Source organism: Embleya scabrispora DSM 41855 (genome assembly GCF_000372745.1).
Classification (GTDB): Bacteria; Actinomycetota; Actinomycetes; order Streptomycetales; family Streptomycetaceae; genus Embleya; species Embleya scabrispora.
Map to the genome: position 1 here is coordinate 115343 of NZ_KB889618.1, position 90032 is coordinate 205374.

Genomic DNA, 90032 nt, shown 5'->3' on the forward strand with positions numbered 1-90032 from the left:
TCGAGGCGGCCGCCCGGGCCTGTGGACCGACCCCGACGGCAACGCCTCGATCACGTGGGAGTACGACTGGCCGACCCGCGAGACTCGCCTACTGTTGCCCCAGCCACAAGTCGGGACCGAAGACCTCGTAGTGGATCGCCGCAGCGGGCAAACCGCGGCGCAACAGATCGCCGCGAACGGCGCGCATGAAGGGCATCGGTCCGCACAGATAGGCGGTCAGGCCGTCCGGAAGTGCCAGGGAGCCGATGTCGACTCGGCCGGTGGATGCGATGCCATCGCCGCCGGCGAGGACGTCGGGGTCCGCCTCTTCGTACCAAAGTTGCAGGGTGGCATGCGGCAACGCCGCGACCAGCGACCGTTGTTCGTCGCGATGGGGGTGATCGGTACGACTGCGGTCGGCGTGGACGACGGTCACCCGGCGGGTCGAGGCGGTGGTCGCCAGGTGGGCCAGCATGGCGAGCATGGGTGTGACGCCGATGCCGGCGGACGCCAGCAGCAGCGGGCCGTCCCCGTCGGGCAGAACCAGGTCGCCGAACGGTGCGGACACGGTCAGTTGGTCGCCCACTGCGGCGTGTCGGTGAAGCCATGTCGAGACTTCGCCGTCCGGAGCCGTGCCGTCGAGGACGCGTTTGACGGTGATCCGCCAGAGCGGTCGGCTCGGCGCGCAGGACAGACTGTACTGGCGGATCTGGCGTGCGCCGTCCGGAAGTTCGATCTGCACACTGACGTACTGCCCGGGTCGGAACGACGGCGTGGGACTGCCGTCGGCCGGTCGCAGGCTCAGCGAGATCGCGTCGGGGGTCTCCTCGTGTCGTTCGACGATCTCCATCCGTCGCCAGGTCCGCCCGTCGGGGAACCCGGCCTGCCGGTAGAGCGCGGCCTCGGCGGCGATCAGGGCGTTGGCCATCAGCCAATAGACCTCCTCCCAGGCGGCGGCGACCGGGGGAGTGATCGCGTCGCCGAGCACGTCGACGATCGCCGCGAAGAGGTGATCGTGAACAATTTTGTATTGATCCGGTGTGATGCCCAGAGCGGCGTGCTTGTTGGCGATCCGGGCGAGCATCGCGTCCGGTCGGGCGTCCGGCCGTTCCACGAGCATGGTCGCGAACGCGGCGATGGATCCGGCCAGTGCCTGTCGCTGCTCTCCGTTCGCCTGGTTGCCTCGGTTGAACACGTCGCGCAGCAACTCGGGGTGGGCATCGAACATGCCGGCGTAGAACCGCCCGGTGATCTCATCGAGGGCAGCGCCGACGGCCGGCAGCGTGGCACGGATGACCGGTATGGATCGCTCGGACAACACGGATCCTCCAAATTGGTAGATGATCTTCATATTTAAGCGCGGACGTCGACCCCGCCGGGGGAGAGGTCAGCCCTGGTCGCGCAGGCCGAGTTGTATCAACAACGGACCGGTCGGCTGTGACACCAGGTCGGCCACGGTCAGCGCGTCGAGCGAGGAGTAGAAGGCTTCCTGCGCCTGGCGCAGCGCGCGTCGCAATCGGCACGCGCCGCGCAACGGGCATGGCGACTCGCCCTCGCACACGACGACCTCACCCTCCCCTTCGAGCTCACGCACCAGCCAGCCCACCGAAGCCCGGTATCCGAGAACGGTCAACTCCAAGCCGCCGCCGCGGCCGCGCCGGGCATGCACGACGCCGAGTTCCCGAAGCCGGGAGACCGCCTTGGCCATGTGCGTATACGGCACCTCGACCGCCTCGGCGACTTCGCGCGTGGTCAGCGCCTGGCCCTTGCCGGAGACCGCCAGGCGCATGACGGCGCGTAGCGCCAGATCGGTGAATCGCGTCAACTGCACGGAGGCGACGGTATCAAATACGCATCTGCGATGCGTATTCAGGTCCCCTCACATGAATCGAGCCCCGTTTGCCGGCGCCGGGGCCTACCAGCCGAGTTGGTCGCCGAGCCGCAACCGCAGCCACAGCACCAGACGCTCGTCCGGGTCGGCGAGATCGAACCCGAAGATTTCCGTGGCGCGGGAGAGCCGGTACCGGATCGTGTTCGGGTGCACGGACAGCCGATGGGAGGCGGCAGCGACATCGCCGTTGGCGTCCAGGTAGGCGAGGATGGTGGGCGCGTAGGTGGTGCTGTGCTCGAGATCGTGGGCACGGACCGCCGGCCCGAGCCCGCGGGGGAGCCCCTCGTGCGTGGCCAGCATCCGGGCCAGTGCGGACAGCGTCGCGCCGGCCCACACCTCGTCGATCGTGGCCACCTGGCACGGCTCCGGATCACCCTGCCGTTCGGAGAGCGCACGCAGAACGAGGTCCGCGTCGGCGCGTGAGCTCACGATCGAGCGCAGCCCCTGGACGAGCGAGCCGAGTCCGGCCCGGACGGGCACACGGAGCGCGCTGTGGGCCCGCCGCGCGATATAGGCGACGAGTTCACGGTGCGCGTTCGGCGAAGGCCCGCTCGGCAGCAGCGCGTAGACCGTTCCGTCGATCAACGCGCAACCGTGCCGGCCGTAGCGCGCCTCGCAGTGCAAGCTCACCAAGTCGGCGAGCCGGGTGGCCGCTTGTGCCGTGAGAACATCCTCGGCATCGACCGAGGCGACGGCGAATGCGGCCACCGCGACGGGCGAGTTCGGGTCCAGGCCGAGCTGTGGGGCCACTGCGGTGACACTGCTCGGGTCGGCGAGCAACCGCCGCAACAGGTCGGCGTACCTGCGCCGGACGGCAGATTCCGTGGTACGAGCTGCGAGCAGGTGCAGCGCGACGTTGTTCGCCACATCGGAAAGGGCCTGTTCGGCAACGGAGTCCAGGCGTTCCCCGGCATTGACGACCCAGATCGAACCCACCACCTCGCTGCCCACGCGGACCGCGATGCCGAGGCGAGGAAGACCCCCGGGAAAGGCAGGGAACCGGCAGGTGCGCCCCGCCCGGGTGAGCACCCGGTATTGCTCGTCGTATTCCGGGCCGTTTGGCACCTGGAGGCCGAGGATGCCCTGGCGGCGGCCCTCGTCGACGGCCTGGCCGGGCAAAGTCGAGTACGCGAGGATGCGCCGCTGGGGATCCTCGATCACGGTGGCTCCGCCCACCATCCCCGCGATCGCGTTGGCCAACGCGAACAGATCGCCGACGGCCGGGGCACCCGCGGCCTGCCCGAAACGCTCCGTCGGAGTAAGGGCCGAGGAGATCATGGCATCCAAATGGTGCCAGGCCACGGCCTCGTCGGCGGCAAGCAGCACGATGCCGGACTGCTGGGCGGCTTCCACCAGCCGGGCGACCGGCTCGCCGAAACTCTTCACGACCAGGCAGGCGTACCCGGCCTCGGCCGCCGAACCGACCAGCTCCATCGCCTGCGCTTCGGCCATCCCCACTCCGACGGCGAGCAGGATCGCGTCTTGGATGGGGGGAAGCGGAAGCGGGGCTCGCCGCTCGAAGATGAGTACGCCCGAGACCGGCACCGGTTTCTCCGGCGGTACGGTCAACGGCCGCAGCAGCGACGAGCCCAGCACTTCCAGGACTTGTCCGAGATCGGGAACCCCGGTATCGAGCATCCTCACCTCTTTGGCCAGACACACAAAGCATTCGAAGAATCTCTGGACGAGTACCGCATGTATCCGGCCAGTCCAGGCGCCACGCTGTCCGCATGCTCAATCCAGCAAGCGTGCGGTGGGCATGTCCAGTGACCGTACCTTCCACGGCCCCGTGAAGCGCAACCAATCGCGGCCACCCCCGCCGTCCCCCGCACCGGCGCTCGAGACCGAACCGACTCGGGACATCGAGTCCGTCTTCCCCGGCACCAGGCGTAATCGATCGCACCACACGCATCAGAACTGCAAAAGGAGATTTCATGCGATACCGGACAAGTGCTGTCGTGGCCTTGGCGTGCGCAGCCTCTCTGATAACGACGCCCGCGAAGGCAACCGCGACACCGCAGTGTGACACCACGCCCATCCAGACAGCTCTGAAGTCGCTGCAAAGTGTCGGCGTCTCGGGGATCAGCGTGACGGTGAAGAGCCCGAGCTGCGGCGTCTGGAACGGCGGTGTCGGACTCGCCGATCTCAGAACGGGCCGTAAGGTCGTCGGCAATGAGCACAGCCGGATCGGCAGCGACACCAAGACCTGGACGGCCACGGTCGTGCTTCAGCTCGTCGGCGAGGGCAAAATCGATCTCGACGACACCGTGGACGACTATCTGCCCGGTCTCGTCCACACCAAATTCTATGACGGACGCAGCATCACGATCCGGCAGCTTCTGCAGCACACCAGCGGCTTGCCCGATTACCTGGACGCGCCGTTCTGGGAGAACGAGGACGCGCACCGCTGGGATCACATCGAGCCCTTGCAGACGGTCCGACAGGCGCTCACGCTACCCAGGCCCGACCGGACGGAGTCCGGTTTTTCCTACTCCAACACCAACTACAACCTGGTCGGTCTGATCGTCACGAAGGTCACGGGTCGCAGCATCGCCACCGAGATCACGGAGCGGATCATCAAGCGTCTCGGACTGTGCGAGACCCAATGGCCCGGCGATCGGACCACGATCCCCAAGCCGGACCTGCGAGGCTACGCGGAGCGGCGGGGCACTCTGGTGGACAGGACGGAATGGAACACCTCGGAGGCCGACGCGTCGGGCGCTCTGATCTCCGACGGTGCGGACACCACCACCTTCTGGACCGCCCTGTTGTCCGGGAAACTGCTGGCTCCGGCCCAACTCGCCGAGATGAAGAAGACCGTTTCGGAGGACGTCGCGAATGAGCGCTACGGCCTGGGAGTCGAGCGCCACGAGCCTGTTCCGGGCCTTGTCATCTGGGGACACAGCGGCAGCATGTCCAGCGGCCACAAGTTCAGGAACGCCGTCACCGACGACGGCCGACGGGCCGTGACCCTGCTGATCGGCTCGGAAACGTTCGACTCGGACAAGGTGGACTCCATCATGAGCAAACTCATGCGCGACCTCCGCTGACGGTATCGCCTGAACTCCCCGGCCCGGCAGGGTGCTACCGAAAGCGTCGCAGATCTCCGCACCGGATCCGCCCCTGTGGACGACAGAGCGATGACGCCGCCACAGGGGCAAGTCCGGTCCGGCCGGCGCCAGTTGCCGCCGATTGAGTGAGGTTCCCGCGTCCGTCGGGTGGACGGCCGCCGGTCCACATCCGCCTTCGCACGCGAAAGGCTCCGTTGTGTCGTTGAGGGCATCACCGCGCAGTCGTCGCCGATGCCCTCGACGACCTTTTCATGGCCATTCCGGTTCCTGTGCCATCGGGTACTTCGCGGCCGTCACCCCCCGGCCGTACCCGCGGTACGGCGCCCACCGGGTGTGCCCGGCTCCGTGGTCCGCTTCGCGGCCGACAGCAGGATGGTGTCCTGTGGGGCCTGGTCGGCGAAGTTCTCCGGGTGGTGGCAGGCCAGCCGCTGACCGGGCCTCAACTCCTTGAGAGGCGGCTCGGTCGTCGTACAGATCTGCGTCGCCTTCCAGCACCGGGTGTGAAAGCGGCAGCCGCTGGGCGGGGCGATCGGCGAGGGCACGTCGCCATCGAGCAGGAGGCGCTCGCTCCTGGCGTTTCTGCGCCGCGGGTCGGGGATCGGGACGGCCGACATGAGCGCCTTGGTGTACGGGTGCATCGGTGTCTTGTAGAGCAAGTCCCGGTCGGCGAGTTCGACGATCTTGCCGAGGTACATCACCGCGATCCGATCCGAGACGTGCCGGACGACGGACAGGTCGTGCGCGATGATCACGTAGGTCAGGCCCAGTTCCCGCTGAAGGTCGTCCATGAGGTTGACGACCTGGGCCTGGATCGACACGTCCAGCGCGGACACCGGCTCGTCCGCCACCACCAGCTTCGGCTTGAGGGCGAGCGCGCGGGCGATGCCGATGCGCTGGCGCTGGCCGCCGGAGAACTCGTTCGGATAGCGGTTGTAGTGCTCGGGGCTGAGGCCGACCACCGACAGCAGTCGCTGCACTTCCTTCTTGATGCCGCCCTCGGGTTCCACGCCCTGGAGCTTGAAGGGGGCGCCGATGATCGTGCCGGTGGTGTGGCGCGGGTTCAGCGACGAGTACGGGTCCTGGAAGATCATCTGCACGTCGCGGCGCATCGGGCGCATGCCGCCCACTCCGAGGTGGGTGATGTCCTTGCCCTCGAACTCGATCGTCCCCGCGGTCGGTTCGAGCAGCCGGGTGATCAGCCGGCCCATCGTCGATTTGCCGCAGCCCGACTCGCCCACGACACCCAGGGTCTCGCCCGAGCGCACCTCGAAGTCGATGCCGTCGACGGCGCGCACCGCGCCGACCCGGCGTTGGAAGAGGCCCTTCCGGATCGGGAAGTGCTTCCGCAGCCCGGTCACCTTCAGCAGGACCTCACCGGGCGCGGCGTCCTTGGTCAGGGTGGCCGCACCGCGGGTCTCGGACGAGTCGAAATCACCGGCCCGCCCACCGTCGCCATATGCGGGCATGCTCACTGCGTTGTCCTCCGCGTTCTCACTCACAGCCTCGGCGCAATCTCTTCGGTCCAGATCCGCTCCCGCTGCTCCTGCGTCATGTGGCAGGCGGCCCAGTGCCTATCGCCGACCTCGGTCAGCTCGGGGCGGACCGTGCGGCTGAGGTCGTCCTTCGGCACGTCCGCGTACGGGCAGCGCGGGTTGAAGGCGCAGCCGGACGGGAGGTTGATCAGGGAGGGTGGGGAGCCCTTGACCGGGACGAGCCGGTCCTGCTGCTCGCGGTCGAGGCGCGGCATCGAGCCGAGCAGACCCCAGGTGTAGGGGTGCCGGGGCTCGTGGAACACCTGCTCCGCCGGGCCGCGCTCGATGCAGCGACCGCCGTACATCACCAGGATGTCGTCGGCGAGTTCGGCGACGACGCCCAGGTCGTGGGTGATGACGATGACCGCGGAGCCGAACTCCTCCTGCAGATCCCGGATGAGGTCCAGGATCTGCGCCTGGACGGTGACGTCCAGGGCGGTGGTGGGCTCGTCCGCGATGAGCAGTTCGGGGTTGTTGACCAGGGACATCGCGATCATCGCGCGCTGGCGCATGCCGCCGGAGAACTCGTGCGGGTAGTTGTCCACCCGTTTGTCCGGCTGCGGGATGCCCACCCGGTCGAGCATCTCGATCGCACGCTTGCGGGCGGCCTTCTTGCCGACGTCGTGGTGGATCCGGTACGCCTCGACGATCTGCTCGCCGATCGTGTAGTACGGGTGCAGCGCGGACAGTGGATCCTGGAAGATCATCGCCATCTCACGGCCCCGCAGCTTGCGTACGTGGTCGGCGCCGACCGACAACAACTCGGTGCCGTTCAGCCAGATTTCGCCGGAGACCCGCGCCTTGCGCCTGCCGTATCGGCCGGCGGTGTGCAGGCCCATGATGCCGAGCGAGGTCACCGACTTGCCGGAGCCCGACTCGCCGACGATGCCGAGGGTCCTGCCCCTCTCCAACCGGAAGCTGAGCCCGTCGACGGACTTGACCAGACCGTCGTCGGTAGGGAAGTGCACCCTCAGGTCACGCACGTCCAGGAAGGCACTCGGAGCGGGCGAAGCGGCGGAGGGCGACGCGGCCGCGGGCCCGTCCACCGGGGCTCCGCTCCTGCCGGGTTCGGTCATGTGAGCCTCACTCGGGGGTCGATCACGGCGTACAGGACATCGACCACGAGGTTGGCCAACAACACCGAGAGGGAGGTGATCAGGACGACGCCCAAAATGATGGGCAGATCCTGGTTCCTGATGGCGTTCAGCACGGCCTGGCCGAGGCCGGGCAGGTTGAACGTCGACTCGGTGAGGATCGCGCCACCGATGAGGGCGCCGAGGTCCATGCCCAGCATGGTGAGGATCGGCGTCATCGTGGAGCGCATGGCGTGCTTTCCGATGACGGTTCGCTCCCGCAGGCCCTTGGCGCGTGCGGTACGGATGTAGTCCTCGCCCAGGACCTCCATCATCGTGGCGCGGGTGATGCGCGCGTACATCGCCGCATAGAGGAAGGCGAGGGTGATCCACGGCAGGATCATGCCGCCGAACCAGCCGCCCAGGCTCTGGCCGAGTGGCACGTACTGCGCGTCGAACCATTTCAGCCCGAACGCGAACGTCGCCAGGGAGAGCATGCCGGTGAAGTAGATGGGGAGGGACACACCCGCGAGGGCGACGACCATCGCGCTGCGGTCCCAGAGGCTGCCGCGCTTGAGCGCGGAGAGCACACCCGCCGCGACACCGAAGACCAGCCACAGCACGGCGGCACCGAGGGCGAGCCCCAGGGTCACCGGGAAACGGTCGGTCAGCACCGGCCAGACGGCCTGTTCGCTCTTGAACGAGTAGCCGAAGCACGGTGCGGAGCAGTGCACGACGTCGCCGCCGGTCGCGAAGGTGCGGCCCGCGAAGATGCCCTTGAAGAACTCCCATGCCTGGAGGTGGACGGGGTCGCTCAGGCCGAGCTTCTCCCGCACGGCCTCGACGGCGGCGGGGTCGGCCTGTTTGCCCACGAAGCTCGCGGCGATGTCGACGCCCGCCCATTTGGGGACGAGGAAGAAGATGCCGAAGACCACCATGATGATGACCACCAGCATCACTGCGGCGGCGAACAGCCGCCTGATAAGGTAAGCGAGCACAGCCTACGGCCTGCCGCGGATCGCAGGCCGCCGGGGCTTCCGGCGGCCCGGGATCACGCCGCGCCGGCCTTCACCTGCCTTTCGTGCCGTTCGGCGGGTGTGCCGGAGTTCACTTCGAGGACTTGAGACCGAGGCTGATGAAGTCGTAGCCGTTGTACGCGTCGGTCATGTAGACGTTGGTGAGTCGGCTGGAGCGCCAGTTCAGGTACTTCTCGTAGGTGAAGGGCAGGTAGTACGCGCCCTCCATGACCTTGTGATTGATCTGCCTGGCGATCCGGCCCTTGCTGCCCTCATCGAGTTCCTTGGCGTAGGCGTCGAAGAGTTCGTCGATCGCCTCGTCCTTGATCAGGGCGTAGTTGTTGTTGCCGCTCTCCAGGATGTATTTGCTGTCCCACAGCGGCCGACCGAAGCCCTGGACGGACGGGAAGTCCGCGGCCCAGCCGTCGATGATGATGCCGTAGCCCTTCTTCTCCACGTTGGAGGGGCTGCCGACGATGCCGGAGGTCTGCGAGCCGTCGTACTGGTCGATCTGCGCGTCGACGCCGATCTTCTTCAACGACGCCTGCAGGGACTGGGCGGTGGCCACCTCGACCGGCTTGTTGTTGCGGACGGCGATGGTGGTACCGAAGCCGTCCGGCTTGCCGCAGGCGATCAGTTCCTCCTTGGCTTTGGCGATGTTTCCGTTCTTGTCGGCGCCGGCCAAGGCGAACGGGTCGTACTCCCGGCCCTCGGTACCCGGGACCGTCGGCGGCAGCATGTTGGTCCCGATGTCACCGCCGGCGACGGGGCCACCGCGCGCGGTCTGCAGGGACAGGTGGTCGGCCCCGTGGATGACCGCCTTGCGGCAGTGCTCGTTGTCGAACGGCTTCACGTTCTGCGGGAAGACCGCGTAACGGACGTAACCGGAGAGCGGATTGTCCAGGTTGCCCTTGTGCTGCTTCAACGCGGTCTGGCGACCCTGCGGCGACATGCCGCTTTGGCTGAGGTCCAGGTCGTAGTCGCCGGCGATCAGTCGCTGGTCCATGTCATTGGCGTTGGAGAAGAATTTGACGCTGACGGTGTCCGGGTAGGCCTTGCGAACCGGGTCCGAGGTGTCCTTCCACTGCGTGTTGCGGACCAGTTCCAGGCTCTTGCCCGGCTCGTACGACTCGAACTTGTAGGGACCACTGGAAAACGGATGCAGGCCGTACTTGGACTTGGTGTCCTTGTCCTGGCGTACCGGGGAGGCCGACGGCATCGCGAGCATCTGTGGGAAGTCGCTGTTGACCTGCGGCAGGTGGAAGACGATCGTCTTGTCGTCGGGTGTCTCGACCGCTTTCAGGCCCAGCTTGTCGGCGGACTCGTCCTGATAGGGGCCCTGGTACTCGCCGTTGGGGTCGAGGATGTCCTTGAGGTAGACCGGACCACCCGACAGCACGTCCTGCGCCCACTGGCGCTCGATGCCGTACTTGACGTCCTTGGAAGTGATCGGCTTGCCGTCCTCCCAGCTGATCCCGTCGCGCAGGGTGAACGTATACGTCTTGCCGCCGTCCGAGACCTTGCCCATGTCGGTGGCGAGGTCGGGCTGTAGCGCGGCGCCCGACTTGCCCGGCTCGGTCTTGTAGGTGACCAGTTGGCGGCTGTAGTACCGCATGAAGTTCCAGGCGAAGCCGTAGTAGCTCCGCGTGGTGTCCCACGAGTCACCGTCCTGGGTGCCGGCGAACTTCAGGGTGCCGCCCTTCGTGGTGCCGGCGTTCACGACCTTGTTGCCGGCGGCGTCGTAGCCGGCGTCGCTCGTTTTGCCGCCGCCACTGCTGCCGCACGCCGCCGTGGCCAGCAGCCCTGCGACCAAGGCCGCAGCGGCCAGTGCCTGCTTACGCCGCCCTGAGGTGCGTTGGGTAGTCACGATCTCGGATCCTCCGGATTCGATGAGAGACCCCGTGTGAAGTGCCGCGGGTCGCCTCGGGGACGGCAGTTCAGCGGGAGCCTTTGGGGTCGAGCGCGTCGCGCACGCCGTCGCCGAAGAGGTTGAAGGCAAGGACGGTGATGAAGATGGCCACGCCCGGCACGACCATGTAGGTCGGATCCGAGTCGTAGTAGTCGATCGCGTTCGAGAGCATCTGTCCCCACGAGGCCGTGGGCGGCTTGACGCCCACGCCCAGGAAGCTGAGCGCGGCCTCGGTCAGGATGTTCGTGGGAATCATCATCGTCGTGTAGACGACGATCGGGGCGACGAGATTCGGCAGCAGTTCCTTGAACAGGATGTGGAAGCGCCCGGCGCCCAGTGATCGGGCGGCCTCGACGTACTCGCGTTCGCGCAACGAAAGCGTCTGGCCGCGTACCACGCGCCCGATGTAGGGCCACCCGAAGAAGCCGATGACCAGGATCATCACGAAGACGCGGACGCTCGAACCGGTCATGCCCAGCATGTCGCTCGGCATGACCGAGACCAGCGCGATGATGAACAGCAGCTGCGGAAAGGCGAGCAGACCGTCCATGACGCGGCTGATGGCGGCGTCCACCCAGCCGCCGAAGAAGCCCGCCAGGATGCCGAAGACGGTACCCAGGACGACCGCTACCAGGGCCGACAGGAAGCCGACGAGCAGTGAGATCCGGGCGCCGTAGAGGATCCGGGCGAAGATGTCCCGGCCGTTGACCGGCTCGACGCCCAGCAGGTGGTCGCCGTTGATGCCGCCCAGCGACCCCTTGGGGGTGCCGAACAGCGCGTCGATCATGTCCTCGTGGTAAGCGTCCGGATCCTGTCCCACGAGGTTCGAGATCACGGGCGCGAGCAGCGCGATCAGGGTGAGCGCGAGTATGACGGCGCCACCCGTCAGCGCCAACCTGTCGCGCTTGAGCCGTTCCCAGGCGATCCGCCCCAGCGAACGGCCTTGTACAGGCTTGGCGTTGCCCCCGACTGCCGCCGCTTCCTCGATCGCGCTCGGGGCCGCTTCCGCGGTCGGCTCGTGCAATGGTGCCGTCATCTGACAGGGACCCCTCTCAACCGGCGCCGGCCGGACCGTACTTGCCGCTGTGGCGGCGTCATCACTGTGTCGGCCACAAGGGCGGACGCCCCTGCTGTGGAACTCTTCAACGCTTCGGCGCCACGCTGCCGGGCGGAGGAGTGGGAGACGTTTTTGCTCGAGCCGGCCCGGGAGATCGGGCCCGCACGGACGTGCACTGGGCGCCGGACGACCACGCCGCTCACAAGAGTTCGGCCATCGAGACCGCAGTGCCGCCCCACCGCCGCTTGCGCCCGCACTTCACGCCCACCGGATCGTCCCGACTGGACCTGGTTGCCGAGTCGGTGATGTGGCGCCTGTAGTCCGGATTCACGTGGCCGGCGCACACCGCCCTGCCGCTGTCGATGCAGGGCTCAGGAAGGGCGATCGTCTGCCCGAGGTCGACATGTACCGCGACCTCCGTGCGATGGCCCGGCATGAAGGCGCGATCAGACGACGGCCGGTAAGGACTCCGCCGTGCCCGCCGACGGTGATGGACGACACCGGTCGGCAGAGGTCGTGGACGCGTTTGCCGACGGTGCGGTCCACCTTGTTTCAGTCGCAAGTCCCGGGCCGGGAAGTGCGGGACGGACGTCGGCACGGGCGGGGGTGCGCGTGGCGGTTTCGGTGGCGCCGGCCCGGGCCGTGCTGGGTGCGGTCGCCGGGGGAGCCCGCCGCACGCTTGCTGGATTGTGCATGCGGACAGCGTGGCTTCTGGGCCGGCCGGGTACATGCGGTCCCCGTCCAGAGATTCCCCGGATGCTTTGTGCGACTGGCTATAGAGGTGAGGATGCGCGGTATCGGGGTCCCGACCTCGAACAAGTCCCGGAATCATGAACGGGTTCCCGCCGCCGGTAGGACCTGCGCAATTGTTCCGACGTACAAATTGGCGGGCACATCCTCGGACTTTGATACAAAGCCGCAGGAAGGCGGCGACGCACACACTCGGAGAGGTGCCGCCCGGGGACCTGTTCACCCCGGCGAACGCGATCGCGCCGCTTTCGGACGCCCCCGGCGCCCGGCGTCAGCGCATCGCCGTCACCCGCGCACCGAGCTCCTGACCATGACGCCTCCCAAAAATCGTTCGCCCGGCCACCGAACAGGCCGCACAGCTCGGCCTCGGTCGGCTGTGGCAGACGGCTGCCCGCACAACCCCCGACGGCAACCACGCCGCCGGGGTGCGGTGTTGCACGCTCGACGGCCTCGGCGGGCCGGCGATGCCGCGCACACCGACCACGAACATGTCATCACCGCCACCATGCCGGCCCGCGCCCGGCCCCTGGCCCACCCAGTGGGAGCACCGCGATGAACGGATCCACAATCCGAGAACTGCACATGATGGAGGACCTCGATGCCGTCAGCCTCCTCTATGCCGACATCTGGGGGTCCCAACCCGGCAGCTCACCCATCTCCGCCGAGGTCATGCGGGCACTCTCCCATGCCGGCAACTACGTGGCCGGAGCCTACGAGGACGGCCGCCTGGTGGGGGCGTCAGTCGCCTTCTTCGGCGAACCCATAGGCACCAGCCTGCACTCACACATCACCGGCGCCGTGGTGGGGCGCGGCGTGGGCCTCGCCCTCAAGACGCACCAGCGGCAGTGGGCGCTCGCCCATCGACTGAGGCGCATCACCTGGACCTTCGACCCGCTCATCCGCCGCAACGCCTACTTCAATCTGACCAAACTGGGCGCTCGGCCGGAAGAGTACTTGACGTCCTTCTACGGCGCGATGGACGACACCATCAACGGCGGCGACGAGTCCGACCGGGTCCTGGCCGCCTGGGACCTCACCGCGCCCTTCCCGCCCGAGGCCGTCGAACTGCCCGCCGGCGCCGCTCACAGCCTCCGCAATCACGAAGGCCGCCCGGAGACCGCGGCGACCGGCGCCGAGACCGTACTCATCGACCTCCCCGACGACATCGAGGCCCTGCGCCTCGCGGATCCCGGCGCTGCCCGGGCTTGGCGGCTGGCCGTACGAGAAACCCTGGGCGGCTTGCTCGCCGAGGGTGCCCGTGTCATCGGCTTCCACGAACGCCGCCGCTACGTGGTCCAACGCACGACAACCCATGTTTGACCGCCCGCAGAGGAGCCACCAGTCATGAAGACGAAGATTTCCGGCGTCGAGCTGCGTCGGATCGCGATGCCGCTCGTTGCCCCGTTCCGTACCTCCTTCGGCGTGGAGACCAGCCGCGATGTGCTGCTGGTCCGTGTCGTCACCGCCGACCACGAGGGGTGGGGCGAGTGCGGGGCCATGTCCGAGCCGCGCTATTCCTCCGAGTACGTCGACGGCGCCCAGCACGTCCTGCGCAGGTTCCTCATCCCCGCCTTGCCGAAGGACGGCGTGGACGTGCACGCGGTGGGTCGTGTCCTGCAGCCCTTCACCGGCCACCGCATGGCGAAGTCCGCGCTGGAGACAGCGGTGCTGGACGCCCAACTCCGCAGTGCCGACGAGTCCTTCGGCACCTACCTGGGTGCCGCTCGGGACCGGGTCCCCTGCGGCGTCTCGGTCGGGATCATGGACTCCGTGCCCGAACTCCTCGACGCCGTGGGCAGATACATCGCCGAGGGCTACGTCCGGATCAAGCTGAAGATCGAGCCCGGCTGGGACCTCGACCCGGTACGTGCCGTGCGCGAGCGCTTCGGTGACGATCTGGTCCTGCAGGTCGACGCCAACGCCGCCTACACGCTGTCCGATACCCAACAACTCGCCGGACTCGACGACTTCGGACTCCAACTGATCGAACAGCCCTTGGCCAACGACGACATGGTCCAACATGCCGAACTGGCCAAGCTGCTACGCACCCCGATTTGCCTGGACGAATCCATCAAGTCCGCCGCGGACGCCGCAGCGGCCATCTCCCTCGGCGCCTGCTCGGTCATCAACATCAAGCCGGGCCGCGTCGGCGGCTATCTCGAAGCCCGCCGCATCCACGACCTCGCTCGCGCCCATGGCATCCCCGTCTGGTGCGGCGGGATGCTGGAGACCGGCATCGGCCGCGCCGCCAACGTGGCTTTGGCCGCCCTGCCCGGCTTCACCCTCCCCGGCGACACTTCCGGCTCCAGCCGGTACTTCGCCACCGACATCACGAAGCCGTTCGTCCTCTCCGACGGGCATCTCGACGTCCCCACCGGCCCCGGCCTCGGCATCGAGCCCCTTTCCGACCTCCTCGACGAGGTAACCACCTCAAGCGAGTGGATAGCGATGTAGAAGACGTGGTGCGGGTGGGCGAAGGGGCGCTGAATTTCTCGCGCTCAGCCGCGGGCGCTCGGGCGTGGGTACGTGTCGAGCAGCCGGGTCAGGTGCACGCCGGCCAAGAGCAGCGGCTGCTCGCTCCGGGTGACCTGGGCGGCCAGTTCGGCGCCTTCCAGGGTGCTGATCACGGTGTGCGCGAGGTCGTGCGCGTCCGCCTCGGTCAGACCCGCCTCGACCAGTTTCGCGAACACCAACTCCCGCCAGTGCGCGAACGCCTCGGCGGCGGCGGCCTGGATGTCCGGCGCACCGGCCGCGGTGCCCAACGCGGTCGCGGTGACCGGGCAGCCGTCGACCCAGTCGGACGCGCGCAGCCCCTCGGCCAGACTGCGGGTGAGCTCGCGGATCGCCGCACCCGGGTCCGGCTCGGCGGCCAGAACGGCCCGCAGGATGTCGACGAACTCCGCGTCCCCGTGCCGGATCGCGGCGACGGCCAACTCCTGCTTGCCGCCCGGGAAGAAGTGGTACATCGAGCCGAGCGTGGCGCCGGCCTCGGTGGAGATCTGCTTGATCCCGGTGCCGTCGTAGCCCTGCCGCTGCATCAGTCGAGAGGCCGTGCGGACGATGCGTTCGCGGGTGCCGAGCTGCCTCGTTCCGGCGTTCGGGGCGATCGACTCGTGCTGCTGCGCCTTGGTCTTCACGAGGTGAGTCTACCGAATAGAGCGTTCGTTCCAGAGCGTGCTACGTTGTGAGCACTGGATAGAGCGTTCGTTCTAGTCCGGTCGCCGCCGGCGACCGGTCCTCCGTCGTCGGATCGGGCGACGGAGCCATCGCACACGACGCATCTCGGGAGTACTCATGGGCGACAAGCGCGACAAGCAGACGATTGCGGCGGTCGGTGGCCGGCAGCCCGTCACGGTCATCGGTCTCGGTCCGATGGGCCAGGCGATGGTGCGCGCGTTCCTGGCCGCCGGTCATCCGGTGACCGTGTGGAACAGGACGGCGAGCAAGGCGGACGCGTTGGTCGCGGAGGGCGCCGAGCGCGCGGTCACGATCGAGGCCGCGCTGGCCGCGAACGAACTGGTGGTGCTGAGTCTGACCGACTACGACGCGATGTACACGATTCTCGAACCGGTCGCCGCGGCGCTGTCGGGACGGGTACTGGTCAACCTCAGCTCGGACACGCCGGACCGGGTCCGCACCGCGGCGGCCTGGGTCGAGCAGCACGGCGCGCGGCACCTGACCGGCGGGGTGCAGTCGCCGCCGTCGGGCATCGGATCACCCGAGATGTCCACCTTCTACAGCGGTCCGGCCGACGTGTTTGAGGCGCATCGGCACACGCTGGGCGTCCTGACGGGAACCGACTACCGAGGCGCGGACCCCGGCCGCGCCGCACTCCTGTACCAGCTGCAGATGGACATCTTCTGGACCTCGATGACCGCCGCCCTGCACGCGCTGGCGGTGGCGCGGGCGAACGGCATCTCGGCCGCCGAGTTCCTGCCGCACGCGGCGGCGACGGCCGCGTCGGTGCCGGACTTCCTCGCCTTCTACGCGCCGCGCCTGGACGCCGGCGAGCACGTCGGCGACGTGGACAACCTGGCGATGGGCCTGGCGAGCGTCGAGCACGTCGTGCACACGACGCGCCGATCGGGCGTGGACGCGGCGTTGCCGAGTGCGGTGCTGGAGATCTTTCGGCGGGGCGTCGAGGCCGGGCACGGCAAGGACAGCTTCACCAGCTTGAGCGAGGTCTTCCGGGCGGGGTGAGCGCAACAGGTCGGCCACCGCCGCCTGCCTGTCCGGGCTCGCTGCGCCCCGGCAGCGCGGCCGGCGGCCGAACCGGGCCATGGGCGGAGCGAGGTCCGTTTTCCGCCGGCCGTGGGCCGCCTTCGCGACCATGCTGGGATGTGTGCTGAACTCAAGCGAGGGACTCATCGACCGATTCGTCCTGGCCGGCCGAGAATTCGAGCGGCGCCTGCGGATGGTGCGGCCGGAACAGTGGACGTGGCCCACCCCCTGCAGCGAGTGGGATGTGCGTCAGCTGGTCAACCACATGACCCGGGGGAACGTCGGCTACGTTCGACTCCTGCAAGGCGGCACCGGGGCGGACTTCATTCGCCTCCGCGACGAGGACGCGTTGGGTGCGGACCCGCTCGCCGCGTACATGCGATCGGTGCGCGAATGCGCGGCCGCGTTCGGACTGCCCGGCGCGTTGGAGCGTGTCCTCGACTATCCGCTGGGCCGGGTGAGCGGGCGGCAGGCGATCGCCGTGCGAACCACGGACAGCGTGATCCACACGTGGGACCTGGCCCGGGCGATCGGCGTCGACGACGCCTTGGACGCGGGGTTGGTCGGGTGGATCGGCTCCCACCTGGACGACATCTACGCGGGCCTGATGGAGACCCCCACCGCCGTCGAGACGACGAATCGCTTCTTTGCGGCACCGGACGGGGAACCCGCCCACGACGGATCGCCACAGGACCGGCTGTTGCACCGCATGGGCCGAAACCCCTGGCCATGACGTGTGCGTCAGCGCCCGGACACCGTCATGGGCCGACTTTCGGATGCCACCGGCGGCCTGCGTGGCGGGAGAGGGGTGCCGGCGACCCGAACGACGCGAACGAGCCCACTCGAGCGAGCGACCCGCCTCGTTTGTCCGAGGCGGCGCGGCGCGCATCGGTCATCCTGAGGTCGTCGGGGGCATCGGCCCTGCGGCGTAGCCGAGTTCAGCCCGGCGAGCGATCCCGGGTCGCCCCGCCGACTGCGATCTTCGATGGCGAACGAGCCGGCCATCGGCTCATCGAGACCGAGGACCGCGCATGCAGCCGCAGTCGATCCCGAACGTCGAAGGACCCGCCGCCGCCCGCACCGGACGTGTCCGCAGTGCGTGGCGGGCGGCCCACGAGCCGGCGCCGGGGGTGTCCAGGCGGATACAACTCATCGCCTACGCCGTGCCGTTGGCGGTGCTGCCGTCGAGCGTGTGGCGACTCCCGATCGTGTTCGACACGGGAAAGGGCGTGGGTGAACGTGTGTACGTCGTCCTGCTGTCGTTCCTGTCCGAGGCGTTGGCGTTCACCGCGATCGGCCTGATTGCCCGCTGGGGCGAGGTCTTCCCGCGCTGGATCCCGGTCCTGCGCGGTCGCCGGGTTCCACCGAATGCGGCGGTTCTCCCGGCCGCGGTCGGGGCGGTGTTCCTGACATCGGTGTTCAGCGTGGTCTCGACCGTGGCTCAGATCAGAGGCACCACGATCCAGGGCGGCGATCTCCCCGCGGATGCCCCGGGCCGGTACACCGGTTGGGAGTCGGTCTGGTTCCACCTCTGCTATACGCCGTTGATCGTGTGGGGGCCGCTGTTGGCCGTCCTGACGGTGGCCTATCGGGGCCGCCGACGAGAGGCGTGAGCGGCGTCGCGCAAGCGCGGCACCGGGGCACGGTACGGACGACTCACAAGCCGCCGGGCGTCACCCGGCGCCCGCCTCGATCGAAATGACCGGCCGGTCACCCGGATCGGGCCGCCGCGCACCCGCTCTCACCAGGGGCGTGGTGGGGCGATAGCATGGCGGTCACACATGGTGAACATGGGCGAGTGCCGCAGGCGCGCTTTCTCGTTCGGCTTCGGGGCGGGGGCAGTTGCAGATGGATTCCGTGTTCGAGCGATCGCCGGAGCAGGAAGCCTTGATCGCCGGATGGGCTCCTCCCGAGGTCGACACCGGTAAGCCGCACTCGGCGCGCATCTACAACTACTTCCTGGGTGGCAAGTCCAATTTCCCGGTCGACCGGGAAGCCGCCGAAAAGACCCTGGCGGCGGTACCCAACGCGCGTACGGCCGCGCGGGCCAATCGCGCGTTCCTGCTGCGGGCGGTCGAGCATCTCGGCCGGCTCGGGATACGGCAGTTCCTCGACATCGGTACCGGCATCCCCATCGAGGGTCGCAACACCCACGACGCGGCCCAGCGGATCGCGCCCGACTCGCGAGTGGTCTACGTCGACAACGACCCCATCGTCCTCGCCCACGCCCGTGCGCTGCTGTCCAGCCATCCGGACGGTGCGACCGCCTACATCGACGCCGACGTGCACGACCCCGACGCCATCCTGGCCGACCCCGCGCTCACCGAGACCCTGGACCTCGACCGGCCGCTCGCTCTCCTGCTGATCGCGATCCTGCACTTCGTCCCGGACGAGAACAAGCCCACCGACATCCTGCGCCGTCTCACCGACCGGCTCCCCTCCGGCAGCTACCTGGCCATCTCGCACCTCACCGGCGACTTCGACCCGGTTGCCACGAGTGGCGGGGTCGCGGCGTACCGCAACGCGGGCATTCCGATGCAGGTGCGCAGCCGCGCCGAGGTCGCCGCACTCGTGCCCGAAGGATGGGAACTGCTCGATCCCGGTGTCGATTTGGTTTCCCATTGGCGTCCGGACCCGGGGGTCGAACTCCCCGATCCGGTCACCATCGGCTGCTACGGCATGCTGGTACGCAAACGCTGAACGGCCCCCGGGGTACCGGTCGAGGCCCGGGTGCGGTTGGTCACGGCGCCGGTGGTCGCCCAGGACGGTGGGGTACGACGTCGGACCGCTGATCCCGATCGGCACGGTCGACAGCACCCAGGGTTGCCCGCGGTGTCCGGGGTGAGGTCGGCGGTCGGGGCGGTGGAGAAGTCGCCGGCGTAGCGAGCAGCCGCAGCGTCGCGACGATGAGCCGTGCCAAGCAAGCGCGTTGCTGGAAGACTCGTCCGAACTCTGCACTCGTGCGAGCGACTTCCCGCACCGCACGGGTCTCGGCGCGAACGCCCCTCCCGATTCGACGTGCCGATCGAGTTCCGGCAGGTACGCGATCGCCGGGGCGGGCTCGTTCCGGCCGCCTGGGACCTCGGCGAGGAAAGGGAAAGCCCCGCCCCCGGCCACAGTTGCGGTACGGACGAGCGGGGCATCCAGGGCGCGAAGACAACGTCACCGATGCGGCCGACGGTGGAACGAGGACTTGCCGGACCCTGCGCGCGGCCGACGTGGCGAGTGACCTACCGGGCCGCCGACCTGTCCTGCGGCCGTCCCCTGCCGACGGCCGCCCCGCGAGACCCGTGCTCTTTCCGGGCGGCCGTCACACCATGACCGTCAGCTGTCCGAGCGGAACGCCCCGTGGACGCGCAGGTCGCCGTTGATCGCTACCTTGCCGTCGTTGGTGTGCACGATCCAGGCGTCTCCGGTGCGGACCGACAGATGCCCGTTGGCGTTCACCTTCCCGATGAACAGCGACTGCCCGCCGACGCGCAGGTCGCCGTTGATCGCTACCTTGCCGTCGTTGGTGTGCATGACCCAGGCGTCCCCGTCACGGACCGACAGATGCCCGTTGGCGTTCACCTTGCCCTCGAACTGCGACTCCCCGTGGACGACGAGCTTGGACTGTCCCTGTTCGGTCGTCAGTTTGCCCGCGACCGTCAGGCCGTTCGCGTTGACCACACCCCCGACGTCGAGGTTCCGCAGGGGCCGGACGTCGCCATGGACGGTGAGATCGCCGTTGGCGGTGAGGTCGCCGCCGACGGCGACCTTTCGGTTGGCATTGACCTCGCCCTCGGCGTCCAGCCGGCCGTGGACGATCAGCCGCGGCGGGCCGTCCTGTGTCTCCAGCACGTTGTCGACGGTCAACCCGCCCCGGAGGGTGAGACGTTCCTTGACCAGGGCCCGGTGGGTGACCAGGTCGTTCAGGTCCGCCTTGTCGGCCGCGACGGTTCCCCACTGCCGGTTGCCGGCGCCCTGGTACACGTTCAGCCCGGCGGGCGGGAACGAGATCCATCCGTCGTCGGCCGTGCGTCCCTGCACCCACTCGGTGTTGATGCCGTTCAGGTCGGCCTTGTCGGCGGCGACGGTTCCCCACGCCTGCGTGCCGTCCTTGCGTACGTTCACGCCGGACTGCGGGAATTCGATCCATCCCTTGCCGGCGTCGCGGTCGCCCACCCACCCGGTGTTCACACTGTTCGCGCCGACCTTGTCGGCCGTGACGGTCCCCAGGTCGCCTCCCCCGCCGTGGCCGACCCTGATCCCGTCGTGCGGGAACTCGATCCACCCGGCATCGCCGTCGCGGCCCCGTACCCGTGTGGCGGTCACGGTCTCGACGTCCGCGGTGGCTGCCGAGACGGTGCCGGGCGCGTCGGTGTCGTCGCGGATCCGTGCGCCTTGTGTGGTGAAGGTGATCCGGCCCTTGTCGGTGGTGCCCTGGACCCAGGGGGTGTGTACCCCGGCGGTGGCGGTCACGCTCTCGAACTCGGGGCTGCGCAGGTGGACGGTGGTGGTGAGGAAGTACCCCGGCTGCTGGAGGGTGCGGGATGTGGCCACCAGGGTGTAGGTGGCGTCCCGCTTCGGCTCCTGGCCCGCCTTCGGCGACCACTGCCAGCCGGCCGCCCCCGTCCTCTGCGGGACGTCCTCCGCGAGGCCGTCCGGCCCCAGGATCTTGTACGCGAGGGTGTCCGGCCCCGCCCACTGCAGGACGACGTCCTTGCCCGCGGCCACCAGGGACTCCTTCGGGCGGAAATTGCGCGGCACCTTGGGCGCCCGCTTCAGCAGGCTCAGGGTCACGGGGTTCCGCTGCACCACGGCGCCGTTCGCCGCTCTCTCCGTCACCTGCAACCGGACCAGCCCCGGGAGGTTGGAGACGGGGAAGCCGTCCAGCACCAGGATCATGGAGCCGCCCTCCTTGAACAGCGCGTAGGGCCGGACGGACACGGTGAACACGCCCGTCCCGGCGTCCCACACGAGTGTCGGCTCGTCCGCCTTGTCCGTCGCGGTGTTCTGTTCGACCCGTGCCTGGATCGCCTTCGGGTCGGGCGTCAGATCACCGTCATTGGGCCCGAAGGGCACCCGCACCTCGATGGAGCACCAGATCACGTCGCCCCTGTTCGGATTGGAGACGACGATGTAGACCGCTCCCCGGGACTCCTCGCCCGCCTCGGGCACCTGGAGCGGAGCCGGGTCGGTGAGGATTTCGTAATTCAAAGAAGCCACCGTTGCAACCCCCTGCTTCGGCTTCGCGGTTGCACGCCCCCCACGGGCGCACACCTCGTCTTCCACAGCGATATCCCACCGGACGACCCTAGACCCCCCGATTCGCCATGGCCGGCGTGAACCACATCCGCACTGGCCGAAACAGGGATCACGGATACTCCCGGAAGCGAGGCCGTCAGGGTGAGGCCGGGTGCGAGCATCCGTCGATGGGATCGCCGCGGTGTCGGACCCGACGCTTCGCACGGCCGGGGCACGCGGGAATCGAACTCGTTCGACGGTATGCGGCGCGGGATCGGACCGGGCCGTTTCGGCGATCACGGCGAAAACGGCAATTGATCGAGCACCGCTTCCCCAATCCACGCCTCGGCCACCTCGCCGGGCGGGTCAGCGCTCGGGATGGCCCGGGGCGAGGTCTTGGACATCGGCGTAGGTCAGCAGGTCGGTTCGGGTCGGGTCCGAATGCTCCGGGACCTCGATCGGCGCCAGGACGATACCGGTGTGGTCGCCGAGGTCGATCGCGTCCTCGACCCGACCCACGAAGCGCCGGGGGCAGTCGGTCAGCAGCGGGACGCCGGCGGGGCCCTCGGTCCACGCGCAGTGCGCGAACTTGTCCGTCCGGTCGCCGGTTTCCTCACCGAACAGGGCCGCGAGCGGGTGTTGACGCGAATCCGGCGCGTGTACCGCGAGTACGGGCGCGGCGGCGGCGACGCCGTGGGTGTGGTTGAGGGTGGAGACGCAGACCAGGAATCGAGGCGGTTCGATGCTGCACTGGGTGGCGAAGCCGACCAGGCAGCCGGAGCGCTCGCCGGTGTCCGGTCGGGCCGCCGTGACAATGAACATCGGGTAGTCGAGCGCCGCCACGAAGGCGTCGAAATCGGCGCGGTCACCGGGACCGAGACCGGAATCGGAATCGGTACGGGGACCGGGACCCGCCGGCTCCGTGCGACCGCTCCGCGAGTTCTCCATCATGCCCACCCTCCTCGCACCACATACCGCCCGTCGCGGCCCGAGGGTTACTGCCCGCCACCACCGCTCCTATGCTCCCGCCCCCACGTGTACGCTCCGCCCACCGCACGAACATGGACGCACGGGAAGCGCGTGAGCGACTCGCTACGGATGCATCTCCGCCCCCTTGAGGACCTTGTCGACCACGTTGCGCGGCCCGTGCACGGCCATACCCACCAGGTCCAACTGCTCCCGCCGGACCCCCCGTACCGCCGCTCGGTTGTCCCGGTCGTTGCCGGTGGCGAAGAGGTCGGCGGTGAACACTGCCACCGGCAGCTCGCGGCCCACCGCCCGGGCGTGGGCCGAGGCGAGCAGTTCACCGCTGCCTTGGAAGACCAGTACCGGCTGCCGGAACATCGGCAGATAGGTGGTGTCGTCGGCATCGGCATAGGGTTCGCCGATCACCTCGGGGATCCGCGTACCGAGGCCGCTGACCAGGAACGCGGTGACGTTCAACCGCTGCCATACGGCCAGGTCCGCGCGCAGGAGCACGGCGATCTTGGTGTCGAAACGAACAGGTGCGAGTCGGGTTTCCATGCCCACATCGTGTCCTCGGCGGCCGGTGACCGTCTTGTACGATCCTGACATGGTTGCCGGCTCGGAGATCGTGGCGTGGCGGCCGTCGGTGGCCGGGGTGAGCGAGGTCCTGCACGCCCACATGACCGATCACAGCTACCCGATGCACACGCACGCCGCGTGGACGCTGCTGATCGTCGACGACGGCATGGTCAAGTACGACCTGGACCGGCACGAGCACGGCGTGCTGCGGCGCGCGGTGAGCCTGCTGCCGCCGCACATCCCGCACAACGGCAGCGCGGCCACCCCGACCGGGTTCCGCAAGCGGGTGCTTTATCTGGACTCCTCCCATGTGGCCGACGACCTGATCGGCCGGGCCGTGGACCATTCGGTGCTCGACGACCACGCACTGCACGGGCGGGTGCATCGACTGCACACCTCGCTGCTGCGACCGGGCGAGGAACTGGAGGCGGAGAGCAGGCTCGCGTTCATCGCCGAGCGGTTGCGCGGGCACCTTCTGGATCGAGTCGCCGCACCGGCCGTGGTGCGTGACGCCGGACTGGCCCACCGACTGCGCGATCTGCTCGACGCGCGTTTCGTCGAGGGCGTCACCCTCGGTGCGGCGTCCGAACTGCTGCATGCCCACCCGACCCATCTGGTCCGCGCCTTCGGTCGGGAGTTCGGCGTGGGCCCGCACCAGTACCTGACCGGACGCCGGGTCGACCTCGCCCGGGGACTCCTGCTGGACGGCATGCCGCCGCACACCGTCGCGGTGACCGCCGGCTTCTACGACCAATCGCATCTGAACCGCCACTTCAAACGCGCCCTCGGCATCAGCCCCGGCCGGTTCGCCCGCACCGGGGCACACCTGGTGAGCGCCGCCCGGCCGACCACGCGGAGCACGGCGGGCACCGTGATCACGGCGAGCACGGCGATCGGTACCACCGCGCCGTCGCCGGGCGACAACGGCTGAGAGCCGGCCCGCGCTCGGTCCCGCGCGGTGATGCGTTCGACGGCGCAAGAGTTGCCCGGGCTGCGATACCGACAGCCCCCATCCCGATCCCGCCGCACAAACGGATCGGCACGCGAGTCGAGAACCGGGTCGTTGATCCTTCGCTTCATGGCCTCCGCACAGCGCGCGGCCCGGGTTGCCGTACACCCCTACGAAGAAGATTCAGCGCCGATGGCGCGTAGCGCCGATGACGTGCGCAGCACTACTGACGTAGGTGGTGTGCACGCGAGCGGCAGCGGCGGGGGAGGGGGCGACGGCCCTCCGGGCAGGCCGAACTCGCGGGTTTCCGGATCCGGACCGCTCCGGGCGCCTACATGTGCTGGTGGGAACTGCCGGAACCGTGGCGGACGGACACGTTCGTGGCCGCGGCCGCGCGCCGGGGCATCGCGGTCACACCCGGCGCCGCGTTCGCGGTCCCACCCACCACCGCCCACCACGCCATCCGGCTGGGACTGGCCTCCCCCACCCCGGACGCCCTCTGGCGGCCCTGAAAACCTGGCGCCCCTGGCCCGCTCGACCCCGGAACACGAACCGGTCGACTAGCACCAGCGGTTGGCGGCGTACGGCGGTCCCGGCCGCCGGCGCGGGGGTGCGCTGCCTCGGGTGCGAACACCGGGCCGAGAAGCGGCCGTTCCGGTCGGCGGATTCCTCGTCCCGTCGGTCGCCGCTGGTCACCGCGATCCTGCGGCCACCAGCGTCGCGGTGACGGGTTCGAGCTCGGTGACCAGCTCGTCGAGCTCGGCCGGAGAGAGGGCGTCGTATGGCGGGGCGGCGAGCTCGTCGGTGAGGGCCTCGATGCGTTGCTTGGTCTCGCGGCCGGCGTCGGTGAACCGGCCGTCGGTGTCGACGAGTCCGCGCTCGCGCAAGCCGTCCATGACCGCGGCCAGCCGTTCCTTCGGCAGGTGATGGATGCGCCCGAACGACTCCGGCGGGTGGATGCCTTGCGCCAGCGCGTCGAGCACGTGGGCCTCCGTACCGCCGACGCGCGCGCCGACGAGAGCGGCGATGTGCCCGTCGCCGCGGTGCTCGCGCAGCATGGTCGCGGAATGCCACAGCCGGGCGACCGGGTCGCTCGGCACCGCGAGGGTGCGCATCCCGGCGTACATCACCCGGCCTTCCGTGGGCGCGCTCGTGGCGGCCTTGGTGGTCAGGTCGGCGGCGCGCACCAGACCCGGGGAGTCGGCCAGGTCGTCGCCGAGGATCCGCCGTACGGAGGCCGCGCTGCCCCGCTCGCGCGCGGCGACGGACGCCTCGGGCGGGATCGTCTCCCACGCGCTCGGGATGTGCCGCGCGGCCTCCCCGTCGGCGAAGTTGTAGAAGGCCGCGTGTACCACCTGCGCCGGCACCCGCCCCAGCGGCGCGGCGCGGCCGGCGAAGTAGCCGTCCCAGTAGGTGCGGTGGCCGAGCGCGGCCAGCTCCTCGTTGCACTCGTCGGCGAAGAAGGTGACCAGGCAGATCGGCTCCAGGAGCTCGAACATGCGGCGGGCGGTGTGAGTCATGGCTCACATCCTGCCTGCCTGCGGTGACACCCCGTGGAACGGTGTCGCTGTGACGACGGAACCGAAGACCTTCCAGACGCATCTGCGGCAGGCCGCGACCGGCATCCTGGAGCGCGTCCCCGCGCAGCTGAGTCGCGAGATATATGTCCTGGCCTTCAACGTCTGGCGCCTTGATGCCGACGACCGCCACCCGTACGTGGACATCGGCTACAACACGGAGAGCCGGTACGAGGAGGAGATACGCCAGGGCGCCGATCCCCGGGAGGCGCGCTGGAACTATGCGTTCTGGATCCTCGAGGGCTTCGACAAGCTCGGTAACGTTCCCGAGGACCCGGCCGGTGGCCCGCTCCATGAGGAAGAGGCCAGGCGCATCGGCATTTGGTACGACGGCGAGTTCGATCTCGGTCGGATGCTGGACGACGACGAGCTCCGCGCCAAGTGCGACCTCCTCCAACTCCACTTCCACGACGCCGTGATCGACCTCGCGCGTCACCTCCACGCGAGCGGCACCATCGAGAGGATCTTCGGCCGCCCGCTGCCCGTCGTCGTGTTCGACATGGACTGCCCGGGCTGGGAGGACGAGGCCACCAGGGCCGCCAACCCGCCGGAGCTGATCGAGGACTTCTCGGCATGAATCCGGTCGGAGACAACAAGTGCCGGCGGACAAGGCGCCCGTGCCCGCGAAAAGCCGTATCGGCCGGGTACGGACCGGAGCCCGACGGCAGTGCGTCATCACCTTGGTGACCATTCGACCACCGCCGCACCCTCCCACAGGCATTCTTCCTGCTTGCCGCGCCGACGGTTCGGGAGCGGAACGTCGTGGCCGGCGTGACGATCCGTACGTCCGCTCCACCGCGATCGAACTGCCGCGAACCCGACTGGATGGGGCCGCCGTTGCTGGTTGCTTCGCGGTCATGGGGCCCCGGCGACGTCGTCACGGTCACCGCGGTTCGGAACCGGACGCCGTCTTGATTCGAACCCGAGCACGCCCGAGTGGAGTACAGACGAGAGGCGTTTGTGTCACGCTCGACGCAGTGGGCCGTCGAGAGGAAGCCGATGGACTCGAGCGTCGTGATCAACGTCCTGCCCGACGGCGGAGACGTCCGGGGCAGCAGCTTTTCGCTTCCCCACACCTGGCTGGGCAAGGTCGACGGGGCCGTCGACGCCCACATCAGCAGCCTGGTCCCGGGGGAACCCGCGGTGACCACTACCACCTCGCGCGTCGTGAGCTCCTCGTCGTGATCCATCGGGACGCCTGGTCGTTGCATTGGGACTCGGGCGAGGGATCCGCCGTGTGCAGCCGTGACGCCGCGCACGCGGTGCGCAACGACGGGACGGAGGACCTGTACATCGTCGGTCTCTCCGACGGCGAGTACGACCCGGCCGCTCCCGACGCGTACCCCCGAAGGGTGAGTGGCAACACGGCAGTTCGGTGACCTGAGGAGGGCGCTGGAGGGTGCCCACAGGGTGAGGGGCCGCGAGGCCACCCCGAAGACGCGCACGGCCCTCGTGGACCGCCTGGCCCGACCGCCGGGCTGATACCGGCGGAACTCTCGTGCCCTTCACCGCGGGTCGGCCGACTCGACGGCCGTAAAGCCCGAAGCTCCGGCACTGCGCAGGCGAGATGATCGAGCTTGACGGCCGTAGAGTCGGCGCCCCAAGGGCAGTGCCGACAGAGTCCCAGGATCCGCCCTCAGCGCCGTTGCCCGTGGCGTTCGGTCTACCAGAGCAGCGGCAGACGGTCCTCGAGTCGCACGAGCGGATTCGCGATGAAACCGGCCAGGAGCGAACCGATCCACGCGATGGTCCACAACGCGTCGACCCACTCCCCGACACGCGGCCCGAACCTCCAGCGAACCTCCCGGATCCTGACCTGGAAATGCAGCGCGCCGATGGCGGCGACCAGAGCCAGACTCGCACACGGATAGACCCAGCCCTCCATGTCCGGCATCCACAGCACGACTTCGCCGGCCACCCCCACGCACACGGACGCCACCACCAGCAGCCAGTACCCGATCGTTCGGGGCCATCCGTTCAACTCGTGCCCGTACGGGATCGGGTCGTCGGGCGACGAGGAGCGGAATGTCTCCTCGCGCCGAACGGGCTGCTCGGAAGGTGTTGCCGGGGGCGCATCACCCCATCCCTCGACCGGATCGACCAGCCCGTCGTCCCAGGAGAACGCCGCCTCACTCCGGGGACCGGCACCGGCACCGGCGGCGTGTGTCGGCGTGAGCAGGTCCGCGTACTCGCGCGCCTCCAGGCGCAGAGCCGCGATTCGGGCCGCGGCGTCGTCCTGGGCGGCGAGGCGCAGGTCGCGTTCGTCGGTCGTGGCCTGCTCGGCCCGGCGGAGGAGGTCGAGCAGGCCGCGGCGTGTCTCGTGGGCCTGCTCGAGATCGGCGCGGGCCGCGTCGAGGGCCGCGCGCAGGCGGGTGTTCTCGGCTTCGAGCGCCTGCAGGCGGGTGTTCGTGTCGGCGGCGGCGTCCGACGTCTCGCGGCCGGGGGCGGGTGGTTCGTCGGCGAGGGCGTCGCGGTCGTGTTCGAGGGCGGCCAGTCGGGTGCGGAGTTCGCGTTCCCGTCGGGTGGCCTGCTCGGCGCGGGCGGTGAGCTCGGCGCCCATCGTGGTGAGCTGTTCGCCGAGGAGGTAGGCCTGGTAGCGGTCCGGGTGTGAGTCGCGGGTCGCGTCGTGGAAGAGCCGGCGGCCTTCGGCCGTCCGGCCCCGGACGTCTTCTCCGGTCGTCCGGTGCAGGGCTGCGCACAGACGTTCGGCGAAGTCCGGCTTGTTCGCCATGCGTTCGCCGCGAAGCATGCGGGACAGTTCGCTGCGTCCGTAGGGTTCGAGTGGGGGATCGCCCTGGGACAGTGCCCGGTCCAGGGCGGCGAGGGATTCCCACCCGCCGTCGATGCACACCCCGCGGGCCCACAGCACGAAGTCGCGGTGGTGCGGGGCGCAGGCCAAGGGGCCGATTCCGCCGAGCAGACGACCTTCCTCCGCGGCGTGCGCGTCCATGTGACTCCCCCGGTCGGCGCGGTCCTTGACGCCCCATCCTGGCGGATTCGGCGGGATCCGTGGTGTGGCGCGGTGGCAACACCTCGTCGCTCTTCCGGCAACACGAGCGCCGCCGCTTCGCTGGGATCGCCGCAAGGAGCGGCCGAACCGTCGGGCTTCGTGTCCGCGGCGGGTCGTGAACTCGAAGGAGAACTCACATGAACGACGACAAGCGCAAGCGCAGGGGCTCGCACGACGGGACGGGTATCGATCGGTTCGTCTTCCTCGCGGTCCTGGCGGCGGGCGTCGCCCTCGTCCTGGTCGGTGGTCTCGCTCCGGATTCCCTGGTCGTCATGGGCGCGGGAGTGGGAGCCATCTACGGTGCCTACACCGGTCGCGTCGGCGGACCGCCCGCCGCCCGCGACCGGGACGACGACCGGGACCGCCCCGCCGGGTAGCCACCGGCGCGGCGACCCACCGGGCAGGCGGGGGCGCGGGCCGGGTGTGTCGGCGCGGGTGTCTAGGCTCGGCCGTGTGGACTGGATGCGGGACGAGGAAGTGTTGGCCGAACAGGCCGCAGAGTACGCCCACTTCGCCGTCGGCGGTGATATGGCGGGTCTGGCGGACGCGGTGATGCGGGCCGCGTACCGCAACGGCACCATGACCGGACCGGGCATCGCCGGCACCGCGTGGTTGCGCGCGCTGCCCGACGAGCACCGGCGCGAACTCGCCCGGATCTGGGCCCACCGCTTGGCCGCGTTGCCCGACGACCGGCAACACGAGGATCTGCGTTTCGAGTTGCTGATTGTGGCGAGCAGCGTGGTCCGCGGACTCGATCCGGACCTGTTGGCCGACGAACGCCGCTCCCGGCTGCGGGTACTCGGCGGGGAGTACGTCTACCCGGTGCAGCACCGGCTGTGGGAACTGGCCGAGGCGGAGGTCGCGGCCGGGCGGCCGATGGACCGGGCGCTCGCCGCGGTCTTTCGCCGGACCGTACTGGTGCACTACCGCTGCGCCGGGATCAAACGCCTCCTTGAGGGGTACAAGGGGCCCGCGCTGAACCCGGGGGAGGAGTGGGCGGATCGGGCGACCGCGGACGCCGCGGCATACGGCGAGCCGTGGGAACGGTTGTTGGCGCACGCGGCCTCCGCCACCGGTGCGCGGCCCTCGGCCAGGTGGGAGCGCGTCGGACGCGCGTTGCTTGCCGATGCGGGCCCCGAGAGCGTACGCCGACACGTCCACACGTGGTGGGACCTGCTCGGCAGACCTCGGACGGTGCCGTTCGCGCAGGACCACTACCGGTGGCGCGACGTCAACGAACGCTTCGACCCGCACAACGCCAACGCGTTGCGCGGCCTGGCCTGGCTGTTGTCGTTCCTGCCCGCGCGCGCCGACACCGCGGCCGCGCTCGCCGCGTTGGTCGACGTCTCGCTGGTGCACGTCGAGGGGACCGGTTCGCGCAACCCCAAGGTGGCCAACGCGGGCGTGACGGCCCTGTCCCGCGTCGGGGACGACGCGGCCCGCACCGAACTGCGCGCACTCGCCGGCCGGGTCGCCTTCAAGGCCACCCTCACGCACATCGACAACGCGCTCGCGATCCCCTCCTGAAGACGGCCACGCCGTATCCGGTGCCGGGCGCGGTGATTCGGTCTGTTCGTGCCGCAATTGTTGGGACGACGGGTCTCGCGCCGATCCGCTGCGGGTCGCCGATTCCGACGACGACGATCCTTGGCACTTCGACGAAGTCAGGCCGTGCGGCTGCGGGGTGGGGGGCCGTCGGCTGCGGCCCCGCCGCCGACGTGGAGAAGTTGGGCGGCTGCGGCGGTGTTCGCCCTCTCATGTGATCTGGATGATGTGCTTGCCGCGGACGCCACCGGCTTCCAGGGCCCGGTGGGCGTCGGCGATCCGGTCGAGAGGGTGGACGGTGTCCACGACGGGGACGATGTCGCCGCGCTCCGCATAGCGGGTGACCTCGGTCAGCAGATCGGTGTCCGGGTTGCCGCTGAAGACGCGTATGCGTCTGCTCCCGTGGACGGTCGAGGCGAGGATGGTGGCGAGGCCGGGGAGAAGCCTGTCGAAGTCGAGGGTGACGGCGACCATGCGCCCGCCGGGTGCCAGCAGGCGGCGGAAGCGGGAATGCTCCGTTCCGGCGGTGTCGACGATGACGTCGAAACGGCCCAGCTCGGAGAGGCGAGTCGTACGGTGGTCGAGTGCTTCGTCGGCGCCCAGGCCGCGGACGAAGTCGAGGTTTTTCGCGCCCGCGAGAGCGACGACGTGGGCACCGAAGAGCTTCCCGATCTGCACCGCGACACTGCCCACGCCTCCGCTGCCCCCGCGCACCAGGAGTCGCTCACCGGGTTTGATGACGGCTTTGTCACGCAGGGCGGTCACCGCCGTGGCCCCGCCGGCGAGCAGTGAGACGGCCTGCACCGGGGTGAGGTTTTCCGGAGCGGGGGCGATCCGGCGGCGGCGCACGGCGACGTACTCGGCCATGCTGCCCGTCTTGCGCCCCAGCAGCCCCCACACCCGGTCCCCTGCACGTACTCCGGTGACCGACGAACCGACTTCGGCGACCTCCCCGGCGAAGTCGATTCCGCTCGTCTTGGGGAAAGCGCGGCCGGTTACCAGGCGCATTTTCCCGGCCCGATCGAGCAGATCGGCACCGTTGACACCGGCGACGTGCACCCGCACCAGCACCTCGTCGGGCGTGGGGGTCGGCATCGGCCGCTTGCCCACGTAGAGAACGTCCGGGGGGCCGTATCGGTCGAAGAGGGCTGCGCGCATCTCGCTCATCATCTCGTCCTGTGTCGCGTTTCGGAGCTGCGAAGGCGCTGTGTGCGCCCGCTGGTACTCTCACGCTAAACCCGTAAGTGGAGGACATCGTCCATTTAGCTTGAAGTGAGAGACATTGCCTGCCCAGCCGTCTCACAAGCCATCCGGGCACGTCGGCGACGTGCCCGGCGACGCAGACCCGACGGGCCTGCGCGCCGATGCCCGGCGCAACCGGGAACGCATCCTCGAAGCCGCGCGCGAGGTGTTCGCGGCCCAGGGCGTCGACGCCCCCATAAGCGCGGTCGCCCGCCGCGCCGGCGTCGGCGTGGCCACCCTCTACCGGCGCTTCCCCACCCGCACTGCGCTTGCCACCGCTGCCTTTACCGAGCAACTCGCCCTGTGTGCGGCAGCCTTCGACGAGGCCCTTGCCGATCCTGATCCCGGGCACGGCCTGTACGCACTCCTGGAAAAGGTATGCACCACACAGGTGACCGACCGCGGCTTCGCCTCCGTATTCCTGGATCGGTTCCCCGACGCCCTTGATCACGATCACGAACGCGACTGCGCCGAAGAGGGTCTGGCGCGACTGGTCCGGCGTGCCCGCGAGACCGGACAGCTGCGCGACGACTTCGACCCCGCCGATATCACCCTCCTGCTCCTGGCCAACAGTGGCCTCGCCGGACAACCGCGAGAAACCGCCATCGCTGCCTCCCGGCGCCTGCTCGCCTATCTCTTCCAGGCTTTCCAGGCACAGCGCCCCGGCTCTCTCCCACCTCCCGCAGCGATGCAACTGCGCGAAATCCGCCGGCCACCGGGCCGCCCTTGAGCTGTTTCGTACGGCCCGGGATCATCTCCGGCAGCCGGCCTGGACGGCCTGACTACCTGCGGGGCGTGACGGGAGTCGGCGGACGGACTCACCTCGGATGACCCGTCGCGCCCCGGCGAGGTTGGCGATCAGTTCGGCACGGGTCTGGTGCTCGTGCGCGACCCACGCGGGTTGACCCGGACCGCTGCGCCACGACTCGCTGAGCGGGCTGTTGTCTGCGGTGTCGAACCCGAACCGGTCGTACAGTCGCGTCACGAGTTCCACGGCTTCGGGAAAGTCGCACCGGGATATGGCCATCGCGCCAGGCCATGTAGTTGTTCGTGTCAAGCACGATCTTGCCTGCCAGCTCCTGCACAGGCATGTCGTTGACCACAACTCATCAACGCCGCATCACTGGACGACGCCGGTCACCTGTCCGAACAGGAGGCCGGCCACGTGGGCGATCACGGGCTTTCGCTGCGCTGGATCATGGTCCACATGATCGAGGAGTACGCGCGGCACAATGGCCATGCCGATCTGATCCGGGAGCGAATCGACGGAGTCGCCGGAGTGTGAAGCGTGCCGAGTGGCCGTGCGGATCAGCCCGGCGAGGGCGAGGGCGAGGGAGCGGCTGTGGGCGGGCCAGGCGACGTGGGTGACGACGGGGGGTGCGTCGGTCAGGGGGACGGCGGTGTGCTCGGCCCGTAGCCAGGCGCGTACGGAGTCGGGGAAGACGGCCACGGTGCGTCCGAGGGCGGCGACGCCGAGAGCGTCGGCTGTTCTCGCCAAGTCCGCCGCCGGGCAACTTCTGTGCCGCGACGACGACTCCGTGGTCCCGAACCCCCGTGCGCGGACGGTGGGTGTCGGTGTCGGGAGTCGTGGCTACTCTGTCGCGGGTACGAGTCCACGGGGGAGTCATGCGTCGGTACCGGAAGCACGCGGTGGTCTACGTCGTCGTGGTGGTGGCCGCCTGGACGGCGACGTGTGTGCTCGACGAGGAGTCGTCTCCTGCTCCTGTGGAGCCGCCGCCGGTCTCGGCGTCCCCGACGTCGCCGCCCATGAGTGCCTCCGACATCGCGCAGATGTGTTCCCGGCCGAACGTGGTATGCGCGCAGGCGACCACCACGTCGAAGAAGTAGGACGCCTTGTCTTCGTCGCGGGGCACAGCCCGCACGACAAGCCACGACGCGCCTCGAAGGCATCCACGGCTCCGGTCGGCACGTCGGCCTCGACGACCCGGCCCCGGCCTGCTCCGCCCGGACTCGAAGTTCTCCCCGGCATCCACCGAATCCCCCGCCGGCGATGGACACGGACCCATGACCCCTGACTTCGCGGCATCGAGTGATCACCTGTGCAACGCCCCCGGGGCGGATGTGGAAACGTCCTGTCGTCAGATCCGTCGAGTGTCCGCGCCGGTGCCAAGGTGGTCGAGTCGCAGTCGAAAGGAGCGCGCCGGTCGCCTGGCCGCCCCGGCGGGCGGGCTCGACCCGCACCACCGGCGGGCACTCGCCGCGTCGTTGCCCGCACGCCTCGAAATGGCGCGGTGTCGCCGCCCAACCACCCGACAGGCCGACGACACCGCTTCCTCGACCCGGTAAGGAACCACGCCATGACCACCCCGCACGCCTTCCCCTTGGAGCCCACCCCGATCCATGTGCCCGACAAGGTCCTGGATGACCTGCGCGCCCGTCTCACATCGACCCGGCCGCCGCTGGACGAGGGCAACGGGGACTGGTCCTACGGCGTCCCGGAGAGCTATCTCCGTGAGCTGCTCGCCTACTGGCGGGACGGCTACGACTGGCGCAGGGCCGAGGCCGCCATCAACGCGTACGAGCACTACCAGGTGAGTGTCGCCGGTGTCCCGGTGCACTTCATGCGCAAGCCCGGCCGCGGCCCTCGCCCGATCCCGTTGATCCTCACCCACGGCTGGCCGTGGACGTTTTGGCACTGGTCGAAGGTGATCGACCCGCTCGCCGACCCGGCCGCGTTCGGCGGTGACCCCGCCGACGCGTTCGACGTCATCGTGCCGTCCCTGCCCGGCTTCGGTTTCCCCGGGCCGCTCACCGGCTTTTCGGACGTCAACTTCTGGAAGGTCTCCGACCTCTGGCACACCCTGATGACCGAGACGCTGGGGTACGAGAAGTACGCCGCCGGGGGCTGCGACATCGGCGGGATCGTCTCCAGCCAACTCGGCCACAAGTACCCGGACGAGCTCTACGGCATCCACATCGGCTCCGGGCTGCCGCTCGACTTCTTCACCGGTCCCCGCGCCTGGGACTTCGCTCGAAATCGGCCCCTTCCCGACGATCAGTCCGCCGACGTCCGCGCCCGGATCATCGAGCTGGACCACCGCTGGGCGCCCCACCTCGCCGTGCACATGCTCGACGGCGCCACCCTGGCCCACGGACTGAGCGACTCACCCGCCGGACTGCTCGCCTGGCTGCTGGAGCGCTGGAACGCCTGGAGTGACAACGGCGGCGACGTCGAGTCCGTCTTCACCAAGGACGACCTGCTCACCCACGCCACGATCTACTGGGTGAACAACTCCATCGCCACGTCGATGCGTTACTACGCCAACGCCAACCGCTACCCCTGGACCCCCGCCCACGACCGCACCCCGGTCGTGCAGACCCCGGTCGGCCTCACCTTCGTCACGTACGAGAACCCGCCCGGCATCCGCACCGCCAACGAGCGCGTCCGGGCATTCGAGACCGGCCCGCAAGCCGATTGGTTCAACCACGTCAACGTCAACGCCCACGACCACGGTGGCCACTTCATCCCCTGGGAGAACCCCGACGCCTGGGTGAGCGACCTGCGCCGCACCTTTCACGGCCGCAGGCCCTGAACGACCCTGCGGGCTGTCTGGTGACGGGCCAGGCGAAACGGGGACGCCACGTTACCCGCGACCTACTTCGCGGCTGGTGTCCGAGCCAGGACTCCCGGGCCGACGTGGGCGGCGTCGGCGATCTCCTCCCGGCTCGTGCCGCGTTCGCGCGCCAACACCACCGCCTGCCGCACGAGCCGGTCGATGCGTTCGGCCAATCCGGCGCGACGGCCAAGGCGTCGCAGCCTGCTGCCGTCGGGCGGCCCGCGCGCCCGCCGGCACAAAACTCGCGCTGCCGTTCCCGACGCAGGACCGGCCACGCAGCGCCCGGTCGATACCTCCGGCGTCGTGGAGACGGTCGAGGCCGAGTCGCCGCCGTTCCACCCGGTCGCCCCCGCCGAGCGGGAGGAGGCGACCGCGGCCGTGTTCGCCGCGCTGGACGGGCCGCCGCCTACGAGCACTTGGACCACGTCCGCCCCATCAGGACCGTCACCGGCTGCGATGTCCCACTGTGGCTGATCGCCGGCTTCGGAACCGAATCGGCAGGATTGCTATAGTCTCCGGCACTCGCCACCCATTCGGGTGGCCTCGGCCGGGTTGGTACCCGGTGGAGCCCGGCGTCCGACAGTGGAAGGGGTGCACCACCGTGGCCCGGCACAGATGGCCCGAAGGCAGCCAACCGCCACGCGCCGCCCGCCCGTGGCGACAGCGTGGGCGGCATCGCCAACCATCGAGTGTGGCAGTTGCCCCGATCCTCGCGGTGGTCGCCGTCCTCGGCGTCGTGGCAGGCACCACCGCGCTTGGCCGAGCCGGCGGGGGCGGTGACGAGCACGTGGCCGAGGCCACATGGGTGCCCTCGCCGCCGACCGTCGCCGATGTGTCATCGTCGTCGCCGACTGCCGGCTCGGATTCACCCTCGTCCCCGCCGACGACCGACGCCAAGTCGTCCCCGTCGCCGCCGGTCACCGAGGCGGGCGGGCGGCCCCCCGCGAGCGCGCAGTCGCCCGCAGTTCCCACCGCTGTCGACGACAGCCGACAGTCTCCCTCGACCCTTGCCCGCGACAGGCCGTGGTCGCCCCTGCCGACACACGCCACGGCCGGTTCGGGACCGACGCGGTCCGCCGCCCCTCCCGCCGAGGCGATACCCCCGCGGCCCACCGACTCGACGACGCCGCCACCGCCACCGCCACCGACGCCGCCACCGACGCCGCCACCGGCGCCGTCGACACGCCCGCCGCAGCCGCGCCTTTCCGTCTCCACGTCAGCGCCCGCAACCGGTTCGAAGCCATCCACGAACGGCGATTCCGCGGCGTTGGAGGAGCGCGTGCTGACCCTTGTCAACGTGGAACGGGGCAGAGCCGGCTGCGCCCCCGTGCGTAACGACGGCCCGCTTCGTGCCCTCGCCGCGGCGCACAGCAAGGACATGGCGGAACGCGGCTACTTCGCGCATGACACCCCGGACGGCAAGAGTCCGTGGGACCGGGCGGCGGCGGCCGGGGTCACGAACCTCGCCGCGGAGAACATAGCTCGCGGGCAGGCGACCCCCGAGGCCGTGATGCAATCCTGGATGAACAGTTCGGGGCACCGCGCGAACATCGTCGACTGCAGTGCCACCTCGCTCGGCATCGGCGTGTACATCGGTTCCGGCGGCCCATGGTGGACGCAGGACTTCGGGCGGTGATGCCGCGCGGCCGTGATCGGTGCGGCCGGCCCCACCTGCGGATCCGCCGGTTCTCGTGGGCGGACAGGTTGTCGGGGATGAGGTATATCGGGGCGCCGTCGGGTCGTGCCGCGCGGATCGAGCGCAGGGCCGCCCAGGTCGGCGTGATGCCCTCGCGCCGGCGGGTCCGCGCGGCCGACGCCGCGCGGATCCGCGACTCGTCTCCGCCGGCCGAATGTTGATCGAAGCATCCGCGCGGTGCGTTGTCCCTCTCCCGACTCCCCGGTCCGCCGACGTGGGGTGAGCGCGTACGGCCACGATCACGACGGCGAGGGCACTGTGTGCGGCGCGACGTGGTGTGCGGGGAGCGGGCCCGAGCGCACGCCCAGCGGTTCGCGAGTACGAACTGCGCCTGTGGGCGGGCCGGTTGCCGACAAACCGGCTACGGGAAGTGCGCGGGAACGTCCACGGGATACACATTTTCGACGTGCGCCTGGTCCACGCGATCACCCGCGCGGACGCTCGACAAGGAGTCCACGTCGAATGGCGGCGCCCGTCCCGCCATGCCCCGCCCCCTGTCGGTGGCGCGGCATGGCGGGACGGGCGGTGCATACCCGAGCGCCGGTGGGTGTGGGCGGCCGTGGCCGAGCACGAGACGGCCGGGTGAGGCGATGGTGCGGCCGCGCGTGATGCATGCCGGATCCATTGGCCGCGGAGCCGGTCGGGGTACGACTCGGCGGTCGCACGGCACCCTCATGCAACCCGAAGCGTGGCTGCGGCGTGACGTTTGTGGATGCTCGCGTCGAGAACCCGGCGTCAGCAGCCGATACACCAACTGCCCACGGCGTTGCGACGATCGCGGGGTCGGCACCCGGTCGGCTCACCGAGCGAGCGTTCTCGCCGGAAACTGCGGCAGCCGATCCGGCGCGCACCCGCCCGCCGACGCCGACGCGGATGTCGACGATCGGTGGTCGTGCGCTTCGAGACGTATACGAAGGAGTAGCTTCTTGACCACTCACCTACGGCGTGTCACCCGCCCACGGATGTTACTGGCGCTGATGGCGGCCCTGTGCGGGCTCGTCGCCACCACCCTGCTCGGTACGACTCCGGCGGCGGCGGCCGATCAGCGTCAGGCGATCTATGCCATCGCGCATCGGGTCGACACGCTGGACGGCGTGGACGCCGCGATCAACCACGGTGCCAACGCCATCGAGATCGACGTCTGTGCCTGGTGGAACCCGAACGAGTGGCGTGCCTGGCACGACTGTTCCTCGGCCGGTGAGAACCGGCTGGGCCCCAGCTTCGACGCCATGCTCGACCGCATCGTGTCCAACGCCAAGGCGGGGCGCCGGCTGGCGCTGGTCTGGCTGGACATCAAGGACCCGAACTACTGCGGGGAAGCGCCGAACCGCACGTGCAGCGTCGCCGGACTGCGGGACAAGGCACAGCGCCTGACGGCGGCCGGGATCCAGGTTCTCTACGGCTTCTACGAGTACCACGGCGGCAGCACCCCGGACGTCGGCGGCAGGGGCTGGAAGAGCCTGGAAGGCAGGCTCGGCCCGCTGGAGGGCATCACCACCACCGGGACCCGCGACCAGGTCGTGAACGCGTTCGATCGATCCGGTTCCGGATTCCCGGCCGGCCGGCGGGCGATGGACTACGGCGACAGCGACATCACCAAGGGCTTCGGCAACTGCACCGAGGCCACCTGGAACACGTGCGCCGAATTGAAGAAGGGCGCCGGGGACCGCGCCGCCGGACGACTCGCGGCCACACTGTCCTGGACGACCACCTACAACGACCCGTGGTACGTGGACAAACTCCTGGGCGACGCACGCGTGGACGGCATCATCGCGGGCTACGGGGCGTACACGGGGGTGCGCGACTACGACAACAACTGGCAATGCGGCAACGCCGTCAAGATGGTCCGTGACTGGGTGAACGCACACAGCGGCACCCACCGCATGGCCAACAGCAGCGACCGCCTGTTCAGATAGCACCACGGGGCCCCGGGGCCGGAACACCGTTCCGCGCCCCGCGGGTCGCCCCGGGCCGTCGGCCGCCCCCGGTGTACTCCGGTGCGGCGCGCAGGTCGCGTGCCGCCGACATCGCGAGCCCGATCCCGCACACCGCGAGCATCACCGAGGCCGCGTCCGTCGCGCTCGGCACGGGCCACCGCCTTCTCGTGGGGGGACGCGGTGTGCGGCGGACAGGAAGATCACGTCGGGCTCCGGAGGGGACCCCGTGGCCGGGCTCGACCCCGGGTCGGCGTGCCGTGATGCGCTCGCCGGTGTCAACCGACCCCATGACCGCCGTGGTGAAGCCGGTAGTGCTGGGCGAGGAGATCACGTCCGTAGTCGTTGCCGTTGGGCGCCCGCACGATGGTGTGCACGTGGTAGCGGGCGGGCTCGGGATTGGTGAGGAAGACACCGGGATGGTTGTCGTACTCGACAAGGAGCACGGGTGAGTGGATCCGGTAGTAGAAGGCGCACTCGTCGTCGTGGCCGCCGCGCCAGGCGAACCGCGTCTCGTCGAAGTGATCACGGACGAGCGCCAGGGTGCGCTCGGCCTGTGGCGGCGGGAGGCGGTCGAGATAGACCCGGATCAGCTCCACCAGACCGTCACGCTGGTCGGCCGGCAGGCTCGCCGCGACGATCCCTTCGGGAGGCAGGATGAGGTTGTCACTGCCCGCGCCGGCGAGATGCCGTCCGTTCCACGGGCCGGCGAGCTCGGGCGGAAGGTCTTCCGCGCGCAGCGACGACCCCATTAGGAACTCTTCCTCCCGGTGGGGGTCCAGCATGCGGCGGAACGTCAGGGCGACCTCGGTCTCGTCGCCCAGAGCGTGGACGCCCTCGAACCGCCCCGTGCCGGTGGTCGGTTCGGCACCCAGGAACACGGGGGCGAGAATCACCTGCCCTCCGACGAAGACGCAGTGCAGGTCCACGTGATGACCCATCAGTTGCCATCCCCATGGGGAGTCGCCCGAGGGGGTTCCGAAGACGGTGAACCAGTAGGCGAACTCCGTAAGGGTGTCCCGGTAGTCGTCGATGAGTTCGCCCAGGTTCTCGTTGAGCGCCATCACCGCTCGCACCTGGGCGTAGCCGGCTCGGCTGAGACTCGCCTCGACGACGGCGAGTGCGCGGTCGCGGTCCCGGCCGGCGAGCCGTTCCAGGCGCATGCCCTTCGGGTGCCACGTCGGGATCGCGTTCGTCCACAACCGCCATTCCGGGGCATCCATCGGTAGGGCACCGACCACCCTCTGGTGGGGCGCCAGTCCGTCGAGGTAGGCCCGGGCCGCCGCGACGGCGGAGCTTGGGGATGTCCCCGCACCGTCGAGACGGTAGAGGCCCGGGCGCGGGGTGCCGTTCTCGGTGACGCCGACGTAAGGCTCGAGATGACGGCGTAGGCCGGCGGTCAGCTCGAAGGCCGCCTCCGGGGGCAGCAGGTCCTCGAACAGATGGGAGTCGACGATCGGCAGATCGCCACGAGTGGTCGGCAGGGGGAATTCTCCCGGGTGTCGCCGGTGAGACATCGGTCTCCTTACTCGGTGGGTACGGCGAGGACGTCGCCCGGCACGAGGAAGCGGTTCTCGATCCGCCGGGAGGCGATGAGCCACCGACTCGCCGCTTCGTCCGGCTCGGCGACCCGGACGAAGCGGTCGAACACGTCGGCGACCAGTACCGGAACGGTCGTCGCGATGGGAGGATTTCCGTCCTGTGCGTAGAGCACGAGGGCGGATACGGCCTCGACGAGGTCGCTCTCGTGACGGAGGACGTGGAAGTTGGACATCAGGTGACGCGAGACGCGCGGTCCCCGTGCGGCGCGGTCGCTGTACACGCCGTCGATCTCGTCGGCACCGCGGAAGGTCCTGCGTGAGAACGTCAGTTCGGCGTCGGCGGTGAAGAAGCCGGCGGCCGCCGAACCGTCACCGTGGTCGATCTCGAACCACAGCGCCGTCACCAGCATCGACAGCTCGGTGTGCGCGAGTGCGAGGGTCGGCCTGCCGCCGGCCGGCGCGTCGGCGGTCATGGGCCGACAGCCGTCGCGGCGGTGCGTACAGCGCTCACCAACGCGTGTGCGCCCTGACGCAGCATCGTGGTGTCGGCACCCAGGACGAGGAAGTCGTACCCACGATGAGCGAGCAACTCCGAGGCGTTGCCCGAGGCCGTGGTCCCCAGGGTGATGCGGTGGTCGACACAGCGTTGTTCGGCCACTGCCACGAGGTTTGCCGACCTGCCGTCACCCTCGCGGAACCGCCCGGAGACCGCGAGATCGGTCGGGCCGATGAAGACCGCGTCGACGCCGGCGACCTCACCGATCTCGACGATCGCCGAGAGAGCTCCGACACTCTCGGCCTGGACCACGAGGCGGACCTCGTCGTTGCCGGACCGCAGGTAGTCGCCGAGAGCGTCGAGTCCCCACCGGCCGGCTCGCCCGGAGGGGCCGGCCCCGCGTCGTCCGAGCGGAGGGAAGCGAGTCGCTCGCACGGCGTCCCGCGCCCGGGCGGCGTCGTCGACCTGCGGGACGAACAGGCCGGCCGCACCCGCGTCGAGCGGGACCTGGACGTCGCGTGGCGCGGTGCCGGCGACCCGGACGAAGGGCGCGAGCCCGCAGCCACGGGCCAGCCCGATCATGATCGACATCGTGCGGATGTCGATCGCGCCGTGCTCGGCGTCGATCACGACGAAGTCGAACCCGGCGAGTGCGAGCAACTCGACGCTCTCCGGTGCGGGGAGCTTGACCCAGGCACCGAGCTGAGGGAACGAAACGGCCGTCACAGGTGGGTTCCCTGGTATTCGCCGGCGTTGAGCACCCAACCCCGTGCGAGGAAATCCTCGCGCGGCGGGGCGAAGACGTCGATGAGCGTGTGCGGGCCTGCGCCCACGGCGCGAGTGGTGTGCACGACGGTCGGGGGGATCAGGGTCATCGAGGGACTACCGACCCGGACGTGCTCATCGTCGCGCCACTCACTCATCCGGGGGGTCCACGGGACCCGGAGGTGATGGGCGTGGTCCCCGACGAGGGTCACCGACATCTGCTCGAAGTCCCCGTGGGAATGCGGCGAGAGCCGTTCGGTGTCGCGTGGCCCCTCGTGTACCGGAAACCAGTTCACCATCAGCGACGTCGTCCGGAAGATCCGGCCGAGGCGTCCCTCCTCGTCGGGTATGTCGCGCACGCGATGTATCCGGATCTCGTTGCCACCGGCGGTCTCGATGGGCTCCGGTAGCGGTGCGGTCCGCGGGTCGACCCCGGCAGCGTGGTTGACGGCCCGCCTCATCTGCTCGTCGCAACGAGCGGTGAACACCCGCACCACCGTGGTCGACGCCGCCGCGTGCACAGCGCTGGTGCCGGCCGGTACGACGACGAGTGCAGGCTCGGACAGGGACACAGGTGCCCGGTCGTCGTGCTCCACGCCCACCACTGCGTCGTCCTGGACGAGCAGCACGTACTCGTCGGGCAGGTCGTGCTCGGTGAGGCGGTCACCCGCTTCGAGCTCGGTGATCGCGACCACGAAGTTCCGGCCGCACACCGACCACGTCCGGCTGCCACCGGCAGAGACCAGGTCCGGATCACGCTCCGAAATCTCGTCGACGACGGAGGTTCCTACGATTGCAGCGATGGTCATCAAACCTCTCCTGTACTGCCGCGTGGACGACATGGGCGTCCGGCCGGGCGGGCCGGGGCAACAATCGCGAGTTTCCGAGCGCACCGATCGACCGAGCCGGCGCATCGGCGCCGTGGACCGGCCGCCGTCGGCCGTCGGCGAGGATCGTCCTACACCAGCACGGACACCGTGCCCCGGATGCCGAACAGCGACTTCCCGTAGATCTCGGCGGCCACCTCGGGGTTGAGGACGGCGTGCCGGCTCCCGGTCTCGATGTCGCGCCAGACGCGCTGCAGCGGGTTGGCTTCGCCGAAGCTCGAAGCCCCCTGGGCCGAGCACACGATGCGGACCGCCTCACGCGCGTGGACCGCCGCCATCCCCGCGTCCATCCGCATCCGTGCCCGGGCGTCGTAATCGGGGAACACCCCGGCCCGCGCGGCCTCGTCGATGTCGGCGGCCGCGCGATAGGCGTGCAGCCGGGCGGAGTCGGCGAGCGACGCCGCGTTCGCGGCGGCGAGTTGGATGGTGGGTGCGTCGGCCTGGGAGGCGTAGCCCGTCATGGTCAACGCTCGCCGCGGGGCGTTCTCCGCAAGGAGATCGACAGCGGCCGCGGCCAGCCCGAGCTGGGGCCCGGTCAACACGAGCGCGGCGGCGGGCACGAACGGCGCCCGGTAGAGCGCTTCGTCGGTGAAGGGTGTGGCGTAGCGGCCCTCGACGGCGTCGGGGACGGAGTGGAAGCGGTGCGCGGGCACGAACAGGTCCTCGCCGACGAGCGTGTTCGACGCGGTCCCGCGCATGCCCGCCACGAACCAGGTGTCCTCGATGGTCAGTTCCGACATCGGTGCGAGCACGATGCCTTCGGCGTTCGACGTGCCCTCGGCGTCCGGCCGGGTGACCCCGAGGACCGCCCAGTCGGCGTGGGCGCACCCGGAGGCGGGGGCCCAGCGCCCGCTCACCCGGTACCCGCCTTCGACAAGGCGCGCGGTACCCGAGGGGGTGACGACGCCGGCGACTCTGGCGTCGGGGGTGTCGGCCCAGACGTCGTCCTGGGCTTGGGCGGGGAAGAGGCCGACGAACCACGCATTGGCGTTGAGCAGTGCGGTCACCCAGGCGGTCGAGCCGCAGGCACGCCCGACCTCGCGGCCGATCTCCAACAGGGTGCGGTAGTCGGTCTGTAGACCGCCGTAGCGGGCGGGCCGCATCAACGACAGCAGACCGGCTTGGGCCAGGGCGCCGATGTTCTCCGCGGGCACCCCGCGCTCGCGGTCGGTCCGATCGGCGTTGCCGGCCAGCAGCGGTCGCAGTTCGGCGGCGCGCGCAACGAGGTCGGCGCGCAGCGTACGCGCGACGTCGGTGGTGCGGGGGGCGTCCATGATGATGCTCATCGTCGTCACTCCGGTGTCGGGGGTCATGCGGGGTACGGATCAGCTCGCGACAGCGAGAAGGGAGTGCGTGCCGAAGACCCGGCGGGCGTAGATCAGCGGGGCTGTGGAGGTCGACTCGGCCTCTTGGACGTGCACGACGAGCAGGACGTGGTCACCGCCGTCCACGTGGCGTTCGACGCGTCCGGCGGTCCAGCCGGCGGACTCGGGCAGGTAGGGCAGTCCGGCGCGGACGGTCCAGGTCACGCCGTCGAACTTCTGGCCCGGGCCCCGGTGTCGGCGGGCGAAGGTGGACGCCAACTCCTGCTGGTGGGCGGCGAGGATGTTCACCCCCACCCGGTCACCCGGCCGGAGGTGGGCCAGCAGCCCCGAGGCGCGGTCCAGGGCGAAGGTCACCAGCGGAGGGTCGAGCGAAAGCGAGGCGAAACTCGACACGGTGCTGCCGTGCGGTCGCCCGTCGGCGGTCGTCGCCGTCACCACGGTGACCGGGGAGCACACCCCGCTCATCAGCTCGACGAAGGTCTCTCGGTCGATCATCATGCGCCTCCCGGTGTGTTCGAGTTCGTGTGTGGTCGGGATGGGTGGCCTCGTGGACCGCCGCGTCCGACGTCACCAAGTGAACTGCGACTCCCGGGGCCGCCGCTTGGTCTGCCGGCCGAGGATCCTGGGTTCCCATTGGTCCGCCGGCCGAGGGCTCCGGGCGCCCGTTGGTCCCGCCGCGTCGGTCCGGGCCGCGACCGGCGCATCGGGCTCACCGTTCGACGTCGTGGGGCAGGAGCACCGCGTCCCCCAGTTCCTCGGCGAGTGCCAGGGCGGTGTGGAGGGCGAAGCGGCGGTCGTCCAGGTCGTGTCCCAGCACCTCTTGGGCGCGCTTGACGCGGTAGGTCACGGTTCCCCTGGCCACGTGCAGGCGTCGGGCGACATCCACGAGGCTGCGCTCGGCGCCGATGTAGTGGTACAGCGTGGTCCGCAGTGCCTCCATCGGTGCGCTCCGGGCGGAAAGCCCACCGAGTTCACGTTGTACGAAGTCACCGGCCGCGTCGAGATCGGTGGCCAACAGCGCGAGGGCGGCGACGTCGGCGTAGGCGGTCGCATACCTGGGAACCCGCCCGGCCTCGCGCCGCAGTCGCTCGAAGCTCTCCGCGCGCTCGGCCTCGCGGTGAGAGCGGCGAAAGCCCGCGACGCCGTCGACCGGGGTCCCGAACGCCGCCTGCGCGTGCTGCCGCGACAGTGCGTCCGCGATGGTCTCCCACGAACCGGTTCGGAGTGTGCCGCCCGGAGGCACGGTGCCCCACGCCCACAACCGCCCCGAGGCCACGGGTACGACCAGCGTCGCGGTGGCGCCCCGGGCTCGGAGCACCTCGATCGCCGCCGCCTGTAGCGTGGAGTTGCCGTTCGGCGAGTCCGACCACACCACCACCGCCTCGTGGGTCCGCCGCAGGTCGTAGCCGAGGGCACGCGACGCCTCGCCGACGTCCCTCGTCGCGGCATCGCTCAGCAGGGAACGCACGATGTCGGCCCGTGCCGCGGCGGCGCTGGTGCTCCACGCCTCGTGCTCCACGAGGTAGGCGCGGATCATGGTGTCGGAGAGATCGTCGACGTAGGAGAACAGCTCGCGGGAGATCGCCGTGACCTCATCGACCGCCGTCTCCGGGTCGACCAGTTCGGCACAGGCCCGCAGGAACGCCTCGGTCGTTGCCGCGTGCCCGGTCCGGACACCCTGCAACATCCGTTCGAGCGGTACGGCCCGGTGGACGAACTCGCGGATGCCCTCCAGGGTCGCCTCGGCGATGGACGGGGCGATACCCGGGCCTTCCAGCAGAGTGAACAGCGCCCGCAGGGTGGTCGCTTCGTTGCCACGGCGGAGCATCTCGACCGCGGCCGGGCTGCCGCCGAGGGCCGGCACCTCGTCGACGATCCGCCGCACGACCGCGGAACTCAGTTCGATCGCCCAGCGCACGGGGTCCGCGCCGACGCGCGCGACGGCGTCCTCGACGATCGCGCGCGGGCATGCCGCTCGGTCGACGTCGACCTCACCCCGCGGGCTCAGCCGCGCGATCCAGGCCCGCCGCAGCTGCCGACCGGTCTCGGTCACACCGCCCTCCCTCGGGCTACGACATCGCGACGGGGTCACCCACGTCGACGACGTATGGAACCGGCACAGAGGCGAAAAAGGGGTTCGCGCGCACGGACGAGTCACGGGTCGACCGGCGCTCGAACCCGCCCACCGGCACGGTCACTGGGTCGGCGCACACGCCCGGCCTCCGTCCGTCGACCGCGACGTTGTGGAGGACGACGACGAAGCCGCCCGGCCGGGCCGCGCGCAGGGGCTGCCGCACGGCCTCGCCGGTGCCGACGGGTGGCCCAGCGCCCGCCGTCGAGCTCCCGGGCCGCCCGCCGGCGAGAGGGCGAACGGCGGGCGGCCCGGTCGGGTGTGATCAGGGTGTGCTCAGGGAGCGAGCACGACCGTCTTGCCGGGCAGCCGCCCGGCGCCGGCGTCCTCGTGTACGGCGGCCAGCTCGGCCACCGGGCGGCGGGCGGCGACGTGGACCCGGAGCTTGCCGGCATCCACCTTGGCGACCAGCTCGGTCAGCTGGGCTCCGTCGCTGCGGACCCACAGGCTCGCACTGCGCACTCCCCGCGCGGGGTCCTCGGGAATCGGGCCCGCCGTACTGGCGGCGATCCCGCCGTCGGCGACGTAGTGGGTCAGCCGCGCGAGCTCCTCCGGGGAGACGCGCACATGGTTCACCACGACCTGGAACGGACCGCCCACAGCGGCCGGACCCGCGGCGAGGTCGAGGGGATCGACGACCCGGTCGGCACCGTAGCCCCGGAGGCGGTCGGCGTGCTGCGGCGCGTCCACCGCGGTTACGTGCGCCCCGGCGTCGACGGCGAGTTGCACCACGAGGCTGCCCACCGCGCCCCCCGCCCCGTTGACCAGGACGGTCCGACCGGGCTTCAGCTCGGCGAGTTCGAACGCCGTCTGCCAGGCCGCCAGGCCGGTCAGCGGCAGCGCGGCGGCGTCGATCAGGTCGGTCGTCCGGGGCGCCGGGGCCAGGGACTCGGCCGCGGCGAGCACGTACTCGGCGGCGGCGCCGGCGGTGTCGAGGGGCAGCATCGCCACGACCCGGTCGCCCACCTCCGGGCCCGTGACGTCCGGGCCGAGTTCGGCGACGGTGCCCGCCAGGTCGATTCCCGGCACGTACGGGAGCGTGATCGGGATCATCTCGGCCAGGACACCGGCGCGGATGTGGTCGTCGACCGGGTTGAACGATGTGGCCGCCACCCGCACCAGCACCTGCCCGGGGCCGGGGACCGGACGGTCGACGTCCTCGTAGCGCAGGACGTCGCTGCCGCCGAACTCGTGGAAACGTATTGCCTTCATGGCACTTTCCTCCAGGGTGTATCGATGTCGTCGCCAACGGACGAGGCGATCGGGCGGGAAGGTGGAGCACGTCGAGGTGCTCAGGTCAGCTGTACCGACCGGGTGGAGTTGCCCATCACCATGCGGTCGATGGCGCTCACGGCGCTGCCGGGGTCTTCGGCGGCGCCGACGGTGAGCAGCAGCGGTACGAAGTGGTCGGCCGTGGGATGGGCGACCGCGGCGCCGGGTGCCTTGTCGCGGTAGTCGATGAGGGCGTCGGCGTCGCCCCGGGCGAGGGCGTCGACGGCCCATTCGTCGAAGGCCGCGGTGTCGGCGGCGAGTTCCGGCCGGTGGAAGACGGCGAAGCTGTGCGTCATGAAGCCCGAGCCGAGAACGAGGATGCCTTCTTCGCGCAGCGGCCGCAGGCGTGCCCCGAGTTCGAGCAGAGCGCTGGGGTCGAGGCTGGGCATCGACAGTTGCACGACCGGGACGTCGGCCGCGGGGTACATGGCCATGAGCGGGATGAAGGCGCCGTGGTCGAGGCCGCGTTCGGCGAACTCGTGCACCGGCGTCCGGCCCAGCAGCCCCGTCAGTCGCCGAGCCAGGTCGGTGGCGTCCGGGGTCGCGTAGGGAAGGGTCTTGTAGCGGGGGTGGAAGCCGCTGAAATCGTAGTGGAGCGGGGTGCCGGCCGCGGCTCGGGAAATCGCGACCGGTGCCCGTTCCCAGTGGGCCGAGACGACGACGATGGCTCGGGGTTTGGGCATCGACCGGGCCCAGTCGAAGAGGTCGCCGAGCCACTGCGGATCGTCGAGGGTGAACGGGGCGCCGTGGCTGACGAACAGGCTGGGCAGGGGCCCGTCGGAGGGGTTCCACACCCGCTGCTCGCGCGCCTGTGGCAGAACCCGGGCAAGGAGGTCGTCGTACGCCGCGGCTGGTGTGCGCGACGGGAGGGCGGAAGTCGGGCCGTTCGGGGAGGCAAGGCTGCTCGTGGTGGTCATCGAAATCAGCTCCTTGACTTGCCTCGGCAAGTACTTTCACTTGCTGAGGCAAGTCAAAAGGTAGCTCTACAAGGGTTGCCCAGGCAAGTGACGTGAGTTGCCCGGGCAAGTATGATGGGGCTCATGGACACCCAGTCACCCTGGCTCGACGACGACCAGCAGGACCTGTGGCAGGCGCTGCTCACGGTCGTCATCGCCCTCCCGGCGGCTCTCGACCGCCAACTGCAGCGAGACGCAGGCATCTCCAACTTCGAGTACGGGGTTCTGGCCCGGCTGTCCGTGGCCGACGAGTCCACGATGCGGCTCAGCGACCTGGCCCGGGTCTGCGACAGCACTCAACCCCGCCTGTCGAAGGCGATGGACCGCTTCGAAGCCCGCGACTGGGTCGCCCGCCGGCCCGACCCCGGCGACGGCCGATACACCCTCGCCACCCTGACCGACGCCGGCCGGCACAAGCTCGTGCAGAGCGCACCGGAACACGTCGCGCAGGTGAAGCGGCTCGTGTTCGATCCGCTCAGCGCCGCTCAGCGCCGCCACCTCGGGGTCGCCCTCACCCGCATCGCCGCCACCGTGCGCCGGGAAGTCGAAGGAAGCTGAGCGCCGCCCTCGGGCAGGCAGGATCTTCCGTTGGCTCTGCCACGCCGGTGACGCGGTGCACGGGAACGGCGCGGACCTCGTCGGCGGTGGTACACCGTCACGAAACCGCGAAGCCGACCGGGCGAGATCGAGCTCGTGCCGGCCGATGACCGGGACGAGGAACCGGAACGCGAACGGCACCGGATTCGCCGGGCCGGGCAGGACCGGCAACGGCCGCGCCCCGACGGGTACACCGGCAGCTTTCAGGATTTCCCATCGCCGCGGCTTGTGGGGGATCGCTCTTCGAGAACTCCGATGAAGGCCGAGGCGACGATGGCGACAGCGCGGTCGTCGTCGTGGGCCAGTTGGCGCAGGACCTCCTGCGCGGCGGTTCCCCGCAGCTCGGCCAGCGCCTGCGTCAGGCGAATCCGCACCGCGGAGTCGGCGGTGTGCGCGGTCAGTTCGTCGACCAGTGCGGTCATGATCCGGTCCGCGCATCCGGGGTCCCGGGACAGCGTCACCAGGACCTCCGCCGCGTCGACGTCGTTCAAGCCCTCGACCACCATGCCGACGAGTGTCGGCACGGCCGCGGTCTTGCCACGCCTGCCCAACGCGAGAGCGGCGTGCCTGCGCACCGTCGGGTCCGGGTCCCCGAGCGCGTCCGCAAGAACCGCGGTCGCACCCGGGGCCTCGGACATCCCGGCGATCGCCGACACCGCGCGCCGCCGGACGTCGACGTCTTTCGAGCGCGCGCCGGCGGCCAACGTCACCATGCCGTCGCCGCCCGATCTGGCGAGCGCCCAGCACAGGGCGCCCGCGACGTTGGGGTCGGATTCGGCCAGGAGTGCTTCGGCCAGCAGCTCGGCGGGAACCGACACGCCCTCCGGCTGGGCCAGGACGGCCTGCTGCCTGCGCGCGGCACTGGTCGAGTCGAGTCCCTGCATGAGTTCGACGATGCGCAGGACGCCCTGCCAGCCGGTGGGCTCCGACGCTTCGATCGCGCGAAGCCGCTCGAGCACCTCCCGTTCCCGCTCCAAGCGCTCTTGCGTACACCGGATGAGGTCACCGACCAGGGCGGACGGCGTGAAGGCCGGGTCCTCCAGCGCGCGCCCGATCTGCTTGAGGGGGAGCCCGAGAAACCGCAGGCTCTCCACGTGGAAGATTCTGCGGACATCCTCGGCGGAGTACTCGCGGTAGCCGCCGACGGTGCGCCCGGTCGGTCGTACCAGCCCGAGGGCGTCGTAGTGCCGGAGCATCCGGGTGCTCACCCCCGAGTGGCGGGCCACATCGCCGATCAACATTCCGCAGTCTCCGCAGACTTGGCAGCCTCTGTGGACTCGGTGCTCACCGCGGTCTCCGTGGTCCCGGCGCCTCTCGACGCTGCGGCTGCGGCAGCGGCAGCGGCAGCGGCTCGTTCCGAACCGAGTGCGGCGACTCGCCTTGCCTCGTAGACGGCCGCGTCGAAACCGGTCCGCGGGTCCTGTAGGAGCAGCTCCGTGGCACGGGCGTGCGCGGCCACCGCCGAGTCGGGGTTCGTCGCGGCCTTCTCCAGGGCGGGCTCGATCACGTCGCCGAGGTCGACGAGGGCCCGGCTCAAGCTCAGCTGCACATTTCGGTCGCCGCGGCCCAGCTGCCCGACCAGTTCGTCGGCCAAGTCCTTCTTCTCGTCCTCGGGCACGAGGGTGACCGCGACGCGCCACGCGGTCCGCGCGATCTCGTCGTCGGCGTCACTCAGCATGTCGCGCGTGATCCAGGCCCACGCGCTCCCATCGCCGATTTTGGAAAGCGTGTGCAACGCCTGACAGCGGGCCTGAGTGCGCTCGGAGTCGAGCTCCCGGCGGATCCGGGGCAGGGTGATCTCCGGCGAGAGGCGGGTCAACGCCCAGGACAGCATGTCTCGCACGAAGAAATCCGGTTCTACAGCGCACCGCTCGACAAGCGTCTCCAAAAGGCCGGGGTCGGGGTTCGAGCCGACCGCCAAGGCCGCCTGAAGCCGGACCGACGAGTCCTCGGCGCCCAGCGCGTTGACCACACGCGTGTCCCGCGGGGCTCCGTTTGTCGTGTTGATCGGGACCACCTCCTGCGCCCAGTGGACACCTTGTCACTGTGTCAAGGTCAAGCCCGTGACCGGCGGATCGGGAGATCGTCGAGTCCAGGACCCCGCCCGGGCTCGCCGAGCACGGTGGGCGCCATGCGTTGCCCGTCGAGTGGTCCACCGACGTGCGGGGTCGGGCCGGGGTGGTCGCCTCAGCCCGGGAACGCGAATCGGTAGCCCTGGTCCTTCAGCCACGGCAAAAGCCGCGCGAGCGCGTCGACGCTCTGGGTGCGGTCGCCGCCCGCGTCGTGCATGAGGACCACGCCGCCGGGGCGCAGCTCACGGCGCACGTTGTCGAGGATCGTGTCGACGCCGGGCTTCTCCCAGTCGCGGGTGTCGACCGACCAGCCGAGGGGCTTCAAGCCGTACGCGGCCGACACCTGGCGCACGGTCGGCGACCACGCGCCGCCGGGCGCGCGGAACCAGTCGATGTCGTGGCCGGGGGCGGCCAGGGCGATCTCGTCGCGCGCGGAGACGATCTCGTGCTCGACTCGCGGGGTCGACCGCTTGTCGATCCCCTCGTCGTGCGTGACCGAGTGGTCGCACAGTCGATGGCCGGCATTGACCACGCGGCGCACCAGGTCGGGGTGGCGCGAGGCGTTGGGGCCGACCATGCAGAAGGTGGCCTTGACGTTGTACTCGTCGAGCAGCGCGAGCACCTGCGGAGTCCACCGCGGATCGGGGCCGTCGTCGAAGGTGAGCGCGACCGTGCGGTCACCGGGGTTCGTGGTGCTTCGTACGATGCTTGTCGACACGAGCGGCGGGGGTATGGCCGCGGCCCGGTTCGCCGCGGGCGCGGGCGGGCCGGCCGGTGCGGTGTGGCTGGGGCGGTGGGGCGTCGCGGCCGACGAGGGCGCGCCGGGGGTCTTCGACGCGGAACCCGTCGGCGGTGCAGAGGGGTGCGGTTTCGAGGGTGTCGGCGCCGACGGCTGCGGTCCCGACGGGCCGGGGACGGTCGTCTCGGCCGGGCCGGTGGGGGCCGCGCCCCGCGCCCCGGGGCCGTCCGGTGCCGGGTTCGGGGCGGTTGTCGTGGGCGGATCCACGGGTACCGACGCCGCCTTGTCGCTTCGGGCGGGTCCCGCGTCGTCTCCGGGGCCACACGCGGCGATGCCCAGCGCGAGCACGCCGACTACCGCCAGGGCCGGGAGCCGGCGGACGGCATCCCGGCCGGGGAGCGCGGGGATCCGTACGCGACGGGTGGCGGACGACTGAGACGTCAGGACGGGCTTCGGCACACGAACTCCGGAGGAATCGGCAACAGGTCACGCGTGTCAACGCGACATGATCTGGGCAGAATGTCGACTTTGCTCAGATTCTGCGATTTTGCGCAACAGGCAACCGTCTGTGAACTCCCGTGCGACAACCGTTACCAACGCCCTCACCTGCGTCATCCTCAAACCATCAACCCCACCTGAACCGCCGGCACCGCCGGCACCGAGCGCCACACCCTGCCAAGTGACCAACGCCACCGGCCCGCACCGCCCGCCACGCCACCCCAACCCACCGCCGCCCGCACACCCGCCCCCACCGCAGGGCGTACCGATCCACCCGCACCGACCCGCCCGTGTGCCGCGTGTCGGCGTACACGTCGTAAACCAGTACGCCTACACCGCCGGCCACCTCGATGCCGGAGACGCCGAACGCCCATCCCTGGAGGCGGCCGAGGGCGCCCGCTCCGGCCACGCGCAGCGGTCCCTGTCCACCATCCGCGCGAGTGCGGTTCGATCCGCAGGGAACCGCTCTCTTCGGATCGGCCGGGTGAGGACGTGTGACTGGTCGACCCGGACGTCACCGGTCCCACTCGGCGATGGCAGTGTCCGGCTCAACGAAGCGGCGGGTCACAGACTCGAAGGTCTGACCAGGTTCCTGCCGGCACGTCGCAGCGGCCGCCCCGTCGTCGGGAGCGAGGAAGAACACTATGTCGTGGGCCATCTCTGGATGATGGCAGCACGTCGAACCGCACGCGGTAACAGATGTCGACCCGTCATAGGCGTCGTCGGGGGCGAGGTCGTTGGCGCAGTCGATGCCACGAGGAGTGCCGGATCAGTCCGACGCGGGCGCTGGCGGCATACGCGACCTCGCCGACCAGGCGCGGCAGCGCCCAGTGGGCCCCGCAGAGGGAGGGGCGCGGGTGGAACGGGCAGTCGTCGGTGGCGGTGACGCGCAACGGCTCGACCAGGGTGGCGCGTTCGCGGTCGCTCCAGCCGGCGCCGACAGATTCTCTACGCCCGGAAGATCGCCACCATCCGCCAACTCACCGTCAATGACGTCGACATCCCCGGGGAGACCGCCTCGATCACCTTCGGAACTTCACCCGTCGTCCTCCACCGACCCCGAATACCGGATGACAACCGTCGGGCCGATCGCCGCACAGATCGAAGCCAACTTCAACCAGGCATGCGTCCGCCTTGCTCTGCACCTCCATGTCAGTGGTGTCATCGAGAGCGCGGTTGGAAGGCGAGTACCGGCGATCGTCCACGAGTTGGAGTACTACGAGGGAATCGCCCGTCGAACCGAGGCTGCCAACCCGCCGGGACTCGCCGATGCCTTCACGGCATGGGTCCGCAATGGGTGAGCGGCGAAGACCGCGCCTGTCGGTACGAGCGAGTTTCGCTCGGCCACTCGGCGCGTTTCACGATTCGGACAGCCAGACCTTGGCGTTGCGGCCGGAGTGGTAGCCGGTGTCGAAGTTGGTCACGGCGCCCTCTCCGCACGCTTTCCAACTCTTGACCCAGTTCTCGATCTGCACCTTCGCATAGGCGCACTGCCCGTCGGCGTCGGTGTCCTTGACGTGGCCGTAGACCCGGGAGGAGTTTCCCTCGGTGCACTCGGTGTAGGAAAGACGCCCGCCCGACGTGGTGATGACATGGTCGCCGGAGCAGATCGCGGAAGGCGCTGCCTGAGCGGGGGACATCAGAAACAACTGTCCTCCGGCGAGACACCCGACGGCGATGAACAGTGCAACAGGACGCTTCATGTCGACCCATCTCCTTGAAGTCGGAATTCTCATAACTTGCCACGCCGTGCACCACTGAGCGGGTCGAAGAGCCGGATGTAACCCCTTTGGATGAATCGCCTGGTTCTGCTCCCGATGAGCGTCGGGAGGCGTACGCAGGCTGCGCGAGAGCTCGGCTCCGCCGACGCGAGGATCCCGACGTCGTGGTCGAGGTTGGTGATTTCGCGCGCGGTGGTGTCGGCCCACCTCGGCACCGCACCACGGACGTCAACGGACAGCAGCCACACCATCCGGGCCTCGCCGAACAACGGCGCACCGGTCCTGCTGCGGACGGCGCGGCTCCGCGCCTGGCGCGCTACGACAGCCGCGTCCACGCCTTCCACCCCGGCACGGACCGGCGAGCGCGTGACCGTAGCCATCCAATTCCGTCGCCGCATGTAGCTTTGTACGTCGGTGGTGGCAGGCGCTTCCGCAGCCGGGAACGGGAGAGCGATCGTATGGCCGATGGGTCGGAACCGGGAGCGCGTCGAGCGTTTCTCGAACACTTGCAACCGGGTCAGGTCCGCAAGGGCGTGGTCTCCTCGATCACCGACTTCGGGGTCTTCGTGGACCTGGGCGGCTTCGACGCAATGGTCAGCGCCGCCAACCTTTCCTGGAATCGCGTCGAGCGCATGTCCGACGTGGTCCGGGTGGGGCAGGAGGTCGTCGTCGTGGTGTTGGACGTCGACATGGACCGCGAACGGGTCTCGTTGTCGTTGCGGGACGTGGAACTCGATCCCCTCATTCCCTTCGCCCGCACACGGTTGGGCAACGACCTCGCCGGAGTCGTCACCAGGACAGTCCCGTTCGGCACCTTCGTGCGTGTCGAGGGCGGCATCGAGGGACTGCTGCCGCAGAGCGAGGTCCGGCGGGTGACGCCCGATGCCCCCGAGCGTGTCTGGCGAGAGGGAGACGCCGTGGTCGTCACGGTCGCCGACATCAACGTCCATCGACGCCAGGTCCGATTCACCCTCGCCCTCGATGACCCGCGCGGTGACGCCAACCTCGCCCACAGGGCGCGGAGTACGGTCGAAGGCTGACCCCTCGGCGCCCGCGACGCCCAGGCCCCCGGGGCGTGGCCGCGCCACGTGCCCTGGGGCACGGCGTCGGGGGCAGTCCCGAGTGCTGCGTTCCCAGCCCGCACGACGGATCGATCCAGGGCGACGGGGCGATCCGCCGCAACGCGACGACCGTGGCCTCGAGTTCGTCGGCGGGGCCGCCCCCATACAGGGCGAACCATCGCCGCGCCGGTCCGCAGGACCGGGGAGCGTGGGTGCGCGTGGACGTCGAAACCGACCGAGCGTGGCACTCCGGAACGCCTCGGTGCCACTGCCGACCTCGAAGTGTCACCAGCCCTCGCCCCGACCGCGTCGACTGACCGAGGTCGGCCGCCACCACCGGCCCGAGGTTTGCGACAGGGTTGCAACACGCGGGTATGGACACGGTCGTCGAGTGCCGCCGAAAATCGCCTCATGTCGTCGCGTGAGTTCCAGCTGATCCGATTGTCGGAGGCCGAGCGAGAACGCGCGTTGGGCGTGCTGCGCAACGGCGCCGGATCGGGGCGGCTGTCACACGACACGTTCATGCACCGCATGCTGATCGTGCTCAAGGCCCGCAACCGCGTCGAAGTCGCTGAGGTGATCGCGGATTTGCCCGCGCAAGACCCGTGGTTGCCGAGACTGCTGCGCCGCGCGGCGACGCGGCTGAACGCCTTCGTGTCCGGGGCGCCGCGCGTCTCCCGCACGGTGGAGACGCGTGCGCCCGGACTGCGACTGCCGGACCCGGGCTCGGCCGCCATGCACATCGGACGCAGCCACCTCGCCGATCTGCGCCTGGCGCACGATTCCGTCTCGCGCAGGCACGCGCGATTGTGTGTTCGGGACGAGGGTTGGGTCCTGGAGGACCTGGGTTCGATGAACGGTACGCACGTCAACGGGCTGCGCATCATGGGCCCGGTGTCCGTGCGGCCGGGGGATCACGTGCAGTTCGGACTCGTGAGCTACCGTCTGTCGGCCGGATAGCGAACGACCGAGGGTACCGTCCCGATGATCCACAGGCGCGGGGGAGCGGTTCCACATGGCCGTCCACGTGCGCGCCGGGGCCACGACGTGCCGTCGGGCCCGGGCTTCGTCATCCTCGACTTCCCGGTCGTGACATACCGGGAACCCGTCAGCGATTTCGAGAGGAAGACGTCGACCTGACGTCGATTGTCGTCGACCACCTCTTACCGAGGCGTGCCCGCCTGGGCACGTACCGCCGACCCGAACGCCGACTACCGCGCCCGGCATATGCCGATCACCGATGCGATCCCGAACCGGCCCGTGATGCCCGAACCGGAACTCGAACCCATCGACACATCAAGTGCACCGGCAACGCGGGACGTCGGTCGAGGCCGGCAGATCACAGCGCCGGGTTCCGCACTCGACCAGCGCGGACAGTCGGATCATGGGGCACACGCAACTCGGGGCGGGGCGAAGCCGTTGCGTCCCTCCGGGTGCGGTTCGCGCAGTCCGATCGCGCCGATCGCACCTACCGCGCGCAGAGTACGCAATTGGTCGATCGCCCTCATGAGACAGCGGTCGTCCGGACCGAAGTCGAACGAACGGCAACAACCAGAGGTCGACGCGCTCGACACCGAGGTTGTCCGCGCTCTGCTCCACCTCGTGACGCGGATGCGGGGCGGCGTGGGCGTGCGGAGCCACCTCGGTGAGTGATCCCGACACACACCCGCAGCGGGAGTTCGCGGTGCGCGCGCAACACTCGTCCCATCCGGCCACGAACGGCTCGGCTTCGGGGTCACGGCCGATGCGGTCCTCCCCGACGACGGCCGCGGCACACGATGCATGTCAGATCGGGTCCCAGGCGATCGACTCGTACAGTCGGCCGAGCGTCGCCGTCAACGCGGTGTCGATCGGAATCGGCACGTCGTCGATCAACCGGACCGGCGCGATCCCGCGCGAGTTCGTCACGAACATGGCCCGGAACGAGCCCACATCGGACAGGTGGACCGGGCCGCGTCGGGAGGGCAACGGCCCTGCGGCGAGCGCCCGTTCGAGCAGGCGCATGGTGATGCCTTCCAGGACGGGCGCGTCCGGCCAGAGCAGCGAAGTGCCGTCGAAGAACCCGACGTTGGTGATCGCGCCCTCGGCGATGAGTCCGTCCGGGCCGGTCAGAAGCGCCTCGTCGAAGCCCTCGCGGGCGACCCGTCGGCGGTAATGCGCCTGTCCGAAGTCCCCGACGCGCTTGATGTGCGCGACGGAACGCAGGTACGGGACGGACCGCAACGCCTGTGGTGCGGGCGGCATGTCGCCGGGCGGCCGCACGGTGACCAGGACCGCGACCGCCCCGACCTCGTCCGCGGCGAACACATGGACGCGTACCGACGCGTCAATGACGTCGTCGGCCAGCGCGTGCCGGATGTACCGCCGGATCAGGTTCCCGTCCAGGGGGCTGCCGAACAACTCCCGGTTGGCCGCGTCGAGCCGATGAAGGTGGTCGGCGAGGCCGCGCACCCGGCGGCCGCGCACCTGCATCGCGGTGAAATGCCCGTAGCCGCCCACGGCGACGGCGTGCAGCCGTTCCACCGTGGTGGACCGGCCGTCGATCTCGACCCGTGACATCGCCGAAGCACTCATGCCGCCGACAATATCCGCCCCGTCCGGGGGCCTCGACCCCCGACGGCGCAGCCGGCCCGCGTCCCGCCGGAAGGCCGATGAAGATCTTGGGTCCGGTTCCACCGAGTCGGCGGCGGAACCGGTCGTGTTTCGGGTGCGATGCCTCCTTCAAGCGGTGGCAGACAGGCACCAGATGGTGCCGTCGTGGGTGAGCCCGAGATCGGTGGCAACCGCCCCTAGGCTCCCTACCTGGGCCGGTCGCCCGGCCCGCATCGCGCATCAATGCCCGCGAGCCGAGCCGGGATCGGGCATCACGGGCCTGCTGTCGGTCGGACGGGCAGGGCGTTCCCCGCAGAGAAGGAGGTTCCGCTCCGCCGTGTTCGACATCGGATCCGAACGCCGCATCGCGTCGGGTCCGTGCGTCGGGTCCCGTGTCGGGGCGGCCGGTTAGTGTGCGCGGTTCGCAGCGGTGTGCGGAAAGGGGGAGTCGGTCATGAGCCTTCATCGGAATCGGGATACCTGGGGCGGCCTGCCGGTGCACCGGTTGGAACCACCGCGCGACCCGGCGCGGGCGAGTGACCGCGAGCGCAACATCTGGGCCATGTTTCCCTCCTCGGCACCGCCGACGACCTGGTCCGAAGTCGCCGCCGCCGCGCCGGACGCGGGGGATGTGGCCTGGCACCTGTCGACCGGATACGGGAAGGAGATGTCGTTCCCGGAGGTCTTCGAGGGATTCGTGCACGCCTTCGACACCACCCGGATCCGATCGCTGGTCCTCGGATACTGGGGAACGGGCATCCTGTCCGAGGAGACCGTCAACCTGCCGGTGGACACCTTGTGCGCGCACGCCGACCGATTCCCCGCTCTGCGGAGCCTGTTCGTCGGGGACATCGTCAGCGAGGAGCACGAGATCTCCTGGATCCCGCGCGGCGACGTGACACCGATCCTGGACGCCTTCCCCGAACTCGAAGAACTCGCCTATCGATTCGGCCAATCGAACACGAACGACCGGACCGCACCGGTCCTGCGGCCCACACGGCACGCCCGCCTTCGCCGCCTGGAACTGCAAACCGGCGGCATGCCCGCCCACCTCCCGGTGACGGTCGCCGCGTGCGACCTCCCCGCGCTGGAACACCTGGACCTGTGGCTCGGCGACCCCTTCTACGGCGGCGACACGACCCTCGACGACCTCACCGACCTCCTCGCCGGACCGCACCTGCCCCGGCTGCGGCACCTGGGCCTGATGAACAGCCCGACCCAGAACCACATCGCCGCCGCCGTCGCCGGCGCACCCGTACTCGCCCGACTGACCTCCCTCGACCTGTCGATGGGAACTCTCGACGACACCGGCGCCCAAGCCCTGCTCGACGGACAACCCCTCACCCACCTGCGGTCCCTGTCCCTGCGCCACCACTACATCGGGGACACCATGCGACAGCGGCTGAGCGAGCACCTGGAACCCGCGGGCGTCGCAGTCGACCTGTCCGATCCTCAGGAACGCGAGATCTGGTCCGACCCCGTGGAACACCACGAGCGATGCGTCCTGAACGGCGAGGACGGCCGGTACATCGAGGTCTCGGAGTAGACCCGCCCGGATCCCACCCCGACCACCGCGACGTCCCGCCTCACGCCCCCGCCCACCGACGCCCTGGCGCCTTCGGACGCACAGCCCGGCGGTACCAGGGGGCGTCCGCCCCGTTCAGAGGCGATGTGAGGATGGTGGCGGGACTGTTGCCGGCTGCCATGTGTTCACAACGGGAGCGTTGCGAGTCTCCCACCAAGCCTGTGAGGGTTTGTCGTCTGGTTGACCGTTCCTGTGTTGCGTGTCCGCAGGGCGGGGTGTGGCGGGCGTATGCCCAACCCGCATGTGAACGCCTCTTCTCCGGGATCCGGGGCTGTCGTGGTGCCGCGTCGGTGGGCACCGAACCCAAAAAGGCCCTCACTGGACGCTCGCGTCCCCAAGTGCACGTGCCCGACGGGCTCGACACCCGCACCGGCGGGCCTGAGCAACTCGATTCACGCCGGCCCGGCCGGCGCACTGCCGGCGTCGCTGCCGCGACTGCCTTGGCGAGTCGGGCACCAACTCGAATTCGTCGCTCATCGGGTTTCACGGTTCCTACGTGCGGCTCCCTGTGGACCTTCCGATCGTGGGTCGGCGGGTGCTGTCTGCGAGTTCGAAGGTTCCTCCGTGCTGTCGTGTCGTGCCCACGGCGAACGTCCACAACGAAATCGCCGACCACTTGCGGTGATATTTCGCTGGGCCGCTGTCCGCCTCACTTTCAGGCGCCGGATCGCCTCGACCGGAACCGCTTTCGGGAACTCATCCGTAAAATGCCGAACCATAGTCAATCGCCGATATCCACGAACTCAAGGTAAAAGCCGCCTTTTTACCCAAGAGCCGTGAATCGGCCGCGATCGGCCCGTGATTCAGCTCCGGCTCGCACGCCGCCCTCGAAATCCCACCCCCACCGCCGCAAGCGGGCATTCGGCGCCCGCAGGGGCGTGTCCTCGATCCCCGCCGAGCACCAGGACGCCCGGCCCGGCGTGCGCGGGGCACCGGTCCCGATCCGCATTTCCGCATTTCCGCATTTCCGACGGTGATTCGGCGCACCTTTCGGGATCGCGATGCCATTCAGGTGTTCGATGGACCTATAAACTGTGACGGCTTCGTTGGATACCTTGCGCGCACACGGCCGCGGGTCGGCGAGGGGGCTCGGGGGAGTACGAGCCCGTATCAGGGGTGGGAGACAAGTTCATGCGGCATGCCTTGAAGGGCGAACGCGGCCGGGGAAGTGCTTCGACACATACAGCTCCGCGCCTCTATGTACTGGATGGCCTGCGCCTGGTTGCCGCACTTACCGTGGTGCTCTACCACTACGTAGCCCTGCGCGGCGGCTGGGCCAGTGACCCGAAGGGCATCTTCCCCACTCTGCACAAGTTCGCCCAATTCGGCTGGCTCGGCGTCGATCTCTTCTTCCTGATCAGTGGGTTCGTCATCTGCATGAGTGCCTGGGGGCGATCGCTCGGCGACTTCGTGGTTTCCCGGGCGTCCCGCCTCTATCCCGCCTACTGGGTCGGCATATTGCTGACCACAGGCGTTCTGGCCGCCTGGCCCCAGGTGCGCAAGGCGGACAGCTTCGAAGTCGTCCTCTCCAACTTCTCGATGTTACAGACGGGCCTGAACGTTCCCGACGTCGACGACGCCTACTGGACCCTGTTCACCGAGCTGCGCTTCTACATCGTCTTCGCGATCGTCGTGGCCATGGGCGTGACATACCACAAGTGCGTGCTCTTCTGCGGCATCTGGACCGTGGGAGCGATGATCTCCCCCAAAGTCGACAACGACCTCCTCACCACATGGACGATGCCGGCGTACTCGCCCTATTTCGTAGCCGGCATCGCCTTCTTCCTGATGCACCGCTTCAAGCCGAATGCGGTGCTGTGGGGCATCGTCGGGATCTCGTTCGTGTTGGCCCAGCACTACGTCGAGCTGCGGATGCAACTCAACCTGGGCGCGGCCCGCTACGCGTCGGTTCCGGAGTGGCCGGTGCGCCTGACGATCGTGTTGGCGTTCGCGGTGATGGCGGGCGCCGCACTCGGCTGGTTCGACCGGATCCAGTGGAAGTGGCTGACCACGGCCGGTGCGCTCACCTATCCGCTCTACGTCATTCACATGTACATCGGCATGACGATCATCAAGCACTACCAGGGCCGGGTTTCGGCGGCCGGGCTCCTCATCGGTGTGATCGTGCTGATGATGCTGGTCGCCTGGGTGATCCACCGCTTCGTCGAACGCCCGATGGGCAAGATGCTGCGCAACTCGCTCAAGCGCGGAATGGCCGAGATTCGACAGGCCTCCACCCCGACGCCGGCCACGCCGGCCACGCCGAGCCCTTCCGCTCCGACCACATCGGCCACGCCGAACCCGACGACGCCGGATCCCCACCCCCTCATACCCGCACCATCTCTCGAGGCCGACGCCCCCTACACTCCATTCCCCCGCGTTCCGGGGGTGTAGGGACGGGCAGTTCGGAGTCGACCAACCCGCGTATCTCCAGCATGGCCGGTCGGCTCCGATGTGCCGGTCCCAGCCGCGCAACCGCGAGCGGCCGACACCACGATCGTTCCGGCCGTGGACCGTGCCCCGCTCCGATAGCCAACCTCGAGAAGCGCCGACGGGGCCGCGTCGCCCCGGGGGCGAGGATATGTCTGAAGGATCGCCAAGGTCGTCTTCGTCGGCTTCAACGCCTTCGATCCCTTTGTTCCCGTCACCGTCGACGAGGACCGACTCCGGACCTGCATCCACCCCTGCTCAGTGCCTTCGTGCGCGCTCTTTCGGACCTGTTGACAGACCGCAACGGCATCGCGATCGTCGCCACCCACTCCCCGGTCGTTCTCCAGGAAGTGCCCGCCCCCGCACTTCAGGAGCCGGCCACCGCCGCCGCGTGGAAGAAGTTCCCAGCTGGTATCTCGTGGCCACCAAGGACCGCAACATCCCACCGGCCGCCGAGCGCTGGATGGCCGAGCGCGCCAACGCCCACACCGTTGCCGTGCGCGCACCGCATGCCGTGCCCGTGAGCGATCCCGGGCCCGTCACCGACCTGATCCTGCGCGCCGCACGCTCCGTCCGCCCCGGCCGCTGACCCGGGATCGGTGCCGGCCACCAACCCGTGCACGGACCGTCCCGGTGCCGTGCGTCGACGAGCAAGCCGAAGGAACTTCGCTGCCTAATGTGAAGACATCCGATGTTGCGAAATCGAAGGAGAACCCTCATGTACGACGACAGCGCGGCCGGTACCAAGCCGGTCCTGGAACCCGCGGCAACCCCGCCCCCCCGAAACCCCGCGCGACAACCCCGCGCGACGCCGACCCGTATCCTGAAAACAGGAAAACAACTGTCATATGACTTAAGTGCTTTCTCGTGGAATACATCATGATCGTCCGGACCGGAGCGGCTTCGCCCGGTAGCGGCGACGGTGCGGCAAGGTCTGGGGTGCGGGATGACAAGCCACGTGTCGGGCGGCACGGAGGGCGGCGCGTGCGAGGACGCCCGTGCGCAGTACCGGGCGTCCGAAGCGCGGCTGTTGGGCCGCGACCGTGAACTCGCGCGGATCGCCTCATCGGCGGGCCGGGAGTCGGGCGCTCCCCGGGTGGTCTGGGTGCTCGGCGAGGAGGGCATCGGGCGTACCAGCGTGCTGCGCGCGGCGTGCACACGTGCCCGTCGCGACGGGGCCCTCGTGCTGTCCGCGCGGGGCCGGCCGGTGGGGGACGCGAAGCCCTTCGACTGTCTGCGCCGCCTCCTCGACCCGGTCGGCGACGAGATCCGGGATCTGCCCGCCGCGCACCGGCAGACGCTGGCGCGACTTCTCCGCCCGGAGACCACGGGGCACGCCGAGCCGGCGGGCGACGTCCCGGCCCCGCCCGCGGTGCACGCGGCCGTCGCCGCGCTGTGCGACCGCCTCGCCGACGCGGACCGGCCGGTCGTCGTCGCCGTCGACGACGTACAGGACTGCGACCGCCCCTCCCTCGACCTGATCGGCGCCGTGGTCGGCCAGCACATCGGCGACCGCCTGGCGTTCGTGCTGACCGCGCGCGGAGATCGCGCCCCGATCCGGTTGGCGACCGACGTCGAGATCGTACGTCTGGCGCCGCTGTCCGCGCGCTCGGCCGCCGAACTGCTCGACGCACAGGCGAGCGCGCCCTCCGGACGGGCCCGGCTGGAGTTGCTGGAGCGTGCGCAGGGCAACCCGGCCGCCGTGGTGGAACTCTCCCGCCAGGCAGCCACCCGCACCGAGTCGTGGCTTGCCGGGCGGCGGACGTTTCGCCCGCAGGCGCCGCACGCGTTCGAGGCGCGCCTGCGCCGTCTGCCGCCCCGGACCCGGCACGCGCTGCTGTACGCCGCCCTGAGTCTGCCGGACCAAAACCTGGCCGCGGTCGTCTCGGCGCTCGGCGGCCGCACCGCCGAAGGCACCCCGGATCTGGGCATCTGGGCGCCCGCCGAGACCGCGGGCCTGATCGCGGTGGTCGGCGACCGGGTCGAGTTCCGGCATCCGCTGGGCCGCGTGGCCGCCGAGACCGGGCAGCCCGTCGGGGAGCGGCAACGCGCCCACCGGGATCTCGCCGCGGCGCCCGGCACCGGTCCGATGTCGCGGGCCCGGCACCGCGCGGCCGGCCGGCTCGGCCCCGACGAGGCGGTGGCGCGATCACTGGCACAGGCCGCGGGTCAGGAGAACTGCGCCTTCCTCGCCGCTCGCGCCTTCGAGCAGGCCGCCGTGCTGACCCCCGGCGACGGCGAACGCGCCGGCCGCCTGGCCGCGGCACTCGCCGGCGCCGCCGCGGTGGGCGATCCCGGCTGGGTGCGCGATCTTTGGCGGCAGTTCCGCCCGTTCGCCCGCCCGGACGCCGACCCGGACGCGCTCTGCCTCGCCGCCTGCGCGATGGGGGCCGTGTTGTCCCTGACGTCCCGGCAGAAGGAGGCGTTCGATCTGCTGGTCGGCGTCGCCGAAACGGTCGCCGATACGGCCGCGTTGCTCACGATCGCGGTCACCGCATCGGGCATCGCCGCACAATCCGGACTGCCGCAGCATCGGGGCGAACTGTCCGACCTGTCGGCCCGCGCCCGTGCCGCGGAACCGACCGGCGACCGGTCGCAGGCGTCGGCCCGGGGCGGCGCCGGCCCGGTCGACCCCGGGGTACGCGCCGCACTGGACGCGGCGGTTGAGGCGGCGGCGGACCCGGCGGGCGCGGCTGTCCGGATGTTGCGGCGACTCCCGCGCCCGCGGCTCGGAGCGGTCGCCTACGACCTGCCCGAGGTCGCGCGACGGAGCGCGATCGCCTCCGTCGCCTACCACGCGGACGAGCCGGACGTGTGCGTGGAGCAGTACCGCAGCGTGGACGCCGAACTCCGCACCCGGGGCGCGTTCGGCCTGCGCGCGCTGTCGCTGGCTCCGCTGCTCGACACCCTGCTGGCGACCGGGCGGTGGACGGAGGCCGCGGCACTGATCGCCGAGGCGGGCGACGACGCGGCCGTACTGCGGCTGTCCCGGGTCCAGGCGGATCTGCGAGCCTTCGCCGCGGCCCTGGGCGCCCTGCGCGGCGCGGGCGACCGTCCCGTCGCGGCCTTTTCCCAGCCCGACGTGGCCCTCGACCTCGACGAGAACCGCGCCACGACGGTCCGTCTCCTGCGGGCGCGAGCCGCGGACGCGAGCGCACGCGGGGACTGGAACGAGGCGTTCCGTCGCCTTCGCGCGCTGTTCGGACCGGACGGTACGCCGGTACACCCGTTCCTCTCCGCCCGTGATATCGCCGACCTCGCCGCCGCCGCCCACCGGACCGGGTGCGGGGCAGACGTCCTGCCGGTCCTGGCACAGGTCCGGGCCGCCCAGGGGGAGCGCCCGACGAGCCGGATGACCCAACTCCTCCACCACGCGAGCGCGCTCGTCGATCCGGAAGCCGACGCCGAACACCATTTCCGCCTGGCACTGGTCAACCCGGAAGGCGAGCGCTGGCCGGTGGAACGCGCCCGGACCCGGCTGAGCTACGCCGCGTGGCTGCGCCGCGCCCGCCGCCCCTCGGAAGCGCGCGAACAGCTGTGCGCCGTCCTGGACACCGCCGAGGTACTGGGCGCCGCACCACTGGCCGACGCGGCGCGCACCGAGTTGCGGGCGAGCGGGGTCGCGACGGCTCGCGAGGGCGTGGACGCGCTGGCCGAGCTCACCGCGCAGCAGCGGCAGATCGTCACGCTCGCCGCGAGCGGCCTGTCGAACCGGGAGATCGGCGAACGGATGATGTTGTCCCCGCGCACCATCGGCGCCCATCTGTACCAGGCCTACCCGAAGCTCGGCGTCAGCCGCCGTCACCAGTTGCGGGACCTGATCACGAGCGGCTGAGCGCGGGCGTGGCATCCTCGGATGCCGGCCGGCCAGGCAGCCGAGACGACAGGCGAGGACGAGTCGGGACAGCGCCGCCGACCGAGCGGGACGGCGCGCTCGGGCGGGGCAATGCGAAAGGTGGACACGCCATGGACCGGGACCGCGAGGACAGCGCGGGCCGATACCCGCCGTCGCGGGTCGTCCTCGACCCGTCCGTGCGGCGGCTCATCGCGGCCTCGGCCACACCACCCTCCTTGGACGACCTCGACCCGGTCACCGGACGGCAGGCGCTGGCCGAGGCCCAGGCCGACCGCATCGAGGACTTCGATGTCGACGCCGTGTTCGGGGCCGCTCCGGTCGGCCCGACGGGGCTCGTGGGCTATTGGACGATCCGTCCCGTCGGCGTGTCCGGCCCGCTGCCCACGCTCTTCTACGTCCACGGCGGTCGGTGGATGCTGGGCGACGCGCACACCCACGCCCGGCTGATCAGCGCCCTGGTCACCGGTGCCGGCGTCGCGGCGATCGTCCCCGAGTACAGCCGCTCGCCGGAAGCCCGCTACCCGGTGGCCCTGCGCGAGTGCCACGCCCTGCTCGCCTGGGCGGTGGACAACGCCGAGTCGCTCGGCCTGCGTGCGGACCGCGTGGCCGTGGCGGGCGACTGCGCCGGGGCCACGCTCGCGACCGCCGTCGCGATGACGGCGCAGGCGGGCGGCGGCCCGGCGATCGACGCGCAACTGCTCTACTACCCCCTGACGGACGCCACCTGCGAGAGCGATTCCCAGCGCCGATTCGCCGAGGGCTACCTGCTGACCCGCAAGGCGCTGCTCCGCTACTGGCAGGACTATCTGGGCACGCCCGCGTCCGCCGCGCCGCCCACCGCCTCCCCGCTCTCCGCGAGTTCGGCCGAACTGGCCGGGATGCCGCCGACGCTGGTCGTCACCGCCGAGGCCGACGTCTGCCGGGACGAGGGCGAACGTTACGCGGAACGCCTGCGGGAGGCGGGCGTGGCAGCCTCGGCAGTGCGTTTCCTGGGCACCGTGCACGACTTCGTCTCGCTGACCGCGCTCCGCGAGAGCCCCCCCACGCGGGCCGCAGTGGCGCAGGGCTGTGCCTTCCTCAAGGCGCGACTGGCCTGAACCCGCGCCCGCGGAGGCGGCAGCGGGAGCGCCCGGGGCCGTCAACCGGGAGGTGCCCGGGGCCGTCACCGGTCCGCGGTGCCGCCGAGCCCCCCGCCAATCGCGGGGGAAACCCCGTAGGTCGCCCGCAAAGCCCTGCTGAAGTGCGCGGGACCGACGAAGCCCCACCGCTGCGCGACCGCCGGCACGGTGGGGCTGACCCGTCCGCGCCTGGCCGGTTCCGCCGCGCACCGCTCCCCACGGTGCCGCTGGATGAGCCGGCCGACCGGGATCCCCTCGGATTCGAACACCTGGTGCGGGTACCGCACCGAGATCCGCAGGGCCTGCGCTGTCTGCTCCGGGGACAGCTCCGGATTGCCCAGGTTCCGGTGGATGTACTCGCGTGCGTAGCACGGGAGTTCGCCGAACGCCGAGTCATGCATCGAGGTAGAGAGCGTCATCGACGCCTACGCACCGCGGACCAACCCCAATGCCCGCTGGTTCCACGACCAGATCGAGGGCGGCGACGTATTCGTCGGCTGCTGCCTGCGGGTCGACTCGCGCGACGAGCTGGAGAAGCCGGCCGAGCACTTCGGCACCGACATCATCGGCCGGCAGCGAGGCCGGGTGTGAGGAGAAACCGCGAGGCTTGGGTCGTGAGTCGCCTCGCCGTCAGGTGATGTGCCGCAACAGCGCGGCGACTGCCGGGGGTACCTCGCCGGGAGGTCTCACCACCATGATCTTCCAGGTCGGCGCGTGCCGGTCGAACCGGTACTGGGACAGATCGGGGAAGCGGGCTGCGATCGACTTGGGCATGATGCAGACGCCCAAGTCGTTGCGGACCAGTTCGGCTGCCGCGACGATGTCGTTCACCTCGAATGTCGTGCTGCGGTCGACGCCTGCGGCACGGAAGGCCCGATCGACCGCGTAGCGGATGGCCCAGCCGGGTGTGAAGTCCACTATCGGCAACCGGGCGACTTCGGCGAGTCGGACCTCGCCGTTCGGTGTCGTCCCGGCGACGACCCGCCGGGACGACACAACCAGCACCATCTCCTCGCGGGACAGCAGCCGGGTCGTGAGTCCTCGCTGCTGTTGGCGGTCGAGCGCCACCACGGCCAGATCCACCGTGCCCTCGCGCAGCGCCTGCCGGATGTCGGCCACCGCCGCCTGCCTCAGTCGCACCACCACACCAGGGTGCTCCGCCCGCAGCGCGGCCAAGGCGTGGTGGAGACCCGCCCAAACCCCCTGCATCGTGCCGACCGTCACCCGCCCGCGCAGCTGTCCCTGTACGGCGTCGACCGCCTCCCGCGCCAGTTCGGCGGCGCGGAGCGCCGCGCGTGCGGCGGGGACGAACGCCTCGCCGGCCGGTGTCAGGGCGACGCGGTGCGTCGTGCGGTCGAACAACGGCGTGCCCAGCTCACGTTCGAGGCCCCGGACCGTGCTGGACACGGCGGACTGGACCACGTGCAGCCGCCTTGCCGCCGCCGTGAACCCGCCCGCGTCCGCCACCGCGACGACGACCTCCATCTGCCGCAGATCCATCATCCGCTCCCGATCAAACAGCGCTCCGTCCAATACAGAGACGACGATCTTCGACCGTTGCTGCATCGTATGCGGACGACGTCGTCGTCCGGGGCCGGCTCATGCTCCTTCAGGCACGCGCTCCGGCACCTTCGGACGCGGACCGGCGGGATCCTTCAGGCGCGGACGAGCGGGGTGTCGACCAGATGCTCGGCCAGGAACCAGGCCTGCAGTTCCCCGGTCCTGATCACCTGTGAGACCAGGAGGTCGTTGGTGCCGTCGTCACCCAGCTCACCGGTCCGGGCGGCGGCGTCGTGGGCCTCGACGAGGATGGTCTCGTGGGCTTCCAGCAGCCGTGACAGCATCGCCGGTACTTCCTCCACTCCGTCCGGAGGCCGCGGGATCGATGTGATCTCCGCGACGTGTCTGGGGTCGCCCACCGCGACGCCGCCCAGGGACTGGACGCGTTCGGCGATGGTATCGACGATTTCCAGCTGCTCCGCCGCGTGCTTGTCGAGGACCAGGTGCAGTTGGTAGAAGGTCGCGCCGCGCATCAGCCAGTGATGCTTTTTGTACAGGCCGTAGAGGATTTGAGTGTCCGCCAGGACCTTGTTCAGGCGCCGGCAGGAGTACATCCGCGCCTCGTACGACAGGCCGATCGGGAACTGCTTGACGGTGCCGAACTCCTGGATCACCTCACCCTTCTGGTGCAGCCACGGCTGGCTGCCGCTCACGGGCTTGGTATTGGTGGTCATGGTTCGCCTCCTGTGGTGCCGTGCTGTGCGTACCCGAGTGACGCTAAGTGCCTCGACGCGGGGCGCATTGACCGGGAGCGCATGCGGTGGTGTCCCCCAGTGCACAGTGCGCGGTGTTCCGTGAGTCGGGGAGCCGGCCCGGCCGCGTACGCCGATCACGTCACGCGACGCACGGATGCCTCGCCGCCGGTGCGCTGCCGGCGGTCCTGGTCGTGGTGGTCACGGTGGAACAGCGGTGCAGAAGCCTGCGGTGAGATCTCACCCTGTGCCGGGACCGAAGGGCCGCGCGACGGCACTCAGCGTGTGATGAGTGCCGCCTCGCGGCCGCCTTACCGCCCGCCGCCTCGTCAGCTCGTCGCGCGTACCGCATCGCGGATCAGTTCGGCGACCTCCTTGGGCCGGGACACGGCCACGGCGTGCGAGGCGCCCTCGATCTCGACGATCGTCGCCCCGGCCCGCTTGGCTCCGAAGCGCTCGACCTCGGGGTTGATCGCCTGGTCCGCGCCGGCCACGAGCGCCCAGGAAGGCTTGGTCTTCCACGCGGCGGCCGAGGCCGTCTCCGTGAATGCCGAGGCGGCCAGCGGACGCTGCGCCACCGCAAGGACCTCGGCGGCGGCGGCGGGGACGTCGGCGGCGAAAATGTCCGGGAACGCCTCGGCCTTGATGGTGACTTCCACGGCAGGCTCCGCCCCCTCCGCGGGGTACGTCGCCTCCTGCAGGTTGTCGACGAGCGGCGAGAGGGGGAAGCGGCCCTGCAACTCGCCCAGGCTCTCGCCCTCTTCGGTGACGTAGGCCGCTACGTAGACCAGCCCGACGACGTTCTCCGCAGCGCCTGCCACGGAGATGATCGCACCGCCGTAGGAGTGGCCGACGAGCACCACCGGCCCGTCGATCTGCGCAGCCACGGACGCGATGTACGCGGCGTCGGACGCCAGGCCGCGCAGCGGGTTCGGTGGCGCGACCACCGGGATGCCGTGGTTCTGCAGTTCCGCGACGACCCCGGTCCAACTGGCGGCGTCCGCGAAGGCCCCGTGCACGAGCACGGCTGTGGGGGTGGGATTCGTGGTCATTTTCGGGTTGTTCTCCCTGTTGTCGGGGCTTTCCGAGGTCGACGTGGAGCGCGGTATCAGCCGGTGTGGAGCGCGGTGCGCAGGGTGTCGGCGGCCAGCGTGATGGCGGCCTGGGCGGCGTGGGTCTCCCGGAGGGCGTCGAGCATGACGAAGTCGTGGATGATGCCCTGGAAGCGGACGGCGGTGACGGGGACGCCGGCTTCGCGCAGCTTGTTGGCGTAGGCCTCGCCTTCGTCGCGCAGCACGTCGGCCTCGCCGGTGATGACCAGGGCCGGCGGCAGGCCGGTGAGCTGTTCGGTGGTGGCCCGTAGCGGGGAGGCGGTGATCTGGGCGCGGTCGGCCTCGTCGGTCGTGTACTGGTCCCAGAACCACTGCATGCCGTCGCGGCGCAGGAAGTAGCCCTCCGCGAACTGGTGGTAGGAGCCGGTGTCGAAGTTCGCGTCGGTGACCGGGTAGAACAGCACCTGCTGCACGAGCGGGATATCGCCGCGTTCCTTGGCCATCAGGGTCAGTGCCGCGGTCATGTTGCCACCGACGGAGTCGCCGGCGACGGCCTGCCGCGAGCCGTCCAGGTTCTTGGACGAGCCCTGCTGGACGACCCATTTCGCGACCGCGTAGTTCTGCTCGATGGCGACCGGATAGCGGGCCTCGGGGGAGAGGTCGTATTCGGGGAAGACCACGGCGGCGTTCGCGCCGACGGCGAGTTCGCGTACGAGGCGGTCGTGGGTGTGGGCGTTGCCGAACACCCAGCCCGCGCCGTGGATGTAGAGGATCACCGGCAGGGTCCCTTCCACGCCGGCGGGGCGCACGATGCGGGCGCGGACACTGCCCGTCGGACCGCCCGAGACGGTGATCCATTCCTCGTCGATCTGCAGCTTGTCGGTCTCGCCGGACTGCACCCCGTCGACCGCCTTCCGGCCCTCGGCCGGCGGCAGGTCGAACAGATAGGGCGGATTGGCGGTCGCTTCGGCGAAAGCAGCGGCCGCCGGCTCCAGCACCGGCTGAACCGGCTCTACAACGTCGGACATGTGAATCTCCTGAGTTTCATGTGATGTTCCGGCCCCTCCGGGCCAGACACGGAGATCTGCGGGGCCGTCGATCCTTACGCTAAAACCCTGAAGGCGGCGGAGATTGACCGTCAGTGCACCGGGTTTGACCTCACAACGCATGGAAGCGAGGACAAGGACGTGGCCGGCCGTGTCGGCCCGGCCACGAAGTTCGTCGACGCCCGCGGCCGCCGGATGGTCCCCGGCCTCTACGACTCCCGCCTGCACGCCATCCGGGAGGGGCTCAACTACGTGCTGGAGCTGCGTTGGGACGGCGTCCGCACGCTGCGCCGGGGCCTGGCGATGCCGCGTGAACAGGCGGCCCGCACGCCGAAGGCCAGTGGGTTCGGCTGGTGGGGGATGGTCGGCCGAGCAGTTCGCCGAACGGCTGCTGCCGACCGTCGCCGAGTTCAGGCGGGCCGTCGTCCGGTGTGTGGCTCGTGCACCCGGTTGGCGCGGCACAACAGGCGAGCGCGACAGGGAGGGTTCTACGGTCGGTGCGCCACATTGCTTCCTCTGGAATCACTGACGCCGCTGGAGGTACGTGTCGGCCGGACAGCGCAAGTTCGCCGCGTTGGTTGTGGATGGTGGCCGCGGTGACTACGGGCGGCGGTTCCGCGCCGAAGTGGGTGGCCCGCGCCGGTGCTCAGCCGGCGGGCCGAGTGGCCCGTTCGAGTGCGAGCGGCACGGATTGGTAGCGGCGGCCCGTGGTGTGTTGCATGCCGATCTCACAGGTGCGGTTGGCCGACAGGTAGGCGTCGAACGCGCCCGACGTGACCTCGGCGGCCTCGTGTGCCGTCGCCGCCTCGGTCGGTTCCTTGTGCAGCAGTCCCCGGTCGCCGGCGAAGCCGCAGCACTCCGCGTAGACGGGCACCCGGACGTCCCGCGCGATGAACTCGGCGACGGCCTGAAGCTGGTCGACGTCCTTGAGGTGTCGCATGGAGCAGGTGGGGTGGAGCACCGCGCTGTGTCGCCGACGTGGGCGAGGAATGCGTCTGGTCAGTGGTCGGAGCGGACGGAACGGACCGCCCGCAGGATCAGGTCGGTGACAGGGCCGGGATCGCTCACGGCGGCTGCGTGCGGGGCGCGGACAGTGACCGTGTGGGCGCGGGCGCGCTCGGCCATCCAGCGCTCGGCGGCCGGTGGGATGTTGCGGTCCTCGGCGGCCACGAGATACCAGCTGGGGATCCTCTTCCACGCGGCCGCGGCGGCCGGCTCCTGGAGAGCCGCCAGGGTGATCGGACGCTGTCCCGCGGCCATGACCTGGGCGGTCCGCAGCGGAACGCCGGCCGCGAACTGCTTGCGGAACAGGTCCTTCTTGATGACCAGTTCCTCCCCCTGTCCGCCATCGGGCAACGGGTAGTACCGGGTGGCGGTGGCCTGTCCCAGAGTGCTGCCCGGGAACTTGTCGGTGAGCTGGAGCGCGCTCTCCCCGATGTCGGGAACGAACGCGGCGATGTAGACCAGTGCCTTGACCTGAGGCGCGCCGGCCGCGGCCTGGCTGATGACCGCTCCGCCGTAGGAGTGGCCCACCAGCACGATCGGTCCGGAGACGCTGTCCACGACGCTGCGAATGTAGGCGGAGTCGCTCGCCAGTCCGCGCAGCGGCAGGGCCGGTGCCAGTACACGGTGGCCCTGTCGCTGCAGGCGTTCGACGACCGCGCTCCAGTTGGAGGAGTCGGCGAACGCGCCGTGGATCAAGACGATGGTGGGTGCGGCAGGGCGCCCGCGCCGTTCGGCCGGACGGTCGGCCGTCGCCGACTGCGCGGCCTGCGCGACACCGGCGGTCCCCAGGGCGGCTGCGCCGGCCAGGAGGGACACGGTGACGGTGCGGCGTGAGATCGGTGGGTTCATCGTTCGCTCTCTGCGAAGGGGTGGAGGCGGTCGTGGTGCGACGGCCGGTCGGACGGGCGCGAGCCGGTGCGCGTGGGGTCAGTCGGAGGTGGCCCGTACGGCTTCCTCGATCAGGTCGACGACGCGGTCGGGGTGGGCGAGCATCACCAGGTGGGAGGAGTCGACCTCGACGGTGGTCATGCCGGCCCGCCGGTAGCCGTAGCGCTCCACGTCGGGGTTGATGGTGTGGTCGGACGAGGCGACCAGGCCCCAGGACGGCCTGGTCTTCCAGGCGGCGGCCGGGGCTGCTTCGGCGAAGGCCTGCGCGGCCAGCGGGCGCTGGGATACGGCGAGGACGGCGGCGAGCCGCGGGTCGATGTCGGCGGCGAAGATGGCCGGGAACTTGTCGGTCCGGACCGACACGTCGGTGCCGGGCGTGGCCGAGCCCTCGATCGGGAAGGGGGTGTAGACGAGTGCGGCGGCGAGGTCGCTGTCCGGGAAGCGGCCCTGCAGTTCGCCGAGGCTCTCGCCCTTCTCCAAGGCGTAACCGGCCAGGTAGACCAGCGCCTTCACGTTGTCCTCGGTGCCGGCGACCGTGATGACCGCTCCGCCGTAGGAGTGGCCCACCAGGACGACCGGACCGGGTATCTGCCGGACGACGGAGGCGACGTAGGCGGCGTCCCCTATCAGACTGCGGTTGGGCACGGCCGGGGCGACCACGTCCAGGCCGCGGGCGATCAGCCGGGGGATGACCTGGGCGTAGCTGGAGGCGTCGGCGAAGGCGCCGTGCACGAGGACGACGGTCGGCTTGTCGGAACTGGGCATGGGAAACTCCCTCATCAATGGGCTGGTGGCTGTCGCATGGCCTGTCGGCCGAGTCGGGGCTGCCGTGGCGGCCCCTTTGCCGTGAGGTGTCGCGGGCCGGCCTCGGGATCGGTTGGTGTGCGGTGTGCACTGACCGGGCGGCCGTGGACTCTGTCGGAGGGTTCCCGTCGGACTCCGCGCGGGGGTCTTGTCGAGCGGGAAATCGCCGACACGTGGGCAACTTTAGGGACTGCCGAGCGGCGTGTTTGTCTGTCCGCGCCCTGGCTGTGGCCTATGCGTGCCCACGTTGTCGGGCGGCACCGGCGGGGCGGCGTTGCCCTGGCACGGAAGTGGGCCGGGGCCGCAATCGGCCCCGGCCCACGTTCCGCTGCTGTTCCCCGAGTTCGCTTCGGCGATGGTCCGCTTGTCGTAGCCGGAGGCGGGCTTTTCCGTGTCTCCGTAGCCGCGAAGGTCCGGCGCGATCACGGTGAACCGCTCGGCCAGTACGGGTATTTGCTTACGCCACCCGTACCAGGTCTCGGGGAAGCCGTGCAGCAGGTAGACCGGCGGGCCTTGTCCCGCGGTCACCCAGTGCCGGTTCACGCGTGCGGGCCGGTTCCCCGGCCTTCCGCTCGATCCGGCCTGCCTGGACGTCCGCCGGCCTGCGCCTGCACACACCGGCCGGCCTGGGCCTGCCGGTCGCCAAGCAGCCGGGTGGCGATCTCCGGTGAGTGGATGGAGCCGTGCCAGGCGAGGTAGGCCCCCCACCGGGCGAGGCGTGCAGTGAACTCCTACAGCGCGTAAGGTACTTGCCTTGCCTCGACGATCTCCCTCAAGCGGCTTGACGCGATGCGGCAGCCTCGGAGAGGTAGCCGATGGTGCCCTGGGTTCTCAGGGCCCTATGGACGCGGAACGATCAAGTGCAGGTTTCCTGGCCCGCAGGACCCCGCGTACGCCGCCGGCCTGCCCGTGAGCTGCGCTTCGGCGCCGGCAGCGAAGGCCGCGACCTCCTCGTGTCGAACCTGGACCCACTCCAGGGCGTCGTGCACGCCGGGCTGGGCCTGGCCTCACAGCTCGTGCAGCAGGCGCTGACCGACGTCCGCGCCTCGGGGCAGCGCATTGTGCCTGTCTGCCCCTACGCCGCGAAGTTCCTCAAAATGCATGACGAGTTCGACGACATCACCGACCCCGTGACCCCTGAGATCCGGCAGTGTCCGGCAGCCGCGCTGTCACGTTGATCGTTTCCGCTTACCGCATGCCCGACAGGTACCGGGCGACGCCGCCGCTCATCTCTCTATGAGATGACTGATATCCCCGATCATCGCTCCTGGTGAGGAAGGGAAAGCTGCGTTCCCGCGGTTGTGCCCGTGTGACGAAAGAAGGTGCACATGTCCACAAGGTCCAAGCTCCGCACTTCGCCCCGGTCCATGAGGGCCTCACAAGGCGTGCCGGGCTGGCTGGTCGCGCTCCTGGCCGTCGCGTCCGGGACGACGGTCGCCAACCTCTACTACGCCCAGCCTCTGCTGTCCTCGCTGAGCGGTGTCTTCCACATCAGCACAGCCACGGCCGGGATACTGATCACGCTCACCCAGGTCGGCTACGTCTTCGGCATGATCTTCCTGGTTCCGCTCGGCGACCGGCTGGAGAAGCGCAATCTGGTCACCGTCCTCCTGATGATCACGGCCCTCGCCCTCGTGGCGGCCGGCCTCGCCACGAGCTTCCCCATGCTGCTGATCGCGTCGCTGATCAGCGGTTCCACCTCCGTCGTGGCTCAGATCCTGGTGCCCTTCGCGGCGAACCTGGCCCCGGACCATGCCAGGGGCCGCATCGTCGGACGGGTCATGAGCGGTCTGCTCGCCGGCATTCTGCTCTCCCGAACCCTGAGCAGCCTGGTCTCCGACATCGCAGGCTGGCGCGTCGTCTTCCTCGGCTCCGCCGTTCTGATGGTCGTGCTCACGGTGGCCCTGCGTGTGGCCCTGCCACAACACGCACCCACCACATCCATTCCGTACCACCACGTGCTGCGCTCCACCGTCCAGCTGGTGCGCACGCATCCCGTGCTGCTGCGGCGAGGGCTGTACCAGGCGGCGATGTTCGGCGCGTTCAGTGCGTTCTGGACCACTGTTTCTTTTGTTCTGACCGGTCCCCGCTTCCACTACTCACCGGTCGGAGTCGGCGTCTTCGCCCTGGTGGGCGCGGCCGGAGCAGCCATCGCTCCGTTCGCCGGGCACTGGGCCGACCGAGGGCTCGTGCGTCCCATGACCGGGGCTGCGTTCCTTGTGACCGCGCTGGCCTTTGCTGTCGCGGGTCTGGGCGGGCACAGTATCGTCCTGATCGCCCTGGCTGCGATCCTGATCGACATGGCTGTGCAGACGACACTCATCCTGGGGCAGCACACCGTTTACCAGCTCGACCCGACCGCCCGCGCCCGCCTCAACAGCGCCTTCATCGCCATGTTCTTCGTCGGCGGTGCGATCGGCTCCCAGCTGGGGGCGATCGTCTACCACGCTGCCGGCTGGGCCGGTCTGACCGGCTTGGGCGCCGCTCTCCCGCTGGCCGCTCTCGCCTACTGGGCCGTTGAACGCCAACCGCAGCCGGCCCCGACAGAGAGCACCTCGCCAGACTCGTCCGCCTGACGTCGACCAGCCGGGCCCGATCAAGTCCAACCGGCAATAGAGATCGGACGCGGCTCGTGGTCGCGCTGTGCGTACTGCCCGCCTTCGCCGACAGCCGGCCGGCCTACACACTCGTCATGTTCAGCGGACGACGCCGCCAAGGCGGGATCGGCACGCTCGCACGGGGCCGGTCCGTGCGGTGCGGCCCGGCGGAGCGTCGCCTGGGTTCACACGTGGTACGTGCTGGACTGCCAGTCCCTGGGCGACATCCCGTACGCGGTGCGAAAGGCCCGGCTGAAGTGCGACGGGCTCACGAAGCCCCAGCGCTGAGCCACCGCCGAGACGGTAGGTGCGGACCGCGACTGCCTGGACAGCTCCCGTCGGCACCTCTCCAGGCGCTCGCGGTGGATCCAACGGCTCACCGTGGTCCCCTCCGCCTGGAAGATCTTGTGCAGATACCGGACGGACATGTGGTGCGCGCACGCGATCATCTCCGGAGAGAGACCTGGATCGGCCAGGTGTCGCAGGATGTACTCCTTGATACGGGCCAGCATTCCACGGGCCATCTCCGACGCATGGGGGTTCAGTAGCCCCTGCCGCTCGCGCACCAGCACCGTCAGCAGATCGACGGCAGTCATCGCGAGTTGCCGGCCTGTGTACGGGTCGAACCCGGCCGCCCGGTCCGCCAGACGTTCCAGATGGCCGGCGACGACTCCGGACGTGCCGCAGTGGCTGTCGAAGACGGTCCCCGTGATCGCCCGCAGTTCGGTGTCCGTCACGGCCAGCACATCCTTCGGCACCCGGATCGATGTGAACCGGAAGTTGTCCGGCTGTTCCCTGCCGTAGGGCCGGCCGGCGTCGGAACAGGTAAAAGTACCGGGGCGGACCAGGGCCTGGCGCCCGTCCTGAGTGAGCCGCCCGGTTCCCTGGTGCTGGAGCGTGATGGTCATGTACTCCGCTCCGCCCCTGGAGATCAGGGAGGCGTGGCGCGACACGCTCGCGGGGCCTGCCTCGACCACCGAAATCTGGAGGGGGCCGAGTGTATCGACGGTTATCGTCCCCATCGCGGGCTCGCGCTCGTGCAGCGTGACGTCCATCGGAACCAAGGTGTCGGAGACGATGCTCTGCCAGTAGTCGGCCCGCTCGGACGGAGGCAGCGGCTGGACGGAGAGTACGACGGACATCATGACCTCTCGTCATGGTCGTGCAGACGCTCCCTGGGGAGCGTCGGAACAGTAGGAAATCCAGTCTCGGACCATCAGCTGTCGTCGCCATCAGTCACCCGACTGGTGATCTGTCCAATATCCCGTACCCGGCTCATGCTGTGGCGGCGGGCAGGTGGTGTCCCCGCCGCGCGCCGGGCCGGGGACGCGCCATGCGTCCTCGGCCGCTCTCACCGCAGGCGAGCGCGGAGGAACCCGCCGCCGAGCCGTACGGCCGCCCGCGACTGCGCTCGTTCCAGTTGCGTGATTGTGGCTCGATTACGCGCACCTCGACGAAGCGGGCGATCTCGACGAGGTTGCGGCGGCTGGAGAACCGCAGGATGGCCGCCACTCCTCCCGCTCTTCGTCTCCACCCCGTCCTCACCGCCGCCCGGGCCCCGGTGCTGCTCCCGGTCTCGTTCGTCGGGTTGTTCCCCGTCCCGTCCGCTCTTCGCCCTCGTGGTCGGGGCCGCGTTCTCCCTGGGGTGTGCCGTTGACCTGGGGGACGGCGAGGACGTCGACGATGTCGGCGTCGTGGGCGCGCAACGCCTGGAGGACGCGTTGGAGGGGTCGCCGGCTCGGCGAGTGCAGCTCTACATGGGTTTGTCCGTGGTGTGTGTGGGGTGTCCCCGGAGTCGGTACATGAGGAAGCCGCAGGTAGTTCCAGCGTGGGCCGGGCGGTGACGTCGGAGTGCGTGGGTTGGTGGTGACACAAGCTGACGAATCTGCTGACACCTGGATGCAGCGTTCCACACCTCGTCGTGACCCCACACCACCCCGGCCGGGCGGCCGACCCGAACCGCCCGGCCCGGGCCGTGGCCCGTCCGGCACGGCCCCGGCTCCGTGTGCCCACTGCCGCGGCGCTCGTGCCGCGCCGTTTCGGTCCGTTCGCCGGCCGGGGCTCAGGGGGGTGGTGTGGGGTTGCGGGCGAGCCAGTCCTGGAGTTCGCGGTGGCGGAACTGGTAGGCGATCCCGGCGGTGCGCAGGAGCCCTGCCTCGGTGGCCCAGTGCAGGAACCGTCCCAGACGCCACGGCAACGCGCGAGGGCCGATACGAACACAGAGCAGGAACGCCACATACCGTATCCCAACGAAAGCACCCAAAAGCCCGGCCCCGAGTCCGAGCCCGAGCCCGATCACGGTCCCGAACGCGAGTCCGCCGCCGAGCCCGAACACGACCCCGAGCCCGAGTCCGAACGCGAGCCCGAACGCGAGCCCGCCCGTGAGGTCGGCGCGGACGAGGTCGCGTGGATCCCCGACCTCGGTCGTCTTTTCATCGTCGAGCCCGAGCCCGAGCCAGACCGCGAGCCCGAACACAAGCCCGACCGCGAGCCCGAACACGAGGCCGGCCATGAGCCAGGTCGAAAGCCCCATCACGAGGCCGACCGTGAGCCCTCTCAGAGCTGCGTGTCGGCCGTGTGCTGTGCGCAGTCGTCCCGGATCCAGCCGTGTAGGCGGGGGCCATACCAGGGACCGGTGGCAGACGAGCAGGAGGATGATCCACTGCAATACCAGTCCCCACCCGAACAACCGTGATGTGAAGTCGTCTTCGTCGGTGGCGACGCCCATCGTGGCGAGAATCGGGAGGAGGGCCCCGAGGCTCAGCAAGGTGTGGACGGCGCGGGCGCGGTGGTCGCCGGCCAGTGGCCACAGCTCGTGGAGGACGAGGTCGGTTCCCGACAGGGCCTTGCCGCCCACGACCCGCCCGGTGATGGCGTTCGTGTCAAGGTAGCCGGCGAGGACACCCAGCCGGGTGTGGACCTCCTCGGGCGTGTAACCTCGCCCGTCTCCGGGTGCGGGGTGGGCGGCGGCGGCGCGTACGTAGAGCCGGTTGAGGTGGTCACGCATGGCCGCGTCCCCGTTCAACGTCGGCGACAACAGCGACCTCGGTTCGTGGACGTACGCGCCCGCAGCATCGTGTTGTTCGTGCACGGTCACCGCCATCGTCAGCCGCCACGGCGTCGACAACCCCCGCGCCAAAGGCCCGGACGGCGCGATGTCCAACGCGTCCAGGACGCCCTGCCAGCGCGAGGAGTCGTCGACGCGCGCGAGGACGAACTCCCGGACCTGGGCGGGGGTGACGCGGGTGATCTCGACGCGGGCCGCGCTCTTGGCCCACACATCCGACGCCTCGTAGGCGCCGCTGCGACAGGTCACCACGAGGTGCGACCGGGCACGACCGAGCGCGTAGGCGTTCAACGTCGCCAACGCCCGCCGCGCCCGCGGCCCACCACCGGGACCCGGGCCGCCCGGCGGGGCACTGCCCGTGGTGCCGGTGGCGTCCATCTCGTCCAACCCATCCAGGACCGGCAGGACCATCCCGGCCTCGACCAACGCCCCCGCGGCCGCGCGGGAGAGCCCGTGCACACGCTCCAGGTGCTCGCGCACCCACGTCTCGACCGCCACCCTCGCGTCCACGCCCGCGTGGGGCGCGGCCTCGGGCAGGGTGGTCCACGAGGCCAGGGACATCCGCACCGGCACCGGGTCCTGGGGGTCCCGGTTCTCCAGGAGCGCGAGGAGGAGTTCCAGGGCCAGGACGGTCTTCCCCGAGCCGGGGGCGCCGGTGATCACCAGGCGGCGAGGCCGCAACCGGCGGTAGTAGTCGACGACGGCCCCCAGACGCCCGTCGGGGTCCGCGCCCTCGGCATTGTGCCCGGGTGCGGGAGACAGGACGAAACGCAGGTCGATGGGTATGTGGTCACCGCCCAACAGCCGCGCCCGCTCCGGAGCCTCGGCGCGGGCGACCTTGACGGCCAGCCGGGCCGCCGCCGCGGCGACGTCCGCGTTCTGTGATCTCAGCGCGACCCACGTCATGTACGCGGACCACACCGTGACACCCAGCCCCGCCAGGGCGATGACCGCGCTGACCGGGTCCGCGTCACCCAGTTCGATTCCCGGCGACAGGCCCCATACCGCGAAAGCGATCACACATCCCGCGCACAGCGCGGCCCAACCCCACCCGGCGCGTCCCCCGCGTTCCCCCATGACAGGCCATCATGGCCACCCGGGCCGCCGTGCGTAGGACTTCGTGGAAAGCGACGAGCCCCGCCGGCCCGATCCCGCCCCCGGTGTCATGTCCATCGCATGTGGGGTGTGTCCGGCGCGGTGATGCGTTCGGCGGGGAGTTTCGGCCGCCGGCCTCTGGTGGTGGTGATCCATGCTCCGAGCCGAACCTCTTCGTGCCGTCCGTCGAATGCGACGACGGTTTCGACGTGTCCGCAGGGGACTTCGAGGTGCCCGACCCGCTCCCGGTAGGCCGCTGCCGCGCCGAGGGCGATTTCGAAGGCCAGCTCGCGGGTGCGTTTGGGCTTGGGCCCTTCCGGCTCGACCACCTCGCCCGCACCGGCCGCACCGCACGCCCGCTGCGCCGCGTCCGCCTGTTCGGCCGTCTTGGGCGGTGTCAGGCCCACGCGGGCCTTGCAGTAGGTCGCGTCCGGATGGATGCAGGGAAAGCGGATGTGATCCGGTGGCCGGGTGCGGAACACCGTCGGTTCGGTGTCGAGGTTGCCGCAGATGCGGGACACCTCGGACTTGGAGATCCCGGTGTCCCCACCAAGTGCTTTGACCAGGTCATCCACGCTGCGGGTGGAGACACCGTGGACGTATGCCTCCATGACGACCGCGTAGAGGGCCTGGTCGATGCGGCGCCGGCGTTCCGGCAGCGAGGGGAAGAAGCTGCCGGTGCGGACCTTGGGGATCGCCGAGTCCGGGTCCCCGGCCTGCGTGGTCGGCACCCACTCCCGGTGCCCGTTGCGCCGGGTCGTCCGGGTCTCGGCGTGCTCGCCGGGCTCCGCGCCGATGTGGGCGGTGGCCTCGGCTTCGATGAGTTCCTGCAGGATCCGCTGGGCCGGGACCCGCACCAACTCGATTCCGTCCGCCGTACGCGGTGACTCCGTCAACCGGAGTAGGTCATGCGGAGACAAGGCCATCGCGTCACCTCTCAACGAGCGTCACCACTCGCAGAGTTGCGCGATGGCCGCCCCATGACCAGGGGCCATACCGAGTCACCGGTACACCACTCGGCGCGACACCATCCGGTGGTTCGTAGGTCGTCCGGGCCGAGCCGCGCGTCGTCGACGCACCAGCCGGAGCCATGCACGGAGACCACGGTCGGAGCACCCGGCGCAGCCGGGTCGGCGAGCAGCGGCTGGGGCAGCCGCGGGTGGGCGAAACCGTCCGGCACTTCCGCCCGAACGGCTGCCCGGCCCGGCTCAGCTCTTCCGTGCACCCAGGACACAGAATTCGTTGCCCTCCGGGTCGAGGAGGGTCACCCAGTGCTGCTCGCCCTGCACAGTGTCGGCGCGCCGGGCACCGAGGGAGAGCAGCCGGGCGACCTCGGCCTCCTGGTCGTCGGGGCGGAAGTCGGGGTGGAGCCGGTTCTTCGACGTCTTGCCCTCGGGGACAGGCACGAAGAGCAGCCCCGGCATCCGGTCCGGCTCGGGCCGGATCTCGATGATCTCCTCGGATTCGTCGACCACTACCCAGCCGAGAGCCTCGGCCCACCAGCGCCCGAGGGCGATGGGGTCGGAGGAGTCGACAATGATCTGTTCCCATTCGAGTGTCATGGGCGTGAGCATAAACAGGGTCGGCCGGCTGCCAGGGCTGGGGGTAAGTACCGTCGACCGCGGGTCCGGTGCGCGGATCGTATCCCGCAGAGCGGCGTAGTAGCGCGATGTGGTGGCAGCAAGTCGCGAGAAGTGATCGCTGCTACACCACTCCAGGGGACACCACCAGGGCCTCGGGCCCGTTCGAGTCCGCTCTTGTGGTCTTGTGCGCGTTCGTTCTCGAGCCATTTGCCGATGGGGAAGCCCCGGATCACGGTGTCGGCGGGGGCAGCGAGTGTGGCGTGTTCGCGGGCGTATTCACGTGCTATGGCCAATCCGTCCCCCAGGCATGGTTGAGGAGGGACCACACCATTCCCAGCTCGTTCAATTTCTGGACCTGCTTGGTGTCCAGCCGCCCGGCGGCGTACTCCCTGCGCTGTTCGGAAATCCAGCCGCCCAGAGGGAATTTCACGTCGCGGTGGTCGATGTCGACGAGTCGTATGCGTGTACCTGGGCGTCGTCCTGCCAGGCGATGACGGCGGCGGCCTCGTCCCACAGCCGTCGGGGGCCGCCTTGGAGGGCGTGTCCGGCGCCGGGGGTGCCGTCGACCAGGGCCCAGGAGTCCTTGCCGTCATGCAGCCACCGTTTCGCGCCTGCGGTACCGGTGGCGCGGTGGACGTCGGGAGCCGAGCGCGAGCGCCTGGGTGTAGTTGCCGTCCGCGGACACCCCGGCGAGATGCCAGGCCACGGTGTCGACGGTGTGGGTCGGCTGCGCGGTGCGGATCTCCCTGAACACCGCGTGCCCGGGCTCGCGTTGCCCGCGAGCGGCCTGAACGCCACGCTCTTGACGAACCGCCCGCTCGCCACGCGGTGCTCGTCGACGACCAGGCCATGGGTCGGCACACCTGTGGCGAGGCTCATCGACGTGACGAACGGGACCGCGCACCGGGTCGGTGAGGACACCTGGTCCCCCGGTTCGGCCCCGCCACCCTGGTACTGCTGCCCGACCAGATCCCGACCAGATCCCAGCAGATCCCGGCCCGAGCCGGAGACGATCCCATCGGCCACGACTCGGACTCGGTGGTGGTCCGGGCGCGGGGTCCTGATCCCGAGCGGACCGGCCGACGCGGCGCGACCCCGGCGGGGGGCGCGCGCCGAGGTCGCTGTACTGCCGTCGATCCGTACCGTCAGCCCTGGACCTTCCAAGTCAGGCTCGTCCGCAGTGTCTTGGCGATGGCAGGGTCCCGGACCGAGTCCGTCGGGTCGACGACCACCACGGTCAACCGGTGCGGTCCCGAGCGGTGCGCGTCGAGCGGCAGTTCCGAGACCTGCACCGAGTCTTCCCGCACCTGTGTCGTCAAGCGCTCGCCGTCGAGATACCACCGCACCTGAAGCGGCCGCGCGGCCGGACCGGCGGGCTGGGCCAGGGCGATGCGCGCGCTGTCCCCGGCATGCAGCGGCTGCCCGGTCGATGTGAGGGCGTGTGCCGCGGAGGCGTGTCGGTGGAAACCGGCGATCATCGCCTCGACCCCGGGCAGATTGAAGGGTTTGCCGCGGAAGCGCATCAGCGAGCCGTCCGTCGGCCGGTTCAGGCCGGTCACGTAATAGCCGCCGCCCGTGTACGCGCCGACCCTGCCGCCGTCCGGTGAGGCCTGGCCCAGCCAGCGGTACCACTTGGTGCGGGCGCCCCGCATCTGCGCAGCGGTCAGTTCGGTGATGTTGGACTCGCGTGGTTCGGGTCCGCTGTAGTGCTCGTAGCCGGGGACGCCGGGATAGAAGTACTCGTCGGCGAGCTTGCCGAGCGAGTGCCCCGTCTCGTGGACGGCGACCTGCCCGGACTCGGCGTTGTGAGCGGAGGATGTGGCGATGCCCTCGTATCCGAGCCTCGGGCTGGGCGTGTTGTAGCCGGCACCGCCGTACATGCTGCTGTTGGCGAGGACCATCACCAGGTCGACCGCGGGGGCGTTGTCGACGTACGAGTCGACCTTGGCCTCGTCGACGCAGAGCAGCCGATCCGTGTTCTCGCACCAGAAGTAGGATCCGAGTGCCGTGTCCCGCACCACGTTTCGGCTCGGATCGCCGGACACCCCGGACTGGCGGGAAACCGCGTCCACCGCCCACACATTGAAGAGATTCGCGTACGTGGTGTACGGCTCGACGGCCACGATCTCCGCCCAGCGCTCCCTGACATCCGTGTGAAATCGCGCGAGTTCGGCTGCGGTGTAGCCGTCACCGACGAAGACGATGTCGAGGCGGTCCGCGGTGGAGCCGTTGTCGACGACCTTGGTGACGGCGCCGTCGCCCGGCGCCCGGTCGGGCGAGAGGGCGCCCGATGGCCGTCCGTCCTTGCCCTGCCGGGAAACCCAGGTGTACCCGGATCCCGCCTCGGTGCGCGCGTGGGAGAGCGCCACGGGCCCTGGGTGTTCCGGGCCCGGAATCTCCACCTTGACCAGGTCGGGCGTCGGTTGCGCCGCCGCGGCACCGGGAGCGGCGGCGAGAGCGCACACGAAGGCGACGGCCGCAGCGGCCGCGGTCATGGATCTGCGTATGGATGTGCTCGATCTGCGCAAGGGATTCTCCTTGGCACGAGAGGGGACACAAGTTTGAACTTGAGTGAATTTAAGTACGAACTTAAGCTAAGCGCTCGGGCGTTGCCGCACAATGCCTCCAGGGGGAGGAAGAGACACAGAGGGGGTACGCGATGGATGATCCGGCCACGATCGCATGCCGCATCCAACGGATGCGCACCGAACTGGGATTGACGCAGCGTCAGCTTGCCGAGCCGAAGTACACCGCGGCCCACATCTCCACCCTGGAATCGGGCAAGGCGCGCCCCTCCGAGACCGCCCTGCGCTTCCTTGCAGGGCAACTCGGCACCACCTACGAAGAACTGACCACCGGCCACCCCGCGCACCTCGCCACGGAACTGCGCCTCGCCCTCACCGACGCCCAACGGCTGCTCGCCACCGGCACCCCCGAGCAGGCCGCCCTGCGCTACCGGGAACTGCTCGCCGACGCCGAGCGCCTCGCCCTGGTGACCGAGCAGGCCGCCGCCCGCATCGGACTCGGCGACTGCGCCCTGGAGACCGGGGAACTGGCCCAGGCCCGCGCCCACTTCGAGAAAGCCGAGCGGCAGCTCGCCACCGAACCCCTGCCCCGTCGGGCCCGCGCGATCCGCGGCCGGGCCGTCGCCCACCTCCTGGCGGGCGAACTCCGTTACGCCTGCTACGTGCTGGAGACCGCACTCGACGAACTCGCCGCGAGTGAACTGCGCGACCCCGATGCACTCGTCCTGCTCTACGCCGCCTCCATCAGCCCCTACATGGACATGGGCGCGCACGCCCGCGCCGCGCATGCCGCCGAGGTTGCCCTCGCGCTCGCCCCGCAGGTCTCCGATCCGGCGCTGGTCGCCGGTATGCACCGCAGCGTCGCCCGCACTCTGCTGGCCGAGGGCCGGATCGCCGAGGCGGACGCCTCACTCGCCAAGGCACAGGAGCTCTACCAGCAACTGCATCTGCGTACCGAACTGGCGCACTGCCACTGGATGCGCGGGTACGTCCATGCCCAGCACGACGCGCTCGAAGAGGCCGAAACCGAACTGCGCACCGCCCGCGAGATGCTGGCGGCCAAGCGCGCCCCACTGTTCACCGCCCAGGTCGAGGTGGAGCTGGCCGACGTGCTGCGCCGCCGCGGTCGCCAGGAAGAGGCACAGGAGCTGCTTTCGCGCCTCCTCGACCTCGGCGATACCCGGGGCGCGGTGCACGCGGCAGGTGCCCATCGGCTGCTCGGCCTGATGGCCGAGGACCGGGGTGATCCGGCATCCGCCGAGGAGCACTACGTCAGTGCCCTGGGTCTCCTCGAACGCAGCGGCGCGGCAGGCGACCTCGCCGACCTATGCACGCTCCTGGGCGACCTGTTGCGCCGCATGGGCCGCACCGAAGCCGCCATGGACGCCTACCGCACCGGCCTCTGCCACCGTGCGGCCCCCGGTACCACCACTCTGGGGCCCGCGCCCGGTAACCTCACGACGTTCGGGAACGCGGGGCGCGGGGCGGCCTATCTGTTCGCGTTGTGACCGCAGCCGGGGCCCGGCTCCGCCACGGCGGGGGCCTCAGGATCCACTGTCGTGCCGCCGCGGCTCCTTCGCTACCCGAACTACCGGCCGTGGATGCTGCTGTCGAGGCTCGACGTCGACACGTTCGCTCAACACACCGGCGTCAGTCCGCCAGCAGTTCCAGGACCACGGCTTGGGCCGGGTCGAGCAGTGGTACGGCCAGGCCGATGGCGGACAGCGCGGACCCGGGGAGGCGGATCGATCCCCGGGTGAGCCAGGGGACGGGCCGCTCGGGGAAGCCGACGGGTATGCCGATCTCTGGGCAGACGGTGACGGTGTAGTGCAAGTCGGAGTTCAAGGCAGGGAATTGGAGGTGTGCGGGAACGGAATCGGTGGAGCGGGTGAGCTGCATCAGGCTGAACACGGCATGGCGCCGGTCGGCAGAGACGACGCCGTGCAGCCAGGCGCTGGGGTCGGGCTGGTCGGCGTGGACGGTCTCCAGCAGGTCGCGGTTGTGGTCCCACTTGAGGTAGTCGAGTTCGTACTCGCCGACCAGTGCGTCCAGGCGGGCCAGGACGTGCTCGTACGCCTCGGGCCCGGCCAGGTCGAGGACCTGCTGGGAGCGGGGCGGCGGGGGCAGGCGTCCCGGCGTGGCCGGCACCCAGTCCGGCACCGTCCGGCTCCCCGGCCGCGTCGCGCGAATACCGAACCGCCTGCTCTGTAGCGGTGGTCCTGATCATCGGCGAACCGGCGGCCAACGCGGCGCGCCACGGCGGTGCCGAGATGACTGTGAGCGTGTCGCTGGACGACCGGGAACTGTGCATCGAAGTCGTCGACAGCGGCCCGTCGGAGCGGAGCTCGCTCGCGCACATCGACGACGCCGAGGGCGAGCACGGCCGGGGTCTGGACATCGTCGATCATCTGCCGGTTGGACGGACATCAGCGCCGAACCGAACGGATGGCGCAGCCGGGCCGGTCTGCGGATCGCTCCTGTGGTCCACGCCCCCACCAGGCAGGTGGCGCGGATCGCCACCTGCTGCCCGGGCCGCGGCGCTTCGGCGGAAGAGTATGCCCGCCCGCCGCGTGCCGACTCCGGCCGCCGAGGGCATCTATGCGCTTAACATGGCTGAAGATGCGGCCGGAGAGAGGCGGGAAAATGGCAAAAGCGGCGACGGTCTACGACGTGGCGCAGCGCGCTGGTGTGTCCATCGCGACGGTGTCGATGACCTTCCGCCGACCGCACAAGGTCAAGGAGGAGACCCGAAAGAGCGTCCTGGCCGCTGCGGAGGCGCTGAACTACGTGCCGAGTGCGAGTGCGCGTGGGCTGGTGCAAGGGCGTACCGGGGCGTTGGGTCTGTACTCGTTCGACTATTTCCGCCCTGAACCGGTGGGGGAGCCCGAGGACGGGCGGTCGGCCGGCCCGAAGGGGTCGGAGGGCGGGATTTCGGTGGTGCGGGACGAACCGGACGATCATCTGCGATTTCCGCTGTATGTGGACGAGGTGCAGCGCGGTGTCGAGTTGGAGTGCTGGCAGCGTGGCTATGCGCTGCTGATCGGCGGCGGCGGCCGGGTGAACGGCCCGACGGTCGTGACCGACATCGTCGGGCGGGTCGACGGGCTGACCGTGTTCCCGAACACGGTGCCGGGGGAGGTGCTGGAGCGGATCTCCCGGCGGATCCCGGTGGTGGCGCTTTCGGAGGGGCCGCAGCACGGCGGGCTGAGCACGGTATCCGTGGACAACCGCGGCGGCATGCGCGTGATCACGGAGCACCTGATCGTGGAACACGGGCTGCGGGATCTGCTGTTCGTCGGTGACATCGGTACGTTCGACGCCAAGGAACGGTCCGCCGGGTTCCAGGCGGCGTTGCGGGCGGCCGGGCTGCGGGTACCGCGCAAGCCTCTCGAGGGACTGGCCGTGGACGAGCACGACACCGGAAGCGTGGTCGACGCGGTGCTGGCGGACGGTGGTCTGCCGGAAGCGTTCGTGTGCGTCACCGATGTGGCGGCGCTGAACCTGATGACCGCGCTGTCCGCGCGCGGGGTGCGGGTGCCGGAGCAGGTCGCGGTGACGGGTTTCGACGGGATCATGGCGGGGCGCGTGGGGCGCCCGAGCCTGACGACGGTGCGGCAGCCGATGCAGGCGATGGGTCGGGCGGTGGTGGACATCCTCGTGGAGCGCATCGCCGATGCCTCGGGTCCGCCGGTCGCACGCCGACTGCCCGTGGAACTGGTGCTGCGAGAGAGCTGCGGCTGCCGGCGGCCCGGCCCGCTCTGCTCGCGCCCCTGAACGAGAGCGGGCAGGTCTCCGCCTGCGGCCGTTCCTCGATCTCGGCGGGCCGGCCGTGACCTTAACGTAACCGCCATCTGCTCTTTACAGCCCCGCTACCTGCGCAGTTTCCGCGACGGGAACGGCGACGGTGTGGGCGACCTGCGCGGTGCCAGGGCCGGACTGCCCCACCTGGCCATGCTGGGTGTCGACGGGCTGTGGCTCGGCCCCTGCTTTCCCTCCCCGCAACGCGACCACGGCTACGATGTCGCCGACTACCGCGCGATCGATCCGCTCTTCGGCGACCTCGCCGAATTCGACCGACTGATCACCGACGCGCATACCCTCGGACTCAAGATCATCCTCGACGTCGTTCCCAACCACTGCTCCAGCGAACACCCGTGGTTCCGCGAGGCACTTGACGCCGAACCGGAAAGCGCCGCACGTGCCAGGTTCCACTTCGCCGACGGGCGCGGCGAACACATGGAGCTGCCGCCGAACAACTGGCGCGCCATGTTCGGCGGGCCTGCCTGGACCCGGGTCCGGGAAGCCGACGGCCGGCCCGGACAGTGGTACCTGCACCTGTTCACCCCGCATCAGCCGGACTTCAACTGGCGTCACCCGCAGGTCGTGGACTCCTTCGACGACGTACTGCGGTTCTGGCTGGACCGGGGGGTGGACGGCTTCCGCATCGATGTCGCGGTCGGGCTGTTCAAGCACCCGGACCTGCCCGACTCGCCCGACCCCACCGCCGACGAGGACGCCCGCGACGCCGTCAACCCCCTGGCCTGGAACCGGCCGGAGGTGCACGAGGTCTGGCGTCGCTGGCGGGCCATCTGCGACTCCTACACCGCCCGTGACGGCAAGGAGCGCACCCTCGTCGGGGAGGTGGCCGCACCCACGCCCGCGGACCAGGCCGCCTATCTGCGCCCCGACGAACTCCACCAGGCGTTCTACCTCGACCTGCTGCACACCCCCTGGGACGCCGCGGCGTTCCGTGCCCGGACAGCCGCCGCCCTGAAGGACATCGCGTCCGTCGGGGCACCGGTCACCTGGGTTTTGAACAACCACGATCAACAGCGCACCCCCACCCGGTACAGCCGGGGCGCGCTGCCGGGCGAGGAACCGGATCCGGAGCGCGGCGCGGCCAGGGCACGCGCCGCGGCTCTGCTGATGCTGGCACTGCCCGGCGCCGCGTTCCTCTACCAAGGCGAGGAACTCGGTCTGCCCGAGGTGACCGACCTGCCGCCGGAAGCCCTGACCGACCCCATCGTGGCCGCGACCGGCGACCCGGACAAAGGCCGCGACGGCTGCCGCGTACCCCTGCCCTGGGCCGGGGAACACGCGCCGTTCGGCTTCTCCGACGCACCGGCACACCGGGTGTGGTTGCCGCAACCGCCGTCGTTCGCCCGACACTCCGTGCAGCGTCAGCGTGAGGACAGCGAGTCCAGTTGGCACCTCTACCGCGACGCGCTGCAACTGCGCCGCAGCCTCGTCCCTCTGCGCGACCCCGCCCTGAGCTGGCTGCCGGCTCCCCCCGACACCCTGGTCTTCGGCCGGGGGACAGGCTTCGTGTGCGCCGTGAACTTCACGGACGCACCCGTTACAGCGCCCGTTGCCGGGAAACCGCTCCTGTCCAGTCTTCCGTGCGACGAGGGCAAGCTCGCGGCCAACAGCGCCGCCTGGTGGCTGGTGGACCGCCTGCCGGACTGACTGTTCGTGTGCTGTCCTCCGCAGTCGCTCCCCTCCGTTGGGGAAGGCGCCGCCTTCTGTAGTCGAACACAGAGTCGTCATGATCAGGCTCATGGCCGCCCGCCTCGCTGGCGAGGAGATCACACCCAACGGCCCCATCGAGACCGAAGCCGCACGACGCCTCGCCGAGGACACCAAAGGCCAATAGCTCCGGTTGCCCAACACTTTCT

The 90032-nt window shown here is 70.1% G+C and carries 83 protein-coding genes and 7 pseudogenes; 36 read left to right on the top strand and 54 right to left on the bottom strand.

Annotated elements, in window-relative coordinates; translation table 11 throughout:
• Nucleotides 1-88: 88 nt before the first annotated feature.
• The 3 genes from A3IC_RS0112725 to A3IC_RS0112735 all read right to left on the bottom strand — a co-directional run bounded on the left by A3IC_RS0112725 (nucleotide 89) and on the right by A3IC_RS0112735 (nucleotide 3508).
• Entirely contained in the window at nucleotides 89-1300 is a 1212-nt protein-coding gene (locus tag A3IC_RS0112725) for a globin domain-containing protein (protein WP_026218182.1), read from the bottom strand.
• 66 nt (nucleotides 1301-1366) lie between these two features.
• Nucleotides 1367-1810, bottom strand: a complete 444-nt coding sequence (locus A3IC_RS0112730) for an RrF2 family transcriptional regulator (protein WP_020550439.1) — start codon at nucleotides 1808-1810, stop codon at nucleotides 1367-1369.
• Between the two features lie 84 nt (nucleotides 1811-1894).
• Nucleotides 1895-3508: a PucR family transcriptional regulator gene (locus A3IC_RS0112735; RefSeq protein WP_020550440.1), complete on the bottom strand. Its 1614-nt coding sequence runs from the start codon at nucleotides 3506-3508 to the stop codon at nucleotides 1895-1897.
• 296 nt (nucleotides 3509-3804) lie between these two features.
• Here A3IC_RS0112735 and A3IC_RS0112740 point away from each other — a divergent pair, with 296 nt between their 5' ends.
• Entirely contained in the window at nucleotides 3805-4920 is a 1116-nt protein-coding gene (locus tag A3IC_RS0112740) for a serine hydrolase domain-containing protein (RefSeq protein WP_245599245.1), read from the top strand.
• Between the two features lie 314 nt (nucleotides 4921-5234).
• Here the strand turns inward: A3IC_RS0112740 and A3IC_RS0112745 are convergent, their stop codons facing one another.
• The 5 genes from A3IC_RS0112745 to A3IC_RS0112765 all read right to left on the bottom strand — a co-directional run bounded on the left by A3IC_RS0112745 (nucleotide 5235) and on the right by A3IC_RS0112765 (nucleotide 11507).
• A complete protein-coding gene (locus A3IC_RS0112745) occupies nucleotides 5235-6407 on the bottom strand; it encodes an ABC transporter ATP-binding protein (protein ID WP_205353877.1) in 1173 nt (390 codons plus the stop codon).
• A gap of 29 nt (nucleotides 6408-6436) precedes the next feature.
• Nucleotides 6437-7549, bottom strand: coding sequence for an ABC transporter ATP-binding protein (locus A3IC_RS0112750; RefSeq protein WP_020550443.1), 1113 nt, complete (start codon nucleotides 7547-7549; stop codon nucleotides 6437-6439).
• On the bottom strand, nucleotides 7546-8544 hold the full coding sequence (locus A3IC_RS0112755) for an ABC transporter permease (protein WP_026218183.1): 999 nt from the start codon (nucleotides 8542-8544) through the stop codon (nucleotides 7546-7548). Before A3IC_RS0112755 ends, A3IC_RS0112750 begins: the two co-directional genes overlap by 4 nt.
• A 109-nt stretch (nucleotides 8545-8653) precedes the next feature.
• Entirely contained in the window at nucleotides 8654-10429 is a 1776-nt protein-coding gene (locus A3IC_RS0112760) for an ABC transporter substrate-binding protein (RefSeq protein ID WP_026218184.1), read from the bottom strand.
• 70 nt (nucleotides 10430-10499) lie between these two features.
• Nucleotides 10500-11507, bottom strand: coding sequence for an ABC transporter permease (locus A3IC_RS0112765; RefSeq protein ID WP_020550446.1), 1008 nt, complete (start codon nucleotides 11505-11507; stop codon nucleotides 10500-10502).
• A gap of 1323 nt (nucleotides 11508-12830) precedes the next feature.
• Here A3IC_RS0112765 and A3IC_RS0112780 point away from each other — a divergent pair.
• The gene (locus A3IC_RS0112780; protein ID WP_026218185.1) at nucleotides 12831-13598 is read left to right on the top strand and encodes a hypothetical protein; all 768 of its coding nucleotides are present in this window, start codon (nucleotides 12831-12833) and stop codon (nucleotides 13596-13598) included.
• Between the two features lie 24 nt (nucleotides 13599-13622).
• Entirely contained in the window at nucleotides 13623-14732 is a 1110-nt protein-coding gene (gene menC, locus A3IC_RS0112785; RefSeq protein WP_020550450.1) for an o-succinylbenzoate synthase, read from the top strand.
• A 44-nt stretch (nucleotides 14733-14776) separates the two neighbouring features.
• Here menC and A3IC_RS0112790 read toward each other — a convergent pair whose 3' ends face one another.
• Nucleotides 14777-15415 (bottom strand): TetR/AcrR family transcriptional regulator, encoded by a 639-nt coding sequence (locus tag A3IC_RS0112790; RefSeq protein ID WP_020550451.1) that lies wholly within the window; start codon nucleotides 15413-15415, stop codon nucleotides 14777-14779.
• Between the two features lie 157 nt (nucleotides 15416-15572).
• Here A3IC_RS0112790 and A3IC_RS0112795 point away from each other — a divergent pair, with 157 nt between their 5' ends.
• From A3IC_RS0112795 to A3IC_RS0112810, 4 genes are all read left to right on the top strand, one after another.
• Complete coding sequence (locus tag A3IC_RS0112795) at nucleotides 15573-16478, top strand: NAD(P)-dependent oxidoreductase (protein WP_020550452.1); 906 nt, start codon at nucleotides 15573-15575, stop codon at nucleotides 16476-16478.
• Nucleotides 16479-16620: 142 nt separating this feature from the next.
• Complete coding sequence (locus A3IC_RS0112800; protein ID WP_026218187.1) at nucleotides 16621-17232, top strand: TIGR03086 family metal-binding protein; 612 nt, start codon at nucleotides 16621-16623, stop codon at nucleotides 17230-17232.
• Between the two features lie 298 nt (nucleotides 17233-17530).
• Nucleotides 17531-18112: a hypothetical protein gene (locus A3IC_RS0112805; RefSeq protein WP_020550454.1), complete on the top strand. Its 582-nt coding sequence runs from the start codon at nucleotides 17531-17533 to the stop codon at nucleotides 18110-18112.
• 235 nt (nucleotides 18113-18347) lie between these two features.
• A complete protein-coding gene (locus tag A3IC_RS0112810; RefSeq protein WP_020550455.1) occupies nucleotides 18348-19199 on the top strand; it encodes an SAM-dependent methyltransferase in 852 nt (283 codons plus the stop codon).
• Between the two features lie 624 nt (nucleotides 19200-19823).
• On the opposite strand, the gene A3IC_RS0112815 is transcribed toward A3IC_RS0112810, so the two are convergent.
• The 3 genes from A3IC_RS0112815 to A3IC_RS0112825 all read right to left on the bottom strand — a co-directional run bounded on the left by A3IC_RS0112815 (nucleotide 19824) and on the right by A3IC_RS0112825 (nucleotide 23249).
• On the bottom strand, nucleotides 19824-21707 hold the full coding sequence (locus A3IC_RS0112815; protein WP_158695933.1) for a translocation/assembly module TamB domain-containing protein: 1884 nt from the start codon (nucleotides 21705-21707) through the stop codon (nucleotides 19824-19826).
• A gap of 384 nt (nucleotides 21708-22091) precedes the next feature.
• The gene (locus tag A3IC_RS0112820; RefSeq protein WP_205353859.1) at nucleotides 22092-22676 is read right to left on the bottom strand and encodes a flavin reductase family protein; all 585 of its coding nucleotides are present in this window, start codon (nucleotides 22674-22676) and stop codon (nucleotides 22092-22094) included.
• Between the two features lie 141 nt (nucleotides 22677-22817).
• Nucleotides 22818-23249 (bottom strand): DUF2000 domain-containing protein, encoded by a 432-nt coding sequence (locus A3IC_RS0112825; RefSeq protein ID WP_026218190.1) that lies wholly within the window; start codon nucleotides 23247-23249, stop codon nucleotides 22818-22820.
• A 49-nt stretch (nucleotides 23250-23298) separates the two neighbouring features.
• Here A3IC_RS0112825 and A3IC_RS54085 point away from each other — a divergent pair, with 49 nt between their 5' ends.
• Both A3IC_RS54085 and A3IC_RS64715 read left to right on the top strand, forming a co-directional pair.
• Nucleotides 23299-24201, top strand: a complete 903-nt coding sequence (locus A3IC_RS54085) for a helix-turn-helix transcriptional regulator (protein ID WP_020550459.1) — start codon at nucleotides 23299-23301, stop codon at nucleotides 24199-24201.
• Nucleotides 24202-24554: 353 nt separating this feature from the next.
• The gene (locus A3IC_RS64715) at nucleotides 24555-24731 is read left to right on the top strand and encodes a hypothetical protein (RefSeq protein WP_020550460.1); all 177 of its coding nucleotides are present in this window, start codon (nucleotides 24555-24557) and stop codon (nucleotides 24729-24731) included.
• A gap of 180 nt (nucleotides 24732-24911) precedes the next feature.
• On the opposite strand, the gene A3IC_RS0112840 is transcribed toward A3IC_RS64715, so the two are convergent.
• Entirely contained in the window at nucleotides 24912-25739 is an 828-nt protein-coding gene (locus A3IC_RS0112840) for an SCO6745 family protein (protein ID WP_020550461.1), read from the bottom strand.
• 49 nt (nucleotides 25740-25788) lie between these two features.
• Between A3IC_RS0112840 and A3IC_RS0112845 the strand changes: the two genes are divergently transcribed.
• The 3 genes from A3IC_RS0112845 (at nucleotide 25789) to A3IC_RS0112855 (ending at nucleotide 27175) form a co-directional block, all read left to right on the top strand.
• Nucleotides 25789-26373: a hypothetical protein gene (locus A3IC_RS0112845; RefSeq protein WP_191864111.1), complete on the top strand. Its 585-nt coding sequence runs from the start codon at nucleotides 25789-25791 to the stop codon at nucleotides 26371-26373.
• Nucleotides 26374-26795: 422 nt separating this feature from the next.
• Entirely contained in the window at nucleotides 26796-26981 is a 186-nt protein-coding gene (locus A3IC_RS54090) for a hypothetical protein (RefSeq protein ID WP_040876510.1), read from the top strand.
• A 50-nt stretch (nucleotides 26982-27031) separates the two neighbouring features.
• Nucleotides 27032-27175: a hypothetical protein gene (locus A3IC_RS0112855; RefSeq protein WP_158695934.1), complete on the top strand. Its 144-nt coding sequence runs from the start codon at nucleotides 27032-27034 to the stop codon at nucleotides 27173-27175.
• Between the two features lie 284 nt (nucleotides 27176-27459).
• On the opposite strand, the gene A3IC_RS0112860 is transcribed toward A3IC_RS0112855, so the two are convergent.
• Nucleotides 27460-28746 (bottom strand): hypothetical protein, encoded by a 1287-nt coding sequence (locus A3IC_RS0112860; RefSeq protein ID WP_026218192.1) that lies wholly within the window; start codon nucleotides 28744-28746, stop codon nucleotides 27460-27462.
• A 197-nt stretch (nucleotides 28747-28943) separates the two neighbouring features.
• Between A3IC_RS0112860 and A3IC_RS0112865 the strand changes: the two genes are divergently transcribed.
• Entirely contained in the window at nucleotides 28944-29183 is a 240-nt protein-coding gene (locus A3IC_RS0112865; protein WP_020550465.1) for a hypothetical protein, read from the top strand.
• A 76-nt stretch (nucleotides 29184-29259) separates the two neighbouring features.
• Entirely contained in the window at nucleotides 29260-30333 is a 1074-nt protein-coding gene (locus tag A3IC_RS0112870) for a hypothetical protein (RefSeq protein WP_020550466.1), read from the top strand.
• Between the two features lie 228 nt (nucleotides 30334-30561).
• Here the strand turns inward: A3IC_RS0112870 and A3IC_RS0112875 are convergent, their stop codons facing one another.
• Complete coding sequence (locus A3IC_RS0112875) at nucleotides 30562-31518, bottom strand: NAD(P)-dependent alcohol dehydrogenase (protein ID WP_026218194.1); 957 nt, start codon at nucleotides 31516-31518, stop codon at nucleotides 30562-30564.
• 115 nt (nucleotides 31519-31633) lie between these two features.
• On the opposite strand from A3IC_RS0112875, the gene A3IC_RS0112880 reads away from it, so the two are divergent.
• Entirely contained in the window at nucleotides 31634-32323 is a 690-nt protein-coding gene (locus A3IC_RS0112880) for a TetR/AcrR family transcriptional regulator (RefSeq protein ID WP_026218195.1), read from the top strand.
• Between the two features lie 372 nt (nucleotides 32324-32695).
• Nucleotides 32696-32878, top strand: a pseudogene (locus A3IC_RS64720) (mycothiol transferase); the annotation flags it as partial.
• Between the two features lie 6 nt (nucleotides 32879-32884).
• On the opposite strand, the pseudogene A3IC_RS64725 reads toward A3IC_RS64720, so the two are convergent.
• Together A3IC_RS64725 and A3IC_RS0112895 are read right to left on the bottom strand one after the other, a co-directional pair.
• Nucleotides 32885-33058: pseudogene (locus tag A3IC_RS64725) on the bottom strand (LysR family transcriptional regulator); the annotation flags it as partial.
• 190 nt (nucleotides 33059-33248) lie between these two features.
• Nucleotides 33249-33467: a hypothetical protein gene (locus A3IC_RS0112895; RefSeq protein WP_020550471.1), complete on the bottom strand. Its 219-nt coding sequence runs from the start codon at nucleotides 33465-33467 to the stop codon at nucleotides 33249-33251.
• 444 nt (nucleotides 33468-33911) lie between these two features.
• Between A3IC_RS0112895 and A3IC_RS0112900 the strand changes: the two genes are divergently transcribed.
• Entirely contained in the window at nucleotides 33912-35147 is a 1236-nt protein-coding gene (locus A3IC_RS0112900; RefSeq protein WP_020550472.1) for an epoxide hydrolase family protein, read from the top strand.
• 62 nt (nucleotides 35148-35209) lie between these two features.
• On the opposite strand, the gene A3IC_RS72495 is transcribed toward A3IC_RS0112900, so the two are convergent.
• On the bottom strand, nucleotides 35210-35344 hold the full coding sequence (locus tag A3IC_RS72495) for a hypothetical protein (protein ID WP_020550473.1): 135 nt from the start codon (nucleotides 35342-35344) through the stop codon (nucleotides 35210-35212).
• A gap of 1106 nt (nucleotides 35345-36450) precedes the next feature.
• Between A3IC_RS72495 and A3IC_RS0112910 the strand changes: the two genes are divergently transcribed.
• Nucleotides 36451-36807 carry a CAP domain-containing protein gene (locus A3IC_RS0112910; protein WP_040876549.1) on the top strand — a complete coding sequence of 119 codons (357 nt, stop codon included), beginning with the start codon at nucleotides 36451-36453 and terminating at the stop codon, nucleotides 36805-36807.
• 31 nt (nucleotides 36808-36838) lie between these two features.
• Here A3IC_RS0112910 and A3IC_RS70885 read toward each other — a convergent pair.
• Nucleotides 36839-36970 (bottom strand): annotated as a pseudogene (locus A3IC_RS70885) (IS630 family transposase); the annotation flags it as partial.
• Nucleotides 36971-37793: 823 nt separating this feature from the next.
• Here A3IC_RS70885 and A3IC_RS0112920 point away from each other — a divergent pair.
• Nucleotides 37794-38783: a PI-PLC domain-containing protein gene (locus tag A3IC_RS0112920; protein WP_026218197.1), complete on the top strand. Its 990-nt coding sequence runs from the start codon at nucleotides 37794-37796 to the stop codon at nucleotides 38781-38783.
• Nucleotides 38784-39079: 296 nt separating this feature from the next.
• On the opposite strand, the gene A3IC_RS54100 is transcribed toward A3IC_RS0112920, so the two are convergent.
• From A3IC_RS54100 to A3IC_RS0112970, 9 genes are all read right to left on the bottom strand, one after another.
• Nucleotides 39080-40318: a DUF3500 domain-containing protein gene (locus tag A3IC_RS54100; protein WP_020550478.1), complete on the bottom strand. Its 1239-nt coding sequence runs from the start codon at nucleotides 40316-40318 to the stop codon at nucleotides 39080-39082.
• 8 nt (nucleotides 40319-40326) lie between these two features.
• Nucleotides 40327-40815 (bottom strand): nuclear transport factor 2 family protein, encoded by a 489-nt coding sequence (locus A3IC_RS62215; RefSeq protein ID WP_020550479.1) that lies wholly within the window; start codon nucleotides 40813-40815, stop codon nucleotides 40327-40329.
• Nucleotides 40812-41564 carry an HpcH/HpaI aldolase family protein gene (locus A3IC_RS54110; RefSeq protein WP_020550480.1) on the bottom strand — a complete coding sequence of 251 codons (753 nt, stop codon included), beginning with the start codon at nucleotides 41562-41564 and terminating at the stop codon, nucleotides 40812-40814. Before A3IC_RS54110 ends, A3IC_RS62215 begins: the two co-directional genes overlap by 4 nt.
• On the bottom strand, nucleotides 41561-42412 hold the full coding sequence (locus A3IC_RS0112940; RefSeq protein WP_020550481.1) for a cupin domain-containing protein: 852 nt from the start codon (nucleotides 42410-42412) through the stop codon (nucleotides 41561-41563). The genes A3IC_RS54110 and A3IC_RS0112940 overlap by 4 nt, the downstream gene beginning before the upstream one ends.
• A 149-nt stretch (nucleotides 42413-42561) precedes the next feature.
• Nucleotides 42562-43776, bottom strand: coding sequence for an acyl-CoA dehydrogenase family protein (locus A3IC_RS0112945; protein ID WP_052173460.1), 1215 nt, complete (start codon nucleotides 43774-43776; stop codon nucleotides 42562-42564).
• Nucleotides 43777-43815: 39 nt separating this feature from the next.
• The gene (locus A3IC_RS0112950; RefSeq protein WP_020550483.1) at nucleotides 43816-44313 is read right to left on the bottom strand and encodes a flavin reductase family protein; all 498 of its coding nucleotides are present in this window, start codon (nucleotides 44311-44313) and stop codon (nucleotides 43816-43818) included.
• A gap of 211 nt (nucleotides 44314-44524) precedes the next feature.
• On the bottom strand, nucleotides 44525-45868 hold the full coding sequence (locus tag A3IC_RS0112955; RefSeq protein WP_020550484.1) for a PucR family transcriptional regulator: 1344 nt from the start codon (nucleotides 45866-45868) through the stop codon (nucleotides 44525-44527).
• A 354-nt stretch (nucleotides 45869-46222) separates the two neighbouring features.
• Nucleotides 46223-47158, bottom strand: a complete 936-nt coding sequence (locus A3IC_RS0112965) for an NADP-dependent oxidoreductase (protein ID WP_020550486.1) — start codon at nucleotides 47156-47158, stop codon at nucleotides 46223-46225.
• A gap of 80 nt (nucleotides 47159-47238) precedes the next feature.
• Nucleotides 47239-48135, bottom strand: a complete 897-nt coding sequence (locus A3IC_RS0112970; protein ID WP_026218200.1) for a DODA-type extradiol aromatic ring-opening family dioxygenase — start codon at nucleotides 48133-48135, stop codon at nucleotides 47239-47241.
• Nucleotides 48136-48258: 123 nt separating this feature from the next.
• Between A3IC_RS0112970 and A3IC_RS0112975 the strand changes: the two genes are divergently transcribed.
• Nucleotides 48259-48732 (top strand): MarR family winged helix-turn-helix transcriptional regulator, encoded by a 474-nt coding sequence (locus A3IC_RS0112975; RefSeq protein ID WP_020550489.1) that lies wholly within the window; start codon nucleotides 48259-48261, stop codon nucleotides 48730-48732.
• A gap of 242 nt (nucleotides 48733-48974) precedes the next feature.
• Here A3IC_RS0112975 and A3IC_RS0112980 read toward each other — a convergent pair whose 3' ends face one another.
• The 4 genes from A3IC_RS0112980 to A3IC_RS70890 all read right to left on the bottom strand — a co-directional run bounded on the left by A3IC_RS0112980 (nucleotide 48975) and on the right by A3IC_RS70890 (nucleotide 52973).
• Nucleotides 48975-50012, bottom strand: coding sequence for a HEAT repeat domain-containing protein (locus tag A3IC_RS0112980; RefSeq protein WP_040876511.1), 1038 nt, complete (start codon nucleotides 50010-50012; stop codon nucleotides 48975-48977).
• Nucleotides 50006-50743: a HEAT repeat domain-containing protein gene (locus A3IC_RS0112985; RefSeq protein ID WP_020550491.1), complete on the bottom strand. Its 738-nt coding sequence runs from the start codon at nucleotides 50741-50743 to the stop codon at nucleotides 50006-50008. The genes A3IC_RS0112980 and A3IC_RS0112985 overlap by 7 nt, the downstream gene beginning before the upstream one ends.
• 215 nt (nucleotides 50744-50958) lie before the next feature.
• Nucleotides 50959-51561, bottom strand: coding sequence for a polysaccharide deacetylase family protein (locus A3IC_RS68600; protein WP_020550492.1), 603 nt, complete (start codon nucleotides 51559-51561; stop codon nucleotides 50959-50961).
• 1229 nt (nucleotides 51562-52790) lie between these two features.
• Entirely contained in the window at nucleotides 52791-52973 is a 183-nt protein-coding gene (locus A3IC_RS70890; RefSeq protein WP_245599247.1) for a hypothetical protein, read from the bottom strand.
• Between the two features lie 177 nt (nucleotides 52974-53150).
• Here A3IC_RS70890 and A3IC_RS0113005 point away from each other — a divergent pair, with 177 nt between their 5' ends.
• On the top strand, nucleotides 53151-53381 hold the full coding sequence (locus A3IC_RS0113005) for a hypothetical protein (protein ID WP_020550495.1): 231 nt from the start codon (nucleotides 53151-53153) through the stop codon (nucleotides 53379-53381).
• A gap of 57 nt (nucleotides 53382-53438) precedes the next feature.
• Here A3IC_RS0113005 and A3IC_RS0113010 read toward each other — a convergent pair whose 3' ends face one another.
• A complete protein-coding gene (locus tag A3IC_RS0113010; RefSeq protein WP_020550496.1) occupies nucleotides 53439-53783 on the bottom strand; it encodes a hypothetical protein in 345 nt (114 codons plus the stop codon).
• A gap of 182 nt (nucleotides 53784-53965) precedes the next feature.
• On the opposite strand from A3IC_RS0113010, the gene A3IC_RS0113020 reads away from it, so the two are divergent.
• Together A3IC_RS0113020 and A3IC_RS0113025 are read left to right on the top strand one after the other, a co-directional pair.
• Entirely contained in the window at nucleotides 53966-54841 is an 876-nt protein-coding gene (locus A3IC_RS0113020; protein WP_158695935.1) for a S1 RNA-binding domain-containing protein, read from the top strand.
• A gap of 432 nt (nucleotides 54842-55273) precedes the next feature.
• Nucleotides 55274-55822 carry an FHA domain-containing protein gene (locus A3IC_RS0113025; protein WP_020550499.1) on the top strand — a complete coding sequence of 183 codons (549 nt, stop codon included), beginning with the start codon at nucleotides 55274-55276 and terminating at the stop codon, nucleotides 55820-55822.
• Between the two features lie 825 nt (nucleotides 55823-56647).
• Here the strand turns inward: A3IC_RS0113025 and A3IC_RS0113040 are convergent.
• Nucleotides 56648-57436 (bottom strand): aminotransferase class IV, encoded by a 789-nt coding sequence (locus A3IC_RS0113040; protein WP_026218204.1) that lies wholly within the window; start codon nucleotides 57434-57436, stop codon nucleotides 56648-56650.
• A 472-nt stretch (nucleotides 57437-57908) separates the two neighbouring features.
• Between A3IC_RS0113040 and A3IC_RS0113045 the strand changes: the two genes are divergently transcribed.
• From A3IC_RS0113045 to A3IC_RS0113065, 5 genes are all read left to right on the top strand, one after another.
• Nucleotides 57909-59000 (top strand): STM4015 family protein, encoded by a 1092-nt coding sequence (locus tag A3IC_RS0113045; RefSeq protein ID WP_026218205.1) that lies wholly within the window; start codon nucleotides 57909-57911, stop codon nucleotides 58998-59000.
• A gap of 1155 nt (nucleotides 59001-60155) precedes the next feature.
• On the top strand, nucleotides 60156-61433 hold the full coding sequence (locus A3IC_RS54115; RefSeq protein WP_245599249.1) for an acyltransferase family protein: 1278 nt from the start codon (nucleotides 60156-60158) through the stop codon (nucleotides 61431-61433).
• A 427-nt stretch (nucleotides 61434-61860) separates the two neighbouring features.
• The gene (locus A3IC_RS64735; protein ID WP_205353882.1) at nucleotides 61861-62058 is read left to right on the top strand and encodes an alpha/beta fold hydrolase family protein; all 198 of its coding nucleotides are present in this window, start codon (nucleotides 61861-61863) and stop codon (nucleotides 62056-62058) included.
• 357 nt (nucleotides 62059-62415) lie between these two features.
• Nucleotides 62416-65304 carry a helix-turn-helix transcriptional regulator gene (locus A3IC_RS0113060; protein ID WP_079026409.1) on the top strand — a complete coding sequence of 963 codons (2889 nt, stop codon included), beginning with the start codon at nucleotides 62416-62418 and terminating at the stop codon, nucleotides 65302-65304.
• A gap of 131 nt (nucleotides 65305-65435) precedes the next feature.
• Nucleotides 65436-66422 carry an alpha/beta hydrolase gene (locus A3IC_RS0113065; RefSeq protein WP_020550506.1) on the top strand — a complete coding sequence of 329 codons (987 nt, stop codon included), beginning with the start codon at nucleotides 65436-65438 and terminating at the stop codon, nucleotides 66420-66422.
• A gap of 65 nt (nucleotides 66423-66487) precedes the next feature.
• Here the strand turns inward: A3IC_RS0113065 and A3IC_RS0113070 are convergent, their stop codons facing one another.
• The 5 genes from A3IC_RS0113070 to A3IC_RS0113090 all read right to left on the bottom strand — a co-directional run bounded on the left by A3IC_RS0113070 (nucleotide 66488) and on the right by A3IC_RS0113090 (nucleotide 70775).
• On the bottom strand, nucleotides 66488-66862 hold the full coding sequence (locus tag A3IC_RS0113070; RefSeq protein WP_079026410.1) for a helix-turn-helix domain-containing protein: 375 nt from the start codon (nucleotides 66860-66862) through the stop codon (nucleotides 66488-66490).
• A 211-nt stretch (nucleotides 66863-67073) separates the two neighbouring features.
• Nucleotides 67074-67943 (bottom strand): LysR family transcriptional regulator, encoded by an 870-nt coding sequence (locus tag A3IC_RS0113075; RefSeq protein ID WP_026218207.1) that lies wholly within the window; start codon nucleotides 67941-67943, stop codon nucleotides 67074-67076.
• A 155-nt stretch (nucleotides 67944-68098) separates the two neighbouring features.
• Nucleotides 68099-68677 (bottom strand): Dps family protein, encoded by a 579-nt coding sequence (locus A3IC_RS0113080; RefSeq protein ID WP_020550509.1) that lies wholly within the window; start codon nucleotides 68675-68677, stop codon nucleotides 68099-68101.
• 347 nt (nucleotides 68678-69024) lie between these two features.
• Nucleotides 69025-69747 carry an alpha/beta fold hydrolase gene (locus tag A3IC_RS0113085; RefSeq protein WP_020550510.1) on the bottom strand — a complete coding sequence of 241 codons (723 nt, stop codon included), beginning with the start codon at nucleotides 69745-69747 and terminating at the stop codon, nucleotides 69025-69027.
• 56 nt (nucleotides 69748-69803) lie between these two features.
• On the bottom strand, nucleotides 69804-70775 hold the full coding sequence (locus A3IC_RS0113090) for an alpha/beta hydrolase (protein ID WP_026218208.1): 972 nt from the start codon (nucleotides 70773-70775) through the stop codon (nucleotides 69804-69806).
• A gap of 147 nt (nucleotides 70776-70922) precedes the next feature.
• Between A3IC_RS0113090 and A3IC_RS73470 the strand changes: the two are divergent.
• Nucleotides 70923-71214 (top strand): annotated as a pseudogene (locus tag A3IC_RS73470) (amidohydrolase family protein); the annotation flags it as partial.
• 225 nt (nucleotides 71215-71439) lie between these two features.
• Here the strand turns inward: A3IC_RS73470 and A3IC_RS0113095 are convergent.
• From A3IC_RS0113095 to A3IC_RS73475, 4 genes and pseudogenes are all read right to left on the bottom strand, one after another.
• Nucleotides 71440-71772: pseudogene (locus A3IC_RS0113095) on the bottom strand (heterodisulfide reductase-related iron-sulfur binding cluster); the annotation flags it as partial.
• 20 nt (nucleotides 71773-71792) lie between these two features.
• Complete coding sequence (locus A3IC_RS0113100; protein WP_020550513.1) at nucleotides 71793-72647, bottom strand: alpha/beta fold hydrolase; 855 nt, start codon at nucleotides 72645-72647, stop codon at nucleotides 71793-71795.
• A 78-nt stretch (nucleotides 72648-72725) separates the two neighbouring features.
• A complete protein-coding gene (locus A3IC_RS0113105) occupies nucleotides 72726-73451 on the bottom strand; it encodes an alpha/beta fold hydrolase (protein WP_020550514.1) in 726 nt (241 codons plus the stop codon).
• Nucleotides 73452-73673: 222 nt separating this feature from the next.
• A complete protein-coding gene (locus A3IC_RS73475) occupies nucleotides 73674-74033 on the bottom strand; it encodes an alpha/beta fold hydrolase (protein WP_026218209.1) in 360 nt (119 codons plus the stop codon).
• A 2-nt stretch (nucleotides 74034-74035) separates the two neighbouring features.
• Between A3IC_RS73475 and A3IC_RS72500 the strand changes: the two genes are divergently transcribed.
• Nucleotides 74036-74161: a hypothetical protein gene (locus A3IC_RS72500; RefSeq protein WP_281174480.1), complete on the top strand. Its 126-nt coding sequence runs from the start codon at nucleotides 74036-74038 to the stop codon at nucleotides 74159-74161.
• A 168-nt stretch (nucleotides 74162-74329) separates the two neighbouring features.
• On the opposite strand, the gene A3IC_RS70900 is transcribed toward A3IC_RS72500, so the two are convergent.
• The gene (locus tag A3IC_RS70900) at nucleotides 74330-74467 is read right to left on the bottom strand and encodes a thiamine pyrophosphate-binding protein (RefSeq protein ID WP_245599269.1); all 138 of its coding nucleotides are present in this window, start codon (nucleotides 74465-74467) and stop codon (nucleotides 74330-74332) included.
• Here A3IC_RS70900 and A3IC_RS54120 point away from each other — a divergent pair.
• Entirely contained in the window at nucleotides 74405-74668 is a 264-nt protein-coding gene (locus A3IC_RS54120; RefSeq protein WP_079026422.1) for a GNAT family N-acetyltransferase, read from the top strand. The two genes, A3IC_RS70900 and A3IC_RS54120, sit on opposite strands and share 63 nt — an antisense overlap.
• A gap of 189 nt (nucleotides 74669-74857) precedes the next feature.
• Entirely contained in the window at nucleotides 74858-76066 is a 1209-nt protein-coding gene (locus A3IC_RS54125; RefSeq protein ID WP_245599251.1) for an MFS transporter, read from the top strand.
• Between the two features lie 206 nt (nucleotides 76067-76272).
• Here the strand turns inward: A3IC_RS54125 and A3IC_RS0113125 are convergent, their stop codons facing one another.
• The 9 genes and pseudogenes from A3IC_RS0113125 to A3IC_RS0113165 form a co-directional block, all read right to left on the bottom strand.
• Nucleotides 76273-77232 (bottom strand): helix-turn-helix domain-containing protein, encoded by a 960-nt coding sequence (locus A3IC_RS0113125; RefSeq protein WP_020550517.1) that lies wholly within the window; start codon nucleotides 77230-77232, stop codon nucleotides 76273-76275.
• A gap of 130 nt (nucleotides 77233-77362) precedes the next feature.
• A complete protein-coding gene (locus A3IC_RS0113130; protein ID WP_020550518.1) occupies nucleotides 77363-77599 on the bottom strand; it encodes a hypothetical protein in 237 nt (78 codons plus the stop codon).
• Between the two features lie 550 nt (nucleotides 77600-78149).
• Nucleotides 78150-80231: an NACHT domain-containing protein gene (locus tag A3IC_RS0113140; protein ID WP_079026411.1), complete on the bottom strand. Its 2082-nt coding sequence runs from the start codon at nucleotides 80229-80231 to the stop codon at nucleotides 78150-78152.
• Nucleotides 80232-80317: 86 nt separating this feature from the next.
• The gene (locus A3IC_RS70905) at nucleotides 80318-80656 is read right to left on the bottom strand and encodes a helicase associated domain-containing protein (protein ID WP_245599271.1); all 339 of its coding nucleotides are present in this window, start codon (nucleotides 80654-80656) and stop codon (nucleotides 80318-80320) included.
• Nucleotides 80651-81175 (bottom strand): annotated as a pseudogene (locus A3IC_RS54130) (transposase); the annotation flags it as partial. The gene A3IC_RS70905 and the pseudogene A3IC_RS54130, both read right to left, overlap by 6 nt.
• A gap of 282 nt (nucleotides 81176-81457) precedes the next feature.
• Nucleotides 81458-81811: a VOC family protein gene (locus A3IC_RS0113150; RefSeq protein WP_020550522.1), complete on the bottom strand. Its 354-nt coding sequence runs from the start codon at nucleotides 81809-81811 to the stop codon at nucleotides 81458-81460.
• 304 nt (nucleotides 81812-82115) lie between these two features.
• Nucleotides 82116-82346 (bottom strand): helicase associated domain-containing protein, encoded by a 231-nt coding sequence (locus tag A3IC_RS73480; RefSeq protein WP_425387330.1) that lies wholly within the window; start codon nucleotides 82344-82346, stop codon nucleotides 82116-82118.
• A gap of 75 nt (nucleotides 82347-82421) precedes the next feature.
• Entirely contained in the window at nucleotides 82422-82586 is a 165-nt protein-coding gene (locus tag A3IC_RS68615; RefSeq protein WP_158695936.1) for a hypothetical protein, read from the bottom strand.
• A 391-nt stretch (nucleotides 82587-82977) separates the two neighbouring features.
• Complete coding sequence (locus A3IC_RS0113165) at nucleotides 82978-84327, bottom strand: M64 family metallopeptidase (RefSeq protein ID WP_020550525.1); 1350 nt, start codon at nucleotides 84325-84327, stop codon at nucleotides 82978-82980.
• Between the two features lie 164 nt (nucleotides 84328-84491).
• Here A3IC_RS0113165 and A3IC_RS54135 point away from each other — a divergent pair, with 164 nt between their 5' ends.
• Nucleotides 84492-85865, top strand: a complete 1374-nt coding sequence (locus A3IC_RS54135) for a helix-turn-helix domain-containing protein (protein WP_052173444.1) — start codon at nucleotides 84492-84494, stop codon at nucleotides 85863-85865.
• A 142-nt stretch (nucleotides 85866-86007) separates the two neighbouring features.
• Here A3IC_RS54135 and A3IC_RS0113175 read toward each other — a convergent pair whose 3' ends face one another.
• A complete protein-coding gene (locus tag A3IC_RS0113175) occupies nucleotides 86008-86517 on the bottom strand; it encodes an alpha-galactosidase (protein WP_020550527.1) in 510 nt (169 codons plus the stop codon).
• Nucleotides 86518-86570: 53 nt separating this feature from the next.
• On the opposite strand from A3IC_RS0113175, the pseudogene A3IC_RS73485 reads away from it, so the two are divergent.
• From A3IC_RS73485 to A3IC_RS0113185, 3 genes and pseudogenes are all read left to right on the top strand, one after another.
• Nucleotides 86571-86750 (top strand): annotated as a pseudogene (locus tag A3IC_RS73485) (ATP-binding protein); the annotation flags it as partial.
• A 250-nt stretch (nucleotides 86751-87000) separates the two neighbouring features.
• Nucleotides 87001-88131, top strand: a complete 1131-nt coding sequence (locus tag A3IC_RS0113180) for a LacI family DNA-binding transcriptional regulator (protein ID WP_026218212.1) — start codon at nucleotides 87001-87003, stop codon at nucleotides 88129-88131.
• 75 nt (nucleotides 88132-88206) lie between these two features.
• Nucleotides 88207-89823 carry a glycoside hydrolase family 13 protein gene (locus A3IC_RS0113185; protein ID WP_079026414.1) on the top strand — a complete coding sequence of 539 codons (1617 nt, stop codon included), beginning with the start codon at nucleotides 88207-88209 and terminating at the stop codon, nucleotides 89821-89823.
• The last annotated feature ends 209 nt before the right edge of the window (nucleotides 89824-90032 follow it).

What these genes read in the sequence shown, in the direction of transcription:
- A3IC_RS0113075 (WP_026218207.1), bottom strand. Translation starts at nt 67,943, where the DNA reads ATGGATCTGCGGCAGATGGAGGTCGTCGTCGCGGTGGCGGACGCGGGC.
- A3IC_RS0112840 (WP_020550461.1), bottom strand. Translation starts at nt 25,739, where the DNA reads ATGACTCACACCGCCCGCCGCATGTTCGAGCTCCTGGAGCCGATCTGC.
- A3IC_RS0112735 (WP_020550440.1), bottom strand. Translation starts at nt 3,508, where the DNA reads ATGCTCGATACCGGGGTTCCCGATCTCGGACAAGTCCTGGAAGTGCTG.
- A3IC_RS0112940 (WP_020550481.1), bottom strand. Translation starts at nt 42,412, where the DNA reads ATGACCATCGCTGCAATCGTAGGAACCTCCGTCGTCGACGAGATTTCG.
- A3IC_RS0113070 (WP_079026410.1), bottom strand. Translation starts at nt 66,862, where the DNA reads ATGACGCTCTCTACCTCGATGCATGACTCGGCGTTCGGCGAACTCCCG.
- A3IC_RS62215 (WP_020550479.1), bottom strand. Translation starts at nt 40,815, where the DNA reads ATGACCGCCGACGCGCCGGCCGGCGGCAGGCCGACCCTCGCACTCGCG.
- A3IC_RS0112740 (WP_245599245.1), top strand. Translation starts at nt 3,805, where the DNA reads ATGCGATACCGGACAAGTGCTGTCGTGGCCTTGGCGTGCGCAGCCTCT.
- A3IC_RS0113100 (WP_020550513.1), bottom strand. Translation starts at nt 72,647, where the DNA reads ATGAACCCACCGATCTCACGCCGCACCGTCACCGTGTCCCTCCTGGCC.
- A3IC_RS0112795 (WP_020550452.1), top strand. Translation starts at nt 15,573, where the DNA reads ATGGGCGACAAGCGCGACAAGCAGACGATTGCGGCGGTCGGTGGCCGG.
- A3IC_RS0112980 (WP_040876511.1), bottom strand. Translation starts at nt 50,012, where the DNA reads ATGTTGATCGGCGATGTGGCCCGCCACTCGGGGGTGAGCACCCGGATG.
- A3IC_RS0112875 (WP_026218194.1), bottom strand. Translation starts at nt 31,518, where the DNA reads ATGAGCGAGATGCGCGCAGCCCTCTTCGACCGATACGGCCCCCCGGAC.
- A3IC_RS0112900 (WP_020550472.1), top strand. Translation starts at nt 33,912, where the DNA reads ATGACCACCCCGCACGCCTTCCCCTTGGAGCCCACCCCGATCCATGTG.
- A3IC_RS54135 (WP_052173444.1), top strand. Translation starts at nt 84,492, where the DNA reads ATGGATGATCCGGCCACGATCGCATGCCGCATCCAACGGATGCGCACC.
- A3IC_RS0112865 (WP_020550465.1), top strand. Translation starts at nt 28,944, where the DNA reads ATGAACGACGACAAGCGCAAGCGCAGGGGCTCGCACGACGGGACGGGT.
- A3IC_RS0112780 (WP_026218185.1), top strand. Translation starts at nt 12,831, where the DNA reads ATGAACGGATCCACAATCCGAGAACTGCACATGATGGAGGACCTCGAT.
- A3IC_RS54125 (WP_245599251.1), top strand. Translation starts at nt 74,858, where the DNA reads ATGAGGGCCTCACAAGGCGTGCCGGGCTGGCTGGTCGCGCTCCTGGCC.
- menC (WP_020550450.1), top strand. Translation starts at nt 13,623, where the DNA reads ATGAAGACGAAGATTTCCGGCGTCGAGCTGCGTCGGATCGCGATGCCG.
- A3IC_RS0113025 (WP_020550499.1), top strand. Translation starts at nt 55,274, where the DNA reads ATGTCGTCGCGTGAGTTCCAGCTGATCCGATTGTCGGAGGCCGAGCGA.
- A3IC_RS0112810 (WP_020550455.1), top strand. Translation starts at nt 18,348, where the DNA reads ATGGATTCCGTGTTCGAGCGATCGCCGGAGCAGGAAGCCTTGATCGCC.
- A3IC_RS0112745 (WP_205353877.1), bottom strand. Translation starts at nt 6,407, where the DNA reads ATGCCCGCATATGGCGACGGTGGGCGGGCCGGTGATTTCGACTCGTCC.
- A3IC_RS0113140 (WP_079026411.1), bottom strand. Translation starts at nt 80,231, where the DNA reads ATGGGGGAACGCGGGGGACGCGCCGGGTGGGGTTGGGCCGCGCTGTGC.
- A3IC_RS64715 (WP_020550460.1), top strand. Translation starts at nt 24,555, where the DNA reads ATGTGCTGGTGGGAACTGCCGGAACCGTGGCGGACGGACACGTTCGTG.
- A3IC_RS0113105 (WP_020550514.1), bottom strand. Translation starts at nt 73,451, where the DNA reads ATGCCCAGTTCCGACAAGCCGACCGTCGTCCTCGTGCACGGCGCCTTC.
- A3IC_RS0112765 (WP_020550446.1), bottom strand. Translation starts at nt 11,507, where the DNA reads ATGACGGCACCATTGCACGAGCCGACCGCGGAAGCGGCCCCGAGCGCG.
- A3IC_RS0113125 (WP_020550517.1), bottom strand. Translation starts at nt 77,232, where the DNA reads ATGATGTCCGTCGTACTCTCCGTCCAGCCGCTGCCTCCGTCCGAGCGG.
- A3IC_RS0113065 (WP_020550506.1), top strand. Translation starts at nt 65,436, where the DNA reads ATGGACCGGGACCGCGAGGACAGCGCGGGCCGATACCCGCCGTCGCGG.
- A3IC_RS0112820 (WP_205353859.1), bottom strand. Translation starts at nt 22,676, where the DNA reads ATGATGGAGAACTCGCGGAGCGGTCGCACGGAGCCGGCGGGTCCCGGT.
- A3IC_RS0112945 (WP_052173460.1), bottom strand. Translation starts at nt 43,776, where the DNA reads ATGAGCATCATCATGGACGCCCCCCGCACCACCGACGTCGCGCGTACG.
- A3IC_RS0113165 (WP_020550525.1), bottom strand. Translation starts at nt 84,327, where the DNA reads ATGACCGCGGCCGCTGCGGCCGTCGCCTTCGTGTGCGCTCTCGCCGCC.
- A3IC_RS0113085 (WP_020550510.1), bottom strand. Translation starts at nt 69,747, where the DNA reads ATGACCACGAATCCCACCCCCACAGCCGTGCTCGTGCACGGGGCCTTC.
- A3IC_RS0112975 (WP_020550489.1), top strand. Translation starts at nt 48,259, where the DNA reads ATGGACACCCAGTCACCCTGGCTCGACGACGACCAGCAGGACCTGTGG.
- A3IC_RS0112860 (WP_026218192.1), bottom strand. Translation starts at nt 28,746, where the DNA reads ATGGACGCGCACGCCGCGGAGGAAGGTCGTCTGCTCGGCGGAATCGGC.
- A3IC_RS0113090 (WP_026218208.1), bottom strand. Translation starts at nt 70,775, where the DNA reads ATGTCCGACGTTGTAGAGCCGGTTCAGCCGGTGCTGGAGCCGGCGGCC.
- A3IC_RS0112950 (WP_020550483.1), bottom strand. Translation starts at nt 44,313, where the DNA reads ATGATGATCGACCGAGAGACCTTCGTCGAGCTGATGAGCGGGGTGTGC.
- A3IC_RS0112970 (WP_026218200.1), bottom strand. Translation starts at nt 48,135, where the DNA reads ATGACCACCACGAGCAGCCTTGCCTCCCCGAACGGCCCGACTTCCGCC.
- A3IC_RS0113150 (WP_020550522.1), bottom strand. Translation starts at nt 81,811, where the DNA reads ATGACACTCGAATGGGAACAGATCATTGTCGACTCCTCCGACCCCATC.
- A3IC_RS0113005 (WP_020550495.1), top strand. Translation starts at nt 53,151, where the DNA reads ATGACAACCGTCGGGCCGATCGCCGCACAGATCGAAGCCAACTTCAAC.
- A3IC_RS0112965 (WP_020550486.1), bottom strand. Translation starts at nt 47,158, where the DNA reads ATGAAGGCAATACGTTTCCACGAGTTCGGCGGCAGCGACGTCCTGCGC.
- A3IC_RS0113060 (WP_079026409.1), top strand. Translation starts at nt 62,416, where the DNA reads ATGACAAGCCACGTGTCGGGCGGCACGGAGGGCGGCGCGTGCGAGGAC.
- A3IC_RS0113010 (WP_020550496.1), bottom strand. Translation starts at nt 53,783, where the DNA reads ATGAAGCGTCCTGTTGCACTGTTCATCGCCGTCGGGTGTCTCGCCGGA.
- A3IC_RS0113045 (WP_026218205.1), top strand. Translation starts at nt 57,909, where the DNA reads ATGAGCCTTCATCGGAATCGGGATACCTGGGGCGGCCTGCCGGTGCAC.
- A3IC_RS0112825 (WP_026218190.1), bottom strand. Translation starts at nt 23,249, where the DNA reads ATGGAAACCCGACTCGCACCTGTTCGTTTCGACACCAAGATCGCCGTG.
- A3IC_RS0113180 (WP_026218212.1), top strand. Translation starts at nt 87,001, where the DNA reads ATGGCAAAAGCGGCGACGGTCTACGACGTGGCGCAGCGCGCTGGTGTG.
- A3IC_RS54100 (WP_020550478.1), bottom strand. Translation starts at nt 40,318, where the DNA reads ATGTCTCACCGGCGACACCCGGGAGAATTCCCCCTGCCGACCACTCGT.
- A3IC_RS54085 (WP_020550459.1), top strand. Translation starts at nt 23,299, where the DNA reads ATGGTTGCCGGCTCGGAGATCGTGGCGTGGCGGCCGTCGGTGGCCGGG.
- A3IC_RS54090 (WP_040876510.1), top strand. Translation starts at nt 26,796, where the DNA reads ATGGACTCGAGCGTCGTGATCAACGTCCTGCCCGACGGCGGAGACGTC.
- A3IC_RS0112750 (WP_020550443.1), bottom strand. Translation starts at nt 7,549, where the DNA reads ATGACCGAACCCGGCAGGAGCGGAGCCCCGGTGGACGGGCCCGCGGCC.
- A3IC_RS0113040 (WP_026218204.1), bottom strand. Translation starts at nt 57,436, where the DNA reads ATGAGTGCTTCGGCGATGTCACGGGTCGAGATCGACGGCCGGTCCACC.
- A3IC_RS0113080 (WP_020550509.1), bottom strand. Translation starts at nt 68,677, where the DNA reads ATGACCACCAATACCAAGCCCGTGAGCGGCAGCCAGCCGTGGCTGCAC.
- A3IC_RS0112805 (WP_020550454.1), top strand. Translation starts at nt 17,531, where the DNA reads ATGCAGCCGCAGTCGATCCCGAACGTCGAAGGACCCGCCGCCGCCCGC.